We start from the raw sequence: 110,855 nt of genomic DNA, 5'->3' as shown, positions 1-110,855 counted from the left end.
GATGAGATGTTTACAGAACTACAGCATTTGACTCGGCAGCATGAGTTTGTCACGGGAATCTTTGTGCAGGCGAAGCTGAACAGCAGAGCCTTGCTGGAGCAAGTCTTTCCGGCGTATGAGCAGATATTTTACAATGTGTTTTCAACAACATCATTGACCGTGCTGTCTCATTGTTTGGAGGGAAGTGTGACGAATTGGAATGAAGTCATTCAGGGTAATTTGGGACGATCCCATTCCAAGCGATGGGCCCATGAAAAAGCGAGAAAACTGGAGGAAGTACTGAATGAGTGGAGAGAAATTCGGCGTAGCCCTGCTCAAAGCAAGGCACTGCTTGGAATGATCTCTTTATTGCTCGCGATGATTCGGCAACTGGAGGAACTCGAAAAACAAATGGAGGAACTCGCAGAAAATCTGCCTGAAGTGGAACTAATGAGAAGTATTCCGGGAATTGGAACGAAACTGGCCGCAGCCATTGTAGCTGAACTAGGTGATGTGAAACAGTTTAGAGATGCGAAGCAACTTGTAGCGTTTGCGGGCCTTGACCCCGGGATTTTCAGTTCAGGAAAGTTCACAGCGACAAGTACACGAATCACGAAACGAGGCTCTAAAAGGCTCAGACGTTCGCTATATTTAGCGGTGCAATGTGGAATGCGAAAGAATGCGAATGCAAGAATCCGCTCGTACTACGAGAAAAAAAGAAAAGAGGGCAAGCCCTACAAGGTGGCCGTGATCGCCTGCGCAAACAAGCTGTTGCATCACATTTTCGCCATCTTGCAGAAGGGCCAGCCCTACCAAGTATAATCCATATTTAACCAAAACCTCCATAGCAGTGGAGGTTATTTGCATTGGTCGAAAAAAGTATAACATGAAAAGAAAACTCATCCAAGCTGAAATGCTTGACAAACATTAGCTGGTTTTTTTGATTCCTTTTTTCGCCATTTAATGCAGCCTTAATGTTTGGAGGGTAGTCTTATATGATGACCCTGGCTACATAAGGGAGGAAAGTAAATGAAAAAGCCGAAAATAGCCGAATGGACAGAACTTCGCGGATTAGCTTTTCTGGCTATCGTCATGCAGCATAACATTGCTGAATACATCTATCGGCCAGATATTGAGCAACCTGATTCCGTGATGCTGACCATGATTTATCATTTGACAAGGTTTGGCACACCTACTTTTGTATTTCTGTCGGGTGTGTTGTTGTTCTATCACCATCGCCATACGAAGCCGGATTATCCCCGCTTCATCGGGAAGCGATTTGGTGATATTTATATGCCTTTCTTCATATGGACGCTCATCTACTGGTTAGCTGTACGTGTGTTTACTCCTACGTTCTGGACTTCCGGTATGCCGGATCTGGGAAGCTTTGTACATGAGTTATTTATACCGCAGACAGGATATCACCTGTGGTTTGTGCTGATGGTGTTCCAATTTTATATCCTGTTTCCTTTATTTCTCGCGGGGGCTCATGCTGTTCGTAAAAGGCTCGATAATCTCAAGCGTTTTACGCCGAAACAGGTGACGTTAACCATCATACTCGTTGCAGCACTATTTTATCTCTGGCTTATGAAATGGTCTTATTATGATATGGCTGACTGGACACAATGGTGGCCAGAGCCCTGGTCTAGCATGCTGGAATATCGTTCATATTCATGGCTCATGTATTGGTTCTACTTTTTCCTTGGCGCGGTATGCGCCTGGACGGTGGAAAGCTGGAGGAATTGGACGATGAGAATGCTCCCTTGCATGATTGCGGTCTTTGTCGCGATGTATATCTGGATGGGGTACGCTGTACTGCGCGGGTCAGAAGATACGATGAACCTCAATATCTCTACGTACCTAAAACCCAGTACGTTCATCAGTATTATGGCTCAGATGTTAATGCTCTACGGTTTCCTTGTTCTGCTACATGGTAAAAACCTATGGTTTCAGCGTCTTCTCACTTGGATTGGACGCTACTCCTTCGGCGGTTATCTAGTCCATGCCTTGGTGATTTATGCCATCGCATATGTTACCAGACCATTACACCTTAGCGGGTGGCATCTGCCTCTAACGATAATCTCATTCATAGTCACCGTTGTGACCGCTCTTGGCATTAGCTGGACACTGTCTAAATTGCCAGGCTCTCGTTTCATGGTTGGATTGACACGTAGCAAGGCTCGGCAAGCTTCTGCTTTTAGTGATCCATTAGCGGGTTCTGGAAGACGCACCCCGAATCAAAATTCGCCCCTTTGGCCCTCAGACGTGTAAAACAAAGAGCGTTCTCCCCTGCGGAGGACGCTCTTGAAATTTCTTCCTCATCTTGCTCAGTAGATCAGTCATCTTGTTCTATGAAGTTGATCATTTCACTTCGGTTGAGGTGGATCGGCCAGGCACGTGTCCCGGATGAACTGGAATGGAATGACCGTGCCGTTTTTGATGAACGAACCTTTGCAGATCACCTGTTAATTGTTCTTTTAACTGATTCACCAGCTGCGTTTCACTGATGCCTTTCGTTTGCGCAATTTCAACCAAAGACTTGCCTGCATGCAGTTGTTCTTGCAATTGTTCAGGTGTAATCCCGATGTATTTCGCTATTGCCCCTTTATCTACCATCGGATGTTTTCCATGGTGCGTAAATTCACGTCGTAATTCGGCAAGCGGGGTATTCACTACTTTTTTTAACTTCACATCCATATTGGCTTTCGCTGCTGCAGCTTGTTCCTTGGTGAGACAACCTTCTTTTACGGCCAGATCCAAGCGCTCTGACAGCGTGGGCTTTAATTTTTGCAGTAACTGTTCCTCACTGAATCCTTTGCGTTCCTTCGCGATCTGAGTTAAGGTCTTGCCAAGTTGCATCTGTTGCTTCAAATCACGGAGTCCAATTCCGAGCAAATCGGCTGTTTCTCCGATCATAAACAGACCATGGCCTGCCTGCATACAAGGCTTTTGGTTCCCACCGGCAGATTCAGCCAGGTTTTCATCTTGCTGCTCCGCAGGAGAAACGGGATCAGCTAAGGCCATCTGGCCTGGTGCAACAGCAAAAATGATAACAGCTGCGCTGGCAGCCAGCCATAATTTCCAATTTATCTTCATTCTTTATCCACCTTTCTTTGTCTCGATATCCTCTGCCTTCTTAGTCTGAACCCAAATTACAACTTTTTATGCTATAAAATCCAAAATGTCATCAAATTTCTCACAAATGATCACAAAAAATCCTATTTTTTTCAACTAACTTAAGCTATACTGTATTTAACTTCTTGATCTTACTGCATATTCCAACATTTAATGCAGGAGGGACGTTTTCATATCATGCATCGAGAATGGCTAGATCCGTATATGCTTGACGTGAAGGCCGTGTTTGATTCCGTTGAAGAGCGTCTTCGGCAATACCCTGATTCACTGGCAGGGCATGCGCTTGAACAACTCCGTTTGCTCAACCCCTTCAGGGGAGATCCGGGACACAGTTGCATCGGTTACATCACTCCGCTATGGATGCAGTACACAGAGGGACTCCCGTCCGATCAAGCTCATCAACTTAGCGCAGCTTGCCTGTTACACATGATGTATTTTCTTAATCTGGATGATGTCATGGATGAGCCAACTGAGGATGCGGTGCTGAAGTTATCTCTTGGGAATCTTTGCTATGTGGATGCCCTTCAAGTCTATAATGCATTATTTGAACCCTCTTCTGTCTTCTGGAACCATTTCAGACACGTTATTCAGGACTGGGCAGTAAGCGTAAATGGTGAATTACACGTGGATTATTTTCAGCATAACCCACTTCTCATCGCCCAGAAAGCTTCACCAACGCAATTAGGAGTCATTGGTTCCTTGATTTTACTAGAGCAACCGACTCGAATCTCTTCGGTCTGCGGTGCACTGAATATCGTTCTCATGACTCTACAGATGACAGATGACTTTACAGACACGAAAATGGATGCTGTAAACGGCAACTACAATAGCTACCTCTCTCACCTATCCACAGCTCTCCAACAGGAATATCCGACGAGTCATGTACTTAACGAATCTATACACCACAATGTATATAACTCACAATTGATGAACAGTTATGCAGACGTAGCTCAACACTTCAATGACATCATTGCATCTTCTAACTTGGAGTTTCCACAATTCATTGCCCTGAATTCTTATCTGTGCAACTCATTGGTACAAGCAATTCAGGAAATAGAACAACGTAAAAAAAGACTTTACCGAGGTGGGTTTCACTACTGGATCAGCGAACCACAATCCGGGCCTTCTAATACGGGACAAGCCGATTCAGTTTAATTTAAATATGAAGGGAATGTTGACGATGATGGTGTCAGAAAAAACGTTGCATGAGGATATTATTGAGAAAGCTTGGACAGATGAACACTTCAGACAACAACTCCATTCTAATCCTAAGCAGGCACTTCGCGAGGCGTTTGGTATTACGATTCCTGATCATATCAAGATTCGCACAGTCGAGGAGCAACAAAATGATTATGTTCTGGTCATTCCACCTAACCCTTCCAAAGTCCATTATGACGTCAATTGCGGACCGTGGAGATCGTTTTAATCTTAGCTAAATAAAAAAATCAGGGGTAGAACATTAAACTGGATATCCTCCCCGAGTCCGTCATTTAACGAACTCGGGAAAAGATACAACAGCTTCTGTTCCTACCCCTTTTGTGCTTGTAAAACTGATCTGTCCATTCATCGCTTCCACGATGCGGAAGGTAACCATCATACCTAGCCCAGTGCCTTTGATTTTGTTAGAGAAATACGGTTCTCCCAGTCGGGACAAGGCTTCCTCACTCATCCCTTCACCATTATCTCTGACATGCACTTTAACTTTGCCATCCTGTGAGTATGCCCAGATATCAATCTGACCTTGTCCACCCTGAAACGCCTCAATACTATTTTTAATAATGTTGATAAAGGCCTGCTTGAACTTCGAAGAATTTCCACGAATATAAATATTAGGCGGGATATCCGTTGTAATTTTTCCACCTTCCAGATTGGCCATCGGTACCAGTATACCTTCGATATGATCAAATTCATCTGAAATATTCAATGAAATAATGTGATCAAATTCCGGTTTTGCAAAAGTCAGAAAATCCGTAATAATACCGGAAGCCCGGTCGAGTTCTTCCAATGCAATACGTACATATCCTTTGTTCTTGTTATCTTCCTGCTCTGTCATAAGTTGAAGAAACCCTCTCGTCACCTGAAGCGGGTTACGCACCTCGTGAGCAACTGAAGCGGCAAGTTCGCTAATGATTTCCATTTTTTCAGATCGCTGCAACTCGTTGTTGAATAGTTCCAGTTCCTTGGAGTACTCTAGCACTTTGTTATGTTTTTCAGCAAACCGGCTACCAAGAATAGCAATCAATGAGATGACAAATGCAACCATCGACCACTTCCACCAGAGCAGGTGATATGCCCCGCTTCGCTGATAGTACCAAAGAAGTTCCATGACACTAATTAACGAAAAGGTGCCGAAACCAACTGCTAACAGGATCGCTTCACGGTTACGTTGTAGCGCCCGGGCTATCGTACCAACCAGCAGGATGGTCAGCACAATAACCAGTATAATGCCCACCACATGCTGTACAAGAAGACTGTACAATAGATCCCATTGCCCACCCGATACTACATATACAAATAATGAAAACACAGAAACGATGGAATAGGCCCATTGAGCCTTCCTTAATTTGGTGAATATTCCGTGTACACCGGGGCCAATAACTTGTTCAAAGAAATAACAAAGTGCTGGCATTCCGAGTAACATGGCCAAATCAAACAGAATAGAATATAGGTCCCCATACACTTGATAGAAGGTGTACAAGAATTGAGAATAAGTGATCACCATTGTCCCGATGGAACCCATCACGACACACAGTGATATCCATAGTCCTTTATGAAACTGACCCAGAAAAAATGTGCAACTCAGCATAATAAGCGAGGTAAATACAAAAGTTGAACCCAAAATGATATCCATTAACCCATTATGGAGATACTTCTCCTGCAACATGGCATATGGCCCGACCTGGACATCACCTTGAATGCCCAACCATCCTCTCTCATTTTGCGCCCAAACATAGAGTGTACTACCCGAATTTTCTGCAGATAGCGGTAAAAAAACGGCATTATTGTCGTAATTATAATGGTAATTCTCATATACTTTCCGATCTTCAAGATAGATCACAATATGAGTGCCTTTAATATTTTCGAAACGAATCGCTGAACTTCCGTCATGCAAACGGGGAATTGTCAAACGTGTCCACAAAGAACCTGATGGTTCTTTCGTACTGTCTACAATTCGCTCAACACTACGTTTCTCCCATATTTCATCCTGGCCCATAACCTCACTAATGAAGCCCTGATCTCCAGCGTTCCCCCATTTCACTTCCCATCCTGTAATGGCTACAGGCTGCCGAATCTCTTCTGGTGCGGCAAGCACGAGTCCATGCGGCATACACAGAATCGTGCATATCGTCATCCACAAGATGATAATAGCTTTGGGCACATTTCTCATTCACAGCACCTCAAAGTTTTTATTTTCGCTTCTTCATTTCTACCTCACCCTATCAATTCGCCACCGTTTATCATGTCACCTTCTTACACAAATTTAAAATTCACATATAAGTAGATTTATAGTCTTTTTTCCATTTTATTGTTATAAAAGCCGTTAATTTCGCAAATCCTCAAACTGGTTTTCTATCATTTCACGTTCCTTCTGTTCCACTTTCGTACGAAACTCCAACCACTGCTCCGTTTCTTCATCATCGTAAATGGTCCATATATCAGAGAACAAAAAATCACGTAACTGAACAACCTGTCCAGACCATATACCGCCAACCCAGAACAATCCATCCGGACGACGAATGACTGTACGAGAAAATCCGGGTGTGGACGCTTTCTGTCCGATCCGAATACGTGTGATCATATTGCCTAATGTGTACCAGTCCACGTTGCACCCCTCCTTGAGTAGTCATGCTTCATCATAACATAGGAAAAACAAGAAATGCTGGAAAAACGGCTGGCGCGATTCAATCCAGTGGATCATGTGTAATGGTTTTTCAAAGCAAACTCACTTAAACAAGGAGATGATTATCATGAATGAGCCTCACCGCACGGTAGAAGTTGAACATAAGGATGTACAACACAAATCGGATTCAAGTATGGTCGCCTCTACATTTATTAAATATGCCGCATATATCATTATCTTTTTCGGATTTCTCTACTTCCTTGTGAAATATGTATTCCCGAAATTTTAACGAATTCCTGACATAATCTGGTCTGTTTACGGGGACAATATCATGCTTGGAATGACGATAAAATGCTGAAATGATGGCATTACCTTGTTTGAATTCGTTGTACTATAAACAAATTATGAAAGGAAGTGCTGATGATGTCTGATAAACCCATTAGCAACGTGGAAAGTGAACGCTATTATGACCGTTACCAGAGGTCCCGTGATATTCCGCCTGAAACCGAAGTACCCGAAGGCGACATGGATACCTTTGATGAAGTTTCTGGGCGCCGCATTGAAATTGAAATGGAAGAATCGGAGCTTCCACCCGTTGCTACATCTGCTGTAGACGAAGAAGGTTTGGAATCCCGTTTGGCGGAAACTCCACTGGAATCCGTACCCGATGCAGATCTGGTGCAACCGGGCAGCCCGGTTGATCCTGCCGCACCCGACCCCGATGCCCTGCATGGTACAGATCTGTTAAACGGGGCTGGAGCTGACGCTAAACCACAGCAGAATATCTTGCCTCCGCGTTAGCAGATGTCTTGTTTTGCGTATTCTGACAATAGGAGGTGCTGACATGACCAAAAACAATGAGGAAGAACAGGTTAAAGAAAATAAGAACCTTGTTACCGAGCGGGATATCGATCCTGATTTTGGCCTCTTTACAGAAGATTCTTTCCCTGATGCACTGGAAGATAAAGATCAGCGCGATGCGGTCAAACATGCCATTCCCGACGAACAGACCTCCGAGTAAACCTCATGAACTGATTTGCAGATCGGTATGCGTAAACGTTGCGCTTAATGTAATAAAGTGATGCTGGAAGCCCCCTCAACAAGGGGTTTCTTTTATTTTTTCTTCAAAGCTTGCTCTAGCTTACACAGAAAAGAAGATGACAATTGCATTTCCAGCGTCATCTTCTTCCCATACTTATAACGTTTCTTTCAAAAACCTGAATCCAAAATCTATAGCTAAACGCAGTTCTCTCCAGTTCACCATTGCCATTGCAAGGGTCACTTCTCCACTGGCTTAGCCACTCCGGGGAGCTTATGCTCCAACCTGGACCACTTGACCACAATAGCAGTAGCCAGAAGCGCAAGGCCATTAATGATAAATATCCAGCGAATCGGCAGCCAGCCGCCAAGGACACCGCCGATAATCGGCCCTGCCATCGTTCCGATCTGGGCTGCGGACTGGTTCAGACTAAATGCACGTCCCCGAAATGCCGGTTCAGTCACCTGTACAATCATCGCATTGATCGCAGGAAACACGGCCGCAAAAAAGAGTCCGTAGACAAATCTCAAAATGCCAAATGCAACGTAACCTGTTGTAAAAAACTGCAACAGATTGCCCACCGCGCCGCCAATGAGTCCGATTACCAGCACTTTTCCAAAACCGATCCTTGATCCAAGCTTGCCCCAGCGCGGAGCCATAATGACCGTCGCAACCCCTACCGCCGAGAAAATAATCCCTGAGCTTAAGGAAGCCCGATCAGGCTGAACTCCCATCTCCATGACATATACCGTTAATAGCGGCTCCAGAATCATGACAGAAAAAGTACAAATGCCCATCATACCAAGCACGGTGACAAACACACGATTCGCTCTCGCTTCACGGATGTCATCCATAACATGCGAACGTGCCTTGTTACGATTAAAATTCTCTTCCTTGACCCAGAAGGTTGCAATGATTGCGGACACCAGCACGACTATCGCCGAAAATAGAAACGCACTGCGGTTGCCATAATAGTGGCTGACAAACCCGCCGATCAGTGGACCGATAATCCCTCCTGTAGCTCCAGCAGTGGACATAATGCCCAAAGCATATCCAGTCTTCTCTTCAGGTGTGTTCGTGCCCACAAGAGCAATCGCCGCAGGAACAAATCCGGCAAGCAATCCTTGGAACAGTCGAACCACAATCAGTGAATACGGATCTTGTACAAAAAAATTAATCAGATACAGGACAGCCAAGCTGTACCCTGAACGAATTAACATCGGCTTGCGCCCATATTTATCGGCTAATGATCCCCAGAAGGGTGATACAAGAGCGCTTGCAAGAAAAGTAATGCCAAAAGAAAGTCCTGACCAGAATTCCAGATGATTGCGAACACCCAGATCACTGCTTAGAAATAAGGGAAGAAACGGAATCGAAATGGAATACGCCGTACTGCAAAAAAAGACACCGATCCATAAAATGATCAGATTACGCTTCCACGAGAAGTTCATATACCCGCCCGTCCTTTCCGTAACTGACGCCGGGACTGCCGTGTTTGGAGCGGACGGATCAGACCCGTACGTCCCCCTGATGCGGAAGCATTTTCCTTATTTTACACCCATGCTCTCATGATGACCATCCCCAGTTCACCGAATTAACATGGCTTGCATTGCCATTCTGAGCCAAGAAACGGTATGATAGTTGAAGAATTCACCAAACTATATTGGATGAAACTCGTTATAACAACGAACCAAGGAGGAACATATTCATGTCTTTACGGTGGAAAAAAACAACCGCAGTCTCGCTTGTGTTTGCGATACTGTTGATCGTTATGAGCGGATGCGTACGCCCGGCAAGCAATGCTACGCAAACTCCGGTTCCAGCACCACCAGAGGGTGCTAATCCTGTAGCCACGATTGAGATGCAGAACGGACAGAAGATCGTCATTGAGTTGTATCCTGAGATTGCCCCCAATACGGTGTACAATTTCATCTCCCTGGCGAACAAAGGCTTTTATGATGGCCTGATCTTCCATCGGGTTATTCCGGGCTTTATGATTCAAGGCGGTGATCCGAACGGCAATGGTTCAGGCGGACCAGGTTATGCGATCAAAGGTGAATTCACCTCTAACGGTCATAAAAACCATCTGAAGCATACCCGTGGGATACTCTCCATGGCACGCAAATCTGACAATCTCGATTCTGCCGGATCTCAGTTCTTCATTATGCTGGCTGATGCTGATTATTTGGATAACTCTTATGCGACTTTTGGTAAAGTGACCGAAGGAATGGACGTAGTTGATGGAATTGCAGCACAGCAAATTGGCGAAGGTGACAAGCCGGTTACGGACCAAGTCATGAAGAAAGTAACCGTTGATACACACGGACTGGAATATCCAGAACCTGTGAAGATTACAGAGGAGAAAAAGTAACCCTCTTCTAAGAACAAACAAAAGCTCTGTTCTGTGCATTTGGCGCAGAGCAGAGCTTATTTAATGATAACGTTTACATAAGTAACTGGATCAAAAACTCTTTTTCGGTCTCGGATAACACCTCAATGTATCCATCCCAATAAATTCAGCCACCCGATAACCGCAATCCACAGTGGGAAACTAAAAGCCATCCCCCATGCAAGCCCTTTCAACAAACTACGGTTTGCCTCCATGAACAACGACTCCTTTCTTCAGGGAATAGTCGTAGTATCGGTACCATTATATGGTTTTATACCTGTCTTCATTCGCCGTGACATGCCCTTTTTCCTGCATGTGCTCTGCAACTTCATGGAATGCGCAACACGAACCTGATATACTATGACTACAATAATGATATGGATGATGATTCATGTTTTTGAAAGGAGATTTTCCAAGTGGCTAAATCCAAAAGACGTACTCCAGCACCCAAGGCTCAGAATCAAAATCAGGACCAACCGACCACGCTGAAAGATTTACTGAGCAGTGATGTGCTCGAGAAACTGAAAGCGCAAGCTGACGAAGCCAAAGCTGCTGAAGCACAGCGCAAAGAGCAGGAGCGTTTACAGGCAGAGGAAGCTCGTAAGGCGGAACAGAAGCGCCGGGACAATGACTTTGAGTATCTGCTGAACAATAGCTCCATGGACTGGAAGAAACATAAGTAACCAAGAGATGAAGTGGTCACATCAAGCTGTCCATACATCCTATGATACAAGTTATACGAATGAAACGTATGAAGCTAATCTTACTTCATGAGATTATTTTCATACTATAATTTCTGAACAAAGCAGGGCCCAGCTGGGGCCCTGCTTTTAATATGAGCACATATGATTCACCTCCCCCATGTCGGGTATTTAGAAGTAGAGTGTTCAAGGACAATTCATACATGGAGGGATCAATGAATGGCTGAACAACGTTTGGAAGGTAAAGTAGCAATTGTTACTGGAGGCGGCTCCGGTATTGGTCAGGCCTCTGCCATTCGATTCGCCGAGCAAGGGGCCAAAGTATACATGTTAGATCGTACACCCGAGAACGCAGAGGAAACGAAACTGATCATCGAAAAAGCCGGTGGCGAAGCTTATGTGATTGAATGTGATATCTCCAAGCCGGAACATGTAGAGAAAGCCATCAACCAGGCGGCAACCGAAGCAGGCAAGCTGGATATCGTTTTTGCTAATGCAGGAATTAATGGCGCCATGGCTCCAATTGAAACGATGAAAATCGAAGATTGGGATCAGACGATGGAGATTAACATGCGTGGCACGTTTGCAACAGTGAAGTATGCCATCCCTCATCTGAAAGAGCGCGGCGGCAGTATTATCATTACGAGTTCCATTAATGGCAACCGGGTATTCTCCGGCATCGGATTTTCTGCATACGCTTCCAGCAAAGCAGGTCAAACGGCTTTCACCAAAATGGCGGCACTGGAGCTGGCTCGTTACAAGATTCGTGTCAACGCCGTTTGTCCAGGAGCGATTGATACCAATATTGATGACAATACGTATCCATCAGATGATCTGAAAGATGTTCAGATTCCAGTGGAGTTTCCTGAGGGGCATGAGCACCCGCTCAAAGGCGAACCAGGAACATCGGAGCAAGTCGCCAATCTGGTACTGTTCCTCGCTTCAGATGAAGCATCACATGTAACAGGCACACGTATCTACGTGGATGGTGCCGAATCCCTTCTGCGTGGATGAGCTTATTTACACCCCACTCCGATGACAGAAATATAACAAACCCGCAAATTTTCTGGTTGATCAGAATGTTTGCGGGTTATCTTAATTAAAACTCGGATTCAGGAAAGTTAGTTTTTGGAATACGTCTGCGGCTGCTTTTCCTTTTTGCCACTGATACGTTTCAGCCACTCAGGAATCGCAAAGAGCATAAGGTATAACAAGGAGAATAACACCAGAGCCAGAACCTCTTCTCCGAGAATGTAGACCGGATAAGGCCCAAGCATATCTAACACAGACGGTGTGCCCGGTTTATGTCTCAGGAACATATAATTCGCATCGAGCAACACATCCAAACCGTATACCACGAGCGCAGCAATGTTTACAAATATCATGGAGCCTGCAACAGATCTCCATCCAGGACGAAGTTGTTCCACCCAAGTCATATAGAGAAGAGCAAGAATGATCATCGCATGTGCAACAAAGAATTGAATGAAGCGGAAATGAGCAAAAGCATAACCAAGATTCGGCGTAATTATAGCCATCAGAGCACCTGCAATACCTGAAAAAAGCAAGGCAGAAAATAACCATTTTTGGCGTGTCAGTAATAACAACGCTGATAATAATAACGACAGACTGCACAGCTCCAGCGGTAGCGATGTCTGCAGACTCCAAATTCCTCCATACACATACCAGATTTGCAGTACAATCTCACAACTTACCATGAATCCTGCCAAACCGATGCGTACGGTCCTGCTTGAACGTTCAGACATGAAACGAAGACGATGCCTAAAAAGAAATAACAGAATAACAAGTACAAAAATAATGATCATCGATGCAATATGTGAAGTCGAGAATGCCGCAAAAGGCTCTGCATCATACGGGTCAAGCCAAGGTGGATAGGCCATGCCTTTTCTTCTCTCCTTTTCCGGTTAACAGAGGTAACTTCTTATAACTCGATTGGTAACTTTTTTCATTCTGCCACTGATCACTATACCTGTCCAGCTTCATTCAAATAAGTATTGTATTTTAAATATCTTTATGTTAAGATAAAACCAAGAAAGAAACATACAAAAAGTTAGTAACTTTAAATATTGAATTGATACTAGTCGAACTTAACTCCTTACCCTTACTTGTTATTTAAAACATTTGCGATCTAGTACATTTAAGGAACGTTCATAAGACTTCAACTTTATCTCTATCTAGGAGGAATATATTATGTTAATCAAAGGACTTCACCACGTATCCGCGCTTACCGCACATGCCGATCAAAACTACCGTTTCTATACGGACATCATGGGCCTTCGTTTGATCAAAAAAACGGTCAATCAGGATGACGTTTCGGTCTATCACCTGTTCTATGGAGATGAGAAAGGAAATCCCGGCACAGAGCTCACCTTTTTCGAAATTCCAATGGCTGGACGCACACGTGAAGGTGTAAACAGCATCTCTGCCACCTCACTTCGTGTGCCAAGTGATGCAGCTCTTGCGTATTGGGCACAGCGCTTCGATGAATATGAAGTAACTCACGGCGAGATTGTGCAACGTGGAGGCCGTGCAACACTGGCATTTACAGACTTTGAAGGTATGCGGCTGATTCTCGTTTCTGATGAACATAACTCGGGTGTCGCCGGGGGTAAACCTTGGGATCGAAGCCCTGTGCCAGCGGAGTATGGCATCATTGGACTCGGCCCAATTCATCTGACTGTGCGGGATGCGTCACTCACTGCACCTGTTCTCACCGAATTGCTTGGGTTTAGAGCAAAAGGCAGCTACCCCGCGTTTACTCCAGGTCAACCTGATGTACTTGTGTTCGAATCTGGTGAAGGCGGTAGCGGTTCGGAAGTTCATTTGGAGGAACGCAATGATCTAGAGCAAGAACGGCCAGGACGCGGCAGTGTTCACCACGTGGCCTTCCGTGTAGACAATGAGGAAGAATTAAGACAATGGGTTGACCGAGTTCATCAGTTCCAATTCCCAAGCTCCGGATTTGTAGACCGCTTCTACTTCCGTTCCCTGTACTTCCGTGAAGCTAACGGCATTCTGTTTGAGCTTGCGACAGATGGACCGGGATTCGATACGGACGAGGACTTCGCCACACTTGGAGAATCACTGGCGTTACCTCCGTTCCTGGAAGGACGCCGCGCTGAGATCGAAGCAAACCTGAAACCGCTGGATACCATGATCCGCTAATATTCATGACTATCGGGTAAGTCAGCATTGAATTTTCAATGAAATGAAAATAAAACGATGATCACCACACAACTCTGTATTCAAAACTTGAGTCAGAGGATGCCTGGTGAATCATCGTTTTTATTAGCCGCCATAACGTAGTCGTACTCTGTCTACTTTGTCAGATACGATGTTGTGAGCGGTACAAACAGGGCTGAACCCGGATCTTCAGATACAATCTCGACATAGACAGCATCTGTACCTTTCACATCTACATCTAGACTCATCATACCGTTTTCCGGAGTGATATTGAATTTTTTGAGTGTCGCGAGATCCTGATCGTAGATATGAATCTCCTGATTTCCTTTAAGCGCGGCAAGTTCCAAGTGTAGAGAAGAATACTTTTTACCCGTATTGATCTGGATATCTTTTCCCTGCTTCGCAGGGTCATTATGCAGATAGACATCCTTGTAATCCTTGCCTTTATATGTGGTATCCTTAGGATCTTTGGTGTGCCAAGCGGTAGAACCCAGTACGGATGTTCCAAGTGCACTCAGCGTTACTTTTCCGTTGGTTACCGGCGCAGAACCATTCGTTCCACCGATAAGGACGGATGAAGTTGCACCGTCATAATTGATCTCTGTTCCAAGCAACGTACCTACTGCACGAACCGGCAGATATGTGGTTCCGTTATATGTGATCGGCAGTACCGTCTTGCCATTGGCATCCTTGGCTGTCACTGTCTCACCATTTAATTTCAGGGTGATTTTGCTGTTAAGATATGCTTTGATTTGCTCCAAACCTGTAGCTGCCAGTGCACCTGTACCAATACCGAGTGTCAATGTGCCCACCATCAAACCAAGTACGACCTTTTTCTTCATCAAATTCCCTCCCAGACGTTTAAATGAGTTGTCCTTTATACATTTAAACGACTAAAGCGTGAATGTCAATTGTTTTCAGCATTTTTCCGCAACTTTTTTTATTTCCAGACAGCACAAAATGAGGCTGTAGTCACTCCTTTTTTTTCAGCCCCATCCAATGGTCACGCTTGCCATGGCATGTCCTATATTTTATTAGGTATTTACATCTAAGACCTCGTGCTGCAGCACAAGATCACCCTTTGCTCAATCAAATGATTCGTAGTATTCCTCTTCATACACTTCCATACTATATTTCAAGTCGTTCGCCTTCCATTCCCCATTCTGAAACACATAAGAAAACGTTAAATCGCCCGCATAAACCCCTTCGCCATATGCACCCGATGTAGAGACAACAAGCTTGTTATCCTCCACGCTATAATAAGTTACACGACCAAATTGTAACTTCTCATGATACAGAACATCTCCTGCTCCCTTCTCCACATTGGAGGGCTCGGCTGGAACCCCATTTAAAGTCACCCCAATCTCGATCTGGTCGGAGGTTACCGTAACTTTGGAATCCACATGTTCTTTCACAATCTCATCCAGAGTCTGCATCTTCATTACATCCAGTGAAACCGGATCAAGAATGTGTGCCTGACCCAGATAAATTCCGGTGCCGTGTCCCTCTGAATACAACACCACAATCTCTTTTTTACCATCACCGTTTAAATCCAGTTCATGTACTTCAGGTTTGTACGATCCCCCCTCTGCTCTCCAATCACTAAATTCACGTTTTTTGCCGTTTGCCTCAACCACAAGGCCATTATATATATATCCCGAGCCCCCAATACTCATTGGGTACACTCGAACATCATTATTCTCTGGAGCCACGGAAACATCATCTGCTTTCACCGGCATCATATCTTTGTTGCTGTTCAGTGCATCATTCATTCGATCTATATGGGAAGCCTCGACCGCTGTGGCCTGGCTGGATGATTCATCTATATTAAGCTGTTGTTGCGACTCATTTGTCGTTTTGGCAGTTGAAGTTACTGAAAGTGTGGCCACCGCCAAAATAATCATCAGCAGGATACCTGTCCAAGTTTTCAATATACTGGGCTCCTTCTTCTGTTGTGATAATCCTATTATATCTTCATTTATCGCCCGCGCGTTGCAATTTTGTTAATCTTTCTTAAAAATTCTTTACAAATCTTCAATCACACGAAAAAACGTTCGTCTTTTACCATAATAAGCTAGGGCATGCCTGAAAAACTGATTAGCTTTCAAGATACGCCCTAATTTCCCGGAAAATAAAAAACACTCCGGAAGCAGCTCAAGGCTGCATCCGGAATGCTTTGGTTTTATCGAGTAATCGATCTGTTAACTGTCTCAACTCTTCTGCAGAAGAGGATATCTCCTCCATGATTGCGGTCTCCTCATGCGCGGCATCCATGATGCGCTTCGCTTCATCAGAGAAGGAACCGGCTTTCCCCTGGATCTTCTTCACATGACCATGCGTTTGCTCTACGCGCCCTGTCTGCTCAGCAATTTTGGAACCAATATCATGAGCGCCTTGCATAAACACTTCAACCGTGCCTGTCAATTCAAGCAACGTCTGATCAACGGAAACCGTTCGTTCTGATTCGTTCACAACAAGTCCATGCTGTTCATGGCTCAGCTCCACCGTTTCCCGAATTCGTTGTTGTACACGACTGATCAGTTCATTAATGCGATGAACGGAATCTTTACTCTCATCAGCAAGTTTGCGAATCTGCTGCGCTACAACGGCAAATCCTGCGCCCTCTTCTCCTGCACGCGCCGCTTCAATAGAAGCATTTAATGCGAGTAACCCTGTTTCTTCAGCAATATTTTTGACCGATTGCGTAATCGCTTCAATATCGGAAGCTTCCTTCTCCAAGAGCAACATAATATCACGGGAACGATTGTGAGACTCGGCCAGTTCATCCATGCCTTTCATCAATGATGAGAAGGTTTCTTTGGTATGATCCACCGAACGTTCCATCTTACCGGACAATTCGGTCATACCTAAAGACTGATGTTGCATTTTCTGAAAATCATTCAACATCTCATCGGCGGTAATCAGGGAATGCTGGGAAGTCACTTTCTGATCCTCTACGCCAACCGCAATATGATCCACGGCCTCAGACATCATCTCGATCTGTTCTGCAGCCTGCGTAATGGCTTCACTCAATGACTGTGCGTTCTGAGAGGTTGTCCGCGTACTATCCGCAATATCGTTCACGATACTTCTCAGATTAGAAACCATTACGTTGAACGCATCATATAATACGGTAAGCTCATCTTGTGTACGGCGCTGCGGAATCTCCGTGGTGAGATCACCGGAAGATACCTGCTGCGCTGCACGAGACAGCTGAACAATCGGACGAGTCAGATAGCGGGAAGCAATCCAGCCGAGAATCCCGTTCCAACATACTCCCATAAGCAAAATAATAGATATGTACAGCCAGTTTGGCATATCAAGCGAAATCCAATCTTTTACAAAGAAAATAAAAAAGCCGCTAGTTCCGTAAGTAATAATTGAAATTAGTACCAGACCTGCGACAGTCTTCGCCCCTAAAGTCCATTTCATGTTCGCACCCCGTAGTTCTTTTTTCCTATTTTACCAATCTTGTACCAAATTTCATGTGACATATATCACTGAAAACGCTCTATTTACCTTTTGCATATCGTTCATGCATGACTTTCATACCATAAAGCTCATAATGAATAAGACAAGCTTAGGTATCCCTCCCTTGTAGCTGTAATTCATGATATGAAATTTTAAATTCCCCAATTTAAATTATTATCGGTTTCAATGAAAGAATCATTTAGCTTGGCATCTATTTTGCTTAAATGATATACTGAGTGCGCTTCAGCAACGCTGGAGCCGAACTATTTTTATGATGCCACTGGAGGCGAACGAGATGTCTACTATGTCCACACGGACGGAGAAAGATTTTATCGGCGAAAAAGAAATTCCAGCTTATGCGTATTATGGAATTCAGACAGTGCGGGCTGTAGAGAACTTCCCGATTACCGGTGTTCCGGTTCACCGCGAACTGATTACAGCACTGGCTGCTGTTAAAAAAGCGGCAGCGATGGCGAACATGGAACTGAAAATGCTCCCAAACAAGATTGGGGAAGTCATCATCATGGCAGCGGATGAAATGATGAAAGGCCATCATCTCGATCATTTTATTGTAGACTCCATTCAGGGTGGTGCAGGCACCTCCATGAATATGAATATCAACGAAATTTTGGCCAATCGCGGACTTGAACTGTTAACGAAAAACAAGGGAGACTACTTCCACTGTAATCCGAACAACCACGTAAACATGTCTCAGTCTACCAATGACGTTGTGCCAACAGCCTTACGCATTGCGGCTTATCAGCTCTCCGAGACCCTGCTAGGCACGATGAAAAAACTACAGGAAGCCTTCCGCAAAAAAGAGATTGAGTTCAACGATGTTGTCAAAGTAGGACGTACACATCTACAGGACGCCGTGCCTATCCGACTTGGACAAGAGTTCGGTGCTTATGCGCGCGTGATTGGACGGGACATTGAACGTCTTCAATATGCGAATAAACGCATGCTTTCGATCAACATGGGTGCAACAGCTGTAGGTACAGGCCTTAATGCCAAACCGGAGTATATCGTCAAGGTTACCGAGTATCTATCTGAAGTAACTGGTCTGCCACTACAGACCGCGGATGATTTAGTTGACGCGACACAGAATACAGACGCCTATTTGGAACTCTCAGCTGCATTGAAAGTATGCGCTGTCAGCCTGTCCAAAATCTGTAATGACATCCGTATGATGGCCTCAGGCCCGCGTGCCGGATTTAACGAACTGCTTCTGCCGCCACGTCAGCCGGGATCTTCCATTATGCCAGGGAAAGTCAATCCGGTCATGGCAGAGGTAATCAACCAGGTATCCTTCCAGGTCATGGGAAATGATCACACGATTTGCATGGCCTGTGAAGCCGGACAATTCGAGCTGAATGTGATGGGACCGGTTATTGCATTCAACCTGTTACAATCATTGAAAATCATGAATAATGGCATTGATGTCTTCACACGTTATGCTGTCGAAGAGATGGAGGCCAATCGTGAGCGCTGCGAGTTGATTATGAAACAAAGCTTCAGTGTCGTGACTGCTCTGAACCCGCATCTTGGTTATAACGTAGCGGCTTCGATTGTAAAGGAAGCATTAAAAACCGGGATGACCCTGCAGGAAATCATCTTGGAGCGAGGTTTGCTGACTCCAGAAGAATTGGAAGAGATTCTACATCCAGAACAGATGACCACGCCGGGGATTGCCGGAGAACATTTCCTGCGTAACATGGAGCGCATGTAAACACACTGATCTTATGAGTTCAGATTGAAAATTTCTAAATAGCCCCGTTATCCGTTAGTCAACGGATAACGGGGCTATTTGAAGTATAATTCGATACGATAAATTTCAGATTTATAAAGAGTCGTTCAGACTTAACGTGATAAGACGTATACACTTCAAGCCCAGCGTTTTCGTTCCAGGGATGACAGAATTCGAAGCTCCTCCCTGTATTTCGCAACGGTTCTTCGAGAAATGATGATGCCCTCGCCTTCAAAGAGAGCAGATAATTGGCTATCTGAGTACGGCTTGTTTAGTTGCTCGGTTCGAATGATTTCCTTCAGCCGCCGTTTGACAGCCGATGCAGACGTCTGTTCTCCAGACACGGTCGTAATACCGGAATCGAAAAAAGCCTTAACCTCGTAAACCCCATACGGAGTGTATATATATTTTCCGTTCACGGCCCGGCTAACTGTTGATTCATGCATCTGTACTTTCTCAGCAATCGAAGCCAGATTCAGCGGCACCAGTGCAGCGGGGCCCTCACTTAAAAAGCGCTTTTGCTCTTCCATAATGGCCGTCATCACACGTAACAATGTCCTGCGCCGCTGTTGCACACTGCGTATAACGGCTCTCGCCTCAGCTGCCCGAGTCACCCAGATCTCACCGGGAGACGACTCCTGTATCCAGTTGTTGCAAGCTTCATTTACGGTTACGCGGGGATTGCCTGTTGCAAGCAGCTTGAGCACCATTTCCCCATGAACCATATCCACAGTAGCATCGGGGACGATATAATGTGCACGTTCATTACAGCCTATCGATCGACAAGGCTTAGGGTCAAGACGAGTAATATACTCGTATGCTGCTTGTGCTTCCCGCGAAGTTATACCATACTTGCCTGCTGTCCGCCCGGGATGAAAAGGAACCAACGCCTCCAGCCCTGCCCGCACAATACACTCGGCATAAGGAATCGCTGCTGGGTCACGCTGAATCTGTAACAGCAAACATTCTTGCAGATTTCGCGCCCCTACACCCGGAGGGTCCAGGGACTGCAACAAATCAATTCCTGCGTTCAGTTCGCTCATGGACAATCCGAGTTCAACCTGTACTTCAGATAGCTCAACCTTCAAGTAACCATCAGCATTCACACATCCAGCCAAATAGACCGCCACTTTCTCCAGCCTATGCGGAATTTTCATCGTGCGAATTTGCGAAGCAAGGATTTGTTCCAGCGTAGGCGCTGTTCCTTTGGCTTGAAGCAGAGGGTCATAGGAAGGATACACCTGCTGATTGTTTCTTCTTGATGGCTTAAAAGAATAAACGGACTGCTCTTCCAGTTCAAGAAGCGGATTATCCGCTGCGACATCCTGCAAATAACGAATCAGTTCCTGACCGGACAAGGTCAGCAAATGAAAGGACTGCTTCATTTCCGGCGTGATGGACAGCCGGAAGCGCTGTTCCTGCACCAACTGAACACCTAACATCCGATGCCCTCCTTATGTCAAGCTGGATACTATTCATAGCAACACTGGGATTTGCAGGAATAATACCATACAGTTCAGCCCTTGTCAGCATGTCAATACATACATGCGGTCTCAAACGTCATTTAATATTTTTCAGACACCAGCTTCGCTTGGGTAAACAGCAACAGATAATCCCTGCCTCCTGCTTTGGAATCGGTACCCGACATATTAAATCCACCAAATGGATGTGTCCCTACCAAAGCCCCCGTACACTTGCGGTTGAAATACAGATTACCTGCGAAATACTCCCGTCTTGCCTGCTCCAGATGTGCCCGGTTGCGCGAGATAACCGCACCTGTCAGACCATAATCTGTATTGTTGGCAATCTCCAGCGCATCCTGGAATGAATCGGCTTTGATGAAAGCCAGGACCGGGCCGAAAATCTCCTCTTGCGAAATCCGGGTATGCGGTTCCACATCTGCAATAATGGTCGGCTCGATGAAAAATCCTGCCGGATCTCCGGTACCTCCCCCATGAACCAGACGTCCCTCCCCTTTGCCAATCTCGATATATTCGGTGATCTTTGCATACGCCTTATCATCAATGACAGGTCCCATGTAATTTCCCACTTCAAGCGGACTGCCCATCGTCAGCTTCTTCGTACGCTCCAGCACCTTTTGTAATACTTCATCATATACATCCTTATGGATAATGGCACGAGAGCACGCTGAACATTTTTGTCCCGAGAAACCAAAAGCCGAAGCTGTGATCGACTCGGCTGCCAGTTCCAGATCACTGTCACTGTCAACCACAATGGAATCCTTGCCACCCATCTCGGCGATCACACGTTTGATCCACTTCTGACCCGGAGCGGTGCGTGCAGCACGTTCATTGATCCGCAGACCGACATCGCGGGAACCCGTGAAACTGATAAAACGTGTCAGTGCATGATCAACAAGATAATCCCCCACCTCACTGCCTGGCCCTGGCAAGAAGTTGACTACTCCATCTGGCAGACCCACTTCTTCCAGCAGTTCCACGAACTTTGCAGCGATGACCGGTGTAGTGCTTGCCGGTTTTAGCACCACCGTATTGCCTGAAACTAATGCAGCCGAGGTCATGCCTGCCATAATCGCCAGCGGGAAATTCCACGGCGGAATCACCACGCCAACACCAAGCGGAATGTAAGTCAGTTCATTATCTTCACCAGCAATCCGTACAAGCGGCTGCGGCTCACTGAGACGTTGCATTTCCCTTGCATAAAACTCCATAAAATCAATCGCTTCAGCCGTATCTGCATCTGCTTCAGACCAGGTTTTGCCCGCCTCATAGACCATCCAGGCGGAGAACTCATGCTTGCGGCGGCGCATGATTGCCGCTGCTTTGTAGAGATAACGGGCCCGTTCATTCGGGCCCGTATGTTTCCAGGTATGGAACGTTTCCGCAGCCGTTTGGATGGCCTTCTCGGCCAGCTCCCGATCCGCTTGATGAATCGTTCCGATCACCTGATCCTTAGCAGCCGGGTTCACGGAGGTTAACGTGCGGTTGCCGATTATTTTTTGCCCACCGATAATCATCGGATATTCCTGTCCCAGTTCGGATTTCACCTTATGGAGCGCTTCCTCAAAGGCTTCCCGGTTCGCTTGCACCGTAAAAGCTGTAAATGGTTCGTTAACAAAAGGGATATTCATCAATGATTCCTCCTTCAGGATGTGGGTTCTACTCACTTTATAAGTCTCACAAAGATAATTTACACGAGCACTCCGAGGACAGAATAACCTTCCATTCGCTGTTATCCCCAGATTTTTTGGATTCCCTTCTCCTTAGGGAAAAATCCGGTGATAAATGCGACCGCTTCGCTTTTCCAGGTTTTTTCTGTCCTCTCCGTTATTTGTGTAAAAAAATGTTCAACTTATATCGATCGCTGCTCAGATTCACGCAGCACTTACGTCTCATTCAAATATATGAAGCAAGAAGCGTGCCAACTCCGCTAGAACATGAAATATTTTTTTGTTTCACGGAGATAAAAATGTTCATAAAAATAATTAGGGCATCAGCAATCGCATTCAACAGATTTTGGCACGATTTTTGCTAGATATGTAAATATACAATCATGAATGTTTAGGGAGGAACCACGATGAGTGTCGGAACGGAACTATATCGCAAAACGTTGTTAACCGTAGCTGGCAATAAAGCCGTAGAGAACCTGTCTCTCAAATACGGCAAAAAGCTGGCTGGCAAGTTCATAGCTGGTAATACGCTGGAAGAGGCGCTGGAAGAAATTCGCGTTTTAAATAGCAAAGGCATTATGGCAACACTGGATCATCTGGGAGAGGGCATCACCCATCTGCGCGAGGCGGCACTTTACAGGGATGAATACGTGAGGTTAGTTGAAGGTATAGCGCATAGCGGTGTGGACTCCAATGTTTCACTGAAACCGACCCAGATGGGGCTGGCACTTGATCCGGAAGAAGGGTACCAGAATATTCGTGCGGTCGCCGCCCGAGCGAAGGAACATGAACTGTTCGTCCGGATTGATATGGAGGACAGTCCGTTCACCCAAGCAACCATTGATATCGTACGTAGACTGCATGCGGAAGGGCTGGATAACTCAGGTACCGTATTGCAGGCTTATCTGCATCGAACGGAAGAGGATACCCGCGATATGATTCGGGAAGGTATTCGGCTGCGTTTGGTCAAAGGAGCGTATAAAGAACCTGCAAGCGTCGCATATCAAAATACGTCCGAGGTCATTCACCAGTTCAAAACGATGATTCGTCATCATCTGGATCAAGGTGTTTATACCGCTGTGGCCTCCCATGATGATCACATCATTAACTGGACGAAACAATACGCGAAGGATCGGGATATCTCTCCTGAAGCCTTTGAATTCCAGATGTTATATGGTCTGCGTATGAGTGAACAGGAGCGTCTGGCACAAGAAGGTTATCGCATTCGTTGTTATGTCCCTTATGGCACGATGTGGTACCCGTACTATACCCGCCGTCTGGCAGAGAAACCTGCGAATCTCTGGATGGTTGTGAAGAACATGTTTCGCTAGAATTGATGTAAGAGATAGTCCTTCACGCCATGCAACCCAGTCATTCTGGAGTGCATGGTTTTTCCTTTTTCTGATGATGCAGCACTGCCAAACTTAAACGTTCACTCTAAACAAGAATATATGTCTAAAAAATAAGAATACACAAAATTTAATGTACGAAATTTTAGACAAAATCTACACTAATCATCTTGTATCTTACCCTCACATCGGTCTCCATCTTTACATATTTTCTTATATTTATACATTTTCACAAATAATGAGCGTTATATAAATTGACACAAAAATAAATAAAAAACCTGAAATAAGTTAAAAACTGTAGCTAAGTCAACATTTTTTCATTTCTCCACCTAAAGAAAACGTATACATAAAAACTTCAAAATGGGTGAGCGTTATTAAAACAAAACAATCGAACAATCGATGTCAAAAAATATATACACAACTCTGTTGGAGCGATATAATAGTAGTACTAATTCCAATCACTTTTCCAATCACTTTAATCCGTATGTTGTAATCGAGGTGATCCTGATGAGACATTTACTACCTACTCTAAAAGAACTGACACGAACAGACATGCACATTTACGATGAATCCTCCGTTCAGGAAAAGCTTCTTCCACGCCCGTATACGGATTCAGATATCAACGTAACTCGACCTGTTTTTGTACGTTCTGGTACAGGAAGCGCTTATCTCTATTGCTCCTTCCTGGATCAACTAAACTTGCCTGGTGAAAAAGGCCTGCCTTCCACATCTTCTGCTAAATCAACAGAACCCGACCCTTTTCCGGTTACCCCATCGTTCTTTGTCCCTGTCCCTTTGATCTCACTTTCTATGGAACTGGCACAAGTGATTCCTTTGTTTGCCAAGAGCTCTATTCTCATCGTCAAAAATGATCGTGACGAATGGACCGGCTATATCACGGCATCCGATGTCATGAACTCACTTCATCAAGCCTACCGACTGATGGAAGCATATCTGGAAACTACGCTTGAGACAGCCGGTTCCGCACTATCTTTAATCGATGAAGAAGCCAAGGTGGCGTACTGGACATCCGGTGCGGAGAATATATTTTCTATTCGCAAAACCGATATTATCGGTCAGCCTGCCGCCAACTTTTTCCCACCCGAAAGACTTCAATCACTCAAAACGTTATACACCGGTGAATCGGTCTACCGCAAACAGCATCAACCCAGGTCTGATCTGTTCGCTCTAATCAATGCCCGCCCTGTCAGGCTGGATGGTCGTATTGTTGGTGCAGTCGCTGCGGAGGTCGATATCACAACTGAAATTCGTCTACACCAGGAATTATTGCATATGTCCTCCAAAATTCAGCATTTGGAAAAAGCCGTTGCCCGGCTTCATCCCGAGACCGATCCTTTTGCGCGTATCAAAGGTAGCAGTCCAATTATCCGGCAATGTCTGGAGACTATTCGCAAGATCAGCACCACCCCTGCTACGGTACTCATTATGGGGGAAAGTGGCACGGGCAAGGAACTCTTTGCAAAAGCCATCCATGATCTTCGTGAACCAGAGACTGCTCCTTTTATCGCGATTAACTGCGGGGCCATTCCCGCTTCATTGTTTGAGAGCGAGTTGTTTGGCTACGAGAAAGGCGCTTTCTCCGGGGCAGACCCTAAGGGGAAAAAGGGGAAAATCGAGCTGGCGGAGGGTGGCACTCTTTTTCTGGATGAGATTGGGGAGATGCCTTTTGAACTGCAAGTCAAGCTGCTTCGTGTGTTGCAGGAACGAAGTTATTTTCCGGTTGGGGGTACCCGCACCAAACAAGCTAACTGCCGAATCATTGCTGCAACCAATCAAGACCTTCCTGCCATGATTACGCGTAATCAATTCCGGGAGGATCTCTACTATCGACTGAATGTCATCAATCTGATTATTCCGCCGCTCCGGCTGCGTAAAGAAGATATCTATGAGCTCACCCAGACTTTTCTGCAAGAATTCTCGCTACTCTACAATCGTCATATTGAAGTGATTCCTCCAGAATTGTTCAAACGTTTATTCGAGTACGATTGGCCGGGGAATGTCCGGGAACTGCGCAACGTGATTGAGCGCCTGACCATTCTAACGATGGATGGTGAGATCAAGCCGGAATACTTGCCTGATTCACTGACATCAGCGAAAGTAAACGTACCTTCTGAGCCGGAACATACAGTAGCCAACCTCAAGTCTGCGGGAAAAGAAGTAGCGCATGCCCCCAATGTGACAGACTCCCAACAAGAGAGTCACGGACCTGACCATCTTGCAGGGGTTGCTCGGGAAGCGGCTAACCCAAGTGTTACATTCCCCGAACAAAGTTCCGGCTCCTCTTATCAGCAACAGATGGATGCGTATGAGGCCCGGCTTTTGCTTCAATACCTGAAGGCCGCAGGAGGCAACAAACGAACACTCGCCAAACAACTTGGCATCTCCAGAGCTACACTCTACAACCGTATGAATCGGCTTGGTATATAACCTATAACTTCCGCGGTGATTACCGCTTGCTTTTACAGTTGAACATAATGCACGGCTAGCAAATGAAGAACATTCCACCCTTGCCGTTGCAGGCGATAGAATACAGAGAATTTGAGTAAAAATCAGAGAAAGCTCAGTGCCGAGAGCAGAAACCAGCAAATAAGGTTTCTGGCGACTCTAACGATCACCACAAGCCTTATTTGCCCATTTAGACGTGGTTTCAAAATCTAACGATCTCCAGTGACGCTATTCAGCTAATGTCCTGCTGAAAATGGGATGAAATGGGCAAATTGCTCGAAATAGCGTCCGTACGGATCGTTAGAATTTCAACATGGCGATTTTGGGCAAAATAAGGTTTCTCCTGAACGTTAGAGTTTGCGGGGATGCTACTTATGAACAGCTAGATGAATCAGCTAGAAAAACCCGCAGTTACGGATCTTTCCCGTTTTACTGCGGGTTTATTGGTTGTTGCTTTTCATTTTTGTTTTGGTTTTCATTTTGGTCTTGTTCTTGTTATTTCAACCGATGGCTTCTGCTATTTCTGTGCGACCATCTTTCTTCACCCTTTACAATATTTTCGCTAAACGAATCAGTGCAGTTCTAATATGACGATAAAAAGTAGCCCTGCTCATCGAACACACCTGCGCTGCGGCAGTCGGATTGCCAGCATAGGTCCAGTAAGCCGCATGTAACAGTTTCTGATCCTGGGGAGACACTCCATGTATTCTGCCTTCCAACAGATCCAGAACATATAATTGTAACTGAATGCCATCCCTCACACCTGTAATTCTGTCTGCATACTCTTGTAACTCTCCCGGTGAGCGAAGGTGTCCGAGCATTTTACGAACTTCCTGTTCAGACCAAACCCTGTTATTGGATCCCGTTATCTGGGGCTTTATTGCATTAGCCGGGGGGTCTGGATGCAAAAGGGACATCACCCAGGCACCGAATTGTCCGCTACGCAGATCAAGTTCCAGCACATCCGCCTGATCTGCATATCGATCACACGCACGTGTGGACGTTCTCCGCATCTGAAAGCCGATACTCCGCAGAAACAGCTTCAGATGTGGATTGGTCGCAACAAGAATGGCTCTCGCCCCATCTCCCAGGAGCGACAAACGATCCAGTGTCATATATCCGACAAGTTCCTCACGTGTATATCCAGGCACATCATCTCTCGCCGCAGCCAGCAATGCGAAGTGTGTATCACTCTCATCCGGATCATTCTGTAATTCCTCTGGCGTAAAGCACTCTTTCATCTCATTCGGAAAATATTTCAAAAGTAAATCACTGATCTCCCGATGCACCAGCACGGTAATAAACATCGCAATCGTTTCGCCTTTCATATCCCGCTTTATTACAATACCTTCAGGATATCGGAGAGCCAGTTCATCCAGGAAGGGGCCATAGTTCACGGCCTGCCAGGGCTCAACGCTATATTCACACCATTGCCCTAGCAGCTTGTGTAGGGAAGGTAGGTCAGCCTGCTTCATTGGTTCAAGCGGCGTGAACAAAGAATCGCGTGAGACATCAGCATACTTGCGAAACTGGAGCATAGATTCCTGACAGAGTAACAGCATCTTTCTCGCAATTTGACGCTTCCCAAGTGCACATGCCTGTTCATGGAGTGGTTTCAGCAACTCTGCAATCCGAATCCGCATAGACTGCATACGATGCGGCTCGCGTTGCCGGAAATCCCGCATCAAATGTACCCGGGCCATATCGTGCAAGGCCAGACCGTCCGGCGCGGAACGAATGAAAGACATCCGTCTCAGCATGTGATATTCTTCCTGTTTAACGGGTACATTCAGTACCGTGGATAAGAGTTCCTGGTTTGCTGTCTCCAGCAAGGTTAACACCTCCACCATCGGATGCAGACGTGGCGTGGTGAGTTCAAGTAACAGCCGGGCACTGATCATATGTGACAGTTCAGCCCACTCGGCATGAGGAAGATTCCGCTCCTGATCAGCCGCTTCCACTGCAAGAGCAAGTCCCAGCGGATGTCCATCCGTCATTCTCGTAATGACTCCAGCCATACTCGGCTTTAATGAACCTGCGGTTGCAATATACTCCGTAATCTCATCCGCGGTAAAATGTTGCAGCTGCAATTGAACCAGATGCTGATACAGCCGGGGATGCGTTCGCCATGTTGCTGAAAGCTCTGAACGAGATGCAAGTATGATGAGTATCCCACTTAGATGAAGTTTCGCTATGAAAACTTCCATAAACCAGCTCTCGAGCAATGCAAGTTCCTCGTAGTTATCTACTGCAATAACGAGCCGTTTCTCTCTGGGCATGCTTTTCAACAACGATAGCAGAATGTTGCCCTGGCTATTCAACAGCCCAAGTTCCAGTCCCAGTGTTGAACTAAAATAATCCATAAACACGGAGGGCGTTGTGCCACATGCCCGTCCATCCATCCATATAGCGGTTGCTTCCTGCTCTCTAGCGATGGACAGCATTTCTGAAAGTAACGAAGACTTCCCAATACCACCCATACCCGTAACTGAAAATATAGTCATAGGCGCTTCATCATTTTCAAACCACTGCTCCAGGATCATCAGCTCTCTGGCTCGACCAACGAAACGCTTTTCGTCCCTGGCAACCTTCTGCTTTCGAGATTCACTTCCGTTCCCCATATATATCCTCCGTACTAGATACTGGTACTTTTACTGTAGCTTACTTTTATATAAAAATGAGACTATATTGAGACGCGCAATCGCTTCCGAAATGTTAGAATCTTGATAAAAGCCAATTTATAGAAAAAGGCAAATCTGTGCCTCTTCTACATTTATCGAACCACGCCGTTTATGGATATCACAAAACGCAACACTCCGCCAAACACCCTGAGCAAGCCTGCACACACGATTTTACCGACTTGGTTTCATGCTTTCCTTTCGTATCCTACTCCAGCCCGATAATTCAGGAAAGGCGGATTTGTGTGAAAAAACATCTCGACATTTCTCATTTGAGCGGACAACTTGGCATCCATTCCAGTAAGCTTCAGGCATGGTTAAACCTTACCGGTTTAACTGTTGCTGATCCACAAGACAGACGGGAACGAAGGTCTGAGCGTATGACATTTCCATATCGCCTTGTAACATCTACCTCACCACTTCAGGCTACATCTTCCCGTGCATTCGAACGCTATCGGAGCCGTTTCTCCAATACAGGGTCCCGTCGCCGGTCTCGTGCCTTACGAGGTATACGACGGATCAACAAGCTGTAAATGAGCAAAAAAACACCTTCTATTCAAGCAATGCCCATATCTAAAAACGTTGCTGTCATGACAATTGTCCATCTCCACCTTCAATCATGGCATTAGCTAACAATGCCATCTCCAAGCACACACGTTTTCCCTGTTGCATATAACCTGGTCCCAGCAGTTCTTCCAGTTTCTCCAGTCGGTTATACAAAGTCTGCCGATGAACGAACAGCTGGGCGGCCGCATCCCTTTTGCACCCGAAATTCGCCAGATAGGCATCCAATGTTTCGACCAATCGCAACTGATGGCTTCGATCATGCTCTATAAGCACACCCAGATGATCGTTCGCAAAGGATTGCAGGAATGAAAGCGGCATGGCTTTTAACATTTGATATATACCCATACGATCGTAAAAGTGAACATGTTTCATTAATTTGACAGACCTCGCCACTTCAATAACCTGGACCGCTTCCTGAAGGCTATCCTTCAGAAGAGTTAGTTGATTTCGAAGTTTGCCGAAGCCCGCATGAATTTCGACTTGTTTCAGATTCGAGCGAGCGAACCGTTTCATATCCTGAGTGATGCTCTCTAACATTTGGATCAGTGACTGTTCAGAGACAGTTTGTGTTTCTTCCTTGGCACAACAGAGGTAGATTTGATTATTTTTCAGCATGATGAGGCTGGTTAGATGATTTTTCTTCAGAAGTGAGCGAAGCAATACGAGAATGTCCTGATGATTCGCCTCCATTCGCTCCCGGCCCGTCCCCTTCATGCGATGTTCAATCTGCAATAGACCTCCCGCGAACCAGTATTGTCCCTTCACTAACAAGCGAAGCCCCATACGTGTTCTAGCCTGTTCCTCCTGCTGAATGTGGCCATTCATCAAATCCTGAATCAATTCATTCTGGTTGCGTACCATCTTCTCTTCAAGAAATTGTGAACGAAGCGTAAGTGTAGCTGCAGCTTTGGCTGTGTAATCAAGCAACAGCTTGAGATATTCTACCGTTGCCGACGGGTGCACAATCATACCTATGGCTGAAAATACTTGGCCAAAACAAACCACGGGATAACAGAGCAAAGCCCTCTCCTCATCCATATGAAACCACAGCTCCGTATCGGAGTCGTTCAGATTTAGCCGTTCCACTTCCTGGCTGTACCAGCTATAGATGGCCTGCTCCATGTCTGGAGCGAGTTCTGGCACAAAACTCCCGGCCTCCATCGACGAGATGTATACCACAGGTTTTGCCGCATAGGCATGTAGCAGGTCGAGAACCGCCGACATATCTGTACGCTGCAACGTGCGTTGTTGAAGCTCACGGGAATACGTCTCCAGACTCTTTAATAGCTGGTGTTGGTGGTTAATAAGTAGAGAATGGATATCTTGCGTAATCTCAACAAAACGCACGGGTTGTTCAAATACGATGAGTGGAAACTGATACTGGTTTGCCAGTTCGATCAATGACTCTGGTATCGCATGTATGCTGGTGCCAAACTCGACACATAATCCAGCTGCATCACGGTTGATCAGCTGCATCAGATAAGCTTCACGCCCTTCTTCAGACTGAAGCCATAGACCCGTGGATAAAATAAGATCATGTGGGCTTACAAAAGGGGACACATTGGTAATTTCCAACACATGAACCCAGCCTACCTGACGTTCCAACCCTTCTCTCCCTGCCGCAAGCCGTGCTTGACTAAATACCGGACGTTGCAGGATATCTCTGACAGTAAAAACACGGTCATTTCGCAAAGTCGATCCCTCTTAGTGTTATTTTTTCTTACATTATAATCCAAAGACATGTGTCCTGAACAGTCTATTTCGACGAATTGTTGAGTCTTGATCCTAAAAATTAGACATTATGTAAGGTGCAAAACGACGCATGGAGTCATAAACTTGTAGTATAAGCTAACAACCAAAAAATGGACGAGGTGCATGGCTATGAGAATCGGGATTCCCAAAGAAATCAAAAACAATGAAAATCGTGTAGCGATGACTCCTGCCGGGACAGCTGATTTTGTGACAGCCGGGCATCAGGTCTTTATCGAACAAGGTGCGGGACTTGGCAGTGGGTTTACGGATAAAGAGTATGTTAAAGCTGGCGCCCTGATTGTTGAAGAAGCCGCTCAGGTATGGCAGGATGCCGAGCTCATCCTTAAAGTGAAAGAACCTCTTGCCAGTGAATATGGTTATTTTCGCCCCGGGCTGATTTTGTTCACCTACCTGCACCTCGCCGCAGAGCCGGCTCTCGCCAAAGCACTGATCGAAAAACAGGTGACTGCCCTTGCGTATGAAACCTTGGAAGTCGGCGGCTCTCTCCCGCTGCTCACACCTATGAGTGAGGTGGCAGGTCGGATGGCTGCGCAGATCGGTGCGCAGCTCCTGGAGAAAACAGAAGGCGGCAAAGGCATTCTGTTATCCGGCGTGCCTGGCGTAAGCCGCGGCAAGGTTGTCATTATTGGCGGCGGTACGGTAGGTACCAATGCGGCCAAAATTGCACTTGGTCTGGGGGCGGATGTCACGATTCTGGATCTGAATCTGAATCGGCTGCGCCAGCTTGACGATATTTTTGGCAATCAGATCCAGACGCTGGTATCCAGCCCTTCCAATATTGCGTCCGCCGTCACCGGGGCGGACCTGCTGATCTGTGCGGTGCTGATTCCGGGCGCCAAAGCGCCAACACTTGTCAGCGAGCAGGTTGTGAAGACCATGGCACCCGGGTCGGTCATTGTGGATGTGGCGATTGATCAAGGCGGGATCGTCGAGACCATTGATCATATCACCACCCATGATGAACCCACCTATGTGAAACATGGTGTCGTGCATTATGCAGTGGCGAACATGCCTGGCGCCGTGCCGCGCACGTCCACGGTGGCGCTGACCAATGCCACCATGCCTTATGCGCTGCAACTGGCGAACCATGGTGCAGCCACCGCGATTCGCGGTAGTTCGTCCATTCGCAGCGCGGTGAATGCGCTGAATGGACATATCACGTATGAGGCGGTTGCCCGTGACCTCGGGCACGCCTACGTACCTGCAGGACAGGCGCTGGAAGATGCCGCCGCTGTCCAATAAATCTTCTGGCCGTTCCACCTGGAAGCAAATTGTCCAGCCTGTGGAACGCACACAAGCGCAGTGCCCATGGAGGATTCCTCCGGGCACTGCGCTTCTTTTTTTGACATATAGGACGCATATTAGGATGGATTATAGTACAGGTTACGCGCCAAGCTCATTAAACCACTCGTTCGCTGCATACCTCACGAAAGTTGCAATCCCGGCATGCACGGTGCGAAGGCATTGGGGTGAAATAGGACATGTCCTTTGGACGGTTGTAATACTCATCGGCCACACAGGAGCGCATTTCCTCGATGTAGCGCCCTACGTTCTCCTCCACCTTGCGAATGTCCTCTTCGGTTGCAGCAAACTCTTTGTGTTTGCCAGTCAACAGATACTCCACCCGAATCTCAATCTGCTCCAGTGGAACCTGGTAATGCTCTCTTACATAGGAAGCGTATAAAATTAACTGATCGGAGAAGTCATCCTCCTTGCCCGTCTTCCAGTCCACAATGACAATATTGCCGTTGCTGCGTCGATATAATAAGTCCATTTTCACATACACACGCGTATCATGCAGCTGCATCGTATCCCATTTCTCAATCTCCAGAATCGTTGTACTTGCACGGGACAAATCTTCCCACGTCAGCGTCTGATACAAGTTGCCTACACAGGCTCCTGCGCGTTCTTTAATGGTTGCGACCCGGTCGTTCAGTGTATCATCGCCATAATAAATTTCCGACAACATCGTATGATTTTTCGGATTGAGTCGCCATTGCTCCGGATTCATCGACTCTTTGTATGCCTGGTTCAGCAAATCACGTATCGTCTTCTCCAAAAAAACTTCCCGTGGCTTCGGTTTTCCCTCTTCTCTGCTTCGTACTGCCGACTCACACATCCGGTGTGCAAGATCACCAAATACCAGATAAAGATTACTCAGTTGCTTCAGACGATACAAGCGTACCTGCATCTCATCCGCTGATTCTGTTTTCCAGCCGTTATGGGCACCATAATAATGATAATAATATTTGCGCAGGCACTCATCGAACATACTCGCCCGCGACTGCGAATAAGACCACTGCGGGTATTGTGCCATATGATAATCTGCCTTTCTGTATATCGGATCTACTCATACCAATGTGCGTGCCGTACTGTAGGGACGTATCGTAGGACTGATCTGTAAAACATAACATCCGAACTCACTCTATATATCCGCCTTTAGCATACATCTGGCTGAAAGATCCTTTTATTGCTCACAGTATAAAGCCCTGGCCGTCATGCCGCAACCCGGCTTCCGTTATTTTCTTGTGTACGCAACCGTTTGAGGAACGATACGTATCGTTTATATAGTTACATCAGGATGAAGAGAAGTGCCGCTCGTCTTCATAAAAAGGAGAGCATCCCAACCATTGCGAGGCGTTAGAATGTAGAGGTTATCTCGTGCGGAGGCAAGAGGTTATGACGCATAGGCGGCAGAATATTGAGGTGAGATTTTTCAGCAAAATTCTCTCTGGCGACGCTAACGATCACCACAGACCTTATTTGTCCATTTTGATGGAGTTTCAAAATCTAACGATCACCAGAGACGCTATTTAGCTGAATTTCAGCTGAAAATGGGTTAAAACAGACGAATTTCGCAAAATAGCGTTCCTACGGATCGTTAGAATTTGAACGTGGCTGTTTGGGGCGAAATAAGCTTTCTCGTGATCGTTAGAAAAAGTTGAATTTGAGCACGAACGGTATTAATCTATTACGTAAATAACTACGGAAAATATGTACGGGCATATCCAAAAGGAGGCGCCGCCCATGAAGCAGCCGGATTGGTTCCAGGCAGAAGCAGCATTACAACAAATTCAAGTCATCGGAAGCGATCGGAATGAGCTGGTGAATATCATCGGCGAGGCAGCAGGATTGAACTGCATCGGTATCGGAACGGATGCGGCTGTATTTACGTATGACCAGCTGCCACAGTATGCCTTCAAAGTGTATTCGGATCATGCTTTAGATAAATTAAATAATGAAAAACAGGTCTACGCCCAGCTTCAGGGCCTACCTTACTTCCCAACGTATTATGGCAGCGGCCGAAATATACTGGTCATCAGTTACGAACCTGGAGACACTTTACTTGAATGTTTGGAAAAAGGAATCCCCGTCCCCGAGCAGGTTATGCTCGATGTAGACGCAGCGCGAGAAGCGGTTCGTCGCCTTGGACTGAATCCACGCGACATCCATCTCAAAAATGTGCTTCTCCAGAATGGACGCGGCAAAGTGCTCGACGTATCGGAGTATATTCAGGAGGGAGACGATCATCGCTGGGAGCATCTCGTGTGGGCCTATCACAACATCTATCCACGTATCAAAGGTACGCCCATCTCCCCACGGATGCTGCAAACGATCAAATGGGCTTATAACCAGCTCGATCAGGCTAATCTCAAAATGGAAGATCTCTCAAAGAAAGCTAATCGACTGTTCTCCAGATTTCTGAAATAGACCGCACTGCAGCAAGCGATGAATCCACCCCTTCCCCCAACCACCCGAGTTTAGCCGATAATGGGCTAGATCAGGGTGGTTTTTGACTTCACATTCCTTCCTTCTCTTCAAGCCTTCTCCCCTTTCAACCGCATCTTCCCGCCCTTCCCCTCACCCTTCCTTCATTCCCCGTGCCTGCGAAGGCGTCATGCCTTTGTACTGCTTGAATAATTTTGTAAAATAGTTCGCATTGTCACATCCCACCTGAGCGGCAATTTCCGTGACTGTGAGGTTGCTACCTTGTAGTAAGCGCTCAGCCTCACTCATTCTGCATCCGTTTACGTATTCTACGAGCGTACGTCCGGTCAGTTTTTTGAACATTTTGCAGAAATGATATACGTTCAACCCCACTTGGCTTGCCGCTTCACCAACCGACAATTTCTCCTGGGGATCAGCCTCAATCTGTGCAATCAACTGTTTGAACCGCTCGCGGTTAGGAAAATACAATGCGCCCGATCGATCCCGCAACTGATGCGGCATAAACGTCCGGGCCATCAACGTAAACAACGCATGCAGCTTGGACTTCACTACAAGCTGGTACGCCGGAGGTTGCGTCGCCATCTCTTCCACCGCTTCATTTAATAAAGAATAATACCCGGCACAGGCCGCATTCTCTGCGGCTGGTTTGACCGGAAACCGCACACTGCCTTCCAGATAAGGCGCAACATACTGCTCATGCACTGGATCGCTCGCAAAATCCTGAAATAACGCACGATTGACCACAACCGAGTCATAATGCACATCTCCTTCATCCAACGCGTATCCAACATGCAGGGCACCACCCGGAATGATAATAACCTCTCCAGCCTCAATTTCATAAGGTCGGCTATCAATATGAAATACCGCTCTCCCCTTACGCATAATGATCCATTCAAAGTGCTCATGCCAGTGCAGATATAATATACATTCTTCCGTTTTTTTCGCGGAACACCGATTTTGGAACAACTGAAACGGATGGGATTTATGATCAATTCGCGTGTCTTCATGAAGCGCTTTCAAGTCTAACATGGCTTTCTTCCCCCTCACCACAAAATCCGACTAATAAAGCACAAAATTGTTTAGAGCCTTCCCATAGATCCAAGGCTATAATGAGTGTGTCACGAAGTACTATAAGCCAATATTGGAGTGAATTACAACCATGAATCCATCCATTCGTATCGGAACCCTTGTAGGCGGCCATGATGCCGTTCGGGTCATTCCGCAGATTATGCAACATGGCTTCGAATCCTTTAACCTGACGTTCTGGCAAAGCACGGGCAACCTTGATCTGGCAGAAACCGCCAAGCGTGTCCGCGATATCGTTGACGAACAAGGCATCACCATTTCGGCTGTAAGTGTATTTGGTAATCCGCTCACCGGCACAGGGGATAACGCTGACACCTTGGCAAGCTGGGAGCGAGTCATTGACCACGCACAGCTTTTTGGGGCAGATATCGTCTCCGGCTTTACCGGACGTCTGACCAATCAACCGATTGACGAATCGATTCCACGGTTCAAGGAAGTGTTCGGTGAACTGGCACGACGGGCGGCAGACCGGGGTGTACGCATTGCTTTTGAAAATTGTGATATGGGTGGAACGTGGCAGACCGGCGACTGGAATATCGCTCACAACCCGACCGCTTGGGAAATGATGTTTAATGCCGTTCCTGATGAAAATGTGGGGCTGGAATGGGAACCCTGTCACCAGATGGTCAGCTTGATTGACCCGATTCCACAGCTTCGCAAATGGGCTCCGAAAGTGTTCCATGTCCATGGCAAAGACGCAACCATCGCCTGGGATATTGTCAAAGAACATGGTGTGCATGGACCGAATGAATTTGTCTGGCATCGCACCCCAGGCTTTGGGGACAGCAATTGGGCAGATATTATCACCATTTTACGCCAGAACGGTTACCGGGGCACGATCGACATTGAAGGCTGGCATGATCCGGTGTATCGGGACGAACTGGAGATGACCGGGCAAGTACATGCATTGAATTACTTAAAACATTGCCGCGGGGGCAGCTTTGTGCCCAATCCGGTGTAAAGACATAACGGCATGAAGACTGAATGACTCAGTTACTCATGTGCCCATAAAATACAAATGCTCGTCACAATCACATGCACTTCTCGCATGGAACAATAACTTATAACATGGATCAATAACATCTATGCATCTATATGAGGGAGTTGAGCACATGACCTACCCTTATCGGGTTATCATCGCAGGTTGCGGGGCAATGGCAAACACTTGGGCGGACTATGCCAAAGAACGACCAGATACGGAAATCGTGGGACTCGTTGATCTCTACGAGGAAGCTTCATCATCTTTTGCCAAGCGACACAATTTATCCTGTCCAACCTTTACTAATATTGGTGATGCCCTTGAAGCTGTCGATGCCAACATCGTATTTGATGTGACCATCCCTTCCAGCCATTATCATATTGCGATGACCGCGCTACAGGCAGGTTGTCACGTCTTTGGCGAAAAACCGCTGGCAGAATCCTTCTCGGACTGTACGGACATTGTGCAAACCGCCCGCAGTACAGGACGTATTCAAGCGGTGATGCAGAACCGCAGGTTCGATCCTCGCATCCGTGCCTATCGGCAGCTCATTTCCAGCGGAACGATTGGACAGCCGGGATATGCAGGAGCAGACTTCTTTATCGGAGCACACTTTGGTGGTTTCCGCGACCTCATGGACAGCCCGCTTTTGCTGGATATGGCGATACATACCTTTGATCAGGCTCGTTATATCCTTGGTGCAGATCCGGTGTCGGTGTACTGTCACGAATTCAACCCTCCAGGTTCCTGGTATAAGGGCAACGCGATGGCGATATGTATTTTCGAGATGTCCGACGGATCTGTGTTCGATTATCGGGGGTCCTGGTGTACCGAGGGCGTGCCTACATCCTGGGAAGCAAGCTGGCGTGTGACAGGTGAAAAAGGAACCGCCATTTGGGATGGTCATGACAACATCTATGCTGAAGTGGTCAACACACTCGCACTGGAATCCGATGGCAAGCCATCTTTCCTCCAGCGCGCTGAACGAATCGAAGCCGAACTGCCTATAATGGACAAAACCGGACACCACGGCTGTCTTGAAGAGATGTTTGCTGCCCTTGAGGAAGGTCGACTGCCCGAAACGGATTGCAGTGACAACCAGTACAGCATGGCTATGGTGCTCGCTTCCCTTGAAAGCGCACGTACCGGACAGAAAGTGCTGATTGCGGATTTATTGAAAACAACAGGTGAGCCATCTTGAATGAGAAAGGAAGTGAGACTTATTGGATAGGGAAAGTGAAATTATGATTTCTCCATTAAATGCGGACTTAGTAGATGATATCCATACGACAAACGATGATTTTACGTTATTCGGTAAAATCATCCCCAGTTTACAATCTGGACAATGGTCCTATGAAGAAGTTCTTTTTGATGAACCGAAAGAAACGCGTTTTCCGGATGACAAACTGGATTGGAACGAATATATCAACCAGGACGATAAAATGTTGTTTTTAGCGTATATGAATCAGGTTTGTATAGGACAGATTAGAATCATTAAGGATTGGAATCGCTTCTGTTATATTGAGAACATTGCGACCAAAAAAGAGTATAGAGGTAGCGGAGTCGGAAGGCTGCTCCTCCATAAAGCAGAAGAATGGGCAAAACAAAAAAATCTTATTGGAATGTCCCTCGAAGCACAAGATGACAATCTGGGTGCATGCCGATTTTATGTAAAACAGGGCTTTGTACTAGGTGGAGCCGACACACTCAAACAGTCCTATACCCCTAATATTGATACCACTTTATACTGGTATAAGTTATTCAAGTAACGAAGACTCCGGCAACATAAGGAAAACAGCCGTTCCAACATTGGAACGGCTGTTTTTATTCACCTACAAAACACGCTTCTTCATCGCTTTGTACACCAATTGCGCAAACAAACTGTTGGACCATGCGAACCATGGACGCGTATACGTATCCGGATCATCGACATGAAAACCTTCGTGCATATATCCCGTCCCCGCGTCGGTGTTCTCCAGCAAATCAATCATGGCGAGCATCTCCGCGTCATTGTCTGCCGTCAGTCCTTGCATGGATAACGCCATGTGCCAGATGTACCCTGGTGGCGTGTGCGGACTGCCAATGCCCTTGGCCGCTGTTCCTTCATAATAATACGGATTTTCTTTACTCAAAATAAAACGCCGTGTATTCTGATACACCACATCATCCACGGATACATATCTGATATACGGAATCGACATCAGTCCTGGTGTGCCCGCATCATCCATTAGACAGACGTTGCCATACCCGTCCGTTTCATAAGCGTAAATCTGGCCATACACCGGATGACGGTAGGTACCATACAGGGCAATGCCGTGCCGGATCTCCTTCTCCAGGCGCGCCATACGGCTCACCAGCTGTTCGTCACGGAACACCCATTTTGCAATCTCCCCCATCTGGCTCAGCGTCACCGCGGCGAACATATTGGACGGAATATTGTAGTGAAAATCACAGGCATCGTCGCTTGGGCGAAAGCCCGACCAGATCATGCCCGTATAGTTTACTGGCATCCCCATTCCCTCGTTACGCAGTGTATCGTGCGCCGGGCAGTTACGCCGCATGAATCGATACGGGGATTGCTCTATATGCCGCTGCTCCGTTTCCCATAGGTGTACGATCTGCTCCATGACCTTTTTAAAACGTTCATCAAAGATGTCTGTAAGCTCAGTCTCACGCCAGTATGTATAAGCCAGCTTCATGGAGAAACACAACGAATCCAGTTCAAACTTCCGTTCCCATACCCAAGGTGACATTTCTGTCTCATCATTCGCGTCCCAGTGCCAGCCATTGGCCGTTTCGTTAAAAGCGTTCGCATAGATGTCTATATCTGCATAGAACGTATGCCGTTTAATCAGCCCTCCGATAATCCGTTGCAACTGCGCGTCATGCTTCGCCAGCGGAACGTAATGGGTCACTTGCTCCACCGAATCCCGGAGCCACATGGCGGGGATATCTCCCGTAATAACAAAGGTTGTACCGTCATCTAACAGCTTGGTGGTCGTTTCGAGCGTATTCGGAAAACAATTATGGAACTGAGCCAGCAGCTTCGGTCTGTGCTTCAAATGCTCATCCGCTTCAGCCAAAACATCACGAACAGCTTGGGGTAATTCCAACTCGGGCATCGGAATTTTAGGTAATCTGAACTGATCCATGGGAGTCCTCTCCTTTTTTATAAGTTAGCCCAACTAAAGAGTTTACATCTGCACTCCAATGAAAGAATAACCTTTCAATAAGACTATTGTTATTTTTGTTATTATAATTTACAATAACGTTATCTTCCTGTAAGTTTACCTGTTCCATGTAAGCACGTCAATTCACAATTAATCAGTTTCCTATTCAATCGGCTACCCATATGACACAAGTCATTTACCTTCTGATAAAATCAGGTTTATCCATCTGTACATCAAAGGAGTAATCATATGTCTCGAAAAGTATCGATCCAGACGCTGGCTGACCAGCTGGGGTTATCCAAATATGCCGTGTCCCGCGCGCTCAGCGGTAAAACCGGTGTAAGCGAATCTACGCGTGCACGGGTTCTGGAACTTGCCCGTGCACTCGGGTATCGCCAGAATATACCCGGCTCGGCGAGCCATACTGCCAATACCAATAAGGCTCATGCAATCGAACCTCCATTTGCCCTAATATGTATGAATCAGCTTAACCGGGGTGAGCCGCACTATTGGCAGCGTGTGCTGTCAGGCATCATCTCTGGCTGTAACGAGCAAGGCTGGCATCACGTCATTGTGTCACCTTCACTGGACTTACCGGGCAAGGAGATTTCACCTGAAAAAGCCATCGCACCTCATCTCGATTGGACGCGCTGTGCCGGAATTATCGTTATGGGCGCTTTTCCGCATACCGTGCTGCAAACACTGGTACAGACAGGCCACCCCATGATTTTGGTCGATCATCAGGAGCCTTTGCTGAACTGTGATACGATCAGTCATGATAATCTGGAAGCTGGCATTACTGCGGCCAGATATCTCCTGTCGAAGCAATGCAGACGCATCGGTCTGATTACCGATGACGGACGTGCCGCAAGTTTTGCACAGCGTAAGATTGGAATCGAGCTGGCTTTGAATCATTTTCATACCGAGGCAAGGGAAGAAGTGGGCTTTCAAGCTTGGAATGTAGGCTATGAAAACGGAGAATGGGTGAACAAGCTCGCTGACACCATCGAGCGACTTCCTGCTGAAGAACGCCCCGATGCGTGGATTGGGGCGAATGACGATATTGCCTTACAGTGGATGCACAAACTTCAGCAAATCGGGTTATCCGCGCCTAAGGATTGCCTGGTCATCGGAATTGACAATGTGTACACCGCTGCCACCTCATCTCCCCCGCTGACTACGGTACATTTGTGCAAAGAGGAACTTGGGCAACGAGCCGTCGAGGCCTTGAAGCGTCGAATCGAACGCCCAGGTACACCGAAAGAGACGGTCATGTTATCCACCACATTGATTCCAAGAGATTCGGCTTAATGGTTTATCTACGTAAAAAAAGAGCCTCACATTCTTAATGTGCAAGGCTCTTCTCTTTATAATTCATAATTGAAGATGTTTATTGATCCCAAGGCATACTTGAATCACTCGCAAGTTTTACTTTCCAGTCCACATCCCCGAAATCACGATGCACCACGGTTCGTTTTAACGTCAATTTCGTCCCCTTATCCTTGTTAAAACCAATGACAATCAGCTTCACTTCATCGATAACATACTGTTCATTCAGATTGGCTGGGTTTCTAGTCCCCATGATCCCAACGGGATACTCCTTCCCTGTTGAGTCCGTTGCGACCCACTCATCACCATAAAACTCATTTTGGAATAAACCGCTCCCTTCCAGCACAAGAGAAGTTTCATTCCCCGATCCACCCGTTGTTTGGCCATTCGATGACATTCCATGCTGATAATTAAACCGGTACAATTCGATTTGATCCCCAATATGATTAAATGAAGCAAACGTATGGAAGTTGATGTCTTTCTTGGCCTTATCCAGATCAACGTCCATCGTCTGTCCCTCTTTCACAGGTATCGTGTAACCGTCCAGGACAAAGCGAATATTGTCTGCATTCAGTGTCACCAAAGACGGGTCCCATGTCTCCGATATCTTAAGTGGGCCTCCTGAACTCACTTGACTTAAATCTCGATAACGGAATTTGGCCTGTCGCGCATTGGGTCTGCCCCCGTTGAAAATACGATACTCCCCCGTGTCCTTCACTTCAATATGATACAGAATATCCATGTCCCTCGCCCAATCTTCTCCTGCTTTAGCGCGAAGCTCTTCGTTCAGATTCACTTCCAGATCAAGCCGGGTTCCATTTGGCGTCTGCACCAATTGTGTCATAGCCAGTTCCAGCCCTTCCGGTGTTGTATAGGACGCATTCATCGGCGTTTCTTTGGACATTACTTTGGCTTGGGTCATATCCAGTTTGAACTCGAAGCTCCAGTCTACGGAGACCTTTTTATCCGTATAGGTTTCGGTATTCACATCATAGCCATAGCCATCTCCTACATCTAAATGCCCGAAATCTCCACGAACCGTGATTTCATCAGGGATGTCTCGATCTAACTGAAACACCAGCTTATTCAAAGCACCATTCCCTTGCCTTGTATCACGCGCAAGCTCAGCAACATTATTCCCCTTTTCATCTGTAATGTGGATATCCTCCACTTTCGAGCCCAGCAGATACATTCCTGTGCCATCAGGTGCCGTTTGCTGCAACATAAGTATAAGTTGGGAACCGTCTACAAGCACATCTTCAATCTTGAGTTTGTACCCCTGATCATCGATATCAATGTTCGGGTTCACGACAAGCCCAAGCGGTTGAAGCCGTTTGTAGTCGTCTGACAAGTTGGCATATCTCAGAACTTTCGGGACGGGAATGTTGGGCAAAGGAGGAATATTTACGGCGTTTACAGGCGGCTGAACTGGCTTTTCCGTTGTTTGATCCCAAGCAGCCCAAGCTCCTCCTGCAATCAGTACCGCAACCGCTGCGGCGATCCCCGTTCGATAAATCCATGTCCTCTTATGCGACTTTTTGGTTTCCCATGGTACCTGCACGTCAGGTTCTTCCATAGACACATGATCCAGCTTCTGCATCACTTGTAATGTAAAATCTACATCCGGCTCCTCGCGGAACAGCTCCTCTTCCCACTTGCGATCCTGCTTCTTGTCCTGCTCACTTGAAATAGGCTTCATAGGTCGATAAACCTCCTTTACGTTCCATCTGCTTTCTCAGCATTTTCTTCCCTCGATAGAGTGCATTACGCACTTGTGCGTCACTCATATCTGTAATTGTGGCGATCTCTTCATAGGTCAACTCATTGGTGTATTTCAAGAGCAGTACAAGCTTGTACGTTTCCGGCAACTGTTCAAGCTGAAGATGGATTTCCCGCTTCATCTCCTTGTGTAGCAAGCTTTTCTCTGGTGTGTCTTCACTGACGGATTCGATCTCCTGATCGGCGGTCATCATCGGTTTCTTTTTCCGCATATGATCCCTCATGATGTTCACTGCTATGGTATACACCCAAGCCGAGAAACTGCTGCCTTCTCTACGGGTCGGCATATATCGATAGATCCGAATAAATGTGTCCTGTGCGAGATCCTGCGCATCCGGGTGACTTGCGCCCATTCCGCGTATGATGCCATAGACTTTATTTTTATATCGATCCACGAGCACGCTGAACAGCTGTTTATCCCCATCTATAATGCGCTGAATCAGTTCCTCCTCTGGTATCGGATGTGTCATGTAATCCTCCTTCTCTACAGCGTCCATGCATGGTTCTGTACTATATAGACGGAAGCTGTTCCCTAAATCTCTCACTTTATTGTCAAAAAAAAGAATCCACCCTCTCCGGCCATCGCCGAACGGGGTGAACTCAAATCTACGAATGATATCGTGAAGTACGCCGATTTTTCCTATTCTCCACCGTTCTTCTCAGCCACAAAATCCGCAAGCTGGGCATAGATTGCCACAATGTCATCCATCGACATGCGTACAAGTCCACTGGATGAAGGCGCAACGAACTCCTGAATCTCTTTCACAACCGGGTCATCCTGGAATCCCCATTCAACTTTGGAGCGTTTGCTGTACTGGGTGTATACACCTTTGCCCACAAAACAAGCGATATCCGGCCTGAATGTCTCCAGCTTTTGACGTAAAATTGCTCGCCCTTCCGCATACTCTTCCTTCGTAATATCCTCAATGCCTTTCGTTGGACGGGCTACGATATTGGTGAAACCATATCCCAGCTTCAATAGTTCACCATCCTCTGTTGCATCATATAAACGCGGGGTTAACCCGGAACGCTCCAGAATGCGCCAGAAACGATTGCCTTTGTACGCATAATGATGACCAGTCTCTCCCGAGGTAATGCTGGGATTGAATCCAATAAACAAAATCGATAAGCCAGTATCCAGATGATCCGGGATCATAAGGAAACACCTCCTGAACTTTTTTGACCAAATGCCATTGCAGCTGTGTATAAAATGATATAATGATCGAAGTGTTTTCCGTAAAGAACTGAAATTTTCATGAAAAAGGAAGTTGAACCAATGATTGCAGACATCATGTTAGAAGTCGTCCTGCCCGTCTTTCTCCTGATCGCTGTCGGGTCCTGGATGCAAAAGGTGTTCAAGCTGGACTTGTACACCCTCGCCAAAATCAATTTCTATTGTATTACCCCCGCAGCCGTCTTTATGAGCATGTATCACTCCAATATGTCCGGTGAGCTGCTTGGCACGGTTACGCTTTTTTACGCGATCTATGTACTCATTCTCTATATTATAGGCTCTGTGGTATCCCGCTCGTTCCGTATGAACAAAGGCATGAAAGCCGCCTTCAACAATAGTATCATGCTGGATAACGCAGGCAACTACGGTCTGCCGATTAACGCACTGGTATTCCGGGGTGACCCGCTCGCCTCTTCCATTCAGGCACTGGTCATGTCCTTGCAGTCTCTGCTCACCTTCACTTATGGCGTTTTGTCGATCCAAGGTGCGAAACTCAAAGGAAACTACCGCGCAGTCATCATTGGATTTCTGAAAATGCCTGTACCGTATGCGTTGCTGTTAGGCATTTTGTTTCAGGCGTGGAAGCTACCTTTACCTACATTTCTGTCCATGCCACTCACCTATGCACAGCAAAGTATGGTTGCCGTTGCACTACTGACACTCGGGGCACAAATCGTGAAATACCCGATTCGTTTATATCGTCTTGATGTGTATATTAGCACATTTCTACGTCTGCTGATTGGTCCGGCAATCGGCATCAGCATTGTGCTGCTACTCGGACTGGAAGGCATAGCGGCTCAGGCACTCATTATCGCTTCAGGCATGCCTACCGGCGTCAACTCTTCCATTCTTGCCGAGGAATATGACAACGAACCTGATTTTGCAGCCCAGACGGTGCTGATCTCCACTCTACTTAACATTATTACGATTACGGCACTGATTTCATATGCCAAAACATTCTAATAATTAACCTAAGCTTACATCCCTAATTAAACGTATAACTAATACAAAGAAGTCCAAGCGCAGCGATGAGTCGTTGCACTTGGACTTCCTCTATGATACGCCAATTCAGTTATCACCTGATACTATCCCAATGGTCTGTCGGCCTTTTATGAGAAGACTTACGAAAGACTATGATTCAACCGTGGTTCGGTCTGGAAACTTGCCGCCTTCTCTGAACAAACATCGTACCAGCCACTGAGCTGCCTTATTGAAAAAAAAGCTGGGACTGATTCCATCCACTTGCACAGGCTCTAGTTCCTTCACACTTTCCTTGATCTTGTTCATCTCAATGAGTCCCATCTTCCGCTCATTCGGTCCGAATCGATAAATAACCTTTTCATCGTCCTCCGTCTGTTTCACCAGCAAAATCAATGACGCCATACAGGTTACCCCCTCGTTACGTAGTGAGATTCCAATGCTATTCAATCCTCTTATAATTATTACCTAGATTAGAGAGATAAGATATAGGGCTTTGGTTTATCAGAATGATTCAATAATCCCATCTTTCTTACAAAAAAAAGAGGCCCTTAGGCCTCCATTTTCATCATACCATGCAACTAATTTGATTCCAGACTACTGAAAAATCGCTCAACAAAAACATCACCATATATTTTTTTCATATATGCCGTGTTAAAAATATATTGTTCCATACCGTCAAGCTTGCGCAAACTGCGTATCAGTACTTTCCGATCATCGTCAGATAGATCCGGGTCATCGTCTATCTTCATTAAAGCATTTTTCACACGTGCAGATACCTGTTCCATATACAGATGGTTTTTGGACTTCGGCGGAATACATTGCGTCAGGTCACAGCCTACAAACTGCACACCATCAAGAATGCAGTTTTCTAAATTGACGATTAGCTTCTGTTTACCATTTCCCTCAAACGTAATATCCACCAACTTGCCGGTAAAGGAACAATTGACGATATTTGCAGCTTGTAAAACTCGGTCATTGAATCTACATTTAACAAAGGTACAGTCGATAAACGTAGCATTCTCCAAAGTCATGCCTCTCATATCACAGGAGGTAAATTCACAATTGGTGAACACGGCTTCGCCCTTGCCAATGCCAACAGAGCGCAAGTCGGACCGAATAAATGTACATTGATCCACTGTGCTACCTTCAAAAAATCTCGCATTCGTAAGATCACAGGTATCAAATACAAGCTGATGCAGAGTGCAATTCCAGAATATAGGCGAACCAACATTCGAGTTTGTTACGGTCGTTCCGCTTATCGTTTCGTTTTCATACCTTAAAATATCAGAAAAACATTCGTTGTCCACTGACATACCAGACTCAAGTCTTCTCATCCCGATCACCCTATCATTTCATCCAGAGTTTAACCCGTCACTTTTAGAAAAAAAACGTCTTGACCAAAAAATTCCTGTTCTTAACTCGTTATTATACCATAAAGCAATTTATATATTGAGATAAGCACTGTTGTCTGGGAACAAAAAAAGTCGCTGAAATAGCGACTTTAATGAAAATATACACTAAACACAACAAAAATAATGTCGAATTAATGTTGTTATATGAAGTTATTTGTATTTTTTTATCACATTATGTCTTGGATCAATGAGCCATGTAAACCGTTCCTTATTCATATATACTTCCCGAGCATTCACAATAGATGGGATCACATCCTCCCCCTTATAGAATACTCTTCCCCCGACTTTCTGAATCGGCACATGGTAAGAGATGCGCAAAGCTCTCATCAGCACCGGTTCAAGTAACATGGCATAATAACTAATCTGGTGCTTCTCTGCATAATGAACGATCGCAGATAATAAATCAGTAACATATCGCCCCCGAAAGGTAGATAAAATAGCAAGTTTATCGATCTCTGCAATATGCCCCATCTCTGCCTGAATCAATGGATGCTCCAGAAAGGGACCGATTTCGTTCATGGAACTATCTTCGGCGTAAGGTTTGATTTCAATCGAACCTACATAATGGCCTTCCTCCGTAACCACCACATATCTTTCCAGAAACACCTCTGAGAACTCAAACTCAAATCCTTTCTCATTCCATACCGTTGTCCAGATCCCATTGAACATGGCAAACTCCAATTCATTTTCTACCCGTTTAAACATGGTCTTCGCTTCCTTTCTGAGTCCTTTTATTGGAAAACTCACCATTACTATCGGTGCATGCAAAGTTGCTATTTATACAAAAACACCAACATCAGGCTTCACCAAACAAAGAAAGAAAGCGAAGTACAAACGGTATATACCGATAAAACTGTACAACGAAAAAAGGAATGGAACTGGATGGAAAATCATCCAATTACATTCCTTTTCAAGCTCGTTCATGAACCACGACCTATAAACGTGGATCTACGCGTTCCGATTCCAGCGATAATGTGGCGAGCACACATTCATGAATTCGTTCTACGGACTCTCCTCGCACAAAACGTTCGATCCCTTCCATGCCCAAAGCACTTTCAAGTAGAGCATGTCGCTCCTTTTTGGACGTTTTACGTTTGCGAAGACGGGAGACATGCTCAGGAGCCAAATAATCCATGCCGTAGATGAGATGCAAATAGGCACGTCCTCTAACTTTGAGCGCAGGCTGCATCATTTTGTTACCATTCCAGCTGCGGAATGTCTCCGGTTTGATGACGATCCCCTCATGTCCCTCAGCCGTCATTTCCTCCCACCAGCGAATGACCTCTTCCTCATCCGTTTCATCCGCAATAATCCGGTATTCCGTCTCCATCATCAGCGACGACAACCGAGCCAGCTCACGGTTTTGTAGCATGTGCCACTCATGTGTACGCTCCCAGAAGGTTCCCGTACTGTGAGCCAGCGTATGAAACGGTGCAATGCGAATGTCAGCAATATCCTGCACATCCCAGCAATAATATTGGAATACATCCCGGAATGTCTGCGCATTCGCCAGTTTAACCTCTGTTTCCTGTAACCAGTCCGCAACGTGGCGGCCCGCGCTCATAGCCTCGCGAATTTTGTCCATCACAATGCTGCGATCCATCTGCGCTGCCTCAGCGACATGCGCATATTGAGATGCAATAAGCTCCCGCGCTTTCAGGTTCCAAGGTACAATCTCTGCATCCAGCAATACAAATTCGGTGGAATACCGTTCAAAATAACCACTTACGGTCAAGTCTGCATGTAATCTGGTGAGCACCTTCTGTTCTGTCTCGGGATCAAAAAAGGATCGGCCTGTACGTGTCACGATGCTCCCCAACATCGGTCTGCCTACTCGCTGCGATGCAGCCTGTTCGTCGCGGAACAGAAGCAGTATCGCTCGGCTACCCATATGTTTTTTCTCTGCTAACATACGGGTCACGCCCTGAGAACGGTAATAACGAAATGCATCTCTTGGATGCTCCATAAAACCTTCTACCGAACATTCCCCCGGCGGCGGACTCATCGTTGGCGGGATATAGACGAGTTCCTCCAGTGGTACGGTAAAATGAGAAAAGGTATCCAGTGCCGTCTGCGCCACTTCTCCCTGCACAGCGACATTCAGCTGCGAACCCGTCTGAACGGTAAAACCGTCCTTGAACTTGCGGATGTTGGGCGGTGCAAACCGTTGCTGATTCCAGCGTTTCAACGGACTGTCTGGATCTTGGGCATAGTCTTGCTTCGCCGGTACACTAACACTCTCCCGTTCCGGCATTCTCCACGCCGTGAGCATACCGCCAAACACAACCCCCTGATCGATATTCACCGTATCATTCACAATCGTAGGGTATGGCCTTGGATCATGTCCCCAGACAATGCATTCACCGGACGTATGATCCACGTACCAGTCTTTACGTACGGGCCGCCCCTTATCATCCGTTCCTTCCACATCGCCATATCGACAGTAATCCTGAATGCGTTTGGACTGTTTGCCGATAAAATGGTCCCGTATCCCGGCATGGGCGACAACCACTTGTCTTACTCCATTCCGTGTAAACACTAGATGAGAAGGTGCATTCAGCATAAAATGCTTCAACGATTCCCTTACCCTTTTGGCCTCTTCACTGCCTTGTTCCTGTTCAAGCTGGAGCAATTCAGCTTCCACCCGTTCATCTCCATGACTTAAGGTGACATCACGGCCGTCCAGATAACGTGCAATTTTCCAGCCATGGTTACTGTCAACCATATAAGCAAGACCAGCGGCACAGTGTTGTTGCCAGAAAAGCAAACATTTTAACGATTCCGGCCCACGGCTGCTTACATCCCCGACAGAAACGAGTTTCCGCCCTTCGGGATGGCGCATCAGGCCATCTCCTTGTTCATCGACGTAGCCCAGACGTTGCATGACTTCTATCATTTCATCATAACAACCGTGGATATCGCCAATGATATCAATCCCCGCTCCCATGTCTAACATGAACGGATTCGTTGTGCGTACAAAGGTCACAGGATATGGATGTTTCAGCACATAACTGGCATCGAATCCTTCATCACGGATCGCACGCAGCGTACGCTTGAATTGCTGTGCCTGTTGTTTTACGCGTTGACGGCCACGCGGATGTTTACGCTGATCATCACGTTCAAGTAATACATGCTCCGGTACATCCAGTACTACCGCGATAACGGGGACATGGGATTTGCGTGCCAGCTCGATTAACCGTCCGCGATCCTCGGGATACAGATGAGTCGCATCCACCCAGGTCAGCTTGTTCAGACGACAACGTGTGGCGAGTATGGCTTCCATCGCTTCAAATGCTTTGGCAGATACTTGCCGGTAATCTGCATACAGCACATCCGCTTCACTACGAGGCCGATGCCTCCATTCCACATACTCGTCGTCGCCTACCAACATGCGGAACTGATCGGACGAGACGACCTCGGTAGCGCGGATCACATCCTTTTCCACAAGTTCTGCAAGCAGTGTACTCTTCCCGCTGTTCGATGGACCAATCAGCACTACGATGCCTGCATGCGGCAGTTGAATCTCTCGCTGTCTATCCTGCGTATGGCTTGCGATTTGTCGCTGCACTCCATCTGTTTCGTGGTGCGAACGATGGTGATCACCCGCACCTGTCTGCCTTTCGTTTCTCATACATGCTCCTCCTTTCCCCGTGTGAACATCGCCAGTTGTGTCGGCTGTCCGTAGCCTTCCTTTTCCTCACCAATACCCCTGATCTCGTAAGCATAATCGCCTTTCTCTGCCCACTCCGCACATCGGCCATTGAATTCCTCCCGTGTCCATTCGAAGCGGTGATCATGGTGACGGAACTGTTCTTGCTCCATCGCATACACTTCGTTATATTCCTTATTCGGAGTAGTAACCAGTAGCACTTGCGGCCGATACTCCTTCAGAATCGTTTCCATAATGCCATTCAGACGATATGCCTCAATATGCTCAATCACTTCACACAAGATCATGACATCCTGATACTGTAACTGCTCGTCAAAATAAAACAGAGAACCAAGCATCGGTTCCGGCATGGCCTGAACCCCTGCCCGATCCTGCATTTTGGCGAAACGTTCCATCGCCCGCAAACGTGATTGACCCGATGGCTCAACAGCAAGGATTGATTCCACCCCCGAGATATAAGCGAGACGTGCAGACAGCTTCCCCTCACCTGCCCCCATGTCCACAATACGGCGTTTTTCAGGCAAAGAATCCACAATGTCCGTGATCGCGCGGTAACGTAGATCATTTAATCGTACAGGTATTTCGGACGAGTCATCAGCTCGATCTGCACTTGTGGCCTGAACTGTGTCTGCATTCGGATTCTTATCCTCATGCCTGGATATTGCCGACTCCGATTTTAATGTTTTTTTCAGATCACCTTCTGCTTCCTCAGCTTGTTGTTCTAATCGTGAAGGCCCATCATCCAACGCGCCATGCAGACGTTCATACGTCCGAATCAGTTCGGCAAAATGAAGCGTACGCCTAACGATAAGTCCCTTAAGCGGATGGGTATCTAACCAACCCTCACCGTAACGGTTGATTTTATCAATCTCATCCTCACTGATGAAATAATGCTTGTAGTTATCCAGCACCGGAATGAGCAGAAATAGCTGACGTAAAGCCTGTTGTATCGTTTGTTTACCTCGCAGGGTGATGTGACGAACTGTACTTCGATTTTTCAGGTCAAACGAATACGCCGACTCTCCCCGTTCCACAGTAATGTCATATCCCAAACAGGAGAACAACTCCTCCACCACACGGTCAGGCAGATCAGAGGCAACCGGGCCAAACTTCAGCTCCAGTTCAAAGGCATGATCAACCCATCGCACATAGTCTTCCTTCGGTTTGCCATTCAGAGCTGTGCCCAGCGCATTCCGTATGTAAGAGCAGAATAAACTGCTGGTCACAAACTCACGGTCATTAATGTATTGTGTGATATCATATCCATCCGGTGTGCCTCTAACGAGATCGACCGGATCAGGCTCGGCATGAACCAACACCTCCGTCTCTTGCTCACTCGCTTTGGTGTAGACCATCCGAACACGCACACCTTTATCTGTCCGGTCATACACATTATTCGGATTTTTGGCAAGCAGATGGGATACAACCCCTGCGTTCACTCCACTTGCTTTTAGAATCAAATGCATATCTTCTCCTCCTTTCGTTGATCTTCAACCCATTTTGTGAGTTCTAATCCCATCCATTCATTTATGCCCAAACTTCTTGTACAGCTGATTGAAATATCCGATTTAAAACCTCAATCTCCACAGTCGCTTGTCCTTGAATCTCGGTAGCCAGTTGCTCTACATGTGCAATTTGAGCCGTAATATACGCTTGAATGGCCGGAAGCTGCGGCTCCATATCCAGTTCGTCTCCGGCTTTTTTCCGGCGTAACAGATCATGAATTTCCGTATACAGAGGTGTGCCCGCTGGAACCAAGGTCTCAACGAGTTTGTCAAAAGCCATCGGCGGCATGGTTTCATAACGTTCAATCCAGCCACAGGCCAGCAAAGGGCGCAACACATAAAAGTATTTTTTGATCTTCACCTGTTCGCCCTGCAAGTAATCACGGAAGTTTCCCTTAGCCATGTTCAGGTAATGGTACAAGCATGATTTCGGTGAAAACGTTAGCGGCGACAGACTCCGAATCTGCCCTGCTACGCTATATTGCTCATCGTATTGAATCGGGGACTGTAACCACTCCAGCAGCGGCGGGTTGGACTTGCGGAACAGCTTCAACGCTTTGCGTATATCCCATCCGTTAATATCCAACTGGTCACTGATCGGACGTTCAATCACATCCCGTTGCTCTTCAATCGACAGATACCACTCTAACGGTCTGACATAAATAAAACGCACATCGTAGTCACTGTCCTGCGAAGGAAATCCCCACGCCCGGCTGCCTGACTCACAGGCATAAATAATGCGAACTTGCTCCTCCTGCTCGATCTGCGCTAGCTGCTTCGCGATGATGTCTCTCATTGTTTGTTCCACCTCACTCATATCTGTCCCCCTCCTCCTTCTCTTCCTTCATTTAAAATTGAATTTTCCGTACACGCTCGGCAATCGTCTCATACCCTGTTGCTGTCTCTGCAATATATGTCAGTACGGCTTCGCTCCAGCCATAGATGTAAAAAGTCTGACCATCCCGCGGCGGAACCATGGCCTGCCGGTAAGGGGTAATATCTACAATGAATGCCTGCAGCCCCGGATTCATGGCGCGTCGGTATCGTTCTAACTCGGCATACATTGGACTCCCCTCATTCTGTTGCTCATCCGTAATCATAATGATGCGATCCACCGTCTCTTGAGACTCTCTTAGCTCTCGTACAGGTCTTCCTGTATCGGTTCCGCCTTGTGCACGAATTCGATATGCCTGCGCCAGAATACCCTCGTCCAGCTTCGGGCGGGCATCTTCAACCTGTTGATCGAACAACCAGAACAAGGAGTTGCCCTGAGTTTGTTTGTATAGCGCCAGTGCAAGCACCGAACCGATACGTAGGTAGTCTCCCTGCATTGAGCCTGAGCGATCAAGGAAAATAGCCGTTCTTCCCGGCAACCGTGGCAGATTGTGCACGGACAGCTCCACGGCCTGTTGCAACGCTTCCCGCAGTTCTGTACGCTCAACCATCTCATACGCTTTGACGAAGCGAAAAGGTAATATCCGCGATTGACGCAATGCCTCGGCATCCGTCAGACGACGTGTGACATAAGCGATATTTTTCTTTTTGGCAAAAACTCCGGCACGATCCATCGCATTTAAATGACGCAGGAGCGCAAACATCGGCATCTGGAGCATCAAAGCTTCCCAAATCGGACGCGTCGGCTGAAGGATCGAGGTCACGACAGAATAGGGCAGTTTCCCTTTTTCAATCTGATGAAGCTGACTGGCAGGGTTACGTGTCGTTTTCAGTTTCTCCAGTGCCTGTAGTTGCGGAAGGTCCACCAGACTGGTCTCATGCCCCCGCAAATAACGGAATAAAGCTTGTTGCTTCTCATCCTTTGGCTTAGGATGTGCAGTAGCGATCATATCTCCCAGACTGTATCCACGCCCTCGTCCATTATATTTGATCGCCCAGTATTCGCTGATTTCGTTCAGGAACCGATTGACTTGACGCTTCACTGCGCGCCCTCCCTCTCCCCGCCCGCTTCCTCTGAGGATGGTCAGAAAATCGGCCAGATCCGCTGGCGTCTTCACTACATGAGCAAACACTTTTGCGAACTGCTCCGGATTAATCTTGGACAATACGGCGAGCCCATACAAAGGCTGAAGCCGCATGAAACCTTCATTCCGAGCATATACCAAAGCCTTCGCCATGAAGTTTGCATCCAGTTCCGCCATCTCCTGATGGCTGCTTCCCGCTTCTTGCATCAGCTGTTGTTCATCCGCATAAAACGTATTGTTAAGCGTATTCGTCGTCAACATCTGTACATATTGTTCCTCGACCAATCGCTCATAAGCTGCATATCCATCATGATTATGTACTATAGATTGAGGTGTATTAAATAATGATTTGGCTCTACTCATCGCACATAACCTCCCTACGCGTAAAATGCTGTGCTTCATCTATGTGGAACATCTAACGTTGTTGGTCAACGTTTCTTCGTTTCTAATAAAAGGTTTCCGAGGAAAAAGGGGGAAGGTTTTACCTGCTCTACCGCTGAGCTACACCGCCATAACCGGCGGCGATTGGATTCGAACCAACGACCTGGTCGATTAACAGTCGAAGTAACCCTCCCAGGCGCCTCGGAAATCAGATCAGCCGAGCTAATTCACTGCCCCGCTTCACATCCTTATTATGCATGGAGACCATCAACCACGAACATGGTGAAAGTATGGCGACTTGGTGTGAATTAGAGTGAGTTGCAGTAATTTGGCGTGAATTGACGTAACTTAGAACAATTTCAAGCAACTTTGCCATGAAAACAGGCGTTTATCTTGATACAATGAAAAATACATAGTCCAATCGGGAGTGAGACACATGGCTAAAGAAAGCTTTGATAAAGAAATTCAGTTCCTGCGTATGCTGTCTCTGACCAGCGGCGCATATAACCGTCAGCAGTATGCCAAACGGCTTGGCATCTCTGTACATACCTTTGATAAAACACAGCGCAAGCTGCGAGATATTCGTCAGAGCTTGACCAATCAACGCACAGACAGTGAGTTGGGCTCAGAGATGACCGACCTTGTTCGTTTCCAGTACGGCGAGTCTGCCGAGCCTCTGCTACTATTTCTTTTCCGTGCCAAATCCATGAAAGAAACCGAAGTGGAGCGCTTATCCGTCATTTTACATACCCTTCAAGACTCCGCTCTGACCGCGATGGAATTACTGGATGCCTGCTGTGCCGATTTGCCGGAAGAACTGGCCTTGCCGGATGAGAAAACGATCCGTTCGGATCTCAAGTATCTGGAGGAAGTCGGTGTTATTCGTAAAGAGCCGGGCGGACGTCCTTATCGTTATTCGTTACAGCAGGATGTACTGACACAGCTCACCCCGGAAGAACAGCTGGAGTTATACGACTTCGTTGATATGATGGCGAACACACAGGTTCCATCGGTGCAAGGATATCTATTGCGGGATAGTATGAAAAAAGTAATTAAAGCAAGTTATCCGCAAGAAGAAGCGACGGAGCCATATATTTATAAGTATCATTATTACTCACGCATACTGGACGAAGCCCATCTGTACACCCTGCTTGGAGCGATCCGTGAGCGAAGACGTGTGCAGTTCCAGTATTTTTCACCGAAGAAACCATCCAGCTACAGCTCGCAGAATACGAATCCAAAGTTTGAACGCGAGGCTGGCGGAAGCTCCAATCGGATCATCCCGATTGAAGTCGTTTATGATCACCAGTATGGGCGCTGGTATGTCATCGGTTATCAGAGTCGGCGGAGATTCGTGAAGTTTCGGATGGAGGGCATCACCCAGCTGGAGGAGCTTCAGCCTATTGAAGAAGAGCATATGCTTGCATTGAAAAAAGAGTGGGCTGACATCAGCCGGTACAGCTGGCTTGTCGATACAGGCCGCACCGTGACGGTGCAAGCACGCTTTTTCCACCCGGGAGATGGTCAGCGTAACTTTATTCTGGATCGCGTCCGGCTGCAAGGACAATGGGGAGTCATTACACCCGAAACGGATCATAGCTTTTTGTATGAAATTCAGGTAAACGGTACAACAGAGATTAAACCTTGGCTACGCAGTTTTGGCTCAAGCTGTGAGATTCTGGCTCCGCGTAAGCTGCGTGAGGAAATGATCGAAGAATGGAAGGAGATTGCGGCGTATTATGAACCTGTTCGAGAAAATGTTCAACTACCAGATCATGACGAGACTGAATGAAACCGGACTGTTCACCTGGACTTCGCAGGAGCGAGCCTGGCTCCGTATGATGATGGAGCATCCGGCTGCACAAGAAGCCTTAACCCCCGCAACCTTGACCAAACTAAACAACATGCTGGACGGGGAAAAGCAGTTGAATTTGCAAGATTACCTGACGGAAAAAGCCAAAAGTGAAGAGAGCAGCGTCTCTCATCCCCTGCTGAGGCCGTTACGGCAGATGATCCTAAACGGCGAAGGGTTTCAAATGACAGGTCGTATCCGTAGCGGACGCACAAGCCAGGAGCAGTTCGGGTTCCCGTATAAGCTGGAATATTCCATGGTTAAAAAGGAATGGTATGTGCTCTGGTATGCCCCGCACTTTGCCAGGTTAATGTCTACCAAGCTGCATAGCATCACCAAGCTTGAGGCCAGATCCATTAAACCGGAGGCCGCATCACGATATAAAGCTAGCATCGCCCTGATCACGGAAAAACGTAAAACGTCGATCACCATCGAGGTGTTGCCTGAGTTCAATGCGGAGTTGTCCCGAATACTGTATGCCTTCTCCTGCTTTGAGAGAGAGGTTATATATAACGAAGCGAGTCATATATACCGGATTCTGCTGACGATTCCGCGAAACGAGGTCGATTACGTGTTGTCCAAAATGCGTTTTCTCGGTAAACGTGTTCGGATTATCGATCATTCGGCCCTGCAGGAGCGCATGTCCGAGACTGCTGCCAAGGTGCTGGCACGATATGCGCAATCCGAGTCCATACAGCCGGGTGGTGAAACGGCTGCGCAAGGGGATTAGCACAAACCAGCGCTTTAAGAGCTATCACTTAGCAAACTCCTCGATCTCGTCTTCTCTGTTGGATGCACGATACACAGTAAAAAAGGACGAAATGATGCAGGCGTGCATCTGACCTGACCGCTACTCCACCGGCCTAGAACAGATCAATCGCCTCAACTTCGTCCTTGTAGATTAATGTCATTTTGAGAGCTACATCCCTATACAGTTCCAGGTCTACGAACTACTGCTACTGGCTGCGTTCCGTCTTTTGTTAATCGCGTGCACGCCCATGACCACAGCAACCAATTCATAAGTGTCTAAGTATTCGGATTGATTATCCAGCACAAACGCTCCTGAACTAAACCAACCGCTGGTACGACGGAAGCTTACTACAACGCGGCCCGATCCATCAGTCACATCATACTCCTGCGAAAATGCCGGAGCAGATACATCATATATGCCACGTGAGCCCGCATCGTACTCATACTTTTTGCTAAAAAAGCTGAATCTCGCTCTTAGTACCCCCAGATGTGTGCCATCTGCTGCGGTCACGTCCCAGCGATTCGTCAACATGCGGAATTTGCCGCTACAGACCAGGCCATTTTCATCCGATACATCGAGTGATGATCCAAATACACTTTTCAAATCCAGGTGCCCTGCCCGTTCCTGGTCGGCATTCAAAATTTCGGTATATCCGGCGTTGAAAAAGTTATCTCTGAAGTACAATTGCATATCCCTTTCCCCTTCCCGATGTTGTAATGTCTAATGATGCTCATCATGCGAATCCATCTTTAATTACCCTATTCGCGGTTATTATACATATATTTACGTATTCAAACTGGAATAGGGTGCATATATCCGTTCATTTCTGCCAAAAGAAAAAACGAGCAGCTCTGCCACCCGTTGTATCCATTCTGTATTCTTTTGCCAAAGCAAGGATCAGACTTCCACTTTTTTCGTGTTCATATAAATAATACCCCATACGAGAAGCGCGGCAAGTGCCATTTCAAACACCGTGGTCCCCCACCGTCCATCCGCCCATATAACACCGTTGGCTGAAAATGAGATGCCTGTGCTTTCTTCGGTGAACTGAAACAGATCATTCGGACTGAACTTTCCTGAAAAAATAACATTTTCCAACCAGCTAAGCAGGTTAATCAGAACAATGAACGTGACAATCCCGATCCATGGGCCTGTTTTCCAGCGGAACGTTCCCGCTACACTAATGGAGAAAAAGATCATGATCGTCATAAACAGAACAATCCAACCTGCAAAAAACAAAGTACTCCATATCTCAGCTACACTTATGTTGACACCAATATAAGCAGACAGATCAAGCCCCAGTTTCATCGTAATGTAGAGGTAGGCGTGGAGGAAGCCTATCAGCAGCAAGCCCAGTCCGCAAATTGTACCAAAAATGATAGGTGATAACACATGAGACAGACCCGTGACCGGGATCAGACGACGATTGTAGGAGCGGATATTGGCAGCGTAGGTTTTTATCGTCTTCACATAGATGGCTACTCCTGCCCCGACGTATGCCATGATACCAAGCACATTTGCAGTGACACCTGACGACACAAATATCATCAGTCCCAGTTGAACAATAATGAGGATGACTAGCCCTGCCAGCAGGGTGTTCCAGCTTCTTCTAAAATCATACTTCAACAATGTCATCATTCTGCATAGACCTCCTTGAACATCTCATCCACACTTTTTCCATGCTTCAGCCTGATTGTCTCGACTTCCTCATGCATAACTATCTTGCCTTCCCGAATAAAGACCACTTCATCGAAAATGCGTTCAATATCATTCACCAGATGTGTGGAAATGACTAGACTGCTGTCTTCATCGTAAAATTTAACGATCGCGTCCAGAATCTTACCTCTGGCTACCGGGTCCACGCCGCCGATCGGCTCATCCAGCAAATAGAGCCGCGCCTTACGAGACAATGCCAGTGTTAACTGCAGTCGTTCATTCATACCTTTGGACAAATGACTAACACGCTCATCCGCTGGAAGATTCATAAACTCCAACATCTCCCGTGCCTTTTCTTCATCAAAATCGGCATAAAAATCACGGTAGTATGCGATCGCATCACGAACCTTCATCCACTTCTCGGTTAACGGACGATCCGGCATGAATGAAACGAGTGACTTCGTCTCCAGTCCAATCGCCTTACCTGTAACCTGAATGCTACCGCTAGCGGGATGTAGCAAACCTGCGACCAGTTTCATTAGTGTACTCTTTCCACTTCCGTTGCTACCTAGGAGACCTACAATTCGTCCTGGAGCAATATTCAGGGAGACATTGTGTAACGCCTGTTTACGTCCATATGTCTTGTTGACCTGATTAAGTTCAAGAATGTTACTCATGTGTCTTCTCCCCTTTCCCCTGACTACCTTCTGCCAAAGCGTCCGTCACGATGGACACAATATCCTGTTCTTCGATTCCAAGCTCTTGCATTCCGGTCAGGAAACGATCCAGCAATTCGCCGGCCATTTCTTTCTTGATCATCATGATTTTCCTCTCCTCACTTGTCACATATCTGCCCAAACCCCGCTTCGTTTCAACCACTTCTTCACGCTCCAGCTCCTGGAACGTACGCTGTACTGTATTTGGATTAATCTGCAGTTCGGCAGCCAGTTCACGAACCGAAGGAATTTTATCTCCTGCCTTGAGGGCGCCGGTTACAATCTGTCGTTTGATATATTGCATGATCTGCAGATAGATCGGTAAATTGTTATCAAATTCGATAGGCACGATGTTCTCGCTCCTTTCTGTATCTGTGTGTTAGTTAAATAGTACACTAGGGAGTTAGTATTGTAAAGCCTATTTTCAGTTGTTATTTGAGCACACAAAAAAACAGGTCTCAAAGACCTGCCGTTCTAAGCCATATGTATTATTTCCTCCCGTTCAAAACGTAAATCCTGCCGCCTTTACCATGCTGCCAATGATTCATCATCATAAGATACAGTTCATCGATTGGCAAAGTGATACTGCTTTGCGCAATACTGATGGTTGCATCCACCATATTGCTATTCGCCGCCATCAGCTTGCGCTTCATCCCGTTATGACGCTCCATAAATGCTTTCTCATCCTGCAGTTTAACCCCAATCATTTTTTGCCCCATCAGTTCATACATAAACATATGTTCAATTTCCCTCCAGGCCACTGCCCCGCCTGAGGTATAAGAGGAAGAATCGACAAACCCCTGTTCATTAATGACAAAGGAAGGTTCTTTTCGGATCATCTTTACCAGGCTATAGAAGAAACACGTGCCAAAAAAGAGGACAGACAACAGACCAAGAACACTGGATATGATGGAAGTACCTGCACCTGAAGATCGGTCAAACATCAGAAAGAATCCGGCACTCACAAAAAGCGCTGCCCCTGCCGTAATCAAAGCCATTCGTTTCCTGCTCGGATATTCCACATGCTGTTCATAAGATGTATTCAAGCATAACTTCCTCCTTCTTGTGACTAAATCATGTGCAGTTCAAAACAGGAATTGCATTGTACATTAAACCATTCGGGCTAGGCCTAAACATTTCCTGTGCGTCTATTCCTTCCTTGTAAAAAAAACTTAACGTCGTTCCTTTCGGCAAGTTGTTGTCCTGTACTTGTCTTTCCGTTAATATAAATGGAAAGCTTAGGAAATTATCCAATCTGAATACTAGTAGGAGGACAAGCGATGAACGAGCAACGTGGCATGACATCGGATGATTTGTACCAGCTTACATGGGTTAATGATCCGGTCCCTTCTCCTCAAGGCGGACATCTGGTGTATGTTAGCCGGCAAATAAATGAAAAACACGATGGTTATCGCTCACACCTGAGACTACTTCATCTGGATAGTCGAAAGGACAGACCTTTCACTTCTGGAGAAAATGATCATTCCCCAGCTTGGTCGCCGGATGGGGCACAGCTTGCTTTTATACGCGAAGTGCAGGGAAAATCCCAGGTATGGCTCATCGCTTCGGATGGCGGAGAAGCACAGCAGATTAGTCACCTGCAGCATGGCGTCAGTTCCTTTTTATGGGCGCCAGATGGCGGGACTCTGCTTGTAAAGTCTTCTGTGGAAATGATAGATAAAAAATCAGATTCAACGTCCGCGGAAGGCTACAACACAGATCATAAGGAAAACTCACTGCCTCAAGAAATCATCGTGGACCGAATTCGCATGAAATCGGATAGTGGCGGATTATGGAATGGCAAACGCTCTCATCTCTTTGTTATCGCGCCAATCAGTGCAGAGGCTATTCCTGTTACGACGGGTCACTATGATATCGGGGACTATGCCTGGTCTCCGGATGGAAAACGTATCGCCTGGATTACCGAAATGCCCGAAGAGGGCGCGGATCATAGCGACTTTACGTTGACCAATCATGTGTATACATCCAGACCTGATGGATCAGATCTACAGCAACTAACCCCGGAAGGATATACCTTCTATCGGCTTAGTTATGCACCTGACGCGCAATCTCTAGCCCTTCTCGCCAGTGACCGCTCTTATGGCAATGCTACCTTGGCGAAATTGTATACACTCCCGATATCGGGTGGAACACCTGAATGCCTAAGTGCAGATTGGGATGTACAGATGAACCATAGCCTTGTTGGTGATATGCGCTCTCACCTCGTCACGACAGGTCCGCTATATTCACGGGATGGCTCTTCCATTCTGTGTCTTGCTACGATACATGGCAGCGTGCGTATCGCTAGATTCGCATTAGATGGAAGTGGTGCCGATTACATTTTGCCAGATGAGTGCGAGATCTATCAGTTTGCAGAGCTGGCACAGGGCCAGATCGTCGCGGCTGTTGCGAATACACAACATCCCGGTGACTTGTATCTGTATGAACAACCAGGAGACCCCGGAATCGAACCTGTCCGTCTCACGAACAGTAACCCGCAGTTAGAACAGGACATTTGGCTTAGTACGCCAGAAACCTTCTGGTTTGACTCGTCGGATGGGCTACAGCTGCAAGGGTGGATCATGAAACCTCATGGCATCGTTGAGGGTGTCAAGGTTCCGACGATTCTTGAAATTCATGGCGGCCCGCATATGATGTATGGTTTTACTTTTATGCATGAGTTCCAGCTCCTTGTTGCTCAGGGCTATGCTGTGATGTATCTCAATCCGCGTGGAGGATTAGGATATGGTCAACAGTTCGTGAATGCTTGTCGGGAAGATTATGGCGGTGGGGATTACCGAGACCTGATGGAGTCTGTGGACTATGCTTTATCCCATTATGCCTTCATCGATCCATCCAGACTGGGCGTAACCGGCGGTAGCTATGGCGGGTTCATGACGAACTGGATCGTGGGACATACGAACCGCTTCAAAGCTGCTGTTACCCAGCGTTCCATCTGCAACTGGTTGTCATTCTATGGCGTCAGTGATATTGGATATTTCTTTACGGAAGATCAGATTGGCGGTAATGCATGGGAAGACACGGAAAAACTGTGGAAACATTCTCCGCTGGCTTATGTGGGCAATATGCAGACACCACTGCTTATCCTTCATGGCGAACAGGATCTCCGCTGTCCCATTGAGCAAGCCGAGCAATTATATGTTGCACTGAAACGGCGCAAGCAAACGACCCGACTCGTTCGTTTCCCTGGAGCCAACCATGAACTATCTCGCTCCGGTAATCCACATCTGAGGGTGCGACGTTTAGAGCATATCGTCGGGTGGTTTAACGAATATCTGTAAACCTCCCATTGAAGTTGAACGAAAAGATTGACCTAAAGACTGTTACAAGGATACTCTGCACTTTGAACGCAAAAAGCCGATATGCCTGTAATCACGAATCATTACAGGCATATCGGCTTGCTTTATTTTAAGAATTAGACAACATATGAACTTGCTCATTCTTCTCCCCAGATGACCGTAACTTCATTCAAATCCTTATCGCTTGAAGATGCGTTACCTGTAATCGTTACAGCGTACTTGCCTTCCTCACGACCTAAAATGCTGAATTCGTCAGCTTGAATATCCTCACTGTTTTGAGTCAGGTTTTTATTCTGATAATAGTTTTTGTAAGATGAAGCGAGGGTGCTCAGACTCTCCTTGGATGTATAGATCAGCACTACTTTTTTGTTTCCATCTACAACATTCTCAATCAAGCTGGTCGCTTTTGCATCCTTAGGCAATGGGAAATCTGCTGGCAAGTACTTGGATTTCACGCCTGGAGCTTGTGAGTTCGTACCTGTCGATGGAGATGTGGATTGACCGCCTCCAGTGGATGCAGACCCGCCTGATGAGCTTGAAGCACCGATGCTTACCTTATTATTTTTGGCGTCATATTTCACTTCTGTATTTAAAGCTTCAGCAATGGAGCGAGCCGGAAGGTATGTACTGCCTTGATACGTAATAGGCGCAAGTTTTTTGCCCTGATCACCTGTCGGTGTGAATTTTTGTCCGTTTACTTCAATGGCAAGTCCGTGATTCAGATAGGCTTTGATCGTTTCCAGTTGCGTACCTGCATAGACACCTGCTGATCCCGTTAACACCATCCCAAATACGCCTGCTGCAATCAACCACTTTTTGTTTTTCATGTTCCTTCGCCTCCAAAGTTCAGTATAATAAAAGATGAATATTACATATTGAATTGAATCATAAGGTTATGAAAGGTATAGTGCGGATGAATTTAGTTCATATAACAATGAACTGTATCGATAATCCTTCAACTCCCACCTCATGTTAGCCATATCATAAGTACTTGATGGCAGGTTGTAAACGATATCTCGCTAAATCAGGACTTGGGTCATATAAAAATGGTTTAGAAGTTGCGAAAATACAATATGTATTAGATAATGATGTCTTGTTTGTAGGACATAACAACGAATCAATGAACCAAGGAGGACTTCTTTGTTATGATAGATCAATATTTGTTTGATACACCGATTGACCGAATATCTACCGCTTCCGAGAAATGGGACGGGCTTGAGGCATTATTCGGTGTAGCAGATGCACTTCCTATGTGGGTAGCCGATATGGATTTTGCTGCTCCTCCATCTGTTATTGAAGCTTTACAGGCCCGGATGGGACACGGCATCTTTGGTTACACTCTGCGAACCGAGGACTATCATGCAGCCATCACAGACTGGATGCAACGCCGCCACAACTGGAAAATCCATGCGGACTGGATCGTATTCACGCCTGGGATCGTACCTGCGCTCAGTATAGCGGTACAACAATTTACTTCACCAGGGGATGCTGTAGTCATCCAGACACCCGTATATCCTCCCTTCTATGATGTCGTGAGAGATCAGGGACGGGAACTCATTACGAATCCACTGATCGAAGAACATGGGAAATACAGCATGGATCTGAATCATCTGGAGAGAAGTTTCCAGAATGGAAAGGTCAAAATGCTGATCCTGTGCAGTCCTCACAATCCGGTTGGACGAGTATGGAGCCGTGAGGAACTGGAGGCTCTTGCATCACTGTGTCTGAAATATAATGTGCTCATCGTATCGGATGAAATCCATGCTGATCTGGTGTATGAACGTGGAACACATACACCGCTAAGTCTGATCTCGGAAGCGATCGCAGCTCGCAGCATCATCTGCACAGCACCAAGCAAAACGTTTAATATCCCCGGATTAAGTTCATCAAACATTATCATTCCTAATGCCCAATTGCGGGAACAGTTCGCCAAAGGCGTGCGTACCATGGGGTTATCCAGTATTAGTACACTAGGAGCCGTAGCAACCGAGGCCGCTTATAACGGTGGCGAAGATTGGCTTGATCAATGTCTTGCTTATATTCGGGGCAACATGGAATACGTGCAGCAATTTATTGCGGAGCATCTGCCAGGTATCCGTCTGTACCTTCCTGAAGCCACCTATTTGTTATGGGTCGATTTCCGGGAATTAGGATTGACTCATGCGCAATTAAGCAAGAAACTGCTTCATGAGGCAGGACTCGCATTCAATAGCGGGGTTGTCTTCGGCAAAGAATATGCCGGATTCATGCGCATCAACGTAGCCTGTCCACGTGCAACAGTTGAAGAAGCTATGCGCAGATTGTTAGTTCTCGCCAATAAATAAATAAATAAATAAATAAATAAATAAAGGGTGTCCCAGTCGTATGTCATGTTTTTTCATGCTGAATCGCTGTGACACCCTTTTTAAAGTGCCGATTTAACTTGAATTCTTTGTATCTTTAGTTTTCTTTTTTATGAGCCTGAATAAATTGCACGGATGCCTGTAGTGCCTGCTGCGCTGCTTCACTCCCCAGATCGAACTGGTAATCATGTCCCAGCTTTTCCGAAGATGATTGAAAAAATAATGTTTCTGTCGTGACACCTTGACGCTCTAACACTTCTGCAAGTTCAATCGATTGTACGGTCAAAGGATCATCATTACCGGAAGTAATAAATGATGGTGGAAACGCGGCTGTAGCCTGAAGTACCGTTGACATTTCGTCCAGATGTGGATCATTCTCGTATGCTTTGCTTCCCGTATATGACCAGAGAAACGTTCGCATAAATGGAAAGCCTGTACTCTCGACAGTACGCAAATGGTAAGGCCCACAGAACAAAAGTGTTCCTCTTAGCTGTTCAGATTCCACTGATGGCGTTATATTCATTTGTTTTGCCAGATTGGGATTCGTAAGCAGCGCCGCAGTCTGACTTGCAATCTGGGCACCAGCCGAATTACCAGCAAGAAACAGGTTGCTCGGATCACCTTGATATTCACTCACATGATCTCTGATATATGTTAGAGCCTGATTGGTTTGCATTACGGGCACAGGGTATGTCGTATTCGGCGCAAGTGCATAATTCATGCTGACCACCACATGACCACGTTTGCTTAACTGCACCGCATAATCGGCTATGTCTTTTTTATCACCCATAACCCAGCCGCCGCCATGAACCCACAATATGACTGGCAAGGGTTTAGTTGCTGCGGAAGGATAATAAATGTCCAGCGTACTGTTGTTACGACCTCCATCTGCATAGGCCACATCGGTAACACGGGTTATCCCTTCCGAAATAAACGATGCCTTGTCGCTTTCATTTGTAGTAAACAATCCAATCCCTGTCTTTAGCAAAAGTACTGTTATTCTGGGTGTGAATTGTGAGCCTACTCCTACAACACCGATAATCAGGAGCAATAAACTGATGGGAATCCAGTAACGCTTTCGTTTCAAACCCGTTCTGCTCTCTATCTGCACCAGCCTGCACCTCGCTCCATGTTCAATGAATGGTTCTGTTATAGAGGTGTACGCACCAGAAAAAATCTAGTTTCTCCCATGCAATTTTCTTGCAGGATCAGGCTCATTCATTTGGATCTGTTGTGGATTTCTTGGCTTACTGTAACGTAGATCGTAGACACCTTTTGCTCTAACGTGTGAATATGTTGGCTCGCAACCGTCCATCTCTCAGCAGAAGAAACCAGGGAATTCAGGCTACTCAGCACACGTGAAGGCTCACCTTTTTTTAGGGTTTGTTTAAAGTTACGAAGCGCATCCGAGTACCGTTCTCTGGACAAACTGACTTGTTTCTTGGCCGTTTGTATCTGCTTTTTTACAGCATTTGTGCCATTTAACATCGCTCGCAGCCGCTTCCCCTCCTTATTTTTCCGCTTCCGTGCTTCAGCAAGGCTCAATTTCTTCGCACGAATATCCTCACGTGCCAATTGCACCAAGGGTTTTAGCGTGTCAGCCTGTGTACGAATGGCCGAACTCCACTCTTTGCTCTGGAGAGCCTTGGAAGCAGACAATTGTTTGTTCAGTGAGCTATAAAGTTTGAATAAAGGTTCATAACGTGCCTGCGTAAGTTCCACTGACTTCTGAAGAGCAGCCAGCTTCGCTGCATCGGTATTACTGATTGCCTTTCGAAGTTGCACCAACTCAGTAGCGTTCGCTGTATGTAATTGCTTGATCTTTTGTTCCCACATCTCTTTTTGGGAAATCCATTTCCCGGCACTTTCGTATGTCTGTAGTAAGGAACGTTCCGTTTGCGCATCTGCCTTATTCACTACTGTATTCCAGGCTTTCTGTGCAGTAACATTCAGCTCAATCCCTTCACCGTGAACTGTTGTTGCACTACATATCATTCCAATGCCGTACGTTGCAACAAACATCACACTCAATCTTCTTAAAACCGAATGTCCGACCAGTAGCTTTAACCAAAAATGAAAAAACTGCACCCACATTGACTGCCTCTTCCACGTTTCCATTGGTTGTCGAGGCAACGTAAATTGCTCTACCAATCGTTTCTTCTCCGGTCTTAAATACATCATCCTTCTGCACCCCTTTTTCTCAAAATTAGTATGGAAGTCCGCGACACTATTCACCCTGTATATATCCCATAATTGTTCCGTACAGCGTCCAGAGTAAGACTCCCTTGCAGTTCAAGATTCAACATCAGCGATCCGTTCGGCGAACGACAAAAAAAGCACCCACAAGTCAGGCATGTGCCTGCTCTTACGGGTGCTTCCCTCATGAGCCGTTCCATATTAGATTTGGTGATTCAACGAATCGCTTGGATCTTCACTTTTTCAAATATATTCCATATATTTCATTTGGTCAAGCTGAAGTAAAGAAAAATTTAAAGATCGATTAGAATGGCTCTCATATCCTCGGTAAGATCATCCTCTTCTAACATCATATAGACGTTCTGGCCTTTATTAAAATTAAGCTTGATCTGATAGAAGATACCCTGATCGGTGTAGTAACCTGATCTTTGCCGCTGGAGCAACTGGCTGATAATTTCTTTGTTCTTGGTGGCTACCTTCTTGTTTCCTTTTAGATTTTCATCTATGAATTGCGGGTCAGGATAGACATAAATAGCTTTACCCGGGCTGTTAATCTCTTGTTTAATAAACTGGGCAGAAGCAATTTCATCTACAGAGACCTGCAACTGATCATACAATTTGTTCTCTTTGAGCCATGCAATTAAACGGGTGTAGGTTGGTTTAATCTCGTATGTGGAGCTAAGATTAGGTTGATTCAAGATCTGCTTGGACGATAATCCATCCCGGTAATCTTGATAAATCTCAGCTGATGCATATGAATCCCAATGGGATTTTTGATCTTCATACGTTTGATCTAAAATTTCTGCTTTCAAGAGAGCCTTGAACTCACGAATGAGCTGCGGGTTACTGATGTATACAGCGCGATCACTAGTCAATCTTGACCGAATCCCAACGCTGCGAACGTCATCGTCGAGTGCATAGGTTCCATAACTGACTGCTTTATAATCTTCGAAGTTTTTCATATGCTCAAACTCTTGTTGAAAACGGCTCTCTTGAACGCTATATTGCCGTGATATTGTCTTTCCATTCTTCAATTTATAGTCAACCCTGACGCTCTCTTGGTCAGGTATAATCCGGCTTTGTCCCTTCTCATTCAACGTCTGACGGGAATCTACAATTTTCTGATGAAGTGCAAGAACAGCATCAATATATCCCATGTCATTAGAGTAGAATTGTTCATCATCCAGCTTTACAATCTGATTATCTACATAGATCGTATGGTCCCCGCCAATTCGAACCTTCTCGACGTTGTCTTTCGATGGCACATTTGTCGCATAACCATTCCAGTCTGCCACAGGCACGTAAAGAATAAGTGCAGTTGCAATTCCATATACAGCAAACTGTGGTAATAAGCTACTGTTCCAGATCAGCCAGGTTTTGCGAATGATCATCTCAGCTCCAATGTACCCCGCAACGCCTCCAATGATGTAACCTGCAACGCCCCATATCCGGGAATCGCCTGGGGAAATCATTGAGAAATAAGCGCCACTAAGCAATACAATCGTGAACATAAATCCAAAACGGAAGATTGGTTTGACAATGCGAAATGCAATGGCTTGGGTTGCCGATTCTACATGGCGCTTACGGTAAAAGAGATACGATAGAACGATCATAAGTACGGTCATCCCAGCGTAAATACTAAGTTCGCCCCATCCAGGAATCGCATAACTGAAACTGCTGACGCGGGAAATAGGAGAAATAGTCTCGATTTTGAAACGAAAAATGTTCTCCGGATAACCAAACAAAAAACGCTTCAGATGCAGTTCAAAGACTCCCCAAAAGATTACTGGAATTAGGCAGATACCGTATACGGTCAGACCCTGTAGAATAGATTGCCCGATACACATCCCTACCGCGACTGTCAACGTAAACATGAACAAAGAAACGATACTTATGGTTACTCCCCACATCCAGATTGCACTGTCGTTAAAAACATAAGCGGGTTCATTCAGAGCTACGGACACCCACTTGGTAACTCCAGCCGTAATCCAGATGGGGACCAGAATCATTACATATCCGGTCATCAGGTTCATCGTGAGCAAATGTCTACGCTTCAGCGGCAGGCTGTGATATACATCCGCTGGCCCCCCTGCTTGAATGTAACGGAACAGGAACAAAGCCATCACAACCGGCACCGTAATTGCAAGAAACCAATGAAACTCCCCGTTTACTTTAAATAGAGTACTAATGTCCTCCGTATAATCTCGATACTCTGTGCCGATAAATAGCGGAAGCGTTAATAATAACAAGAGATAAACAATACCAAGCCATCCGTGCTGCCTGAAATTTTGGTACAGGATACCGCGGTTAAAGTATAATCGGTTGAATGTCATACCCGGCACCCTCCATTTCATAGATAAAAATCTCCTCCAGTGTCAGCGGCAACACATCCAGCAGATACGGATCGTGCAAACGAAATTGCGCCGTAACATCTTCACGATGACCTTTAACAATATACAAAGAGACACTTCCTCTTTTTTCTTCATGCATAATATGAACCTGTTCTTTCAATAAATCAGCATGATCCGGGTGGCGGAAGGCAACCTGAATCTTGTGTGTATCAGACTTAAGGTCATCCAGATCCTTCTGCACGATAATTTGGCCTTTGTGCATGATGGCTACATGGTCACAGAGATCTTCGATCTCCCGCAAATTGTGGGAGGAGATGATAATCGTCACCTGACGCTCCGCCGCTTCCTGGAACAAGAGGTTTTTGATCTGCTGGCGCATGACAGGGTCGAGTCCATCAATCGGTTCATCCATAAGCAACACCTCAGGCATACAGCTGAGTCCCAGCCATACCGCAGCCTGACGGCGCATGCCTTTGGACATGCGATGAAGCTTGCGTTTTACATCTAATTTGAAGACAGCCCCGAGTTGGTTGAAACGTTCCTCACTCCAGCTTGGATAGATTGAGCGGTAGAATGCAGCCATATGCGTAATCGAAGATTGCGGGAAAAAGTTTGGTGAATCTGCCATGAAAATAGTGCGGCCTTTCAGGTCTAAATTTTCGTATACCTCGGCTCCGTTAATGCGCACTGTTCCACGGTCTTGACGATAAATACCGGCAATGATTTTGAGCAACGATGTTTTGCCTGCCCCGTTGGAACCGAGTAAACCATAGATCGACCCCTTATTTATGTACATTGTTACGCCATCGACAGCCTTTTCCTGTTCAAAAGCTTTGACGACTTGATTCAGCTCAATCATGGGGCACCTCCTTCTCTATACGGGCCATCGCTTCTTCGAATAAAAGAGTCATCTCCGCCTTGGATAAACCGGAAAACGAAGCTTCGGCAATCAGTTTCACCAAGGATTCTCTGATCTCGTCTTTCATAGCCTCCTTCGGATGTTCCACAGATGGTGATACGAAACTTCCTTTACCCTGCACGGAATATATATAACCTTCTCGCTCAAGCTCACGGTATGCCTTCTGAATTGTATTCGGGTTCACGGTGAGCTGTGTTGATAATGACCGAACGGAAGGAAGCTGCTCATCGGGTTTTAGAATACCGTATACGATCATTTCTTTGACTTTATCCACCAGTTGCTCATAGATCGCCTTCCGGCTACGTACATCCAATTCGAACATCCCGCACCTCCTTTCTTAACTTAGTATGTCGCCTTGCTTGTTTTGCTGATAGTGCACTCTCGGTGTACCATCTGTACTACTATTAATAATACAGTTAATACAGTTTGTCAATCTTTAACTTTAACTACATGCCTGAATTAGGGAACAGTAAAATGTATATAAAACCAATCCATATGGTATAGTTGACATATAAAAAGGAAACAAGAAAACGATCATGTTATTTTCTAAAAGATCAGAGGGATATTCCTTTCGAATATAGTTTAGCGAGGGAGCATCTGATCACTTCTATAAATATCGTTCCTCCTTATTGAGCTGGTGCGAATATGCTCGAAACTGGACTTGGTGCGAATAAGCTCGAAAGATTGTTTTGCACCTGCTCCTTCGTTATGATGAGTTACAATGGCTTAGTATGAGTTAGGATGAATTAAGATGAGGTATAACAAGGTATGAAGAGATATGAGTAAGATCAGTGAGGGTGAGATAGAGAGGTAGTTATGAGTTAGAGATGTGATGAGTTAAAATGATAGAATGAGTTAGGATGAGTCAGGGTGGGTTAGTGTGAGGTGGGAAGAGCTAAGATGGGATGAGTTAGAGTCAGTGTGATGAGTGAGTGTGAGTAACAGTATGGTGGAAAGTTTTCATTTTGCTATTCGCTATTCGCTGTTCCGGCTTTTGGATAGGACATGATCGTGTTTATACCTTGTCCACTTGTCGTGTACATTTGGGGATTTTGTTTATCAAAAGGTGGACACTTTTCTTAAAAGAACACACTTCACCTACCAACCTACATATAGATCAAAAATAACAATTTTGATTTTCCCATCTATATATGGTGTTACAATCATTAGCGGGGGGACATGCTCTTTTGGAGAGTACTGTCCACTCTTTGAAAGACAAAAAGAATGGATTTGTTTCCATACAGTGGACATATAAACGTATAAGTGTATGGTTACGATTTTGAGTTCGGGTTATGTGTATGTGTATGCACACGAATGAAGAATTTTTGCAAAATACTAAAGTAGATAGCCTTCTAAACACTATCCGTATGCATGCTGGGCTTGGCAACGCCGATCTATCTACTATTACAATTAAAATCGAGGTAAACAACTCATGAACATAACAAAAGGTACGTTTTCTGATAAGATTTCTTCTGCAGCCGGGCTCTGGGCTTCTTCACGCATACTGATTGTAACGGCTGTGGACGCAGAAAAAGACGCCATCCTTCGCGGCTTGGGTGATGATGCCGCAACACAGTTTGATGTTATTGCAGCGGGCGTTGGCCCTGCCTCGGCCGCTGCCGGAACTGCCGCTGCGCTAGCTTTTGCTTCAGCAGCGGCACGTGAACTGGCGCACGGCACAGCCGCGCCAGAGGAACTTGATGCGGCGCAAGGCACAGCCGCATCTTCAGGGCCGGGGCCCGTTGCCGGGACAGGCGCCAGATCATCAGCCTATGGGCTGGTGATCAGTGCCGGCATCGGCGGCGGGTTCCCCGGCCGGGCGGACGTCGGCTCCCTCGTGGTAGCCGACGCCATGGTTGCAGCCGATCTGGGCTCGCAGACACCAGACGGCTTCCTCTCTGTGGACGAGCTCGGATTCGGCTCGTCCCGTGTGGCGGCGGACGCGGTGCTTGCCGCGCGCCTTCGCCATGAGCTGCAGCGGGCAGGGCTCGCTGTCAGCGGAGGCACTGCGGTCACCGTGTCCACGGCGACCGGAACCGCGCAGACGGCCGCGGAGCTGTTGCGCCGCGTGCCGGATGCTGCCGCCGAAGGCATGGAAGGCTTCGGCGTAGCAACAGCTGCGCAGCAGTTCGGCCTGCCGGTGCTCGAACTGCGCGGCATATCTAACGCGGTCGGTCCACGCGACCGCGACGCTTGGCGCATCAAGGATGCCCTGGATGCGCTCCAGGCAGCAAGTTCTATTTTACGGGAGGTTATTACATCATGAATATTGCTTTTTCCCCTTGTCCTAACGATACTTTTATCTTTCACGCTTGGGTACACGGTCTGATTCCTGGTGCACCTGAGCTTGACGTTCGCTATGCGGATATCGATATAACGAACGGTCTTGCTGCAAGTCCAATTGGACCAGACATTCCGGAAGTGATGAAAATCTCTTATGCGGCGCTACCTTATGTATTGGAAAACTATGCTTTATTACCTGCTGGCGGTGCTCTGGGCAGAGGCTGCGGCCCTTTGGTTTTAACAGCTGATGGAACAACTGACCCGTCATACCTGTCTGGACGACGTGTTGCCGTACCAAGCGAGCGCTCGACAGCCTATCTGTTATTCCGTCTATGGGCCGCGCAAAATGTTCCCGGCGGTGTCGGTGAAATTGTTGTCATGCCTTTTGATAAAATTATGCCTGCCGTTCGTGATGGTCAAATCGATGCCGGGCTGGTTATCCATGAAGCACGTTTTACGTACCAAAACTATAAATTGCAGCTGATGACTGACCTCGGCAACTGGTGGGAAAATGACACAGGCTTGCCGATTCCGCTTGGTGCCATTATTGCCCGCCGCGATCTGGATGCTCACGCATTGGCGGGCTGGGCACGTGCCTCTGTGGAGTACGCTTGGGCTCATCCTGAAGAATCGCAGACATATGTCATGGAGCATGCACAAGAGATGGACCCCAACGTAGCCGCTCAACATATCGACCTGTACGTCAACGAATTCAGTGCTAACTTGGGTCAAGACGGCTATGCTGCGATTACGGCCCTGCTTGGTCGTGCCATGCAAGAAAAACTGGTTCCCGAGTTTGACTTGAACTTGTTAAAAATCTAACCTTCATGTTGCGATGCTCTCTATCGGCTGGTATTGGAATGTTTCCATGTTGTTTAACTCTGAACTTAGCCGGAGCTACTACTCCTTAAGGTTTTGACCTATCTTTTATGTACCGTCTATCTCTAACGATCCTGACAGACCTTATTTGACTCATTTTTGCAGTCTGCAAATTCTAACGATCACCAGAAACCTTATTTAGCCGAAAATGGTCCTTTTTCATCTCAATCTGGTCTATTTCGGTGAAATAGCGTTCCTACGGATCGTTAGAATTCTAAAACCTCCAAATTGGTGTAAATAGCGTCTGTGGGGATCGTTAGAAATTGCGCCAGATAGTCATGCAGTATCATTGGCCCTAACACGCCGTAAGATTGAGTCTACACAAGGTTTCCACCCTCACATTGGGTACTAGCTCGTAAAACTCCCCTATGATTGGGAGATATATGTGTAAAATCCAAACTAATCAAATACGAGTAGGGCAACTCCTCTCGCCACCTTTGTGACGTATTGAAGTTGCCCTTTTATTCGTTGAGTTGGTTTATCAGTTATGGCTTGCTTATAGCCTATGGTTTGTTTGTGGGTTACCTGGTTGTTGATTGTTTATTAGTTTATTGATTACCTAGGTTATTGATTTCCTCGTATTAGTTTCCTCGTTGTATCGTTGTATCGGTTTGGTTGTTGGTTTGGTTGTTGGTTTGTTTGTTGTTTGTCGCCAGGTTATTGATATATTGTTTGCCTCGTTATTGGTTTATCATTGTTGGTTGCCTGATTAGTGTTGATTGTCCGGATCCGCTTTTTGTTGGTTACCTAGTTATTCGTTACTGCTTGATATATCAGCAGTTTAATTACTTGTTTCCTTCTCCAACATAACCGTGCGAATCATCGATCGCAGTGCATCCAGCATCACTGGAAGTGGCAGAGATGGGACAGAAGGTGCCTGCACAGCCATTTCTGTCGAAGCCGGAAAATGAACAAAGCCTGCTCGCACAGACAACTGTTGCAACCGAATGTAATCGAGTATCCGGTACATCGTGTTATTACATATATATGTTCCCGCCGTATTGGAGACTGTTGCAGGTATGCCCGCAGCCGTCATATCATTGACCATCTTCCGGATGGGCAAGGTGGAAAATAAACCATCGGGACTTCCGGCTGCAATCGGCTCATCCACAGGGCGCTGCCCCTGATTGTCCGCATAAGATCCGGGCGGAATGTCCTTCACATTAATGGCGATGCGCTCTGGCGTAATTGCCGTTCTACCTTTTGCCAACCCGCAGGCAACAACAACATCCGGCTGAAAGGCCTGCATCTCTGCAATCAGCATGTCTGCACACTCATCAAAATTCACAGGTAGCAACACGGTTTTTAATACTGCTCCCTCGATCACCTCATGCGCTAATGCTTCCATTAACGCTCCCGTCGGATTGACAGCATCACCGCCAAAAGGCTCAAATCCCGAAATCAGAAACTTTATCAACTGCTGCACTCCCTCCCGATGGAAAAATTCAACTGCTACAGCCTACTTCGCCTAATTGAGTAGCTATTTATTACTCACTCTTCCGTTATACAACTGCAAGGCTTGTACAACTCCAGCGCCCCTTTTTAACCAACCCGCCAACCCTTTGTTTATCTCTGCGAATACAACAACAGATGCCATCACGATAAACTAACTGGACTACATCACTTAAAGAAAACACTCGCCATAAGCGTGGGACTTCTCACACGCCCGGCATTTCCAGCGTTCCATCCAGCTTGCGTGTATCTAAGTCACTATAAATAAGGCCTTTCCCATCACTAGCCAGCGACACTTACTCCGATCTGTAGCGCAATCCCCACTGCCGCCGAACCGTATCCATCAGCTTCATGATCTCCAGAGATTCGTCCAGTTTCATGGTATTACTCTCTGTTCGACCTTGCAGAATGCAACGTCCCGCCTCTTCTGCTTCGAATGCGTACCCGAGACAAGTCCGATCATCCACAAACTTCTCTGGCTCGTCCTGTCCGTTCACATGTAAATAAGCTTCTTTGCCTGCGAGGAAAAAAGGCAGACGAATTCGGCCTTCCGTACCATAGATTACTGCCTCATTGTTCAGATTCAAACGAATGGCACCGCTTAGTGACGCCGAACGCCCCTCGGAATAAGACAACAGTATAGAGAATTGCTCGTCCACACCCGTTTCCCCAATGTGTGCTGTGCTCCATACATGTTGAGGTTGTTCACCGAAGATCATCGACGCGAAAGAGATCGGGTATACTCCGGCATCCAGCAGCGCTCCACCGCCCAGATCCGGGTTAAGCAACCGTCCTTCCGGCTCCCAGCCGATGCGGAATCCAAAGTCTGCCTGCACCATCCGTACTTCACCAATACGACCTTCCGCAATCCATGCCCTTGCCTGTACAATCGGCGGCAGGAAGCGTGTCCACATGCCCTCCATCAGGAAAAGTTTCCGTTCTCGCGCCGTTTCCACGAGCGGCTCCAATTGACGTGAGTTCATCGTAAACGGTTTCTCACAAAGTACCGCTTTGCCTGCTTCGAGGCAGGCCATCACATTTTCCTTATGTACCGGATGCGGCGTTGCCACATAGATGATATCCACCTCAGGGTCTCGCAGCAATTCATCATATGAAGCGTAAGCGCGTTCAAAACCGTATTCGGTTGCAAATTTCTCCGCACTACCTGCGGTTCGTGAACCAATCGCTGCTTTCACCGCATTCCCCGCATGTGCCAAATCCTTGGCAAACTGGGATGCAATCCATCCCGTGCCCATAATGCCCCATCGTACCTTATCCTGTCCCGCTGTCTGTGTCATACGTACATCCTCCCTACTACCAATTTGCGTATTACAAGGTTCATGATTCAGACCAGCCAACATGGTATCTCTCTTATTTTACCAAAAAGAAACGTTTTCGTCAGAAAAGCTTGCTTCCCTTTATCACATTTCAATTCCGCAACAGATTTGCTAAGATAACTTGGAGACACATAATGAGCACATGTACCCTGTTGAAGAACACAATGATCCCAATGAAAGGAAGGTACGCTATGATCTCTGAGCCAAATCAAGGCCATAACCGCATACCTTCAGATGACGAACTGACTGTACGCCCTATCGGCAATTTAAATCATATAAATACACGTGCAACGGCTCACAATGAACTTCACCAGTTCCTGGATCATGCCCTGGTTGAACTTCGCCGGGCAGAGCATGTTAACACACAGCAACGTTTCCGGTGGCATACGGACGAACTCCCGTATCATACCTTCATCTATATGCATCGCTTCACAGGAACACAGATTGTGGATGCAGAGCCATCCCGTGTTGTTCGCAAATCGGCCTGTTTGTACCCACCAGGAATCCGTCTGGAACTTGTGTCGGATGTCGATCAAGATGCCGAGCTGTACATTCTTGAATTTGACCTGTTTCGAGTGACGGAGAAAACAGAAGCGAAGCGCATCTATGAACGTGAACTTCATTCACCTGTTGCCGGATGGATTCGAGGTCCCTTTTACGGCATTCAACGGATCGCTACCCAACTGACCGAACTTGCACATCCCGATAACGAAACAGCATCCCGTGAAATCAAAGCGCAATTACTATTAACCGAGCTACTCTATCTACTCTGGCCTGAAGAAAATTCAAGCCCTACCGAGGAACAGGGGCAGGATGATCCCGAGTACTGGTTAAAATCAACATTGCAATATATACAGCAACATTATATGCATGAGATCAAGCTGGATACCTTAGCCGAACTGGCCGGCATGCATCCGTCCTATTACTCTCAACTGTTCAAAAGCCGGATGCACAAAAATCCGATTGAATATATTACTCATCTGCGTATGAACCGGGCGAAGGAAATGTTATTGACCTCCGATCTGCGTATTCGTGATATCGCCCGTGAGGTCGGTTACCGTGACGAGTTTTATTTCAGCAGACGGTTTCGTAATTATGCCGGCTACGCACCAACGGCTTATGCCAAGCAAGTTCACCGTAACATTGTGTCACTTTCTTATCCCTATACCGATCACCTGATGACACTTGGCATCACACCCTGTGCAGCACAGATTCAAGGCCATCTGCCACATCTGCCCCGTTCGCTTACCATGCCTTTTCATGCCTATGAACCGTGGGAACAAGGACGGCAGGCATTTCTCGATGTGAATCCCGACCTGATTCTGACCAAAGATAACGCTACGGCTAAAGCGATGGAACATATTGGTGATATTGCACCCATCATAACCATTCCATGGAACCAGACCGACATGTTCGGCCATTTGGAACAGATCGCTTCGATTGTAGATCGAACTCAGGCGGCCAAAGAATGGCTGGACAAGCATGAGCGCAAAGCAGAGCGTGCACGCAAGAAGATCAAAGAACAGGCTGGCGGCCTCACTGTAGCTGTAGGTACATTAACTGCCAAAGGGCCGCGGATGTACAGTCACCGTAACTTCGGTCATGTGTTTTACCGGACGCTACAACTCGGCGCACCTCAGCGTATTCAGACGGAACTGAACGGCAAGGCTCCCGGGATCGGCTTCAACTGGATGCCTTTTACACCCGGAGAATGGGACGGTCTGGAAGCCGATGTGCTAGTGCTTGCGACAGACAACCTGCATCACCCGGCAACATTGTTGCAAAAATTAAAGAATGATCCGTTATGGAACAGCCATCCCGCCGTCCGTAGCGGCCGTGTGCATCTTGTAGATTGGAACGCTTGGGTTGTGTACGCCCCATATTCCATTAACATCCAGCTTGAGGAAGCGCTCTCGATGTTGACGAACAGGCCCGCACTTTTGTAATCTAAAAAATGTCCATTTCCCAAATCTTAATTTATGCCATGTACGGGCCTGGATTAAGATTTTATAATATTCACTAATTGATAATGATAATCAATAACAACGAAAGATGTTATTTGTTATAAAGGAGTGACCCGTATCCAACATCCGGGACTGCCTCATCGCCCGTCCAAGACTCAACGATCCGCAGTCGCCGTTGGGCTGATGTTTCTGTCTGCCATCGCGGTCCTGCTGATCAGCATGTTTGTTGCCATCTCATTAGGAGCCAAAGGCTTAACACTGGAAACCGTGTGGACAGCCATTTTCCAGTACAACCCGGCTCTGACACCACATCAGATCATTCATGAATTGAGACTGCCACGCGTGCTTGCTGCCGCTGTGATTGGAGCAGCTTTTGCTGTAGCCGGAGCCTTGATGCAAGGCATTACCCGTAATCCACTGGCCGACACCGGCATCCTTGGCATTAACGCTGGAGCAACGTTTGTCGTAGCATTAAGCTTTGCGTTCTGGCCGGGATTATCTTATGGATGGATTATGCTTTTATCGTTTATAGGAGCTGTGCTCGGTACATTGCTCGTCTTCCTGCTGGGTATGGCTGCCCCAGGGGGCTTGAGCTCCATTAGGCTCACGGTGGCTGGTGCAGTGATTGCCGCAATGCTCGGTTCTCTGAGCACAGGAGTAGCCATTTATTTTGATCTGAGCCAGGATCTGGCCTTCTGGTATGCGGGAGGTTTTGGAGGTATTGAATGGCGCCATCTGAAACTGATTCTTCCGGTGTTGCTGCTCACACTACTATTAACCATGCCGCTCGCACGTCGTGTTTCGCTGATGTCTCTGGGGGAAGAGGTCGCCATTAATCTCGGGATGAACCTGCGCTGGACTCGCTTTCTTGCTCTTGCCGCTGTCGTTGTGCTCGCAGGGGTGTCCGTCTCCGCTGTAGGTTCGATTGGATTTGTAGGGCTGGTTATCCCTCATATCTCCCGTAAACTGGTTGGCGTAGACTATCGGTTGATCATTCCGATGTCTTCCCTGCTCGGGGCGATTCTGCTTGTGCTCGCTGATCTCGGGGCACGTATCGTGAATCCGCCTCAGGAACTGGCGGTAGGTATTATGGTCGCTTTTGTCGGTGTACCGTTCTTCCTCTATCTGGCCCGTAAAGAAAGGAGGGCTTTGTAGTGAAGAAACAGGGAATGAAACTCCTCTTCAGATCCCCTTTAGAGAAGTTTAATCAGACCTCTCGGGGCAAAAGAGCGGTACTTATCAGCATGGTTCTGCTGTGTCTCGCAACATTGGTGGTTCTCATTAGTCTGAATACAGGCACAGTTCGCGTATCCCCACTGGCCGTGGTGCAGACCTTGCTGGGACAAGGGAGCGAACAGGATCAGATCATCCTGTTTGACTACCGATTGCCCCGCATTCTGGTCACCGTTCTAGCCGGAGCTGGATTGGGAATTGCAGGTGCTGCGCTGCAAGGCATTACACGTAATGCACTTGCCGATCCGGGGATTCTGGGCTTGCATGCCGGGGCGGCTTTTGGGCTAATGGTTTTTGTCAGCCTGTCGTTCAGCATGGATACCTCAGTAGCACTGTTGATCCCACTCTTTGCTTTTGCCGGCAGTGTAGTTGCAGCGCTGATTATTATGCTACTGTCCTATGACCGAAACAGCGGCGTATCACCAATTAAACTGATTCTGGTCGGCATTGCTGTTGCTGCTGGATTTCATGCGCTTACGCTCTATCTGTCGCTACGTCTCGACGAGGACACGTATTCCTTCGCTGCACGCTGGCTTGCAGGCAGTGTATGGGGTCGTGACTGGATTCATGTACAGGCTTTGCTGCCTTGGATCGTAATCTGCATCGCCTATATCTGGAGCCGTTCCAAAACGTTGGACGCCTTCCATCTAGGCGATGCCGCTGCGACCAGCATCGGCACACCTGTGCGCTCGCGGCGCATCCTGCTTCTGCTCTGTGCCGTTGCCTTATCTGCGGTCAGCGTATCTGTCGCTGGAGGTATTGGCTTCATTGGACTCGCCGCCCCGCATCTGGCCCGCAGACTGGTCGGGCCACTGCACCGGCACTTGATTCCCGCCGCAGGACTGATCGGCATGGTGATTCTGGTGACGGCCGATACGGTCGGCCGGACAATATTTGCACCAAATGCCATACCAGCGGGTGTTGTTGTAGCCGCGATTGGCGCGCCCTATTTTTTATATCTGCTGGTACGAACGAAATAAAGCTATCCAAAATATGAATTTCATCCATGAGATGTTTAAGGAGAACGCGAATTATGTTTATGTTAAAGAAAAATCTTATGCTTTTGCTAACGATCAGTTTGGTGCTGGTACTTGCAGCCTGTGGAACGGCCAAGACGTCCACATCGGGCGCGAACGATTCAAACACCAATGCTAACACAAGCAACTCCGCAGACCATTCAAATAGCACTGCTGCTTCAGGTGTACCACGTATCGCTTCCATGTCCATCCACCTGACCAATGATCTGCTTTCCCTCGGGATCACGCCTGTCGGTTCTGTCATCGGCGGGGAAGCGAAAGGTTTCCTGTCCCATGTGGCTGATCGCCTGAAAGATACAACGCCACTTGGCCCGGTCAAGGACCCTGATATGGAAGCACTGCTTGCACTTAAACCGGATGTCATCTATCTGGATGAGGAATTCTCCGGTGACGATGTGGCCAAATTCGAAAAAATTGCACCTGTACATGTATTCAATCTGGACAACGGCACATGGCGGGATCACCTGAAAGAGATTGGCAAGCTGGTAAATCGCGAGAAAGAAGCGGAGCAGTATATTCAGGACTACGAAACAGAAACAAAACAAGTCCAATCACTGATTCATGATCAGATCGGTGACGGCACTGTCATGGCCATTCGTGTCACAGCCAAGGAATTACGCGTATTCAGCACACGCCGTCCTATGGGCCCTATTTTGTACGATGATCTCGGACTGACTCCAGCCAAAGGCATCAAAGACATGGATACCTCCAAGCCATATCAGGTTGTATCCCGTGAAGTGTTGCCAGACTATGATGCCGATGCCATCTTTGTCGTGGTTAACTCAGATGATGAAGCCCAAACCATGTTCAAAGAGCTGCAAAGCAATCCAATCTGGCAAGGGCTGAAAGCGGTCAAAGCTGGTCATGTGTATCCGATAGGGGCACAGCCTTGGCTTGATTATTCTTCCATCGGGAACAAGATGGCTATGGATGAAGCAAAAGAGATGTTTTCCAAAAAATAAATCCAGCTTCGCCTATTTATAAAAACAACAAAAAACCTCGCTTCGGTAACGGAAGCGCGTTTGCGAGAGCACAGAGCAGATGAATCATGCTCCAGGCTTAATGAATACAGGGATCAGACTTCGTAATCGTCTTACTCCCCGTCACTCGCACGCTTCCTTACCCAGCTGAGGTTTTTTCTTTTAGATACAACATACCGATTGTACTCGATCATACTGTGCATACAACGATCTCGATATCCATCTCCGCAAACGTATTCTGAATAATTACGCTGACCTTCTCCCACTTCAATCTGTCCAACCCGCAACCGATTCGAGGCATAGCCAGCGCAGTAATTCCCTGTTCTAAGCAGACATCCCGCATAGACTCAACCGCCTGGGTTAATGATGCATACGTAGGTTTATTCGAAAATTTGGCTTTGGTCACAAGATTCAGCGTCCTTCCAACCGGATAACATCGCCCAATCTCCAGCGGCTCTAGCTTCGCTTGCTCCTGAAGTGTCCGTAGATCAAACCGCTCTCTGAATTGCACAGCAATTCCTTTACCCATTCTCGCATCGGCGGATATGCAGTGTGCCAGCGCATAGTGATCCTCTAGTTCAAACAAATCCTGCTGTCGTTCATGAAATTGCATGTTAGTTCCCCTTTCTATGACATGACGTCCGTGCTTTCTCCTGCTCACACTCATGCTAGCAGACGCTTGAAGGTCTCCAACGTTCGCTGTCCTGCACTCCGGTCATATATGGCAAATACGATGTGATCAAAGTAATCCCTGTATCCTTCTTCATCCAAAACCTCGGCAAAATACGATGCCACCTGTGCCGGTTCATTCCGGAACACACCACAGCCAAAGGCCCCAAGTACGATAGTTCTATGACCTTGTACAGCGGCAACCTCCAATATATATCGAATGCGTTGCTTCATGACCGACTTGATCTCTGCATCTGTTGCTTCCTTCCGCTCTTTGACTACACCTGCATTTACCGCTGGAGCGGTGATAAAGGCCGTTGTGTAATATTGATCCAGCAATCGGTCGTAGTCGTCACGGATCACGGGAACATCTGGAGAATAGATCATACGGTCTGAATAGAGGCACGTACGTTGCTTGCGATTGTACTCATACATCTCTGTCATCTGGGCAATACATGGATATAGCCCTGTTGCCCGTGCCAAGCTTTCCTCCTGAGCCTGACTTCCACCAAGGAAACCACCACCCGGATTTTTGGCCGATGCAAAATTCAGACAAACGACATCCGTTCTGCCTTCCTCTAAGGTTAGACGCGCTGCTGCTGCCAGCGTCGTTTCACCGGTTACTTCCATCCGGGCCGGGTTTCCTCCTTTGCGCAATTTCTCCCCTAGTTGAGAAAGCTCCGAGGGCCTATAGAGAACTGAATTTTGAATGGCTTGCTCCATGTCTTTCTTGATATGAACAGCACGATCATATCCGTTTACATACACGCCTTCCTCCAGAATCTCCAGCGTCTGATGTGCTATACGCGAGCGTCCGGAACGCGAGCTAACGCCAGTCTTATCTGGTGATGCGTTAGAATGACGAGACCCCGTAGTCTTATGATTTGAATTACTAATGTTGCTGTGTTTGTTTTGTTTATCGAAGTTACTCATGTCGATCCCTTCCTATCTCTTCTCTCAGACGAGTAAGAATCTCACCTAGCCAGTTCGTTCCTCGCCATGTTTTTCGGTCACGAATACGTGGATCTTCCTCCGCCAGCCCCACGCCCCAGATCCGATCATCCGGGCTTGCCTCTACAAGTGTTGTGCCTTGGGTGGCGAGCAAAGCCGCCAGTAAATCCTCGTTCTGTGTAAATTTTGCCTGATTGCCTTCATAGACAATGCGCTGGCACTCGCTTTCCCATATGGTCTGGACGAAACCTGTGACCTGGCGGCCTAGCTTTTTTTGCACCGAAGCCGAACGGGTCTTCATGATTTTATCCGCAATCTGTTGATCGCCAAAGAGCAGTGCTTTCTGATGCATCATATATTGCTCTGCACTTGTATACTGAACCCCGTCCACCGTAAAATCAGCCTTAAACCACTGGGAGAACGGCGATTCTGTCCGCCAGAAAAACGTAAACTTTTCCATTCATATCACCTCGTACCTCGTACTTTGTTCCATACCAAACGATTGCTTACATTCCTCGAATTAAACCATTTCTACTCATGACCAACTCCAACTACAGAACTTCCCTCTCCGGATTTAATCGGTACAAACGGGATGGGCGATGTCCCGCACTGCTTGCATATTCACCCGTCTCGGTCACCCAGTCTGCCATCTTGCGCCGAAATGCAGCTGCCAGCAGTTTTTTGCCGCTAATAATCTCATACACTTTCTGCAACGCCGTTAACGTAAATTTCTCCGGCATCAGATTAAACGCGATATCCGTATATTCAATTTTGGAACGTAATCGCTCCAGCGCGTAATGAATAATTTGGGCATGGTCGAATGCGATCCCTTGAACATCTACCAGGCTCAAATTACTGTTTCGCACTCGCCCTTCTACTTGCTCTTTGGTATCTACAATGGCCGACAACTGTTCTGTTTCGTTACTCAAAACAAGCTGTATTCGGCGCTCTGTCACCCGGCCGCGTTCATGAATATGACGTTTCTCTTCAATGAGTTTCTGTTCCACCCAGAACCAGCTGGCGTCGCTGGCATCGTCACCCGCCTGAAGCTCCAGCTCACTGCTATCCACCAGAGCCATGTACGAGCAACTAATGACCCTTGTACGCGGATCGCGCCCTACATCTCCCCATGTATACAGCTGTTCCAGATAGATACCGTCCAGTCCTGTCTCCATATGCAATTCCCGACGGGCAGCATCCTCCAGTGATTCATGCATGGAGACAAATCCACCTGGCAGTGCCCATTGCCCCAGGTAGGGGTGACCTCCCCTGCGAATCAGCAGTAAACCAAGCTCCGGTTCCGCCAGCTTACGGTAATTTTCCTGTTCTCCGCTTCGAATCGTAAATACGAGCATATCCACAGTAACCGAGGGACGTTCGTATTCTCCGGCATCATAGGTTTGTAAAAACTCTTCCTCGCTAATGTTGACTGGATCAAACGCTTTGTCTCCATGAGACATGGTTCATACACCTCATCCTGTTAATAACATTATGTTATTAACAAATAGTTAATAACAATGTAGCATACTCGTACGGAGCAGGTCAAATCTTCCATATAGTCAAAAAAGCCGCCTTCTTTGCTCTACACCTTCAGGCAAGGAAGACGACTCAAACACTCTTTATAAAATTCCATAGATGGATATCGCAGTGTAGTTTCTCAGAGGCCAACCACATCTTTCTTAGAACACGCTATCTGGAACGTAGTATATTTTCTGCCCATTTGCTTTATTTCCTGGATCGGCCACAATCAGAAAATAAACGTTCCCTTTCTTGTTTTGCACACCCTCGATTTCATGTTTCCCGACATTCGTTATTTTTACAAGAGACTGATACACGCCTGTATTTGAGATCTTAGCAATCTGAGGCGTATCTCCTTCCGCCCCACCGGATGTAAATATTTGAGTCTTACCCAGCAAATCTACCCCTTGGAAAGACCCATTTGGCCGAATAATTCCGCTGCCCGACTGTGTGAAACTAGACACTGCCGCTTTAATTGCCGCAGGGCTGTCCATGCGAACCTGCTTGTTCTGATCAAGCAACCTGTTTAATGCAGCCGTATCATACACAGACCAGACTACCTTATCCGTGTTGGACTTTCCGCCTTCCCTCGTCTGAATCCGGAACACGGTGTAGTTGCTGTTGCCACCGCCATCTACTCGATACGTTGTGCCCTGTTTTGTACCCTTTTTATTGGCGTAGTTCATATAAGTGAACCGATGAAGATCGGTGTAATTTACGGTTTTACCAGCCGAGTATTGAAGTCTCGCTACCTGAAGAGACCAGACATTTGTAGGTGCTACATCCGCTTTGGAGCTAAAATAAAAATAGTTCGCTCCGTTGTACGTATACATATCCAGCGTCTGGCAATGCCCGCTGTTCGTAATCGTCATATGATCCACGTATTCGGCATTATTGCCTTTGATTAGTAGTCTGGATAGTTGACATGTCGTATTCACCCGCTGCGTCACGTATACGTACTTGTCTGCTATATAAGCTTTCTGTACCACCCTATTAAATTTGAGTCCCTTGAGGTTATAAGCCAATTTGGCTGAAGCATTTACGGTTTTTCCTGGAGAAGCTGCAAGAGCCGGGACAACGGACATCATAAATAGCATTACTGCCAGAAAAGCAGCTACGATCGTTTTCCACTTCATTGTTGTAAGGTTGAGAAATTGTTTTTTAATCACACAGGTGCCTCCTTTTTGACTTAAATCTGAAATACATACGATAAACTAGCTTGCCTCTGAGATTACACTGCATTCAATAGATAATACCATATTTTCCAAATTACGAATCATTAAAATGCGAATCACAAATGACCACTTCCCCATAAACCTGATATCCCTTAAAATTTAATAGTTCTTTTTAGTACATATGTGTTATATTGTTTTTAATTCATATGTACCAAAAAAAAAAGGAGGACTTCATGAAACGAATTGCCCTACTCGATATTCTTAGGGGTTTTGCTATTATTGGCACCTTGGGAACCAACATCTGGATTTTCGCTTACCTTGGTGATCTGAACCTGGTATTCGGTAACGTGCTTGAGCCGTGGTGGAGTTCAGGAGATCGCCTGATACAGACGATCATGCTCATCTTGGTGAATGGAAAATTTCTTGGTATGCTCACTTTGCTATTTGGAGCCGGCATGGAATTGAAACGCCAAAAAGCAGCTCGTGAAGGCTACGTATGGCCCGGTGTCTATATCTGGTCATGTGCACTTCTGCTGCTGGACGGACTATTGCATTATATTTTAGTAATGGAGTATGACGTGTTGATGAGCTATGCTATTACTGGCATGATTGTTTCGCTGATTATTCACCGCTCCAGACGCTTTATGCTAACGATGATGGTGCTCGCAGGAGGCATACATGTGATCGGTGTTACGGGAATTACAGCCTTGCTGGCATTTGAATCCGGTTCATCCTTTAACGGGATGGATACTCTTACACACCTGTACGCTTCTGGAACGTGGTGGGAACAAGTGATGTTCCGGCTCAATAATTTTGGTTTTTTCCGTGCAGAATCGATAGCTATCATCCCACTGAATGTTTTTCTCTTTCTACTAGGGGCACTGCTTATGAGAACGGGAGTATTTTCTAACGATGAGTCCGGACGACTTCGACGCCGTAAACTGATGATGATCGGACTTGCGGCAGGTATTCCTCTGAATCTGCTGTTGCTCGTTCCCGGTGGAATTATGGATGTTTGGGTGCGCTATATCAGCGCGCCAGTACTGACCCTCGGTTATCTCGGAATTATTGCTTATGGATTGGAAAAAGGTCTTTTCCCCAAGCTGTTCCAGCGTTTCGGTGAAATTGGCAAGATGGCGCTAAGTTGTTACATTATGCAGAATATCATCGCCTCTGTGCTCTTCTATGGATGGGGACTTGGCCTGGGCGGACGTCCGTCTTCTCTATTTATTTTGCTGATATGGCTTGGCATTTGTCTGTTATTAATGCTATTCTCACACCTCTGGCTACGCAAATATCCACTAGGTCCAATCGAATGGTTGTGGCGCAGGTTGTCGATCTCCCCTTCTCCTAAATCCGGGCGTCCGTCTCAAGATACTTCTGTATAAATCCTTTTTACGCAAACAAGGGCATCCCGCAACTCCATCGACGATTGATCGTAATCAATGACCGATGGAGTTCGTAGGATAGCCCTTGTTTATTCCATACTGCTAAAGAACCCAGCACGCTTTATTCCCCCTTTTTGCGCTGGTCTGGCATATAAAAGTGACTATTCGCCCGACTCCACAGGCAAACACAAGGTGAAAGTGGAACCTTCCCCCATTTCACTGGAAACGGAAATACTACCGTTATGATCCTGAGCAATTTTTTGACATAGCGCAAGCCCCAATCCCGTTCCCTCCTCCTTTGTTGTGAAAAACGGGTTGAAAATTGCGGTTAACGAACGCTCGGGAATCCCGCTCCCTGTATCCGCTATGGAGATCAACACGTTATCCCCTTCCTGTATCATATCGATATGTACCTCTCCGGGGTCTGACATCGCTTCAAAAGCATTACGAATCAGATTGATTAGAACTTGTACAATTTTATCCCGATCCATGTTCACACAAACCGACTCATCCCGCACATGAAGGGTAATCCGATGTCCTCTGGAAGCCGCATCCGATTCGGTCAAAGACATAACACGCTCCAGACAATGTGCCAGCTTCTCCGGTTTCATATGATGGGCTTGAGGTTTGGAAAATTGTAAAAATTCTCCCGTTAAATCGGTGACTCTGGTGACCTCACTCATAATAACTTCATACCACGGTGCGATATTAAAGGATTGCCCACGTGACAGTTGCAAAAATCCTCGGATGGCGGTGAGTGGATTACGGATCTCATGGGCCATCCCTGCAGCAAGCTCACCTACAGCACGCAGTCTTTCGGAACGGAACACTTCCTCTTCATTTTTAATCCATTGACTACGCTGTTGCTCGATCAGTTGATCTTCCGCAATGGTCATGAATTGTTGCAAGGTCTGTGATAACCTCGGATAACGCGATATGCTATAACTTACTTGCAATCCCTGTAGCTGATTAGACAACAAGGAAGATATCCGTTCTTCGATATAGGGTATTTGCGGCAACACAATGGCAAATCGGTCACCCGCATACCTTGATATACCATAAGATTCGGGGAACTGGTTCGTGATCTTTTGTCCGATGCCCTTAATGACTGCACACCAGGGATCATCTGATTCCTTTTTGTAACCACTAAAATTATTAACATTCAAAAGAATCAAGAGGAAGGATCGTTCTTCCTCCAACGTCTTATGAAGCACCTGCATGTATCCTTCATAATTTAACAATCCCGTAAGCGGATCATGAAGGGTAAGAAACCGATTTTTTTCCCGAAGTTTCCGTTGTTCAGACTCACTGTTCATTAAAGTATGATATAGCCAAATAACCACTACCGCGGTCAGCAAATCAAATAATGACACCAGCAAACTGTATGCTTCTATCGGAACATATGACAACCTGATGATCGTATACTGGAGCATAAGCAGCAGCGAAATCGGTAAGGTCTGTACCATTCTCTGCTTGTCCTGAATCATTGAAATGATGAGCATATAATAGAGCAGATTACACCAGTTTAATTGACTGAAATAATGAAATGCACCAAGGATTAACCATTGAATCCATGTTAAAAATGGATAACGCCGTTCCGCCCATATGCTGATAATTAGCAGAATGCCTGTGACGATCATCAAGGTTGGATGCGATGCTTGTCCCAGTACAGTAGAGGATACCATGACAAGCAGACAACCTATTGGGAAAATTACCATCTTCATTGTGTAACTTAGCAAATAGCCTCGCCCCCTTAGACAAAAGTCACACTTTCAAACATATACACAAATATTATATCGATTATGATTAGCCGATGTTGTCGATTATTGGAAGATGTTAAAATTCGCAAGAATATATAATTTTCACAAAGAACAGGACATATGAATGCATTGAAATGTAAAAATGTGCACATTAATATTTCCGTACGTATTTCGCAACGCAAAATTCATCATAAACTATTCAAAGCCAGCTCTCGAGGGATGAGGGCTGGCTTCTTTGTTGTTTTTCCATATTAGGTAACTTGTTCTGGAAAGAATAAGCGGATCTCCTATTATTTCTTAGCCATATATTTTCGAATATCAAACGCTACAGCCGCAACAATAATCAACCCTTTAATAATCAGTTGCCAGTAAGGACTTACTCCGATAAAAGTCAGGCCGTAGTTAATGACGCCAAAGATCAGCACGCCTGCCATCACACCGGGTACAGTTCCGATTCCTCCAGCCGTAGATACCCCGCCAACAACACATGCAGCAATGGCATCCAGTTCGTACATATTACCGTAGTTGTTCGTTGCTCCACCGGTACGAGCCGCTTCCAGTACGCCGCCCAGTCCATAAAGCGCCCCAGCAATCGCGTACAACGCAATCAGGTTTCGTGCGACGTGAATACCAGATACGTGAGCGGCCTGAATGTTTCCGCCGATGGCATACATATTTTTACCCAGATGGGTTTTGTTGAAAACAACCCAGCAGATCAGTGCTACTCCAATGGCGATGAGCACGATGTAGGGGATCGAATAGCCTCCACCCAGATCAATATAACCTGATCCTATTGTGGTGAAATCCGGTCTAAGTCCTCCGATGGGCTGCGACTGGTTGGGTTCTGTATCGAAGTAGATCGAGTTCAGACCATAGACAGCGACCATCGTACCCAATGTGGCAATAAAAGGGGGGACATGTAGCTTGGCAACGATAAGGCCATTTACTAAACCAACGAGCAACCCTGCTATGATGCCGATTACGATCGGCAAGCCCACCCATAATTGCGGCAGATCCGGGAAAAAGCGATTGGCATACGTATCAATCTGTAACATCGATGCCGATACCACTGCTGTCAGACCAACCACGCGTCCAGCCGACAGATCGACGCCTCCCGTCACCAGAATGAACGCCGCACCCAGTGCGATAATCGCGCGAGTGGAAGATTGTTGTAAAATATCTCGCAGGGTGGAAAATGCGAGAAAGTTCGGATCGGCAATGGCGATACCGATAACAAGCAGGATCAGCACAATAAAAATCGCACGCTGAGCCACATATTGCTTCACTTGATGAACAAGGGTTGTATTCATTTGTGTTCCTCCTGACCAGCCATCCGCTGCTGCGCGGCCAGCCTCATAATATGCTGTTCTGTCGCCTCGGCTCCGTCCACAATACCGGTGAGGCGTCCTTCGCTCATGACCATAATGCGATCTGACATCCCTAGCAATTCAGGCATCTCGGAGCTGATCATGATAATGCTTTTGCCTTGCCGGGCCAGTTCCGTAATGATCGTATAGATTTCGAACTTGGCTCCAACATCAATTCCGCGTGTGGGCTCATCCAGCAACAGAATCTCAGGGTCAGTCAAGAGCCAGCGAGCCAGCAGTACCTTCTGCTGATTGCCTCCAGACAAGTTCCGAATGAGCGTGTTAACTGAAGGCGTTTTGGTTCTGAACTTTTGCGTCTGTTCCCGTGCCTCTTCCCGTCCCTTCTTCTCGTCCAGCAAACCCAGACGATTTCGGTAACGACCAAGGCTTGCGATAATCGTATTCTCATAAACGGATAACACGGGGAATATCCCGGTCACTCGTCGCTCTTCGGTTAATAGGGCTATGTTATGACGCTTGGCGGCAGCGGGCGAGTTAATCTTCACCTTGCGACCATGAATGGTAATCGTGCCGGAAGCCAGTCCTCGCAGTCCAAATAAGGATTCCATCAGTTCCGTCCGCTGCGCACCTACCAAACCGCCAATGCCAAGTACCTCGCCTTTGCGTAGATGAAACGAAACATCCCGGAACGAGTTCGCCTGATTCGACGTCAGACCCTCTGCTTGAAGAATGACTTCACCAGGGACATTAAGCCTCTCCGGGAATCGTTCACTTAAATCACGTCCAACCATACGTGTAATGATCAGGTCTGTCGTCAGATCCGCAGCATCCCAGGTGCCTACAACAACTCCATCTCGCATAATGGTCACTTCATCCGAAATCGTTAAAATTTCCTCCATCTTGTGTGAGATGTAGATGATGGACACGCCGCGGCTTCGCAGCTTATTGATGATCGTAAACAATTGCTCCACTTCTTTACCCGTAAGGGATGAGGTCGGTTCATCCATCACAATCACTTTGGAGTGAAACGATACCGCTTTGGCAATCTCCATGGATTGAATTTTGGACACAGACAACGTTCCAGCAAGTGCCTTCGGATCAATATCCAGGTTCAAATCCTGAAACAGTGCCCGCGTATCGGCATACATCCGTTTCTCATCCACCAGTAGACCCTTCATCGGGAAGCGTCCCAACCATATGTTTTCCATCACCGGACGGTGCGGAACCGGATTCAACTCCTGATGAATCATGGATATACCCTGCTGTAATGCAGCCTTCGAATTCGGGATTTCTACATCCTTGCCTTCGATGCGCACTGTGCCTGCATCGGGACGATACATCCCAAACAAACATTTCATCAAGGTTGACTTTCCCGCCCCGTTCTCGCCCATCAACGCATGAACGGTTCCCGGCCTCACCTTCAGTGTGACTTCACTGAGCGCCTGCACGCCGGGGAATGCTTTGGAAATCCCGTTCATCTCCAGCAGATAAGGTGACTGCATCTTCTATCTTCCCCTTTCATCTGACCGGCAAAAAAAGGACGTTGCCAAGATGACATACGTCCCTCTCTGCTGCTATTATTGGGCGTCGGCAATGTTGTCTTTCGTAATTTTTTTGTAAGCAATCCAGACATATTTCCCGTCTGTAATATCAAATTTGGTATTTTCTTTGGTTGGTGTCTCGCCTTTGGCAAGAACAGCCGCCAATGCAACCGTTGCGGCTCCCTGATTTTTAGCATCATTCAGCACGGTGCCCAGCATTGTACCATCCTGCAACGCCTGAATTGCTGGAGCTGTAGCATCCACGCCTACGACAGGCATCGTTTTGCCATCCTTGAAGTAACCTGCTGCTTTCAATGCTTCAATCGCACCAAGTGCCATGTCATCATTGTTTGCCAGTACCGCTTCGATTTTGTCGCCATGCGAAGCCAGGAATGCCTGCATTTTCTCTTGGCCTTTGACTCGATCCCACATCGCCGTATCTTCAGCCAGTGCTTCAACTTCAATGCCGGCATCCTGTATGGCTTGAACCGAATATTTGGTGCGTAGCTCGGCATCCTGATGACCCGGTTCACCTTTCAGCATGACATATTGCAGCTTGCCATCGCCGTTTTTGTCAGCTTCCGGATGTGCTTTCCAGTAATCCACGATCAACTGACCTGAGATTGTACCGGACTCTTCCGCTTTTGCCCCGACATAGTACACTTTATCCCACTTATTCATATCCTCCGCTACAGGCTCCCTGTTTAGGAATACTACCGGAATATTAGCCGCTTTCGCCTTGTCGATGATTACACCTGCTGCAGTCCGGTCTACTGGATTCACCGCCATCGCGTTGTATTTCTTGGATACAAACAGGTCGACCTTCTCATTCTGTGTCGGCTGCGCATTCTGACTGTCTACAATATCAAGGGTAGCTACGCCCTCCGCTGCCGCAGTCATTGCGTTTCTTACTCCTGTCATAAACGTATCGTCAAACTTATAGATGGCAACGCCAATTTTCGGGTTTTCCGTTTGCGTTCCGGCTTCCGTCTTCGTGCCACTGTCTGTTCCCGCGCTTCCGTTCCCACCAGCGCTGTCTCCCCCGTTGCTGCACCCTGCCGCCACAGCCATGCACACCGTAAGCAATAATGTCATCCACGTTTTCTTTTTCATTCTTCATGACCTCCCCAAGTTCATTCGGCTTTACCGATGTCTTTATTATGAAAGGGCTTACATTATTTTCGAATACAATATCTTCATCTGTTCTATCGAAATCCTCATCAGTTCTATTGCACAAACGGAAATAAGAGCTTTTGATTATCCATCCAGAACATATTGTCTGTGCTAACGACCTTGGTTTCCAGGATGACCCTTGTCTGAACATGCTCCCGCTTCAGTTTGGCAAGTGCCTGATTAAGCCCCAGGTAACCAGCACTGTAACCGTTCTGAACGATGAGTCGTTGGAACACACCTTCCTGCAGTTGCTCTAGCTGCTGCTGTTCGCTGCCAAACCCAACAATACTGAGCCGTCTTCCATCCTTACGGCGAAGCAGTTCATCTGCTGCCCCAAGCGAAGCGGGCTCTTGCAGAGCAATAATTCCGGTCAGCTCATGCTGATCCAGTAGTTGCTTGACTGTTTGCCAGCACGAATCCCTGTTGTTGCATACGGATTTGGGAATGAGGTTGATGCCCGGGTATTGATGCAACGCTTCCTCGATCCCTTGTTCCCTCAGAACCAGGCCTGCGCTTAGCGGGTCCGGGCCTACTAAAGCAATAAGGCCATGGCCTTCCAGTAATTCGGCCATGGCATACCCGGCTTGACGTCCTGCCTCAAGATTATCCATGGAGATGACACTGGTAATACCTTTGACGGGGAACTCATCGTTCAACACAATAACAGGTACGATACCTCCATCTGTTCTCACCGTCTCTGCCTCCCGAATGATTTCGCCAAGAACATCTTCACTTAACGGATCAACCAGCAGTGCGGTTGCCCCTTGTTTCAATGCGAGTTCAGCTGCCTGGACCTGGGCTTGTTCACGCTCACTGCGGGTAACGTCCCGATCCGCTGCCGCTGGTGTACCCAGAGGTGGCGGACTTATTGCATAGTCCGCATTAGATGAGGTGTGTGAAGCGGAATCCACGGGATACGCTTCAACGGTGATGAGCTGTGCGCCGCGCTCTTTGGCGGCTGCCTCAGCTCCCAGGCGGATCGCTTCGGCGAGCTCCCCCGTGCCCGCAGGCGTAATCAGCGCTATGCGCTGTGGCGACGCCGGTTGATCCGCCCCTGCCATGCCGCAGGCGGCACAGATGAACAGGCAGCAGGCTACTGCTGCCTGGCACAAGGCTTTGAATAGCCATAATCCCGGGCAACCGGGAAGAGTGGCCTGGCTTTTTTTTGCCAATACACGGCGTGTGGTTATGCTCTGGTTATTGATCTTGCTGCTGGTTTCACCAGTGGTTTTGCTACTGATTAGGCTATCGTCCATCATTCATCCCGTCCTCCTTCTGTTCCTCCTGAACAGGAATCCGAATCCATACCGTTGTGCCTTCCTCCAGCTCACTTGCAAATTCCAGGCCATATCCCTCGCCATAATAGTGCCGGATGCGATCATGCACATTGCGTACAGCGACACCGGAACCCGCTCCGCTCTTCACTACCGGACGGCCGCTGAGCAATCCTGCCATCTGTTCCTCCGACATGCCTACACCGTTATCCGTGATGCGGAACACCAGAATCTGCTTTTCGCGTTGCACATGCACCTCGATACTTCCCTCGTCCATGTGATACTCGATACCGTGTACAATGGCATTTTCAATGAGCGGCTGTAGTATCAGCTTCAGTGTCAGGCAGTCCAGCACCTGCTCATCCGCATGAATATTGAAAGTAAACTTGTGTTTGAAACGCATCTGCTGAATGGTCAGGTAGTGACGGGCATGCTCCAATTCCTCGCGGACGGTAATGATCGTTTTTCCTTGGCTAAGACTGATGCGAAATAATCGGGAGAGTGACGTAATCATCGTGATCACTTCGTCATTACGACTCATGCCAACCATCCGCACAACCGAATTCAGCGTGTTATACAGAAAATGGGGATTGATCTGGGCTTGCAGTGCCTCCAGCTCCAGACGGCGTTTTTGCTCCTGTTCATGAATGATCTCATCCATGAGGTTACGGATTTTGTTCACCATCAGGTTAAACCTGCGTGCCAGGCGCTCAACCTCAAGCGGTCCCGTTATGGGCAGCTCCACGTTGAAATCCCCGCGCTCTACCGCCTTCATCTTTCTCTCCATCATCCGGATTGGACGTGTCAGACTCGAAGAGAGAAACAGGGATACCACGATGACAAGCACCAGCACAACAACCAGCACACGAATCAGGTATCCGTTCACTTCCTGACGTGTTGTCATGATTTCATCCAGATACGCCACACCAACAATTTTCCAACCGATATTGGCCACCGATTTGACGGTATTCAGCCTTTTCTGCCCATCCGCCTCATCTTCGTAACTCCCCGTAGCCACGAGAGCCTGCTCAATATTTTCTTTTTTCAGTCCCATATACATGAGTTGTTGCTGTGGATGATACACAATATTACCAGCACTCTCATCAATAATATAGACGTAACCCCGTTGCCCTAGGCTGACCCGGCTGCTTAGTTCGTCCATTTGTTTAAAATTGATATCGACCAGCAGGATCACTTGCTTCTCCTGGCCCTGCTGTTTGATGGTGATGCCCTTGCTCATGGAAACGACCCATTGGTAAGGTCCAGCGTACATATTTTGAATATGAGGCAAGGAGAAACTTAGATGATTAGGTACACGTAGGGCCGATTGAAACCATCCTTGTTGAGTGACGTGAGCACTGCGCTTCAGTTCGGCAGCCGGCCTGTTCTTGAGCAACTGTCCGTCCGCGTCGAGCAGTGTAATGGAAATGATATCTTCCCGGCTGCTGAGCAATGTATCCAGCTGTTTGTCCACCTGTTCCCCTTCCCATGTACCGTCCCGTAGCATATGTTCCTCAATGGCACGATACAGATGGGACATGCTGCGCACGTAATCCTCCAGGTTATAACTGACCTGATCCACGATCTGTCTGGTCGACAATTCTGCACTGCGCTCCGCAGTCTGGGTGAATTTGTCATGTAGTAATATCGCCATAACGGTGAGTACCAGCACAATGAAGATGGAGAAAGACCACGTAATAATGGAACGAATGCTGCTGACCTTGGACGAACGAACAACCAAGCGGAGCTTCATCACAATAGACTTGATTCGTGCGGTTAACCTGCTCCAGTTCATTGAAGGGAACCTTCTGGGGTCGTAATGGCCTGTTTCCGATACTCTTTGGGCGAGACGCCAGTATGCTTTTTAAAACAAAAGCTGAAATAATTCGGCTCGGCAAAGCCCACCTTCTCGGCAATCTGAAACGACTTCAGCTCCGTGGAGCGAAGCAGTTCCCTGGCTTCATCCATTCGAATCTGCATCAGATATTGCAGGAAGGTAAGCTGTACTTCTTTTTTGAAAATGCTGCAAAAATAACCGGAGCTGATATGTAGATGTGCGCATACCTTCTGAATGGACAGATCCGGATCGGCATAATGTTTCTTCGTAAACGTAAGCGCCTGCTCCACAATATCTTTGTATACATGCTGGCGTCCGCTGGATATCCGCTGTTGTACAAGCAGACAGACTTCACTCACCTTATGCTGTGCCTCGGACAGACCCGGAAGTCGAAACAGATCCGTATACAGCTGGAACCCGGCACCGAATATATCCTCCATCTCTTCACCCGAAGCCTGTGCGGCCTTCCAAACGGTAGTTAATACTTCGATCAAATACAACTGAATATCACTGCGCCCGTGTTCCACCGTAATTTCCCGGAAAATGAACTGTAGCCCTTGCTCCAGCTCTGCCTGCGTTCCCGCCTTCAAACAGCGGGTCAATGTCTGTTGTTTCAATTCATCAAAACGTAGCTTGCCTGCGGCCTGCCGCTCCACGTCCCCAATGTAGATCAAGGAATCCGTCCCTGGCACAAGTCGGTAATCCAGTGCCAGCAAAGCATCCTCATAGGCATGTTTCACATCGGGCAAGGTGTCCACAAGCCTGCTCGATCCAATCGTTACAGGCACACGCAAATAGTGACGGATGCTTCGCACTACATTTTCCAGTGCATGCTGTTGGGGGTTTTCCGCCTTCCCTTCTATTCCGTTCAGCGGTTCCACGTAGAGCAATACAACCGTCTCTTGATGCATAAAGGCATAGCCTGCCTTGTGATCTGCCCACACCTCTGCCGCAATATTCAGCGCTGCAAACAGCTTCAATTCTGGATCTTCGGTCGGATGCAATGTAAGGATCGATACGCCATAACGTTTACCTCCCAGTTCCAGTCCGCACTGGCTTGCCCGACTTAATATATATGCTGATGATTTCTGGCGATGTAACAACGTTGCAATCAAATCCGCCTGTAATAAAGGCAAGCTGGTGCGATAGTGTTCTCGCAATTGTTGCACGTCCTCACGTTCCGCGATCTCCGCCTCCATCTGAGCACGCAATCTGGTGAGCAGTTCGGTAAGATGTCCAGCCGAGAAGGGCTTCAACAAATATTCATCCACACTAAGCGATACCGCCTGCCGAGCGTAATCAAATTCATCATATCCCGTTAAAATAACGACCTTCACTAGTGGATTTCGCTCTCTTAATCTTCGTGCCAGCTCCAATCCATCCATAAACGGCATGCTGATGTCAGTAATCACGATGTCGGGTTCTATCCTCTCTGCCATCTCCAGAGCCTCACGGCCATTCTCGGCCAGACCCACAATGCGTAGATCCAGTGCCTCCCAATCCACCTCGACAACCAACCCTTCACGAACATCTTCCTCATCATCCACGAGCAGAACCCGGTACATGATATGCTTCCTCCCTTTTTCTCTAACGAACGAATATGCACGGTCTTTAACCGATATCATAAAGCGCAAGGTTTCCAACATAATATACAATAAAATTCAATTCATGCAATCGCTTTCTTTTTGGTGAGAAAATATGATCTACTGATGAAGCATTTTATCCCGTCTGGCAAGGGATTTCGCTTCTATGGGCGCTCTTTTTTTTAGAAAATACATTCAAAAATTGACTTATATTGGTACGCGTGTTATGATGATATAGGTCGATACATTAGTGGACAGAACGTCTACGGTCTAACCACCGAATGAGCATTAATTATTGAATGCAGCTCATACCAATGGTCGTACAAAACTTATTATTTTTGGAGGAATCACATGCAAACAGGTACAGTAAAATGGTTCAACGCAGACAAAGGATTTGGCTTCATCGAAACTGAAGAAGGAACAGACGTATTCGTTCACTTCAGCGCCATTCAAGGTGATGGTTACAAAACGTTGGACGAAGGTCAACGTGTAGAGTTCGAAGTAACTCAAGGTAACCGTGGTCCACAAGCGGAGAACGTTACTAAACTGTAATTGATACGAGGGCTGCCTCCGGCAGCCCTTTATTTATGCCCACCGGCGCTTACTTAGTTGTTTGTTAACACCAATTCCTATATAAGTTTGGATTTTCTGTTTATACAATAACGGAGAGGACAGAAAGGTTATTCTGTCATCGGAGTATCCGTATAAACACCTTCCTTACACTTATATCCATCACAGAAAAGAGGTTTTTATTCCAACAGATCATTATAAAGCAAGTGAACACGTTGTATTTTCCACGGTTGACGACATCATTAACTTCTACTCGCCTCAGCAAACGAGCACTGAACGTACCGAAGCTCACTCACGTCCTGCGCGTGCGGCTGATCCATCCAAACACACGGATCACACGAATTATAAGGCCGAACGTTAACCACGAAAAGACAGCAACCTATCCGACAAAAGCAGAAGGCCCTGAACCGCTTGAACGGTACAGGGCCTATTTCTATTTTATTTGTAGTCCTACATCTGTATGCTTATTTTACATAACCGTTTCGAATTGCAAAAACCACTGCCTGCGTGCGATCCTCCACCTGAATCTTCTGCAAAATGCGATGTACATGCGTCTTTACGGTGCTTTCGCCAATGAACAACTTTCGGGCAATCTCTTCATTCCTTAGACCGTAAGCCATCTGTTGCAACACTTCAAGTTCACGTCCCGTGAAGGCATCTGCGAGCGATACGAGCTCTCTCGTTTCCTGTCTGAAGGTTGAATTCACGGCTTCTTTGGCTTTTTTTTCATCCTGGGCTGATGTTCCGGGCGACCGTACTGCTATTCCGATCACCTTCGCGGCAACTGCGGTTCTGTAGATCGCTTCACCGCGATAAGCCGCCCTGACCGCATCAATCAGTTCTTCCGGCGCGGCGTCCTTCAGCAGATAACCTACGGCCCCGGCACGTATTCCCTGATATACATAATCTTCTTGATCAAACGTCGTTAAGATGACGACCTTGCATTCGGGCTGCAAATCCAGTAAAGCCTGTGTGGCTTCCAGTCCGTCCCCGTCCTCCATCTGCACATCCATAAACACGACGTGGGGGTTTAACTCTGCCGCAAGCCTCACCGCCTCATGTCCGCTCCCTGCCTCACCAACCACTTCCATATCTTGCTGGGCATTAATAATAAAACGCAACCCATGCCTGACCAGATGCTGGTCATCCACTAGAAGCACACGAATCGTTGATTTCTCTGTCATAGCTCACCACCTCCTGAAGTCGATTTTATGCCACCATGCGGAATGCAGACAGTCAGCTTCATCCCGTGCGGATGGATCGCTTCGATGGTCATGGATCCTCCAACCCTCTCACACCTTGCTTTCATACTGGATAAACCAAAACCAGGTACAAGCGGTTGTTGCTGGATAAATACGCCGTTATCCTCTACCTGCATGAACAGATCCTCTTCCTGTTCCTTGATATGTACGCTTACTTGGGTAGCTTGTGCATGACGAATAATGTTCGATAACGCCTCCTGTAGAATCCGGTACAGTAGTTCGGACGTCTCCTGTGACCATGCTTCCTTTTGACCAGCATAGCGCAGTTCAATGGAACAACCGGTTAGCTTCTGTACTTCACTGACCAGACTGTTCAGCGCAACCAGTCCAAGCCCTGCTTCACTGCTCCCCATCTGATGAGCAACCGTCCGCACTTCCTGCAAGCTTTGCCGCACCACATCCAGCACGGTGCCAATGGCTTTATCCGCTTCAGTAGCGTCCACCTTCATCATATATGGAATAGCTTGAAGTTGCACAATAGCCGATGTCAGACGATTCCCGATACTATCGTGCAAATCCATCGATATTCGTCCCCGCTCTTCAATCACCGCATAGTGCATTAAACGCACGGTTGCCCGCTCCAGTTCTTCATGCGTATGCTGAAGCTCATCATGTGCCTGGCTCAATTCGTCATGTACAGCCTGTAATTCGGCATAATGACGCTCGCTCTCTCGCCTGCTCTCCCGCTTGATCCGTGCTCCCCAGCAGAAAATGTACGTAACAATATAAGCCATCGTATATAACCAAATCAGATGTAACTCCACTCCGGCAGCATACAATAATAGCCCGTTACCCACGAGAATGATTAACCCCAGCCACCAGGAACGGAATACGGGCAGATTCAACGCAGCATATCCGATGAGATAAAAGGTAAGCTCAAAAATACGATACTCTGCATGGAACAATGCCGCATAGAGAAGCGTAGCCGCCCAGGTTAAACCAATCATGATCGTACGAATCCGATCTTTTTTTAGCCAGTTCGGTGTCCAGACCAGTACAAAGTAAGGTAAACGGATAACGAGACCTGCACACAAACCGAGCCAGGTGAATGGTTCCATTGGGCTGACCAGATTATACAGTAGCAACAGACTGAGAATCATATCCCCTGTATGATCAGCTATAAATTTTCGTATGTTATTCAACGTGACCATTTGATTCTGCATAAGTTTCCCTTTCGCATCACCTTGAATCCAGCGAGCCTGATCAGATGACTCCTCGTAAGGATTCCAGTTTAATTTCGACTATACGTTGAAAACTATACCTTGGCAGCTTGCATGTGACGAACCCGATAATAAATGATAAACCGACGAGCAGCAATACTTCCGAGCGGTATAAATAGCAATGCACTGCTCAGAGCAACCACACTGTGATGTACATCCAGTGTACTGATGTAATGCTTAACCAGCATAATGATGATAAGTACAATAGCTGTGCCCATGGAACCTTTAGACATCACTTTGCCAGTCAACGCATCCACCCGCAACCGTTCCATCCAGGCACGCCACAAGCCTATACCGCAACCAATGACCAGAAACATAATATAAAAAAGCAACGTCAGCCCTGTAAGAGGTACTTGAGATATATTGAAAAAGATGGCAACCGCAACAATCACAGGTAGCATCCACATGCGATCAAGCTTAACCTCTTTTTCCCTCATCGATAACAATACAATAATCAAACCTGTAATCACCATATTCAACATCTAACATTCCTCACTTTCTTTCATATTACGTCTCTTCTTACCGCTCCATCTAGGAACAGTATAACCAGCCCAAAGTAAATAAAAGTCCACCCGCAGGTGGACTTGATGCAATTTCACTTCAATCTGTAGGTGGATCGTGTTGAAAGATTAAGGAGAAGCCTAGGCCACATGTTATATCTTAAAAGGTTTCAGGGATGCTTGCAGTTCTGCCGAAACATCAGACAGCATCGCTGCGGACTCCTTGATCTGCTCCACAGATTTGAGTTGCTCTTGTGCAGACCCGGCGGCATGTTGAGAATTGGTGCTGGCCGTCTGTGCATGACGTGCAATCTCGTTCACCGATGCCACAATCTGCTCTACACCTGCCGACATCTCTTCACTGGTCGCCGCCATATCTTCGATCTCTGTTGCAATGCGCAGGTTCGTATCCCGAATCTGGGTAAAGCTCTGTTCGGTTTCTTTTGTAAGTCGCAAACCCTCGCTTACTTCTTGCTTCACTTTGGCCATCGCTGCCAAGGAATGCAACATGTCCTGTTCCATCGCTCCGACAAGCGCTTCAATCTGGCTCGACGATTGTCCAGCCTGTTCAGCCAGCTTCCGCACTTCGGTAGATACCACGGCAAAACCTCTACCTTGCTCTCCCGCTCTTGCCGCCTCGATGGAAGCATTAAGCGCGAGCAGATTCGTCTGGCCTGCAATCTCATGAATAGCAGATACCATCTGACCGATCTGAGCAGACTTCTCCTCCAGCATACGAATCACTTCATCCGTCGCACTGACGGAAGCTTCAATGGCTGCCATCTGTTCCACCGTTAGCTGCACCGCTTGTCCTCCAGTGTCCGCTTGCTCCCGTGAGTACACTGCGGCATCTGCAATGCTGGAAGCTCTATCTGCTATACGCTGTACGCCGATAGCCACCTCTTCCATCGCTTGCAGATTCTCGTCCGTACTTACAGTCTGACTTACGGCCCCTCGCGCGACCTGTTCCACAGAGACAGCAATCTGTTCTGACACACTTGCGGTCTGCTCCGCAATCTGTAGCAGCAATCCCGTGGAATGACCTGCTTTATCCGCTGCGTCCAGACCGCCTTGAATAATGCCCTGCAAGCTACTTCTCATTTCATTGTAACCGGCACTTAGCATGCCAATCTCATCTCTAACATGATCGACCACTGGCTGTGTGAAGTCTCCCGTTCCTGCACGTTTAATGGCAAGAGATACCCGGTTAATTCTGGCTCTCACCCTGCGGACGTACCAAACGATCAACACAATGGCAATCAACATCGCAATACCAACCACGATCAGAAAGGTTTGAAGAAACGAAGAGATAATCACATCAATTAATGATTGGGAAGCACCCACATAGAAAATACCGATGATCTCTCCTGATGCGTTTTTAATGGGTTCATAAGCAGTTTGAGTCTTCTGTCCGACAACAACAGCTTCCCCGAAATACTTTTCACCCTTCTGCAAAACAGTCTGTGCCACCTGTTCGGACACCTTCGTACCTATGGCGCGTTTCCCGTCAACCATTACATTCGTAGCGATTCGTTCATCTCCGCGAAAAAGGGTCACGGTATCCCCTGACGCATTGCCGATTTCGTCCACCAGATCAAAATTTTCTTCCAGCAATGCATCGCCTTTGTACAACTGCCCATCTTTAATGGCCCAGTCTCCCGGGTATTTGTATGACAAAATGTGATTCGCCATCTCGAGGTCCCGTTTCGCCTTTTCGGTAGCGAAGGTCTTAATGCCATTTCGCATCTCCATCAGAACGCTGACCGCTACGGCCGAGGAGAACAAAATGAAAATACCGATCACGATCAAACTGATTTTAGTACCAATACTCATGCTACGCATGTGTGTGAGCCACCCTTTTCACGATTAAATTGTCTTGATCTCTGACAGATTGGGTTCTGCTTAGAGATTTCACATATAGACTTATCGGTGTGGGTATACACATTTTTTATAACCTGACTGTGACCTTTATCACATTTTTTTCTCAAATATTAACTAGTCGTTTACGTATTCTCCGTAATTGTGTCAAAAGATGCATGGGGCTGGGAGATTAGCAGTGATGATTCCATGCCACATGTCCTAAAAGTGCAGATAACTCTTTGTTTAGAAAATAACATTTTCGTAATTCAAATCAGGAGAGAACACTCATAACAATATGACACTTCTTACGTAAAATACGAAGATAATCCAAAAGTTCCAGTCCATAAGTCCTATTTTGTTTGAAAAATCTAACATTAATATGTCGAAATAACGATATAACTGAGGAGTAGAACTTACCTGGAGTTCATATACGTGAAGAACAAACACAATATAATTAGCAACTATAGTCTTCTTATCTGTAACGACATTGAAAATCTCATCGTAATTGGAGATGTCTATCCATCATGAAAGCAATGCAACACTAGCGTATACGACGTCCAGGTGAAGTCCTTTTTAATTTTACAGGAGGAGTGAATGACCTTGTTTAAAAAGCTTCGCTGGAGCACCATTCCATTTTTCGCCAAAAATCTGATCATTTCATTCGGGAGCATCGCTCTGATTGGAATTATTCTGATTACCGCAGCTTATCAGTTGCAAAAAAGTATATTAATCAAGCAATTGCAAGATCAAGCCGAGATTACGACCTTGAAATGGTCTCAGGATCTGGACACAAGTCAGGTTGAACAGGCCACATCCGAGAAGAGTTATTCCGATACATATCAGAGTAAGCTGAAGGAATATCTAGATTCCATCCACACCTTTAATCCCAATATCGCGCAAGCTTACATTTTCGGTTCACAGCTGGATCAAGAAAAGAGTGCTCCGATTTATGCGATTCCAACAAGTCTGGTTGAACCGTTTGAGAAAGATAAGTATCTGCCCGGTACAAACTATCCGTTATCTCCTCAGATTGAGCATGGTCTCGATGATATGAATGCAACCGGTGCACCTGCGTTTAGTGATTTTTATACCGATGATTTCGGAACATGGACAACACTGATGTATCCAATCAAAAAGGCAGACGGTTCCATCTACGCAGCGCTGTACTTTGATGTTGATGCAAGTGCCGTTCCTAATGGGCTGAATAAATTACTGTTGTACGGACTGATGTACCTGGTCGGTTTCCTGATTCTGTTCATGGTACTTCAATTTATTATGCTGAAAAAAACGATGCGCCCGATTCGTGACCTCATGAAAGGCATTGAGGAAGTAAGCACAGGTAACCTGGACGTCACGATTCGGACAGGACGAGATGATCTCGGAGTCATTAACGACAAGTTCAATGAGATGATTGAGCGTTTCAACACGACTCTGTTCAAAGTCAAAAATACATCTCGTCATCTCTCGAATTCGTCGAAAGAACTACTGGATATTTCAGCGAAAAACAACGATAATATTCAATCGATCAGCACCAACATCCGTGAAATCTCTACAGGTCTCGTCTCTCAGGACAAAGCAACTGTGGAAAGTGCACGCGCTATGACCGAGATGTCTACCGTAGTGCAGAACATTGCCGGAAGCTCGGCTGAAGTTGCCGATGAAGCGCTCAGCATGGAGCAACGCTCGAACAACGGACATGAAATTATGCAACAGGTTATCGACCAGATGGGCCTGATCTCAAGTGCGGTCCAGAACACTTATGCGTCGATTCAATCTCTGGAGAACCGTTCCAATGAGATCAGTAGCATTGTCGGAATCATTACGGATATCGCTGGACAGACCAACCTGCTCGCCCTGAATGCTTCCATCGAAGCGGCACGCGTTGGGGAGGAAGGCCGAGGCTTCGCAGTCGTGGCTGGAGAAGTACGTAAACTGGCTGAGCAGTCCCAAAAATCTGCAACCCAGATTCGTGTGTTGATCGATGAGATTCAGCGAGATATCGGACAATCGGCAGACGCAATGGAACGGGGTTCGGAAGAAGTACAAAAAGGCCTCAACGTTACACGGAAAACGGGAGTTTTCTTCGAAGATATCTTGACCGCTACCAACAAAGTAGCGAACCAGATTCAGGATATCTCCAGCTCCACCGAGGAAATCTCGGCAAGCACACAAGAAATGTCCGCGACAGCAGACGAACTGTCTGCAAGTGTCAGCAAAGCAGCAAGCAGCAGCAAACTCATCGAGAACTCCATCGCCGAACAGGAAACTTCCATGGCTGCCATCGTCAGCGCATCCGACGAATTAGCTGAAGTATCCGAGCAATTGCAAGAACTCATCTCGTTCTTTAAGGTAAAAGAAGCGTAAGCTGAGAAGTTTGGCTTGACAGGCATACCGCGGAGGAGAGAAGTACAGATTATGCGGTAGTTGTGAATTGTATTGCATAAGAACCCGCAGAAATTGTGAGGAATTGCAGGCATATCATCAAGTACTGATCATAGGCGGTATGCGTCATAGAAGTACCATCAACCAAGGCTTGAGTGTTTGTGCACTCATGCCTTGGTTTTTTAGCTTGCTCTGATTGACGTTAATTCTAACGATCTCAGGAGACGCTATTTGACTGATTTTTTGCTTCATAGAATTCTAACGATCACCAGAAACCTTATTTATTCCAAACACCTTGTTTTCCGACGTTTTCTGCTGTATTTCTTCCAAATAACGTCTGTGGTGATCGTTAGAATTGGAAAAGGTCATAAACTGACCGAATAAGCTCTCCTGTGATCGTTAGCGCTCGTCCGAGACTAATTCACCGCATCAGCTATGCGGCTCAGGCTGGCCCTAACTTCGTCCACGCTTCGATAAGCTCCCGCAATTTTAACCAGCTTCCATCTATTTTGCTGCTTCAAATAGTGTAACGTCACCGCGCTGGGCATCAGGCATACTCGCTCATCACCCATTTCGAACCATTCCAGCTGCATTCCCAAATTTGCCGCAAATTGTTGAATACGTTCTACTGTCTCCATTGCAGCTAATTTAGAAGTAACTAAAGTAGACTCTACTGAACCTGAATCTGACTCTACATCTATTTCTGTCGCTACTCCTACGCTGTTCCCTACTTCGGCCCAAACATTCACACTATCGAACAAGTACGTCCCGTCCATCTGGAATGTCATATTCACCGTGTATCCTTCGTAATCCAAGCTGATTACTTCCAGTTTCTCCTTTTCCACACTCCACACTTCATCCGCCTGCGCCTTGGCCAGTTCCAGTGTAATCTGAGCATCTGCTGGTAAACATTGCGATAACTTACCCTTTTGCACATACTCTTCCATAGAGATCGCGCCGATAAGTGACTTGGTTTGCTCGTTATTCATCGTTTGTTCGTCAGCCCCTTTCCGAGTCTGTTGGTCAAAAACATGAAAAAAGTGACTTTCGCAGAGTAGTAAGGCTCCCCGTTTTCATATCTATTAATATTGGACTATTGCGCCTCGTTGTTAAATTTAAAGAATAAAAATATGTATACATGGGTTGTATGTCGCATGAATGTTTAATAAAATGAAAGTAAGGAAAAATAAGAGTAGCCAGGCCAATGGCTACTCCTGTACAGCATTTGCGATGGATAATCCTCCAAGTGTGTTTCGTAAGGTGAAGAAATAACCCGCTAGGCCTCCAACCTATGGCGGGTTATTTCTTTTTTCGATCAATGTATGTCAGGAGCGCAATAATTAACGTTGCGAACATGATTACATCTGAAAAAGAGAAATTCATAGACACCACCTCCTTACCGGAGGACTGTCTATACCCACCACAAATTGGCTGTACATTTTAAATTATACCAGTGTGTAGGTGCTCAGACGAGCATCTTTTTTTATTTTTTAACAACTTACTTAAGTTCACATATTTCAATCGACGAACTCCAAACAGAGACGCCTGGTCAGGTGCAATATCCTGTCTGGGTGTCTTGTATTATGGTGTAGCTCTTTTATTTCAGGTATCCTTTGGATTTCCAATATCGCTTCGCAAAGGATTCAACAGCATAGGGCAGTTCTCCATCCAGCAAATCCTGATTCGCTTGCATCAGCTCTTTGCGTCCACGTTCCAGCAATTGAACGGCATGTAGTAATTGGGGACCACCTACATAATGAAGTTCAAGCAACAACGGCTCTTCTTCATCCTCTTCCTCCTGAGCCGAGTATTCAATTAACACAATCTCCGAGCCGTCCGCATGCTGGTGTATCGTATAGAAGTATTTCTCGACCTTCGTTTCCCCTTGTGTATCCGTATACTCTCTACCAATACGCAGCATAGCTGGCTGGGGAACATCATTATACATTTGACCTGCTTGTCGAAATGCAAAGTAGAAGTCTTCAATCCACAACCCATGCCGGTCATCATCATAATAATCGTCATACGGCTCCGCGATAGGCAACGCTAATAAATCACGAATATGTTGCGTCGAAATCAAGGTGCGGACATACTGGTAGTTCGATACGGACTGCAGCAAAGTATCCCATCCACGGTTGCTTAACTGCTGAATATCTGAAGGTGATTCTTCCGTAAATAAGCTCCATTCGGAGTTCTCACTGTTCACATAACGATATGCGCCTGAGATCCTCCAGACAGGAGTGCCCGCTTGCTGGGCAAGTTCATTAGGAGAGCCTGAAGCTTGGTCTGCTGGCTCTATTTTGAGCAACAATGCACAGCCGTGGTCGTCTTGAAAATACAGACTCCGGAAATAGCCTTCCGTATACTCATCCCCGTAGACAGAACCTCGGCAAAACTGTCCATCCACCCAAAACTCATAGCTGTTCAGCAACTCACCATGCTCTCTTACAGGTAATAATGAAGGGTGAGTAAGACGCTCAATGTTCTCAGCGGTGAACTGATGATCTTCGAACCAATCCGGTACATCTGGCGCTAGTTCTGCGGCATAAATATACTCTCGTTTAATGATAGGCTGTCCCTGCTGTAGCCTCTTTATCATCTCTTCTCGCCATGGAAACGGCTCTTCTGTATCTTCGTCAATTACACATTCCGGAACAAATAACTCCAGCATGTCAAATCCTTGCCATGGTCCGAGATCCTCCCAATCTTCGAGCTGACGCTTCACTTTCCGCTGTCCTTGAATCTGAATTCCATATTGCTCTGTACTTACTAGCAGCCCACCTTCTACGTTGCCTCTCACCGTCAATTCTCCATGGTTGTAATCTCCCCAGAACATATCCTCCACAAAAAGATTACCTGTAATATATATTTCCTGCCCTCCCACGAGCATATAAGGCGTTGTAAGATCACCAAGCACAACCAGGTTAGAAGAGGCCGCGTCGGATTCGGTGTTTCCAATATAACGATCAACGATCAGATTTCCCTCCACCATAATTAAAAAAGGCCCCTCATCCAGCAACAGCTCATTGATATGAAGATCACCTGAATGCAGCCATACTTCCTCGGCATCAAATTCACCATCATGTGCTTCATTCTGTGTATACATCCAGCTTTCGTGAGGCAACCTCGTTTTGATATCGGCAAAAGTAACCTTTTGACCTATGTGATGTATGGACATGTCCTGACACTCCTCATCGGTAGATATATGGATAACATCTTCAAAACTTCTAATCTCGAGTGAGTAGCCGATTGCTCATTTTGATACCGACTCCCCCCTATGATTTCAATCCACACACTCCATACGGAGTGAGACAGCGCGAAAAGCACGTATAGTACGTTCGTACACATCACAAAACTACGTTTTTTCACTACTATTCTATGTGTTCCCGCCAACGAATTCAATCTTTTTCCAGATCGTTGTTGCCAAAAGGCATCAAATACTCCCCCTTCCCTGTTTCCCTATCTCCCCACATCACAATGTCCACTTTCCAAACTATGACATAGATCACATCCAACTCCATACACAAGTGCTACATTAAATTACGACCAACTGACCAAAACAGTAAACTGGTCAATCCTAATTTATGTTTTACCCGCTTCACCCATTACACACGTCAGACCCCAAGGAGGTGCATAGCCGTGAAAACGATAGATCGAAGGCAACAGGTGATGGACTCTGCCGAGAAATCCTTTGCCCTGTTTGGCTACAAAGCCACAACGATGGAGCAAGTGGCGAGACTGGCCAATGTGGGCAAAGGAACGATCTATACCTTTTTCGAGAACAAAGAAGAATTGTTTGATGAGATCCTGCGCTCGATTATTGCAGACATGAAACGGATTACGGAACAGACGGTGAAGGAAGAAAACTCTTTTCTGGATAACGTGCATCAGAGTATGGACTCGTTGCTAGAATATCGGGAGGAGCATGAGCTACTGATCAAGCTTTTCCAAGAGGTTAACGATTTCGGAACACCCCAAGCGAGAGAGGGTCTGCAAAAAGTAGAGAAGGCCATTCTCGAATATCTCGAGCGTCAGGTTAGTCGGGCCATGGAGTTACAGCAGATTCGGAGCGACAATCCTAAACTAGTCTCGTTTGTGTTACTGAAGCTGTACGTCAGCCTAACATCCGATTGGAATAAAACGCATCCTACCTTGCACAAGGATCAGATCAAAGCGTTTGTAGGTCTTTTTCTCAAAAATGGATTATCCCCCAACTAGAGAAACGCCCGCAGACGCACACATACCATACTAAATAGAGAAACAAGGGATAAGCGTAAGATAGGGAGAGAACATCATGAAATCATTGCGTGTATTTGGGCAGGATCTGAAATCCGCCTTCAAGAAACCAAAAGTATTTATTCCAATTCTCGTGGTGCTGTTCATTCCCGTGTTATATAGCGGACTGTTCCTGAACGCCTTCTGGGACCCATATGGCAAAATGAATGAATTACCTGTCGCCGTGGTCAACACGGATCAGGGTGCAGTTTACAATGACAAATCGCTTGAAGTCGGTCAGAATCTGGTCGATGAGCTGAAGAAAAGCGATGATTTCAACTGGCAGTTCGTCACCCGCGACCAGGCAGAACAAGGCATGAAGGATAACAAATATTACATGACCATTGTCATTCCGGAGGACTTTTCCGCCAAAGCAACTACCCTCATGGATGAGCATCCGGCTCCGGCAGAGTTGATTTACGAGCCCAACGAAGGGTACAACTTCCTTGCGGGTCAGATCGGCGGTACGGCGGTGAAACAGATTCGCTCCAAAGTCTCTGCCAAAGTCACAGAATCATATACCGAAACCCTGCTGGATAAGGTCGAGAAAATCTCGGACGGTTTGGCGGATGCCGGAGATGGCGCAGGTAAAATTCATGA

General features: G+C 46.8%; 93 protein-coding genes and 1 tRNA gene (1 of these 94 only partly in view). 37 read left to right on the top strand and 57 right to left on the bottom strand.

The annotated features are described in order from the left end of the window. On the top strand, positions 1 to 801 hold an 801-nt coding region (locus tag BLQ13_RS07980), incomplete at its 5' end, for an IS110 family RNA-guided transposase (protein WP_090917924.1). A gap of 207 nt (positions 802 to 1,008) precedes the next feature. Beyond that, on the top strand, positions 1,009 to 2,250 hold the full coding sequence (locus tag BLQ13_RS07975) for an acyltransferase (protein ID WP_090917881.1): 1,242 nt from the start codon (positions 1,009 to 1,011) through the stop codon (positions 2,248 to 2,250). A 90-nt stretch (positions 2,251 to 2,340) separates the two neighbouring features. Here the strand turns inward: BLQ13_RS07975 and BLQ13_RS07970 are convergent, their stop codons facing one another. Beyond that, a complete protein-coding gene (locus tag BLQ13_RS07970) occupies positions 2,341 to 3,075 on the bottom strand; it encodes a hypothetical protein (protein WP_090917879.1) in 735 nt (244 codons plus the stop codon). 216 nt (positions 3,076 to 3,291) lie between these two features. On the opposite strand from BLQ13_RS07970, the gene BLQ13_RS07965 reads away from it, so the two are divergent. Together BLQ13_RS07965 and BLQ13_RS07960 are read left to right on the top strand one after the other, a co-directional pair. Continuing rightward, positions 3,292 to 4,269, top strand: coding sequence for a hypothetical protein (locus tag BLQ13_RS07965; RefSeq protein WP_090917878.1), 978 nt, complete (start codon positions 3,292 to 3,294; stop codon positions 4,267 to 4,269). Between the two features lie 25 nt (positions 4,270 to 4,294). Beyond that, positions 4,295 to 4,540 carry an NHLP leader peptide family RiPP precursor gene (locus BLQ13_RS07960; RefSeq protein WP_090917875.1) on the top strand — a complete coding sequence of 82 codons (246 nt, stop codon included), beginning with the start codon at positions 4,295 to 4,297 and terminating at the stop codon, positions 4,538 to 4,540. A 60-nt stretch (positions 4,541 to 4,600) separates the two neighbouring features. Here the strand turns inward: BLQ13_RS07960 and BLQ13_RS07955 are convergent, their stop codons facing one another. Together BLQ13_RS07955 and BLQ13_RS07950 are read right to left on the bottom strand one after the other, a co-directional pair. After that, positions 4,601 to 6,502, bottom strand: coding sequence for a sensor histidine kinase (locus BLQ13_RS07955; protein ID WP_090917873.1), 1,902 nt, complete (start codon positions 6,500 to 6,502; stop codon positions 4,601 to 4,603). Positions 6,503 to 6,655: 153 nt separating this feature from the next. Further along, positions 6,656 to 6,937, bottom strand: coding sequence for a hypothetical protein (locus BLQ13_RS07950; RefSeq protein ID WP_090917871.1), 282 nt, complete (start codon positions 6,935 to 6,937; stop codon positions 6,656 to 6,658). 145 nt (positions 6,938 to 7,082) lie between these two features. Between BLQ13_RS07950 and BLQ13_RS28465 the strand changes: the two genes are divergently transcribed. From BLQ13_RS28465 to BLQ13_RS28460, 3 genes are all read left to right on the top strand, one after another. Continuing rightward, a complete protein-coding gene (locus tag BLQ13_RS28465) occupies positions 7,083 to 7,244 on the top strand; it encodes a hypothetical protein (RefSeq protein ID WP_017690239.1) in 162 nt (53 codons plus the stop codon). A gap of 131 nt (positions 7,245 to 7,375) precedes the next feature. Then, entirely contained in the window at positions 7,376 to 7,756 is a 381-nt protein-coding gene (locus BLQ13_RS07945) for a hypothetical protein (protein WP_139168866.1), read from the top strand. Between the two features lie 43 nt (positions 7,757 to 7,799). After that, positions 7,800 to 7,976, top strand: coding sequence for a hypothetical protein (locus BLQ13_RS28460; protein ID WP_167375672.1), 177 nt, complete (start codon positions 7,800 to 7,802; stop codon positions 7,974 to 7,976). Positions 7,977 to 8,233: 257 nt separating this feature from the next. On the opposite strand, the gene BLQ13_RS07940 is transcribed toward BLQ13_RS28460, so the two are convergent. Further along, a complete protein-coding gene (locus BLQ13_RS07940) occupies positions 8,234 to 9,445 on the bottom strand; it encodes an MFS transporter (RefSeq protein ID WP_090917867.1) in 1,212 nt (403 codons plus the stop codon). A gap of 257 nt (positions 9,446 to 9,702) precedes the next feature. Between BLQ13_RS07940 and BLQ13_RS07935 the strand changes: the two genes are divergently transcribed. The 3 genes from BLQ13_RS07935 (at position 9,703) to BLQ13_RS07925 (ending at position 12,098) form a co-directional block, all read left to right on the top strand. Further along, positions 9,703 to 10,365, top strand: a complete 663-nt coding sequence (locus BLQ13_RS07935) for a peptidylprolyl isomerase (protein WP_090917865.1) — start codon at positions 9,703 to 9,705, stop codon at positions 10,363 to 10,365. A gap of 434 nt (positions 10,366 to 10,799) precedes the next feature. Beyond that, on the top strand, positions 10,800 to 11,066 hold the full coding sequence (locus tag BLQ13_RS07930) for a YqkE family protein (RefSeq protein ID WP_090917861.1): 267 nt from the start codon (positions 10,800 to 10,802) through the stop codon (positions 11,064 to 11,066). Positions 11,067 to 11,303: 237 nt separating this feature from the next. Beyond that, entirely contained in the window at positions 11,304 to 12,098 is a 795-nt protein-coding gene (locus BLQ13_RS07925) for an SDR family oxidoreductase (protein ID WP_090917859.1), read from the top strand. A gap of 107 nt (positions 12,099 to 12,205) precedes the next feature. Here the strand turns inward: BLQ13_RS07925 and BLQ13_RS07920 are convergent, their stop codons facing one another. Continuing rightward, positions 12,206 to 12,982 carry a YwaF family protein gene (locus tag BLQ13_RS07920; RefSeq protein ID WP_090917857.1) on the bottom strand — a complete coding sequence of 259 codons (777 nt, stop codon included), beginning with the start codon at positions 12,980 to 12,982 and terminating at the stop codon, positions 12,206 to 12,208. Between the two features lie 310 nt (positions 12,983 to 13,292). Between BLQ13_RS07920 and BLQ13_RS07915 the strand changes: the two genes are divergently transcribed. Continuing rightward, on the top strand, positions 13,293 to 14,267 hold the full coding sequence (locus tag BLQ13_RS07915; protein WP_090917855.1) for a ring-cleaving dioxygenase: 975 nt from the start codon (positions 13,293 to 13,295) through the stop codon (positions 14,265 to 14,267). Between the two features lie 152 nt (positions 14,268 to 14,419). Here BLQ13_RS07915 and BLQ13_RS07910 read toward each other — a convergent pair whose 3' ends face one another. The 3 genes from BLQ13_RS07910 to BLQ13_RS07900 all read right to left on the bottom strand — a co-directional run bounded on the left by BLQ13_RS07910 (position 14,420) and on the right by BLQ13_RS07900 (position 17,717). After that, positions 14,420 to 15,127 carry a stalk domain-containing protein gene (locus BLQ13_RS07910; RefSeq protein WP_090917854.1) on the bottom strand — a complete coding sequence of 236 codons (708 nt, stop codon included), beginning with the start codon at positions 15,125 to 15,127 and terminating at the stop codon, positions 14,420 to 14,422. Positions 15,128 to 15,370: 243 nt separating this feature from the next. Continuing rightward, positions 15,371 to 16,216: a hypothetical protein gene (locus BLQ13_RS07905; RefSeq protein ID WP_090917852.1), complete on the bottom strand. Its 846-nt coding sequence runs from the start codon at positions 16,214 to 16,216 to the stop codon at positions 15,371 to 15,373. 223 nt (positions 16,217 to 16,439) lie between these two features. Next, positions 16,440 to 17,717 carry a methyl-accepting chemotaxis protein gene (locus BLQ13_RS07900; protein ID WP_090917850.1) on the bottom strand — a complete coding sequence of 426 codons (1,278 nt, stop codon included), beginning with the start codon at positions 17,715 to 17,717 and terminating at the stop codon, positions 16,440 to 16,442. 334 nt (positions 17,718 to 18,051) lie between these two features. Here BLQ13_RS07900 and BLQ13_RS07895 point away from each other — a divergent pair, with 334 nt between their 5' ends. After that, the gene (locus BLQ13_RS07895) at positions 18,052 to 19,485 is read left to right on the top strand and encodes an aspartate ammonia-lyase (RefSeq protein ID WP_090917845.1); all 1,434 of its coding nucleotides are present in this window, start codon (positions 18,052 to 18,054) and stop codon (positions 19,483 to 19,485) included. A gap of 155 nt (positions 19,486 to 19,640) precedes the next feature. Here BLQ13_RS07895 and rpoN read toward each other — a convergent pair whose 3' ends face one another. Both rpoN and pruA read right to left on the bottom strand, forming a co-directional pair. Next, on the bottom strand, positions 19,641 to 20,945 hold the full coding sequence (rpoN, locus tag BLQ13_RS07890; RefSeq protein ID WP_090917843.1) for an RNA polymerase factor sigma-54: 1,305 nt from the start codon (positions 20,943 to 20,945) through the stop codon (positions 19,641 to 19,643). Positions 20,946 to 21,067: 122 nt separating this feature from the next. Next, positions 21,068 to 22,615, bottom strand: a complete 1,548-nt coding sequence (gene pruA, locus BLQ13_RS07885) for an L-glutamate gamma-semialdehyde dehydrogenase (protein WP_090917841.1) — start codon at positions 22,613 to 22,615, stop codon at positions 21,068 to 21,070. Positions 22,616 to 23,061: 446 nt separating this feature from the next. On the opposite strand from pruA, the gene BLQ13_RS07880 reads away from it, so the two are divergent. Together BLQ13_RS07880 and BLQ13_RS07875 are read left to right on the top strand one after the other, a co-directional pair. Next, positions 23,062 to 23,985: a proline dehydrogenase family protein gene (locus BLQ13_RS07880; RefSeq protein WP_090917839.1), complete on the top strand. Its 924-nt coding sequence runs from the start codon at positions 23,062 to 23,064 to the stop codon at positions 23,983 to 23,985. A 525-nt stretch (positions 23,986 to 24,510) separates the two neighbouring features. Continuing rightward, positions 24,511 to 26,451: a sigma-54 interaction domain-containing protein gene (locus BLQ13_RS07875; protein WP_090917837.1), complete on the top strand. Its 1,941-nt coding sequence runs from the start codon at positions 24,511 to 24,513 to the stop codon at positions 26,449 to 26,451. A 566-nt stretch (positions 26,452 to 27,017) separates the two neighbouring features. Here the strand turns inward: BLQ13_RS07875 and BLQ13_RS07870 are convergent. Then, the gene (locus BLQ13_RS07870; protein WP_090917835.1) at positions 27,018 to 29,090 is read right to left on the bottom strand and encodes an nSTAND1 domain-containing NTPase; all 2,073 of its coding nucleotides are present in this window, start codon (positions 29,088 to 29,090) and stop codon (positions 27,018 to 27,020) included. A 302-nt stretch (positions 29,091 to 29,392) separates the two neighbouring features. Between BLQ13_RS07870 and BLQ13_RS28240 the strand changes: the two genes are divergently transcribed. Next, positions 29,393 to 29,680, top strand: coding sequence for a hypothetical protein (locus tag BLQ13_RS28240; protein WP_139168865.1), 288 nt, complete (start codon positions 29,393 to 29,395; stop codon positions 29,678 to 29,680). Positions 29,681 to 29,735: 55 nt separating this feature from the next. Here the strand turns inward: BLQ13_RS28240 and BLQ13_RS07865 are convergent, their stop codons facing one another. Further along, positions 29,736 to 31,406 (bottom strand): PucR family transcriptional regulator, encoded by a 1,671-nt coding sequence (locus tag BLQ13_RS07865; protein WP_090917833.1) that lies wholly within the window; start codon positions 31,404 to 31,406, stop codon positions 29,736 to 29,738. A gap of 189 nt (positions 31,407 to 31,595) precedes the next feature. Between BLQ13_RS07865 and ald the strand changes: the two genes are divergently transcribed. Continuing rightward, a complete protein-coding gene (gene ald, locus BLQ13_RS07860; RefSeq protein WP_090917831.1) occupies positions 31,596 to 32,729 on the top strand; it encodes an alanine dehydrogenase in 1,134 nt (377 codons plus the stop codon). A gap of 157 nt (positions 32,730 to 32,886) precedes the next feature. Here the strand turns inward: ald and BLQ13_RS07855 are convergent, their stop codons facing one another. After that, on the bottom strand, positions 32,887 to 33,804 hold the full coding sequence (locus tag BLQ13_RS07855) for a RecB family exonuclease (RefSeq protein WP_090917829.1): 918 nt from the start codon (positions 33,802 to 33,804) through the stop codon (positions 32,887 to 32,889). Positions 33,805 to 34,514: 710 nt separating this feature from the next. On the opposite strand from BLQ13_RS07855, the gene BLQ13_RS07850 reads away from it, so the two are divergent. Further along, the gene (locus BLQ13_RS07850; protein ID WP_090917826.1) at positions 34,515 to 35,198 is read left to right on the top strand and encodes a protein kinase family protein; all 684 of its coding nucleotides are present in this window, start codon (positions 34,515 to 34,517) and stop codon (positions 35,196 to 35,198) included. A gap of 150 nt (positions 35,199 to 35,348) precedes the next feature. Here BLQ13_RS07850 and BLQ13_RS07845 read toward each other — a convergent pair whose 3' ends face one another. After that, positions 35,349 to 36,245, bottom strand: coding sequence for a helix-turn-helix transcriptional regulator (locus BLQ13_RS07845; RefSeq protein ID WP_090917824.1), 897 nt, complete (start codon positions 36,243 to 36,245; stop codon positions 35,349 to 35,351). Between the two features lie 130 nt (positions 36,246 to 36,375). Here BLQ13_RS07845 and BLQ13_RS07840 point away from each other — a divergent pair, with 130 nt between their 5' ends. From BLQ13_RS07840 to BLQ13_RS07830, 3 genes are all read left to right on the top strand, one after another. Then, positions 36,376 to 37,263 carry a sugar phosphate isomerase/epimerase family protein gene (locus tag BLQ13_RS07840; protein WP_090917822.1) on the top strand — a complete coding sequence of 296 codons (888 nt, stop codon included), beginning with the start codon at positions 36,376 to 36,378 and terminating at the stop codon, positions 37,261 to 37,263. A 151-nt stretch (positions 37,264 to 37,414) separates the two neighbouring features. Next, the gene (locus BLQ13_RS07835; protein ID WP_090917820.1) at positions 37,415 to 38,482 is read left to right on the top strand and encodes a Gfo/Idh/MocA family protein; all 1,068 of its coding nucleotides are present in this window, start codon (positions 37,415 to 37,417) and stop codon (positions 38,480 to 38,482) included. A 43-nt stretch (positions 38,483 to 38,525) separates the two neighbouring features. Continuing rightward, the gene (locus BLQ13_RS07830) at positions 38,526 to 39,050 is read left to right on the top strand and encodes a GNAT family N-acetyltransferase (RefSeq protein WP_420848919.1); all 525 of its coding nucleotides are present in this window, start codon (positions 38,526 to 38,528) and stop codon (positions 39,048 to 39,050) included. Between the two features lie 63 nt (positions 39,051 to 39,113). On the opposite strand, the gene BLQ13_RS07825 is transcribed toward BLQ13_RS07830, so the two are convergent. Next, on the bottom strand, positions 39,114 to 40,433 hold the full coding sequence (locus BLQ13_RS07825; protein ID WP_090917816.1) for a glycoside hydrolase family 125 protein: 1,320 nt from the start codon (positions 40,431 to 40,433) through the stop codon (positions 39,114 to 39,116). Positions 40,434 to 40,700: 267 nt separating this feature from the next. Here BLQ13_RS07825 and BLQ13_RS07820 point away from each other — a divergent pair, with 267 nt between their 5' ends. Beyond that, entirely contained in the window at positions 40,701 to 41,762 is a 1,062-nt protein-coding gene (locus BLQ13_RS07820; RefSeq protein WP_090917814.1) for a LacI family DNA-binding transcriptional regulator, read from the top strand. Positions 41,763 to 41,841: 79 nt separating this feature from the next. Here BLQ13_RS07820 and BLQ13_RS07815 read toward each other — a convergent pair whose 3' ends face one another. The 3 genes from BLQ13_RS07815 to BLQ13_RS07805 all read right to left on the bottom strand — a co-directional run bounded on the left by BLQ13_RS07815 (position 41,842) and on the right by BLQ13_RS07805 (position 44,715). Beyond that, positions 41,842 to 43,479, bottom strand: coding sequence for a hypothetical protein (locus BLQ13_RS07815; RefSeq protein ID WP_090917812.1), 1,638 nt, complete (start codon positions 43,477 to 43,479; stop codon positions 41,842 to 41,844). Then, entirely contained in the window at positions 43,460 to 44,029 is a 570-nt protein-coding gene (locus BLQ13_RS07810) for an RNA polymerase sigma factor (protein ID WP_090917810.1), read from the bottom strand. Before BLQ13_RS07810 ends, BLQ13_RS07815 begins: the two co-directional genes overlap by 20 nt. Positions 44,030 to 44,199: 170 nt before the next feature. Continuing rightward, the gene (locus tag BLQ13_RS07805; protein WP_090917809.1) at positions 44,200 to 44,715 is read right to left on the bottom strand and encodes a mismatch-specific DNA-glycosylase; all 516 of its coding nucleotides are present in this window, start codon (positions 44,713 to 44,715) and stop codon (positions 44,200 to 44,202) included. Positions 44,716 to 44,835: 120 nt separating this feature from the next. Here BLQ13_RS07805 and BLQ13_RS07800 point away from each other — a divergent pair, with 120 nt between their 5' ends. Next, complete coding sequence (locus BLQ13_RS07800; protein ID WP_090917808.1) at positions 44,836 to 45,756, top strand: AEC family transporter; 921 nt, start codon at positions 44,836 to 44,838, stop codon at positions 45,754 to 45,756. Between the two features lie 168 nt (positions 45,757 to 45,924). On the opposite strand, the gene BLQ13_RS07795 is transcribed toward BLQ13_RS07800, so the two are convergent. From BLQ13_RS07795 to BLQ13_RS28455, 8 genes are all read right to left on the bottom strand, one after another. Next, positions 45,925 to 46,176 carry an RNA-binding protein gene (locus tag BLQ13_RS07795; RefSeq protein WP_090917806.1) on the bottom strand — a complete coding sequence of 84 codons (252 nt, stop codon included), beginning with the start codon at positions 46,174 to 46,176 and terminating at the stop codon, positions 45,925 to 45,927. A gap of 176 nt (positions 46,177 to 46,352) precedes the next feature. Then, positions 46,353 to 47,108 carry a pentapeptide repeat-containing protein gene (locus BLQ13_RS07790; RefSeq protein WP_090917805.1) on the bottom strand — a complete coding sequence of 252 codons (756 nt, stop codon included), beginning with the start codon at positions 47,106 to 47,108 and terminating at the stop codon, positions 46,353 to 46,355. Between the two features lie 228 nt (positions 47,109 to 47,336). Continuing rightward, positions 47,337 to 47,891, bottom strand: a complete 555-nt coding sequence (locus BLQ13_RS07785; RefSeq protein WP_090917803.1) for a GNAT family N-acetyltransferase — start codon at positions 47,889 to 47,891, stop codon at positions 47,337 to 47,339. Between the two features lie 229 nt (positions 47,892 to 48,120). After that, positions 48,121 to 50,817: a polynucleotide kinase-phosphatase gene (locus BLQ13_RS07780; RefSeq protein WP_090917801.1), complete on the bottom strand. Its 2,697-nt coding sequence runs from the start codon at positions 50,815 to 50,817 to the stop codon at positions 48,121 to 48,123. Beyond that, positions 50,814 to 52,322 carry a methyltransferase domain-containing protein gene (locus BLQ13_RS07775; protein ID WP_090917799.1) on the bottom strand — a complete coding sequence of 503 codons (1,509 nt, stop codon included), beginning with the start codon at positions 52,320 to 52,322 and terminating at the stop codon, positions 50,814 to 50,816. The genes BLQ13_RS07780 and BLQ13_RS07775 overlap by 4 nt, the downstream gene beginning before the upstream one ends. A 61-nt stretch (positions 52,323 to 52,383) precedes the next feature. Continuing rightward, positions 52,384 to 53,178 carry a nucleotidyltransferase domain-containing protein gene (locus BLQ13_RS07770; protein WP_090917797.1) on the bottom strand — a complete coding sequence of 265 codons (795 nt, stop codon included), beginning with the start codon at positions 53,176 to 53,178 and terminating at the stop codon, positions 52,384 to 52,386. Positions 53,179 to 53,209: 31 nt separating this feature from the next. Next, positions 53,210 to 54,703 (bottom strand): TROVE domain-containing protein, encoded by a 1,494-nt coding sequence (locus tag BLQ13_RS07765; RefSeq protein ID WP_090917795.1) that lies wholly within the window; start codon positions 54,701 to 54,703, stop codon positions 53,210 to 53,212. A gap of 153 nt (positions 54,704 to 54,856) precedes the next feature. Then, a tRNA-Asn gene (locus BLQ13_RS28455) sits at positions 54,857 to 54,956 on the bottom strand. 201 nt (positions 54,957 to 55,157) lie between these two features. On the opposite strand from BLQ13_RS28455, the gene BLQ13_RS07760 reads away from it, so the two are divergent. Both BLQ13_RS07760 and BLQ13_RS07755 read left to right on the top strand, forming a co-directional pair. Further along, the gene (locus tag BLQ13_RS07760; RefSeq protein ID WP_090917793.1) at positions 55,158 to 56,513 is read left to right on the top strand and encodes a helix-turn-helix transcriptional regulator; all 1,356 of its coding nucleotides are present in this window, start codon (positions 55,158 to 55,160) and stop codon (positions 56,511 to 56,513) included. Then, positions 56,461 to 57,303: a WYL domain-containing protein gene (locus BLQ13_RS07755; RefSeq protein ID WP_090917791.1), complete on the top strand. Its 843-nt coding sequence runs from the start codon at positions 56,461 to 56,463 to the stop codon at positions 57,301 to 57,303. Before BLQ13_RS07760 ends, BLQ13_RS07755 begins: the two co-directional genes overlap by 53 nt. A gap of 213 nt (positions 57,304 to 57,516) precedes the next feature. Here the strand turns inward: BLQ13_RS07755 and BLQ13_RS07750 are convergent, their stop codons facing one another. The 5 genes from BLQ13_RS07750 to BLQ13_RS07730 form a co-directional block, all read right to left on the bottom strand. Next, entirely contained in the window at positions 57,517 to 58,014 is a 498-nt protein-coding gene (locus BLQ13_RS07750; protein ID WP_090917789.1) for an LURP-one-related/scramblase family protein, read from the bottom strand. A gap of 207 nt (positions 58,015 to 58,221) precedes the next feature. Next, positions 58,222 to 58,962 carry a hypothetical protein gene (locus BLQ13_RS07745; protein ID WP_090917787.1) on the bottom strand — a complete coding sequence of 247 codons (741 nt, stop codon included), beginning with the start codon at positions 58,960 to 58,962 and terminating at the stop codon, positions 58,222 to 58,224. Next, positions 58,959 to 59,657 carry an ABC transporter ATP-binding protein gene (locus BLQ13_RS07740; protein ID WP_090917785.1) on the bottom strand — a complete coding sequence of 233 codons (699 nt, stop codon included), beginning with the start codon at positions 59,655 to 59,657 and terminating at the stop codon, positions 58,959 to 58,961. The genes BLQ13_RS07745 and BLQ13_RS07740 overlap by 4 nt, the downstream gene beginning before the upstream one ends. Then, positions 59,650 to 60,045 carry a GntR family transcriptional regulator gene (locus BLQ13_RS07735; RefSeq protein WP_090917783.1) on the bottom strand — a complete coding sequence of 132 codons (396 nt, stop codon included), beginning with the start codon at positions 60,043 to 60,045 and terminating at the stop codon, positions 59,650 to 59,652. The genes BLQ13_RS07740 and BLQ13_RS07735 overlap by 8 nt, the downstream gene beginning before the upstream one ends. A gap of 139 nt (positions 60,046 to 60,184) precedes the next feature. Next, positions 60,185 to 60,742 carry an STM3941 family protein gene (locus BLQ13_RS07730; RefSeq protein WP_090917781.1) on the bottom strand — a complete coding sequence of 186 codons (558 nt, stop codon included), beginning with the start codon at positions 60,740 to 60,742 and terminating at the stop codon, positions 60,185 to 60,187. A gap of 234 nt (positions 60,743 to 60,976) precedes the next feature. On the opposite strand from BLQ13_RS07730, the gene BLQ13_RS07725 reads away from it, so the two are divergent. After that, positions 60,977 to 62,998, top strand: coding sequence for an alpha/beta hydrolase family protein (locus tag BLQ13_RS07725; RefSeq protein WP_090917779.1), 2,022 nt, complete (start codon positions 60,977 to 60,979; stop codon positions 62,996 to 62,998). Between the two features lie 155 nt (positions 62,999 to 63,153). Here the strand turns inward: BLQ13_RS07725 and BLQ13_RS07720 are convergent, their stop codons facing one another. Continuing rightward, positions 63,154 to 63,843, bottom strand: coding sequence for a stalk domain-containing protein (locus BLQ13_RS07720; protein WP_090917777.1), 690 nt, complete (start codon positions 63,841 to 63,843; stop codon positions 63,154 to 63,156). Between the two features lie 318 nt (positions 63,844 to 64,161). Between BLQ13_RS07720 and BLQ13_RS07715 the strand changes: the two genes are divergently transcribed. Next, positions 64,162 to 65,340: a MalY/PatB family protein gene (locus BLQ13_RS07715; RefSeq protein WP_090917775.1), complete on the top strand. Its 1,179-nt coding sequence runs from the start codon at positions 64,162 to 64,164 to the stop codon at positions 65,338 to 65,340. A 115-nt stretch (positions 65,341 to 65,455) separates the two neighbouring features. Here BLQ13_RS07715 and BLQ13_RS07710 read toward each other — a convergent pair whose 3' ends face one another. The 5 genes from BLQ13_RS07710 to BLQ13_RS07690 all read right to left on the bottom strand — a co-directional run bounded on the left by BLQ13_RS07710 (position 65,456) and on the right by BLQ13_RS07690 (position 71,146). Beyond that, positions 65,456 to 66,445: an alpha/beta hydrolase gene (locus BLQ13_RS07710; RefSeq protein WP_167375671.1), complete on the bottom strand. Its 990-nt coding sequence runs from the start codon at positions 66,443 to 66,445 to the stop codon at positions 65,456 to 65,458. Between the two features lie 131 nt (positions 66,446 to 66,576). Further along, positions 66,577 to 67,539 carry a hypothetical protein gene (locus BLQ13_RS07705; RefSeq protein ID WP_139168863.1) on the bottom strand — a complete coding sequence of 321 codons (963 nt, stop codon included), beginning with the start codon at positions 67,537 to 67,539 and terminating at the stop codon, positions 66,577 to 66,579. 308 nt (positions 67,540 to 67,847) lie between these two features. Further along, the gene (locus tag BLQ13_RS07700; protein ID WP_139168862.1) at positions 67,848 to 69,908 is read right to left on the bottom strand and encodes a hypothetical protein; all 2,061 of its coding nucleotides are present in this window, start codon (positions 69,906 to 69,908) and stop codon (positions 67,848 to 67,850) included. After that, complete coding sequence (locus BLQ13_RS07695) at positions 69,862 to 70,764, bottom strand: ABC transporter ATP-binding protein (protein WP_090917766.1); 903 nt, start codon at positions 70,762 to 70,764, stop codon at positions 69,862 to 69,864. The genes BLQ13_RS07700 and BLQ13_RS07695 overlap by 47 nt, the downstream gene beginning before the upstream one ends. Continuing rightward, complete coding sequence (locus BLQ13_RS07690) at positions 70,757 to 71,146, bottom strand: GntR family transcriptional regulator (protein ID WP_090917764.1); 390 nt, start codon at positions 71,144 to 71,146, stop codon at positions 70,757 to 70,759. Before BLQ13_RS07690 ends, BLQ13_RS07695 begins: the two co-directional genes overlap by 8 nt. 1,110 nt (positions 71,147 to 72,256) lie before the next feature. On the opposite strand from BLQ13_RS07690, the gene BLQ13_RS07685 reads away from it, so the two are divergent. After that, positions 72,257 to 73,090, top strand: a complete 834-nt coding sequence (locus BLQ13_RS07685) for a futalosine hydrolase (protein WP_090917762.1) — start codon at positions 72,257 to 72,259, stop codon at positions 73,088 to 73,090. Then, the gene (locus tag BLQ13_RS07680) at positions 73,087 to 73,929 is read left to right on the top strand and encodes a 1,4-dihydroxy-6-naphtoate synthase (protein ID WP_090917760.1); all 843 of its coding nucleotides are present in this window, start codon (positions 73,087 to 73,089) and stop codon (positions 73,927 to 73,929) included. Before BLQ13_RS07685 ends, BLQ13_RS07680 begins: the two co-directional genes overlap by 4 nt. An 838-nt stretch (positions 73,930 to 74,767) precedes the next feature. Here the strand turns inward: BLQ13_RS07680 and BLQ13_RS07675 are convergent. Both BLQ13_RS07675 and BLQ13_RS07670 read right to left on the bottom strand, forming a co-directional pair. Beyond that, positions 74,768 to 75,400 (bottom strand): pyroglutamyl-peptidase I, encoded by a 633-nt coding sequence (locus BLQ13_RS07675; protein WP_090917921.1) that lies wholly within the window; start codon positions 75,398 to 75,400, stop codon positions 74,768 to 74,770. A gap of 334 nt (positions 75,401 to 75,734) precedes the next feature. Further along, positions 75,735 to 76,736, bottom strand: a complete 1,002-nt coding sequence (locus tag BLQ13_RS07670) for a Gfo/Idh/MocA family protein (protein WP_090917758.1) — start codon at positions 76,734 to 76,736, stop codon at positions 75,735 to 75,737. Between the two features lie 230 nt (positions 76,737 to 76,966). Here BLQ13_RS07670 and BLQ13_RS07665 point away from each other — a divergent pair, with 230 nt between their 5' ends. From BLQ13_RS07665 to BLQ13_RS07650, 4 genes are all read left to right on the top strand, one after another. Beyond that, on the top strand, positions 76,967 to 78,721 hold the full coding sequence (locus BLQ13_RS07665) for an AraC family transcriptional regulator (protein WP_167375670.1): 1,755 nt from the start codon (positions 76,967 to 76,969) through the stop codon (positions 78,719 to 78,721). Between the two features lie 201 nt (positions 78,722 to 78,922). Beyond that, positions 78,923 to 79,894 carry a FecCD family ABC transporter permease gene (locus BLQ13_RS07660; protein WP_167375675.1) on the top strand — a complete coding sequence of 324 codons (972 nt, stop codon included), beginning with the start codon at positions 78,923 to 78,925 and terminating at the stop codon, positions 79,892 to 79,894. 14 nt (positions 79,895 to 79,908) lie between these two features. After that, on the top strand, positions 79,909 to 80,952 hold the full coding sequence (locus BLQ13_RS07655; protein WP_090917917.1) for a FecCD family ABC transporter permease: 1,044 nt from the start codon (positions 79,909 to 79,911) through the stop codon (positions 80,950 to 80,952). A gap of 59 nt (positions 80,953 to 81,011) precedes the next feature. Further along, positions 81,012 to 81,971: an iron-hydroxamate ABC transporter substrate-binding protein gene (locus BLQ13_RS07650; protein ID WP_090917915.1), complete on the top strand. Its 960-nt coding sequence runs from the start codon at positions 81,012 to 81,014 to the stop codon at positions 81,969 to 81,971. A 208-nt stretch (positions 81,972 to 82,179) separates the two neighbouring features. Here the strand turns inward: BLQ13_RS07650 and BLQ13_RS07645 are convergent, their stop codons facing one another. From BLQ13_RS07645 to BLQ13_RS07625, 5 genes are all read right to left on the bottom strand, one after another. Beyond that, positions 82,180 to 82,602, bottom strand: a complete 423-nt coding sequence (locus tag BLQ13_RS07645) for a macro domain-containing protein (protein WP_090917753.1) — start codon at positions 82,600 to 82,602, stop codon at positions 82,180 to 82,182. A 50-nt stretch (positions 82,603 to 82,652) separates the two neighbouring features. Further along, complete coding sequence (locus tag BLQ13_RS07640) at positions 82,653 to 83,591, bottom strand: TIGR02452 family protein (protein ID WP_090917751.1); 939 nt, start codon at positions 83,589 to 83,591, stop codon at positions 82,653 to 82,655. Continuing rightward, positions 83,584 to 84,069 (bottom strand): NADAR family protein, encoded by a 486-nt coding sequence (locus tag BLQ13_RS07635; RefSeq protein WP_090917749.1) that lies wholly within the window; start codon positions 84,067 to 84,069, stop codon positions 83,584 to 83,586. The genes BLQ13_RS07640 and BLQ13_RS07635 overlap by 8 nt, the downstream gene beginning before the upstream one ends. Positions 84,070 to 84,160: 91 nt before the next feature. Beyond that, positions 84,161 to 85,069, bottom strand: a complete 909-nt coding sequence (locus BLQ13_RS07630) for an NUDIX hydrolase (protein ID WP_090917747.1) — start codon at positions 85,067 to 85,069, stop codon at positions 84,161 to 84,163. A gap of 219 nt (positions 85,070 to 85,288) precedes the next feature. Next, on the bottom strand, positions 85,289 to 86,263 hold the full coding sequence (locus BLQ13_RS07625) for a helveticin J family class III bacteriocin (protein ID WP_090917912.1): 975 nt from the start codon (positions 86,261 to 86,263) through the stop codon (positions 85,289 to 85,291). Positions 86,264 to 86,535: 272 nt separating this feature from the next. On the opposite strand from BLQ13_RS07625, the gene BLQ13_RS07620 reads away from it, so the two are divergent. Then, positions 86,536 to 87,690 (top strand): DUF418 domain-containing protein, encoded by a 1,155-nt coding sequence (locus BLQ13_RS07620; RefSeq protein WP_090917745.1) that lies wholly within the window; start codon positions 86,536 to 86,538, stop codon positions 87,688 to 87,690. Between the two features lie 161 nt (positions 87,691 to 87,851). On the opposite strand, the gene BLQ13_RS07615 is transcribed toward BLQ13_RS07620, so the two are convergent. From BLQ13_RS07615 to BLQ13_RS07585, 7 genes are all read right to left on the bottom strand, one after another. Next, positions 87,852 to 89,429: an ATP-binding protein gene (locus BLQ13_RS07615; RefSeq protein ID WP_244159248.1), complete on the bottom strand. Its 1,578-nt coding sequence runs from the start codon at positions 89,427 to 89,429 to the stop codon at positions 87,852 to 87,854. A 311-nt stretch (positions 89,430 to 89,740) separates the two neighbouring features. Next, positions 89,741 to 90,760, bottom strand: coding sequence for a galactose/methyl galactoside ABC transporter permease MglC (gene mglC / locus BLQ13_RS07610; RefSeq protein WP_090917743.1), 1,020 nt, complete (start codon positions 90,758 to 90,760; stop codon positions 89,741 to 89,743). Continuing rightward, positions 90,757 to 92,280, bottom strand: a complete 1,524-nt coding sequence (locus BLQ13_RS07605) for a sugar ABC transporter ATP-binding protein (RefSeq protein WP_090917740.1) — start codon at positions 92,278 to 92,280, stop codon at positions 90,757 to 90,759. The genes mglC and BLQ13_RS07605 overlap by 4 nt, the downstream gene beginning before the upstream one ends. Before the next feature lie 75 nt (positions 92,281 to 92,355). Beyond that, positions 92,356 to 93,432, bottom strand: coding sequence for a galactose ABC transporter substrate-binding protein (locus BLQ13_RS07600; protein ID WP_090917738.1), 1,077 nt, complete (start codon positions 93,430 to 93,432; stop codon positions 92,356 to 92,358). A 113-nt stretch (positions 93,433 to 93,545) separates the two neighbouring features. Then, positions 93,546 to 94,751 carry a substrate-binding domain-containing protein gene (locus BLQ13_RS07595; protein WP_090917736.1) on the bottom strand — a complete coding sequence of 402 codons (1,206 nt, stop codon included), beginning with the start codon at positions 94,749 to 94,751 and terminating at the stop codon, positions 93,546 to 93,548. Further along, positions 94,738 to 96,561, bottom strand: a complete 1,824-nt coding sequence (locus tag BLQ13_RS07590) for a cache domain-containing sensor histidine kinase (RefSeq protein WP_420848916.1) — start codon at positions 96,559 to 96,561, stop codon at positions 94,738 to 94,740. Before BLQ13_RS07590 ends, BLQ13_RS07595 begins: the two co-directional genes overlap by 14 nt. After that, positions 96,558 to 98,168 carry a response regulator gene (locus tag BLQ13_RS07585; protein WP_090917734.1) on the bottom strand — a complete coding sequence of 537 codons (1,611 nt, stop codon included), beginning with the start codon at positions 98,166 to 98,168 and terminating at the stop codon, positions 96,558 to 96,560. The genes BLQ13_RS07590 and BLQ13_RS07585 overlap by 4 nt, the downstream gene beginning before the upstream one ends. A 369-nt stretch (positions 98,169 to 98,537) precedes the next feature. Between BLQ13_RS07585 and BLQ13_RS07580 the strand changes: the two genes are divergently transcribed. Next, complete coding sequence (locus BLQ13_RS07580) at positions 98,538 to 98,738, top strand: cold-shock protein (protein WP_090917732.1); 201 nt, start codon at positions 98,538 to 98,540, stop codon at positions 98,736 to 98,738. A gap of 482 nt (positions 98,739 to 99,220) precedes the next feature. Here BLQ13_RS07580 and BLQ13_RS07575 read toward each other — a convergent pair whose 3' ends face one another. The 4 genes from BLQ13_RS07575 to BLQ13_RS07560 all read right to left on the bottom strand — a co-directional run bounded on the left by BLQ13_RS07575 (position 99,221) and on the right by BLQ13_RS07560 (position 103,580). Further along, a complete protein-coding gene (locus BLQ13_RS07575; RefSeq protein WP_090917730.1) occupies positions 99,221 to 99,940 on the bottom strand; it encodes a response regulator in 720 nt (239 codons plus the stop codon). Further along, the gene (locus tag BLQ13_RS07570) at positions 99,937 to 101,181 is read right to left on the bottom strand and encodes a sensor histidine kinase (RefSeq protein WP_090917728.1); all 1,245 of its coding nucleotides are present in this window, start codon (positions 101,179 to 101,181) and stop codon (positions 99,937 to 99,939) included. The genes BLQ13_RS07575 and BLQ13_RS07570 overlap by 4 nt, the downstream gene beginning before the upstream one ends. 92 nt (positions 101,182 to 101,273) lie before the next feature. Next, the gene (locus tag BLQ13_RS07565; RefSeq protein ID WP_090917726.1) at positions 101,274 to 101,720 is read right to left on the bottom strand and encodes a DUF1453 family protein; all 447 of its coding nucleotides are present in this window, start codon (positions 101,718 to 101,720) and stop codon (positions 101,274 to 101,276) included. 171 nt (positions 101,721 to 101,891) lie between these two features. Then, a complete protein-coding gene (locus BLQ13_RS07560) occupies positions 101,892 to 103,580 on the bottom strand; it encodes a methyl-accepting chemotaxis protein (protein ID WP_090917723.1) in 1,689 nt (562 codons plus the stop codon). 612 nt (positions 103,581 to 104,192) lie between these two features. On the opposite strand from BLQ13_RS07560, the gene BLQ13_RS07555 reads away from it, so the two are divergent. Continuing rightward, on the top strand, positions 104,193 to 105,962 hold the full coding sequence (locus tag BLQ13_RS07555; protein WP_090917721.1) for a methyl-accepting chemotaxis protein: 1,770 nt from the start codon (positions 104,193 to 104,195) through the stop codon (positions 105,960 to 105,962). A gap of 434 nt (positions 105,963 to 106,396) precedes the next feature. On the opposite strand, the gene BLQ13_RS07550 is transcribed toward BLQ13_RS07555, so the two are convergent. Both BLQ13_RS07550 and BLQ13_RS07545 read right to left on the bottom strand, forming a co-directional pair. Further along, a complete protein-coding gene (locus BLQ13_RS07550; RefSeq protein WP_090917719.1) occupies positions 106,397 to 106,969 on the bottom strand; it encodes a hypothetical protein in 573 nt (190 codons plus the stop codon). A 608-nt stretch (positions 106,970 to 107,577) separates the two neighbouring features. Beyond that, positions 107,578 to 109,158, bottom strand: a complete 1,581-nt coding sequence (locus tag BLQ13_RS07545; RefSeq protein ID WP_090917717.1) for a hypothetical protein — start codon at positions 109,156 to 109,158, stop codon at positions 107,578 to 107,580. Between the two features lie 461 nt (positions 109,159 to 109,619). On the opposite strand from BLQ13_RS07545, the gene BLQ13_RS07540 reads away from it, so the two are divergent. Both BLQ13_RS07540 and BLQ13_RS07535 read left to right on the top strand, forming a co-directional pair. Continuing rightward, positions 109,620 to 110,198 (top strand): TetR/AcrR family transcriptional regulator, encoded by a 579-nt coding sequence (locus BLQ13_RS07540; RefSeq protein ID WP_090917715.1) that lies wholly within the window; start codon positions 109,620 to 109,622, stop codon positions 110,196 to 110,198. 76 nt (positions 110,199 to 110,274) lie between these two features. After that, a protein-coding gene (locus BLQ13_RS07535; protein ID WP_090917713.1) for a YhgE/Pip domain-containing protein crosses the window boundary here: on the top strand, positions 110,275 to 110,855 show its 5' portion. Its footprint extends 1,606 nt past the window's final position; only the first 581 of its 2,187 coding nucleotides appear in the window; it begins with the start codon at positions 110,275 to 110,277; the stop codon falls past the right edge of the window.

The organism is Paenibacillus polysaccharolyticus (assembly GCF_900102085.1).
GTDB classification, from domain to species: Bacteria; Bacillota; Bacilli; order Paenibacillales; family Paenibacillaceae; genus Paenibacillus; species Paenibacillus polysaccharolyticus.
This window is presented reverse-complemented; position numbering and strand designations above follow the sequence as displayed.

Excerpts from the sequence above, each read along its gene's own strand:
- BLQ13_RS07855 (WP_090917829.1), bottom strand. The coding sequence starts at position 33,804 with ATGGCACAATACCCGCAGTGGTCTTATTCGCAGTCGCGGGCGAGTATG.
- BLQ13_RS07880 (WP_090917839.1), top strand. The coding sequence starts at position 23,062 with ATGAGTGTCGGAACGGAACTATATCGCAAAACGTTGTTAACCGTAGCT.
- BLQ13_RS07555 (WP_090917721.1), top strand. The coding sequence starts at position 104,193 with ATGACCTTGTTTAAAAAGCTTCGCTGGAGCACCATTCCATTTTTCGCC.
- BLQ13_RS07795 (WP_090917806.1), bottom strand. The coding sequence starts at position 46,176 with ATGGCGTCATTGATTTTGCTGGTGAAACAGACGGAGGACGATGAAAAG.
- BLQ13_RS07695 (WP_090917766.1), bottom strand. The coding sequence starts at position 70,764 with ATGATTGAGCTGAATCAAGTCGTCAAAGCTTTTGAACAGGAAAAGGCT.
- BLQ13_RS07810 (WP_090917810.1), bottom strand. The coding sequence starts at position 44,029 with ATGACACATCCGATACCAGAGGAGGAACTGATTCAGCGCATTATAGAT.
- BLQ13_RS07570 (WP_090917728.1), bottom strand. The coding sequence starts at position 101,181 with ATGCAGAATCAAATGGTCACGTTGAATAACATACGAAAATTTATAGCT.
- BLQ13_RS07940 (WP_090917867.1), bottom strand. The coding sequence starts at position 9,445 with ATGAACTTCTCGTGGAAGCGTAATCTGATCATTTTATGGATCGGTGTC.
- BLQ13_RS07685 (WP_090917762.1), top strand. The coding sequence starts at position 72,257 with ATGAACATAACAAAAGGTACGTTTTCTGATAAGATTTCTTCTGCAGCC.
- BLQ13_RS07660 (WP_167375675.1), top strand. The coding sequence starts at position 78,923 with ATGTTTCTGTCTGCCATCGCGGTCCTGCTGATCAGCATGTTTGTTGCC.
- BLQ13_RS07825 (WP_090917816.1), bottom strand. The coding sequence starts at position 40,433 with ATGGATCAGTTCAGATTACCTAAAATTCCGATGCCCGAGTTGGAATTA.
- BLQ13_RS07820 (WP_090917814.1), top strand. The coding sequence starts at position 40,701 with ATGTCTCGAAAAGTATCGATCCAGACGCTGGCTGACCAGCTGGGGTTA.
- BLQ13_RS07875 (WP_090917837.1), top strand. The coding sequence starts at position 24,511 with ATGAGACATTTACTACCTACTCTAAAAGAACTGACACGAACAGACATG.
- BLQ13_RS07840 (WP_090917822.1), top strand. The coding sequence starts at position 36,376 with ATGAATCCATCCATTCGTATCGGAACCCTTGTAGGCGGCCATGATGCC.
- BLQ13_RS07645 (WP_090917753.1), bottom strand. The coding sequence starts at position 82,602 with ATGCAATTTCATGAACGACAGCAGGATTTGTTTGAACTAGAGGATCAC.
- BLQ13_RS07705 (WP_139168863.1), bottom strand. The coding sequence starts at position 67,539 with ATGATGTATTTAAGACCGGAGAAGAAACGATTGGTAGAGCAATTTACG.
- rpoN (WP_090917843.1), bottom strand. The coding sequence starts at position 20,945 with ATGTTAGGTGTTCAGTTGGTGCAGGAACAGCGCTTCCGGCTGTCCATC.
- BLQ13_RS07560 (WP_090917723.1), bottom strand. The coding sequence starts at position 103,580 with ATGCGTAGCATGAGTATTGGTACTAAAATCAGTTTGATCGTGATCGGT.
- BLQ13_RS07920 (WP_090917857.1), bottom strand. The coding sequence starts at position 12,982 with ATGGCCTATCCACCTTGGCTTGACCCGTATGATGCAGAGCCTTTTGCG.
- BLQ13_RS07620 (WP_090917745.1), top strand. The coding sequence starts at position 86,536 with ATGAAACGAATTGCCCTACTCGATATTCTTAGGGGTTTTGCTATTATT.
- BLQ13_RS07580 (WP_090917732.1), top strand. The coding sequence starts at position 98,538 with ATGCAAACAGGTACAGTAAAATGGTTCAACGCAGACAAAGGATTTGGC.
- BLQ13_RS07910 (WP_090917854.1), bottom strand. The coding sequence starts at position 15,127 with ATGAAGAAAAAGGTCGTACTTGGTTTGATGGTGGGCACATTGACACTC.
- BLQ13_RS07725 (WP_090917779.1), top strand. The coding sequence starts at position 60,977 with ATGAACGAGCAACGTGGCATGACATCGGATGATTTGTACCAGCTTACA.
- BLQ13_RS07760 (WP_090917793.1), top strand. The coding sequence starts at position 55,158 with ATGGCTAAAGAAAGCTTTGATAAAGAAATTCAGTTCCTGCGTATGCTG.
- BLQ13_RS07845 (WP_090917824.1), bottom strand. The coding sequence starts at position 36,245 with ATGTTAGACTTGAAAGCGCTTCATGAAGACACGCGAATTGATCATAAA.
- BLQ13_RS07745 (WP_090917787.1), bottom strand. The coding sequence starts at position 58,962 with ATGATGACATTGTTGAAGTATGATTTTAGAAGAAGCTGGAACACCCTG.
- BLQ13_RS07690 (WP_090917764.1), bottom strand. The coding sequence starts at position 71,146 with ATGTTCGAATTGGATGTACGTAGCCGGAAGGCGATCTATGAGCAACTG.
- BLQ13_RS07765 (WP_090917795.1), bottom strand. The coding sequence starts at position 54,703 with ATGAGTAGAGCCAAATCATTATTTAATACACCTCAATCTATAGTACAT.
- BLQ13_RS07815 (WP_090917812.1), bottom strand. The coding sequence starts at position 43,479 with ATGAAGCCTATTTCAAGTGAGCAGGACAAGAAGCAGGATCGCAAGTGG.
- BLQ13_RS07605 (WP_090917740.1), bottom strand. The coding sequence starts at position 92,280 with ATGCAGTCACCTTATCTGCTGGAGATGAACGGGATTTCCAAAGCATTC.
- BLQ13_RS07640 (WP_090917751.1), bottom strand. The coding sequence starts at position 83,591 with ATGAGTAACTTCGATAAACAAAACAAACACAGCAACATTAGTAATTCA.
- BLQ13_RS07680 (WP_090917760.1), top strand. The coding sequence starts at position 73,087 with ATGAATATTGCTTTTTCCCCTTGTCCTAACGATACTTTTATCTTTCAC.
- BLQ13_RS07850 (WP_090917826.1), top strand. The coding sequence starts at position 34,515 with ATGAAGCAGCCGGATTGGTTCCAGGCAGAAGCAGCATTACAACAAATT.
- BLQ13_RS07785 (WP_090917803.1), bottom strand. The coding sequence starts at position 47,891 with ATGTTTAAACGGGTAGAAAATGAATTGGAGTTTGCCATGTTCAATGGG.
- BLQ13_RS07835 (WP_090917820.1), top strand. The coding sequence starts at position 37,415 with ATGACCTACCCTTATCGGGTTATCATCGCAGGTTGCGGGGCAATGGCA.
- BLQ13_RS28460 (WP_167375672.1), top strand. The coding sequence starts at position 7,800 with ATGACCAAAAACAATGAGGAAGAACAGGTTAAAGAAAATAAGAACCTT.
- BLQ13_RS07970 (WP_090917879.1), bottom strand. The coding sequence starts at position 3,075 with ATGAAGATAAATTGGAAATTATGGCTGGCTGCCAGCGCAGCTGTTATC.
- BLQ13_RS07805 (WP_090917809.1), bottom strand. The coding sequence starts at position 44,715 with ATGATCCCGGATCATCTGGATACTGGCTTATCGATTTTGTTTATTGGA.
- BLQ13_RS07895 (WP_090917845.1), top strand. The coding sequence starts at position 18,052 with ATGTCTACTATGTCCACACGGACGGAGAAAGATTTTATCGGCGAAAAA.
- BLQ13_RS07960 (WP_090917875.1), top strand. The coding sequence starts at position 4,295 with ATGATGGTGTCAGAAAAAACGTTGCATGAGGATATTATTGAGAAAGCT.
- BLQ13_RS07625 (WP_090917912.1), bottom strand. The coding sequence starts at position 86,263 with ATGAAGTGGAAAACGATCGTAGCTGCTTTTCTGGCAGTAATGCTATTT.
- BLQ13_RS07945 (WP_139168866.1), top strand. The coding sequence starts at position 7,376 with ATGATGTCTGATAAACCCATTAGCAACGTGGAAAGTGAACGCTATTAT.
- BLQ13_RS07720 (WP_090917777.1), bottom strand. The coding sequence starts at position 63,843 with ATGAAAAACAAAAAGTGGTTGATTGCAGCAGGCGTATTTGGGATGGTG.
- BLQ13_RS07830 (WP_420848919.1), top strand. The coding sequence starts at position 38,526 with ATGATTTCTCCATTAAATGCGGACTTAGTAGATGATATCCATACGACA.
- BLQ13_RS07780 (WP_090917801.1), bottom strand. The coding sequence starts at position 50,817 with ATGAGAAACGAAAGGCAGACAGGTGCGGGTGATCACCATCGTTCGCAC.
- BLQ13_RS07550 (WP_090917719.1), bottom strand. The coding sequence starts at position 106,969 with ATGAATAACGAGCAAACCAAGTCACTTATCGGCGCGATCTCTATGGAA.
- BLQ13_RS07545 (WP_090917717.1), bottom strand. The coding sequence starts at position 109,158 with ATGTCCATACATCACATAGGTCAAAAGGTTACTTTTGCCGATATCAAA.
- BLQ13_RS07755 (WP_090917791.1), top strand. The coding sequence starts at position 56,461 with ATGAACCTGTTCGAGAAAATGTTCAACTACCAGATCATGACGAGACTG.
- BLQ13_RS07575 (WP_090917730.1), bottom strand. The coding sequence starts at position 99,940 with ATGACAGAGAAATCAACGATTCGTGTGCTTCTAGTGGATGACCAGCAT.
- BLQ13_RS07700 (WP_139168862.1), bottom strand. The coding sequence starts at position 69,908 with ATGAAATGGAGGGTGCCGGGTATGACATTCAACCGATTATACTTTAAC.
- BLQ13_RS07775 (WP_090917799.1), bottom strand. The coding sequence starts at position 52,322 with ATGCATTTGATTCTAAAAGCAAGTGGAGTGAACGCAGGGGTTGTATCC.
- BLQ13_RS07925 (WP_090917859.1), top strand. The coding sequence starts at position 11,304 with ATGGCTGAACAACGTTTGGAAGGTAAAGTAGCAATTGTTACTGGAGGC.
- BLQ13_RS07770 (WP_090917797.1), bottom strand. The coding sequence starts at position 53,178 with ATGAGTGAGGTGGAACAAACAATGAGAGACATCATCGCGAAGCAGCTA.
- BLQ13_RS07565 (WP_090917726.1), bottom strand. The coding sequence starts at position 101,720 with ATGTTGAATATGGTGATTACAGGTTTGATTATTGTATTGTTATCGATG.
- BLQ13_RS07630 (WP_090917747.1), bottom strand. The coding sequence starts at position 85,069 with ATGTCTCATGGAGACAAAGCGTTTGATCCAGTCAACATTAGCGAGGAA.
- BLQ13_RS07635 (WP_090917749.1), bottom strand. The coding sequence starts at position 84,069 with ATGGAAAAGTTTACGTTTTTCTGGCGGACAGAATCGCCGTTCTCCCAG.
- BLQ13_RS07800 (WP_090917808.1), top strand. The coding sequence starts at position 44,836 with ATGATTGCAGACATCATGTTAGAAGTCGTCCTGCCCGTCTTTCTCCTG.
- BLQ13_RS07590 (WP_420848916.1), bottom strand. The coding sequence starts at position 96,561 with ATGAACTGGAGCAGGTTAACCGCACGAATCAAGTCTATTGTGATGAAG.
- mglC (WP_090917743.1), bottom strand. The coding sequence starts at position 90,760 with ATGAATACAACCCTTGTTCATCAAGTGAAGCAATATGTGGCTCAGCGT.
- BLQ13_RS07900 (WP_090917850.1), bottom strand. The coding sequence starts at position 17,717 with ATGAAATGGACTTTAGGGGCGAAGACTGTCGCAGGTCTGGTACTAATT.
- BLQ13_RS07915 (WP_090917855.1), top strand. The coding sequence starts at position 13,293 with ATGTTAATCAAAGGACTTCACCACGTATCCGCGCTTACCGCACATGCC.
- BLQ13_RS07585 (WP_090917734.1), bottom strand. The coding sequence starts at position 98,168 with ATGTACCGGGTTCTGCTCGTGGATGATGAGGAAGATGTTCGTGAAGGG.
- BLQ13_RS07665 (WP_167375670.1), top strand. The coding sequence starts at position 76,967 with ATGATCTCTGAGCCAAATCAAGGCCATAACCGCATACCTTCAGATGAC.
- pruA (WP_090917841.1), bottom strand. The coding sequence starts at position 22,615 with ATGAATATCCCTTTTGTTAACGAACCATTTACAGCTTTTACGGTGCAA.
- BLQ13_RS07975 (WP_090917881.1), top strand. The coding sequence starts at position 1,009 with ATGAAAAAGCCGAAAATAGCCGAATGGACAGAACTTCGCGGATTAGCT.
- BLQ13_RS28465 (WP_017690239.1), top strand. The coding sequence starts at position 7,083 with ATGAATGAGCCTCACCGCACGGTAGAAGTTGAACATAAGGATGTACAA.
- BLQ13_RS07595 (WP_090917736.1), bottom strand. The coding sequence starts at position 94,751 with ATGATGGACGATAGCCTAATCAGTAGCAAAACCACTGGTGAAACCAGC.
- BLQ13_RS07740 (WP_090917785.1), bottom strand. The coding sequence starts at position 59,657 with ATGAGTAACATTCTTGAACTTAATCAGGTCAACAAGACATATGGACGT.
- BLQ13_RS07965 (WP_090917878.1), top strand. The coding sequence starts at position 3,292 with ATGCATCGAGAATGGCTAGATCCGTATATGCTTGACGTGAAGGCCGTG.
- BLQ13_RS07750 (WP_090917789.1), bottom strand. The coding sequence starts at position 58,014 with ATGCAATTGTACTTCAGAGATAACTTTTTCAACGCCGGATATACCGAA.
- BLQ13_RS07715 (WP_090917775.1), top strand. The coding sequence starts at position 64,162 with ATGATAGATCAATATTTGTTTGATACACCGATTGACCGAATATCTACC.
- BLQ13_RS07870 (WP_090917835.1), bottom strand. The coding sequence starts at position 29,090 with ATGGGGAACGGAAGTGAATCTCGAAAGCAGAAGGTTGCCAGGGACGAA.
- BLQ13_RS07600 (WP_090917738.1), bottom strand. The coding sequence starts at position 93,432 with ATGAAAAAGAAAACGTGGATGACATTATTGCTTACGGTGTGCATGGCT.
- BLQ13_RS07670 (WP_090917758.1), bottom strand. The coding sequence starts at position 76,736 with ATGACACAGACAGCGGGACAGGATAAGGTACGATGGGGCATTATGGGC.
- BLQ13_RS07790 (WP_090917805.1), bottom strand. The coding sequence starts at position 47,108 with ATGAGAAGACTTGAGTCTGGTATGTCAGTGGACAACGAATGTTTTTCT.
- ald (WP_090917831.1), top strand. The coding sequence starts at position 31,596 with ATGAGAATCGGGATTCCCAAAGAAATCAAAAACAATGAAAATCGTGTA.
- BLQ13_RS07655 (WP_090917917.1), top strand. The coding sequence starts at position 79,909 with ATGAAACTCCTCTTCAGATCCCCTTTAGAGAAGTTTAATCAGACCTCT.
- BLQ13_RS07935 (WP_090917865.1), top strand. The coding sequence starts at position 9,703 with ATGTCTTTACGGTGGAAAAAAACAACCGCAGTCTCGCTTGTGTTTGCG.
- BLQ13_RS07650 (WP_090917915.1), top strand. The coding sequence starts at position 81,012 with ATGTTAAAGAAAAATCTTATGCTTTTGCTAACGATCAGTTTGGTGCTG.
- BLQ13_RS07955 (WP_090917873.1), bottom strand. The coding sequence starts at position 6,502 with ATGAGAAATGTGCCCAAAGCTATTATCATCTTGTGGATGACGATATGC.